Below are 115,343 nucleotides of genomic sequence, written 5' to 3'. Positions count from 1 at the left end.
CCGGTCCCTTTCAAAATGTCCACGCCGACTCCCGCCGCTCCCAACGGTGCATCCAGAATCAACGCCTTGCCCATCGCCGCCAGCAAGCGGTTGCTCAGATCTTCCTTCGGCGCTCCGATGGTTCCACTCAACTGCACCCGCGTCCAGACAAACCCCGGCTCAGATCCGCGTCTCTCCTCCGTAAACACCCTCGATTGCGAACCCGGAATCCACCGCAACGCGCCCGTTGTCACCCCCACATACAAATCGCCACGCAACTGCTGCCCCTCAACGTCAATATCGCCCTCCACCCTCACCAACCCCTTCGAGTGCAGCACCACATTGCGCATTTGAATCAACTCACCCCTGCGCGTCACCTCGGCCTTCGCTTCATCCAGCACCAGGCGCTTGAACTGCTCCGTGCGGGTAAAATCCGCCACCCGTTCCAACAACGGCAAATTCTGCACCAACCCTCCCGTCATCTCCACCTCGGTGTGAAACCGCTCCGCGTTCACGTCGTAATCTCCCGCCAACGTCCCGCTTACATGCTGCCGCATCCGATCACTCAAAAACGACCGCACCTCAAGGTCCCGATACGTCCCCTCGAACCTCCACTCGCCACCTTCGCCAAACGGCAACTCCCCGCGCGAGGTCACCTCCGCATCCCCAATCCATTTCCCCATCGAATCATGCAGCACCAACCCCGATTTGCCCACGTTCGCCGTCGCCGAATCAAACCGAAACGGCACCTCAGACGCCGGAATTCGCAACATCCCATTTCTTCCCCGCAACTGCCACTCCCCCTTGCCTCCCTCCACCGGCGTGCCGGTCAAATGCAGCCCCTCAATCGAAACCCCGCCCGCCTTCGCTGGACGCAAATCAAAATCCTCCGCCGTGATCGACCCAATCACCGTCCGGTTTGGCAGGAAACGCTTCAACCACTCCGGCACATTCGAAGACTCCACCGCCTGATCCAGCTCCAACGGCAACTCCCCCAACCGGTCGCCCTCACCACTCATCTGCAACACCGCCTTGTCCACCAGCACACTTTCCACCTCCACCACCCGCTGCCGCAATCGATCCAGACTCACCTGCGCCTCGACCCGATCCGCCTCCACCATACTCCAGCCCGTCCTCTTGATTGGCCTCATGCGCGCCGCCGACACATGCACAAACGGTCCCGTAATCGAAAGATCATCGATCTCCGCCCTCGAACGCGTCGCCTCCCCCAACTCGCGCGAAAGCATCACCCGAAACGCATCGCTCTGCACATAATTCGACACCCACACATACCCATAAATCCCCAACCCCGCCACCGCCAGCAGCAGCAATCCGACCAGCCCAAGCACCCAGCCTAGCCAGCTTCTTTTGTTCCTTTTTTTTGCCGCACGAGCACTCATAAAATTCTTTTGTTAATAAAGCACAAATTCCACCCGACACGCATCCTTCATTTTATTCAAATCGCCCCAGCCATCTCATCTGCGCCCGCCAAACATCATCCGATCACCCCGGGAATTTTCGCTCGCCAGCCCGCCCAACCCCGCCTTTAATCCCCCTTTCATCCCCAAACGCAACCGCCATCGACCCGCACGCATGCTAGAACTCCACAACATCTCGCTCAGCGTCCTCCGCGACGGGGAAAATCAGTCCCTCCTCGAAAACATCCACTTCAGCGTCCCCTCCGGCCACCTGCTCGCCATCGTTGGACCCTCCGGCTGCGGCAAAACCACCCTGATGAAAACCATCGCCGGCCTCAAGGAGGAAGACACCGGCGAAATCCTCTGGCAGGGTCGCAACCTTGCTGAAGACGGCGACCTTCACCCCTCCGAACTCGGCTATGTTCCGCAGTTCAGCATCGCCCACGAGCTCCTCACCATCGAAGAATGCGTCACCAGCGCCATCACCCTGCGCACCCGCCAGAACGACGACGAATCGGCGACCGCCCTGCTCGACCAAACCCTCAAAAGCACCGGCCTCACCGCCCTGCGCGACCGACAGGTCAAAATCCTCTCCGGCGGCCAGAAACGCCGACTCGGCCTCGCCCTTGAAATCGTCACCCAACCCACCCTGCTTCTCTGCGACGAAGTCACCAGCGGACTCGATCCCAAATCCGAACGTGAGATCACCCAGCTCCTTCACGACCTCGCCCGCGCCGACCGCAACCGCATCGTCATCAACGTTACCCACAACCTCGGCAACCTTTCCCTCTACGACACCGTCCTCGTGCTGCACGAAGGCCGCGTCATCTACCACGGTCCGCCCCGCGCTCTCGCCCATTATTTCAGCGTCGAACACGCCGAAGACATCTATCCCAAACTCGCCCGTCGCAGCGCCGAACGCTGGGCCGATTCCTGGGACCGCCATCGCGACGCCTACTACGCCACCTACGAACTTGCCCCTCCCGGCACTCTCGAGCCCATCGACAAACCAAAAATCGTCAGCGATCGCGAACCCGGCAAAATTTCCCTCCCCAAAGCCAAGGCTCCCAGCATTGAAGACGACGAAGATTCTCAATCTCCCCCTCCCGTCGAACCCCAGGAAACCAAACCCCACCACAAGCGCAAACACCACCGCCACGAAGTCGACGAAGCCCACGAACTCCCCGGCTTCCTCACCCAGACCATCGAACTCCTCACCCGTCGCTGGACTATCTTCTGGCGCGACCGCTCCCAGCTCTGGCTGCAGCTCGCCATGCTGCTCGGCTTTCCCCTCCTCGTCGTCATTTTCGGCTTCGAAGGCATCCCTCAAGTGCGCACCCTCTCCCAACGCGCCGACGCCAACTTCATCGTCGAGGCACAGGAGCGCAGCGCCCATCTGCAAAGCCAGCTCAATGCCGGAGGGCTCGTCTCCGGACTCATCCTCATGCAGATCGTGCTCGTCACCCTGATGGCCTCCAACAACGCCGCCCGCGAAATCGCCAGCGAGCGCGACATTCTTGAACGCGAACGCCTCGGCGGACTCAGCAGCTCCGCCTACATCACCAGCAAAGTCCTCTTCCTCGGCGGCTTCGTGGTCGCCCAAACCGTCTGGATGGGCCTCTTCGTTGAACTCCTCTGTCACGGCATCCCCGGCAGCCTTCTCATCAAACTCCTGCTCCTGCTCCTATCGAGTGCCGCTATGAGCGCCATCTGTCTCGGCATCTCCGCCCTCATGCGCACCCCCGAAAAAGCCACCATCCTCAGCATCTACCTCGTTGGATTTCAACTCCCCCTCAGCGGTGCCGTGCTCGCCCTGCCCAAATCCATCGAACCCCTCGCCCAACCCTTCATCGCCGCCTACTGGGGTTGGTCCGGCAGCTTGAGCACCATGAAAGCCACCGCCTTTTACGATGCCGTCAGACAAGTCACCACCACCACCCTTGCTCCCTGGAACATCGCCGCCTTCGTCCTCCTTTTGCACATCATCATCGGCCTCGCCCTCGCCTATATCGGCACCAAACGCACCCAGTGGGATTGAGCTAAAACCTAAGAGGGACTGCGAAGTTTCACTTCGCTTCGGAGCAAAAGCAAAAACGACACTTCACAAGCGCCGATCCCAGTTATTGGCACGCCTTTTCCACCGCATCGAGATATTTTTCACCGATTCCGCTCCCACTTCGCCGAAAAATATTCTCGAAGAGCCGCGCCCGTTAAAGGTGCCTCGACCACCACTGCCCTTCTCACGACTTCCGTAAACGACTCGCCTCCACGCTTCGCCAAAAGAAGCTTCTCACAGGCATCCATCTCCAGGGTGAACGTCTTGGTGGCCACACACCAAAAATCCACGAGAACACCCTCGCGTCAATTAGATGATCCAATGCATCCAACGCGATCACCCGTCTCACACCCACTCAATCCTTGTTCGGATCAGGATGCCGCCCGTCCATCGCGTGTAGAATCTCTCTTGATCGGTGATAGGTAATCCCTTGAATCTGATCCCGATAAAACGCGTGATCCGACGGCGTCAGGTAGAACTCCGGGCGTTCTGAAGACTTGCCCAACTGAATGGCCACTTCATGCCCTTCGAGTCCGCGATATCCAAAGTCCTCTACCGACAACCTGCCTGGAAACCGTGGCAACAATGATCCATCCACCGAATAGGCCCTCAAATAGCCATTAAAATCCTCCTTCGAAACTTCCGCCCACATTCCCCATGCAAAGGTATCGTCCAAATCCACGATGGATATCAACGCCATCCCGCGGATGAAATGCCGCTCACCATCAATCCTGCACAAATCATCACTCTCCTTGCAGCGAGACGCCCGCTCCTCCTCGGGAACGTCAAAATAAGCGCTTGGCCGATGAAAAGCCATGTCCATCGAACCAAATGCATGCACCCGTCCACATTCCTTGCATGAGAATCCATCGATCTTCTTGTTCTTGCGCGAACCCATAAACATCACCATCGCGACCCAACCCAAAAAAATCAACATTACCCGTGGCGTCCAGCGAATCATCCCGACGATCCCAACCAATTCCAAACCCCCTGTCAATCCTGGAATTCCGACTTTCCCCTTCCCACTTCCCCATTGCGTCCGCCCCATTCCCGGGTTAATTACGCTCCCCTCATTCCCAGATTTCCAGTTCAGTCCAGTCCGCTTTCTTTCCGATGTCCATCGAACTCACCCGCAACTTCTCCATCATCGCCCACATCGACCACGGCAAGACCACGCTTTCCGACCGCCTCATGGGAGCGACCAACACCGTTGCCCAACGCGATGAAAAAGCCCAGCTCCTCGATTCCATGGACCTCGAGCGCGAACGCGGCATCACCATCAAATCCCACCCCGTCACCATGAGCTACAAGGCCAAGGACGGCAAAACCTACAAACTCAACCTCCTCGACACCCCCGGCCACGTCGACTTCTCCTACGAAGTCTCCCGCTCCCTCGCTGCCTGCGAAGGTGCCCTGCTCCTCGTCGATGCCTCCCAGGGCGTCGAAGCCCAGACCGTCGCCAACCTCAACCTTGCCATGCAGCAAAATCTGTATGTCATCCCTGTCATCAACAAAGTCGACCTCCCCAGCGCCGACGTCGCCCGCTGCAAACGCCAGCTCGAAGACATCCTGCAACTCTCCGCCGACGAAGCCGTCCCTGCCTCCGCCAAAATGGGCATCGGCATCATCGACATCCTCGAATCCGTCGTCCGCCTCGTCCCCGCCCCCGTCTCTCTCGGCGAAGACTACCTCCGAGCCTCCGTCTTCGACTCCATCTTCGATGCCTACCGCGGCGTCGTCACCTATGTCCGCGTCTTCAGCGGCACCATCGTTCGCGGCCAAAAAATCCGCATGATGTCCACCGGACTCGACTACGAAGTCAAAGAAGTCGGCGTCTTCCGCCCCAAGATGTTCGCCATGGACAAACTCGAAGTTGGCGACGTCGGTTACCTCATCGCCAACGTGAAAACCACCGCCGACGTCAAAATCGGCGACACCGTCACCGAGATGCGCCGCCCCGCCCCCGAAGCCCTCCCCGGCTTCAAGGAAATCCACCCCCTCGTCTTCAGCGGCATCTATCCCATCAGCTCCGACGACTTCGAATCCCTGAAAATGGCCGTCGGCAAACTGCAAATCAACGACGCCGCCTTCACCTTCATGGCGGAAAGCTCCGCCGCCCTCGGCTTCGGCTTCCGCTGCGGCTTCCTCGGCCTCCTCCACATGGAGATCATCCAGGAACGTCTCCGTCGCGAGTTCAACATGGACGTCATCAGCACGTATCCGTCCGTCATTTACGAAGTCAAAAAGACCAACGGCGAAGAAATGATCGTCGACAACCCCAGCTTCCTCCCCTCCGTTCAGGTCATCGAAGAAATTCGTGAGCCCATGGTGAAAATCTTCCTCATGGTCCCCAACGAATACATCGGCGACATGATGCAGCTCGTCATGGACAAACGCGGTCAGGTCGAGCACACCGAGACCCTGGACGACAACCGCGTCATGCTGCAGTCGCTCATCCCCCTCAACGAGATCCTCGTCGACTTCAACGACAAGCTGAAGTCCATCACCCGCGGTTACGGCAGCATGGACTACGAACACGCCGGCTACCAGCCCGCCGACCTCGTCAAAATGGAAATGCTCATCGCCGGCGACCCCGTCGACGCCTTCGCCTGCATCGTCCACCGCAGCAAAGCCGAGGCCCGTGGCCGTGCCCTCGCCGCCAAGCTCAAAGAAGTCATCCCCCAGCAATTGTTTGTTGTCTCCATCCAGGCCGCCATCGGTGGCAAGATCATTGCCAGCGAACGCATCAGCGCCCTGAGAAAAGACGTCACCGCCAAATGTTACGGCGGCGACATCTCTCGTAAGCGCAAGCTGCTCGAGAAGCAGAAAGAAGGCAAAAAGCGCATGAAGAGCATCGGCAAAGTCAACATTCCCCAGGAAGCCTTCATTCAGGTTCTCAAAAGCGGCGACTAGAATTGCCCCTCTCGAAGGAGCACAGACTCCTATCCCCAACACGCGCTGGCTGACCAACTTCAGCCAGCGATCATGATGGTCGCCATGCCAAAAAGGCAGTCCATCACCGCGATCATTCCGTGGTCGTTTGAGGTTTCGTTCGAACCTCCATCAAATTTTATCGCAAATCATTTGCGCCAATTCGTTAACGCAACATATTTGCCACTGACATTGATAAGCGATTACAGAAATCCATTCTATCATTCGCTTGTCCACCTCCATTGCCACTCCCAACGGCCAACCAATGAAACTATCCAACCTTCCTTCACGCCTCATCGCCATCTCCGCGATGTCCATTTCGTTTGCTGCCGCCATCCAGTCCCAGGCAGGCACTCCCCTCGGAAAAGACGCAGCGCCAGTCCACTCATCCAGTTCATCCGTCAACTGGCTCACCGGCGAAGGCGTCAACATCGGCGGCATCATTTTCCCCCACGCCCATTTCCAGGCGGTTTACGGTCAAACCACCGCCGATGACCTTGAGCACTTTGGTGCCGGCCATCACGATCCCGTCAGCGACGGCTGGACCATCCAGGGATTCGAATTCGGTGCCTCCGCGCGCGTGAATGAATACTTCGAAGCGTTCGGCACCTACCACCTTTTCCAGGAAGCCGACACCCGCGATTGGGACGGCGAATTCGAAGAATGGTTCGCCAAGATCAAAAATCTCCCCGGCGGATTCGAACTGCGCGGCGGTCGTTTCTTCAATCGTTTCGGCCTGCACAACAGCACCCACCTGCACGGCTGGAATTACATCGACAACAACCTCGTCAACGGACGGTTCCTCGGCGACGACGCCCTCACCACCATCGGCGGCGAAATCAGCTGGAACCTTCCCACCCCCTGGACCTCCATCCTCAGCGTCAGCATCGGTGAAGCCCAGTCCCATGATGGTCACAGTCATGGACATGGACATGGACATGATCACGAAGAACACGGCGATCATGAAGAGCACGAACACCATTGGTTCGAAGGCGAAGACGCCTTGTTCAACGACACCGTCATCGTGGCCAACTGGACCAACCAATACGACTACAACGATTTCCACCAGTTCCGCTATGGTGCCAGTGGTGCCTGGGGCGACAACAAGATGAACGAACTCACCCAGATTTATGGCGTCCACTTCCAGTATGAATGGCGTCAAAACGGCTACGAAACCGGCGGACGTTATTTCCGCTGGCGCACCGAAGCCATGGTTCGTGGATTCGACTACTACGCCCGGCATGAAGACGAGCATGAAGAGGAACATGGCCACCACGATGATCATGATCACCATGACGATCACGACGATCATGACGAACACGGTGATGACCATGAACACGAAGAAGAAGAAGAGCATCACGCCCATGTTCATCGCGGCTCAGAAACCGAGTTCGGCATCTACTCCTCCCTCATTTATGGGCTCGACAACGGCCTTGAATTCGGACTTCGTGGTGAATATGTCAGCGGCGTCGCCAATACCTCCCTCGCCGAGCGTTTTCGCATCAGTCCCAACGTCACCTACTATCTCAACCCCGCCCGCACCGTCTATCTTCGCGGTCAATACAACTACGACCACAGCCCTGAATTCGACGACCAACATGGCGTCTGGCTTCAGATCGGGTTTAATTGGGGTGGCGGTGAAGTTCGTTAATACGTAACCCCTTAAATTGAGCGAATGGCATCCGGGCTTTTCTTAACCTGGATGCCTTCGCTCATTTCTTCCTCCTCCTGCATTCCATGAAATCCATCTTTACTCTTGCCGCCGCCATCCTGTCATTGGTCATCGGTTCCTCCGCACCTGCCCAATCGCAGCTCAAGGTCGCCAGCCTGCATCCCCTGCTCGGTGATCTTGCCCGTCAGGTCGGTGGTCAACAGGTTCAGGTAGTCGACCTCCTCAAACCAGGCGGAGACATCCATCACTTCGAACCCACCGCCCGCGAAGTCTCCGCCGCCAGCGGGATCCAGATGGTGCTCGCCTCCGGCAAGGGTCTTGAAAACTACCTCGGCAAACTGCGCGACTCCCTCGGCACCGGTGTCCAGATCATCGAAGTCGGAAAACCCATTCCCTCCATCAAAATCGATCCCAGCAACGACATGTTCCTCTGCTGCCCCGCGCACGCCGCCGGTGGCATCGACCCTCATTGGTGGCACAGTGCCGAGAACATGCGACGCGCCGCGCGCACCATCGCCGATGCCTTCAGCGCTGCTGATCCTGCCAACGCCACGACCTTCAAGGCCAACGCCGACACCGCCCAAAAACATTTCGCCGAACTCAAAAAGTGGGCCCAACAGGAACTTGCGGCCATTCCCCGATCCGATCGCAAGCTGGTCACCGCCCACGCCGCCTTCGGATACTTCTGCAAAGAATACGGTTTTAAAAGCGTCCCCATCCTTGGCCTTGCCCGTGAAGACGAGGCCTCTCCCAAATACATGACCGAAACCATCAATGTCATCCGCGACCACAAAATCCGCGCCCTCTTTCCTGAAGACCAGGCCAATCCGAAAGTTCTCGAAGAAATCGCCCGCGAAACCGGCGTCAAAATCGGCAAACCTCTCATCGCCGACGGCACCTCACCCGATGCCCACACCTTCGAAACCATGCTGCGTCACAACGTCTCCGCGATTGTCGCGGCGTTGAAGCCCTAGATCATTCGGACAGGAATGTCCGCACTCCTCAATTTCATCTTCCGCCACTCGCGGATGATCTGCACCGTGCGTTTGCGGTCGATCTCAATCGCCCCGCGCTCCACCGCCATTGCGCGGAGCTCTACATCCAGATCATAATGCGGCGTGCTGATCGGTTGAAACCATTCGCGTTTCATCCCAATCGCCAGCGCCATCGCATGCAACTCATCCAGTGAATCGGCCAGCATGTGACACATCATCATGCCCCGAAACGGATGCCTTGCACGATCAACGTAAACCGCCATTTTCCTGCAACTGAAAACTTAAAACTTTCCCCTTTTATCACCACTTCGCCGAAGGTTCCCAAACCATCGAGAAACGGTTCACCATCGCCGGCAGTTCACGCTTCTTCGCACTCTCCGGCTCAGGATACTCATACACCTTGCCCTCGTAATTGCGGATCAAGGTGCGTTGCTCATCCTTCATCAACAGGTAATCCGGATTCACCGGCACCTTGCCGCCACCACCCGGAGCATCAATCACATACTGGGGCACCGCATAACCCGTCGTGTGACCACGCAAAGCCTCAATGATCTCAATGCCTTTCGCCACACTGGTGCGCAAATGCGAACTCCCCTCGATCAAGTCACACTGATACAGATAATAAGGCCGCACACGGGACATCAACAACTTGTGCACCAGCGACTTCATCACCTGCGCATCATCATTCACTCCGCGCAGCAACACACTCTGGTTGCCCAAGGGAATGCCGTGATTCGACAGACGCTCCAGCGCCTCCTTCACCTCAATCGTCAACTCACGTGGATGATTCACATGCACGCTCATCCACAACGGATGATACTTCGCCAGCATCTCACAAAGCGCCGGGGTGATTCGTTGCGGCAAAAAGATCGGCACGCGTGAACCAATCCTCACAAACTCAATGTGCGGAATGCTGCGCAAGCGGCTCAGAATGCTCTCCAGTCGACGATCCGACAACAACAGCGCATCGCCCCCACTCAACAACACATCGCGAATCTCCGTGTGCTGCTCCAGATACTTGAACGCTGCCTCAAACTCCGTATCCAATTTCTGATCGCCCACGCCGCTGACCACCCGACTGCGCGTGCAATACCGGCAGTAACTCGCACAGCGATCAAACACCAAAAACAACACGCGGTCCGGATAACGATGCACCAAACCCGGCACCGGCATGTGCGAATCCTCGCCACACGGATCACTCATTTCCTCCGGATCATCCCACGTCTCCTCAATGCGCGGCACCACCTGACGACGAATCGGACAATCCGGATCCGTCGGGTGAATCAAATTGAAATAATGCGGCGTGATCGCCATTGCCAGCTTGTTGCCCGAAAGCAAAACCCCGGCCCGCTCCTCATCCGAAAGCACCAAATGCTCTTCCAATCCCGCCAGCGTCGTCACCCGGTTGCGCATCTGCCACATGTGGCTGTTCCAGTCCTCCGGCGAAACGTTCTTTTTCTCCCAATAACCGGGGGCGTGACTGCGAAATGCCTTCTCTGGCAATAGGGATGCTGGCTGCATGCGGGGTGAAGAGCCGTCGAAGTTAGATTCATCAACGGGGATGTCAATACTGTGCATGGGTAGGTCTAAATGCGTCGGATTCAGGGTGTTTTGAAAGGTTTTCATCGTGAAAGGTTGCGAGAAGTGATAATTGTTTCAGGGTAAGCACCGCGAATACTTTGGACTCATCATGTTGCAGCACGGTCGTGAAATAGCCCCATCCGTCTCCTGGGAAATCCTCGTGCACGTCAAGCGCACCGGGGGAATTTCCGTGAACGAGCTGGCCGCGCTTCTCAAAATGTCATACATGGGAGTCAAACAACACTGCGACGCCTTGAAGCGACGCGGTTACTTGGATACGTGGCGCAGACCCAAAGCGACCGGTCGACCTGAAAAAATTTTTCGTCCCACCGTCAAGCTCGACCTCGTTCTGCCCAACTGGGGCAACGAACTTTGCTTCAACATGCTCGCCTTCAGCGCCCAAGTGCTCGGCGAAACCGCCCCCGACCGTCTTCTGCACAGTTTTCTCCAGCAAAAAGCCGAACAATGGGCCGCCAAGATCAAAGGCAAAACCCTCGCTGAACGCGCCAAACAGTTCGTCAAAATCCGCAACAGCGAAGGCTGGATGAGCGACATCGTCCAGGAAGGCAACCAGCTTCGCATCGTCGAACACCACAGTCCTCTGAGCGAAATCGCGCGCATTTATCCCGCCGTCTGGACCATCGAAACCCGCGCCCTGGAGCATTGTTTTGAGGGTGAAGTCATCCGTCAGGAAGTTGAAGGCCAAACCTATCTCATCCTCCCCGGCGAAGCACCAGTCGGCGAATTTCCCGCCTCAGCGCCTGCAGCCGAGCCCGTTAAAATCAAAACCACCGCCGGCCGCAAAGCGGAGAAACCGTCCCCGCCCGTCAAAACCGCCACTCATGCCCCCATTGTTCCAGTGGCAACCAAGGAGCAAGAACCGGAGCCTGAGCCCGAGCCAATCACCGAGCCCTTGCCACCTCCAGCACCCGTTCAAACGCAAGAGCCGGTCGAGCCACCAATTGCTGTTGCTCCTCCCGTCTACGTTGAACCGACTCCGGCGTCGCCACCCCCACCAGCCCCGGCCAAATCGTCCTCATCCAAAAAGCGCAACGAGCCCCAAGGCCTCCTCTTCGGCTTCGATTGATTGCTCAATCCCCCCGATCAACGCCAGCATGGAACTGGGGAGCACACGCATCTTGCGTGTCGTTTTTGGCGTCCCGCCGAAACCTGCCGATCGCGCGTCCAAACACATCAGCGTCCACCCATATTTCCCAGCCTAAAACCCGAGTTCCCGGCAAGATGCCGAGAGCGACACGCAGGATGCGTATGCTCCCGAATCACCCACTCCTCCCCACATCCCTTCACTTCAATTCCACCTGCGTATCCGTCATCAAATACGCCATCAAATCACGCACCTGCTCTTCATTGAAGGCCTGCATCAACCCCTCCGGCATCAACGACACCGGCAACTGCTGGGTGTTGGCGATCTGCTCCAGCTCCAGCACCTGCTCCAGGCCCACCATCTTCAAGGTCAACGTGCGATCCGACTTCGCCGCCACATTGCCGCTCAATACGCGACCATCCTTCATCGTCACAATCGTCATCCGATAATCCGCCGCCAGCAACGCACTCGGATCCACAATGTTCTCGATGAGATAGTTGATGTCCTTGCGACCACTTCCCGTCAAATCCGGACCAATCAAATGGCCCTCGCCATACAACTTGTGACAGGCCGCACACGCCATGTTGAACAACACCCGACCCGCATGCGGATCCCCCTTCGCCAACACCTCCGGCGTCAGCTTGGCCTTCAGATCCGCGATCAATTTTTGTTTGTCCGCACTCGACTCCCGAATCTCCCCCCACACCTCGGCCAGTTGCTTGTCCAGAGCCTCGTCCTTGAACGAGCGAATCTGCCGCGCATGAATCACCGTAAGCGCCGTCTTTGGCACCTTATTCGCCGCCATCTGATCCAACAACGCCTTCGCAAACCCTTTGCGAGATGTCAGCGTCTCAATCAAAACCGGTTGTTCATTCGGATAAAAATTCCGATAACTCAATGCCAGTTGTTTGCCAATCGCCGGATCATCAAACAAAGCCAGCCCACGCAACGCCGTCATGTTCAATCCGCGCGTTTTCAGCAACTTCTCGCAAATCTGCCTCAATCCTTCCGCCTTCGCCGTGATCAGCGATTGCAACGCATTGTTTCGTTGTGCAAAATCCGCCTTGTCATCCAGCGCGATCTTTTTGATGTCATCAATCGCCCGACCATCACCAAACAACAGGCTAAGTCCCTGCAACGCTTCCTTCGCGGCCGCATCATCTTCGATTTTCGCCGCAAACGCATCCCAAGCCTCCGGCTTTTTCGCCTTCGCCCAGCCATCCAGCGCCTCCCCCATCCCCAGCAAAACATCCGCCTGATGTTTGCCCAATGCCAGCAATCCATTCAATGCCGTTGGGTCCGATTCAATGTCTTCCGCACAACGCCGCGCGATGAACTTCCGCACCAAGGGAATCTGGCAATCCGCAAACAGCTTTACCAACTCACCGGGCGGCAGATCCATGATGCCATACCAATACATCAGTGGAAGGTTCGGATCATTGGAATCGTCCGCACGCGCTAGCAGGACCGCACCAAGTTTAACCTTTTGGTCCGGATGCAGCGTCTTGAGGCTTGAGGCGAGGACCAGCCTCTCGGTCGAAGTAACTTCGCCTTTGGCGATTTCGACCAACAAATTGCCCGATTCGCTATAATTCAGCTTATCAGCTGGGCCAGCAGGACTCACGGATCGAATCGCCCACGACTTCAAAATTGGATCATTTAGACGGATAGAATCTCGATAAATGTTTGCCAAATTGTCATGAATCAGCGGTGATTCATGATCTGATTTGGTGAAGTCAGCCAAAATCCGCAAGGCCCACCAATTATTTAACTTCTTCGCGATATTCGGAGCAGCATGGAATTGGGTATAGAGGGAGGGAGCAAGTGATGTCAGGGCCTTGTCTCGATTGGCCCGTTCTCTCAATTCAAGCCTCGCATTCCTTACCAACCATTCATTGTCACTAAGCTGCAGCTTCACCAACTCTTCATCACTTACCTTCGTCAAATCCGCCTCCTTCGGTTTCACCGCGTCGCCATAAGTGATCTTGTAAATCCTCCCTGAGTTACGATGCACCCCGTCGTTTTCATGACACTCTCCAATGTCACTCCAGTCGAGAATATATACGCCACCATCCGGCCCGTAAGTAATCTCCACGCCACGGAACCACGGATCGTCAGACTTCAAGATATCGGGCTCATGCTTGCCCACATAACCACTGCCATTTCTCTCGAGCTTCTCCACATTCACCCGACGGCCATGCATGTTTAATGTGAAAACCTTGCCCCGGTAATACTCCGGCCAGTTGGTCCCCTGGTAAATCATCATGCCCACATGGGCATGACCACCCCCCAACGCATCCGCCCCCTTTGATCCCTTCGCTCCTTCACGCGAATCCGTCCAGCTGCCGCCCGTATCCCAATGATAGTGATCCGCGATTTGCTCCATCTGCTGATACACCCGCGGATTCAAATCCTGACCATGCATGCGCTTCAAATGCGCTCCGTGAATCCCATGCCACAAATGTCCGATCACGGTATTGATGAAAAACAACTCGCCATGCTCGTTCCAGTCATGCCCCCATGGATTGGTCGTCCCCGCACAAACAATATCAAACACCTTGCGCGTTGGATGATACCTCCACATCCCGCCCGCCGTGGCCAGTCTCTCCTCCTGCTTGCTGCCGGGAACGCCAATGAAGCTCGTGCTGCTGATCCCGCATCGACCATACAACCAGCCATCCGGACCCCACTTTAACCCATTCGCAAACGTGTGTCGGCTCGCGGCCTCCGTGCTGAACCCTTCCAACACCACCTGTGGCGGACCATCCGGCACATCATCGCCATTGGCATCTGGAATGAACAACAAGTGCGGCGGTGCCATCCCCCAGACGCCGCCCAACCCGCGCTCAATACTGGTCAGCATCTGCAATTGATCAGTGAACACCGTGCGTTTGTCATGCACCCCGTCGTTGTCCGTGTCCTCAAAAATCAAAATGCGATCCCGCAACTTCAAATTATACCGCTCGTTGTTGTCGCCATAAGTAAAATTCTCCGCCACCCAGAGCCGGCCTTTGGCGTCCCATGCACAGGCAATCGGATTGTTCACATCAGGCTCGGCTGCAAATACCGTTGCTTTGAATCCAGGCGGCAGTTTCATCAGCGCCAGCGATTCCTTGGCCGTTGGGAACGGAATCGTCAACGGCTGCGTGTCATTTGGGGCGGGGAAATCACTGGCAGCAACCTGGATGGTCGACACACATGAAAGCAGGGCCGCAAAAAGGATTCGGTGCATGATGTTCTGGTAAGTGGTCTGGGCGAAGGTGTGAATCGGGGGAATAAGAAAACGCCAATGCCGTGCAGTTTTAGCAAGCCTGGCACAAAAAGTCTTGCAGGATGCAAGCTTATTTGAATCCTGCCTCTTTCGGTTTGAAGCCATTCTTCATCAATTCCACTCGGAATGAACGCCTTACACCTCCCGCTACGCCATGGCACGTTTCGAGTTCTTAAGTGGTGCAGTCACAAGCGTGGCCAAACCCCACGATAGAACCAACCAAAAATACCACATGAAAACCATCGTTCCTACTCTTTGCACCGCCGCCCTTCTCCTCAGCGTCGCCAGCTGCAGCTATCATGAAGAAGTAAAACCTGCGCCTACCGTGACCACGCAATCCACCACCGAAGTGGTGCGTCCGGCGGTGACCACTTCCTATCCGGTTCCAGCCGCGTCATCGACCACCGTTCGCGAAACCCGGACCTACTAATCCAGGCCCGCCCATCTCAATGCACTAGCGCACTTGCATGAACGCTAGTTTTCCTCCGCCAAATGCTGGCCTGCGACGTAATCCGTAGCACGCCAGCATTTGGCGATTTTTAGCCCACCCATCCTGCCACCATGACCATGAGCCATTGCCCAAGTCCAACACGTCGTTCCACTTCAAGCTTTCTGCTCAATTCCCTCCTCGCGAGCCTAAGCCTGCTGCTCCTCGCCAACTGCACTTCAGCCATGAAAAAATCAGCTCCGCCCGCCACCGTCGATCATGTCGACCTCCCACGCTACATGGGAGACTGGTATGTCATCGCCCACGTTCCTTATTCCCTCGAAAAAGGCAAAGTCGGCACCCTTGACCGTTACGCGATGCGACCTGACGGAAAAATCGACAACATCTTCCTCTTCCGCAAAGAGACTCTCGACGCTCCGTTAGAAGACTGGAAGGGCGTCGCTTGGGTTCACAATAAAAAGACCAACGCTGAGTGGCGTGTGCAATTCCTCTGGCCCCTGCGCAATGCCTATCTCATCCTCGATCTGGACAAAGACTATCAGTGGAGCGCCGTCGGACTCCCCAACCGCAAATTGGTCTGGATTCTCAGTCGTGAAACCACCCTGCCCGACGACGTTTATCAAGGCATCGTCAACCGACTCGCCGAAAAAGGCTACCCCACCAGCAAGCTTGCGAAAGTCCCGCAGCTGCCCTGATCCTTCCTTCATCCACGTCACCAAGCTCAAATTTTTTGTGCTTTTGACGTTACATCCCCCGTGTCGATCCCGTAGGTTTCATCCATGAAATTCGCGCCACCTCGACCTCGACGCCTCATCGGCTCGCTTCTCGGCCTCAGCCTGCTCACCAGCAGCCTTCAGTTAAATGCTGCCGAAGACCACAACTACGACCTCGTCATCTACGGTGGCACCTGCGCTGGCGTCATCGCCGCCGTCCAGGCCAAAAAGATGGGCAAAACCGCCATCATCGTCGGACCCGACAAACACCTTGGTGGACTGTCCTCCGGTGGCCTCGGCTTCACTGACACTGGCAACAAAGCCGTCATCGGCGGCCTTTCCCGCGACTTCTACCACCGCATCTACATGCACTACCAGAAGCCCGAAGCCTGGAAGTGGCAGAAGCGCGAGGACTACGGCAACAAAGGCCAGGGCACTCCCGCCATGGACGGCGAGAACCGCACCATGTGGATCTTTGAACCCCACGTCGCTGAACTGGTCTTCGAAGATTACATCAAGGAGTTCGACATCCCCGTGCATCGCGACGAGTGGCTCGACCGCGAAAAAGGCGTCAAAAAAGAAGCTGGCCGCATCACCCAGATCACCATGCTCAGCGGCAAAACCTACACCGGCAAGATGTTCATTGACGCCACCTATGAAGGCGACCTCATGGCCGCCGCCAAGGTCGACTACCACGTCGGACGCGAAGCCAACAGCGTCTACGGCGAAGAACACAACGGCGTCCAGGTCGGCGTGCTTCATCACCGTCACCACTTCGGTGTGCTCAAGGACAAGGTCGATCCCTACGTCGTCCCCGGCGATCCCTCCAGCGGCGTCCTTCCCCGCATCAATCCCAACGATCCCGGCAAAAAAGGTGAAGGCGACAAAGGCGTGCAGGCCTACTGCTTCCGCATGTGCCTCACCAACCATCCAGAAAACCGCGTCCCCTTCCCCAAGCCCGATGGCTACGATCCCAAACAATACGAATTGCTGATCCGTATCTACAATGCCGGCTGGACCGAGACCTTCGATAAATTCGATCCCATCCCCAACCTCAAGACCGACACCAACAACCACGGCCCCTTCAGCTTCGACAACATCGGTTACAACCATGACTACCCCGACGCCAGCTACGAGCGCCGCAAAGAGATCATCCAGGAACACATCACCTACCAGCAAGGCCTCCTCTACTTCATCTCCACCGACCCACGCATTCCTGCGGATGTCCAAAAAGAAATGAAAACCTGGGGCCTTCCCAAAGATGAATACGCCGACAACGGCAACTGGTCCCCGCAGCTCTACATCCGCGAAGCCCGCCGTTTGGTGGGAGATTTCGTCATGACCGAAAACGAACTGCGCAAACTCAAACCCACCCCCGACTCCGTTGGCATGGGTTCCTACACCATCGACTCCCACAACATCCAGCGTTACATCACGCCGGAAGGTTACGTGCAGAACGAAGGCGACATCGGCGTCTCCACCAACGGACCCTACGAAATTGCCTACGGTTCCCTCGTCCCCAAAAAGGGTCAGGCCGACAACCTGTTTGTCCCTGTCTGTGTCTCCAGCAGCCACATCGCCTTTGGCTCCATCCGCATGGAACCGGTGTTCATGATCCTTGCCCAATCGGCCGCCACCGCCGCCGTCATGGCCATCGATGGCAACCTTCCCGTGCAGGACGTGCCCTACGAACAACTCCGCGAACAATTGCTCAAAGACGGCCAGATCCTCGAAGCCCCCCACCTTCTCAAAACCGGCAAAAACACCAACCTGCCCGGCATCGTGGTCGATGACACCAAAGCCCAGCTCACCGGCAGTTGGGAAACCAGCGGCGCAGGCAAAAACTACGTTGGCACCGGCTATCGTCACGACAACAACGTTCGCGGCACCGAACTCAGCAAGGCCCGCTTCGACGCCGCCCTCCCCAAATCCGGCAAATACGAAGTGCGCCTCGCCATTCCTCACAACCCCAACCGCGCCAGCAACGCCAAGGTGGTCATCCGTCACCAAGGCGGCGAGGAAACCATTCGCGTGAATCAAAGGGAGTTGCCTCCCATCGACGACCTGTTCCTCAGCCTCGGCACCTACCAGTTCGACAAAAGCATCGCCGGCGTCGTCACCATCAGCAACGAAGACGCCGACGGCTACGTCATCGCCGACGCCGTCCAGTTCCTTCCCAAGTGACCCGTCGTGACACAGGCATTCTGCCTGTGGGTGAGACAGGCATTTTGCCTGTTCCGACCGACTCCACGCCACCAACCCGCCGGAGCCCGACTCCTGCGGGTCTTTTATTTTCATTTCGCCCCCACCTCCCCAACCACATTTCACTTTTCACTTTCCCCAATTCACCTATCCTCGCCCCATGTGGCGTTCCCTTCTAGCAGCAGTCCTTCTTTCATCCACCAGTTCACTCGCAACCGCCGGAGAAACCAGCGCCCCCCCTGCTCCCGCTTACGATCCCCTCGACCACTGGGAGTTTGCCTATGAAACCGGCGCATTGTGGAGCTTCGGCAGCAATGCCACCCCTCTCGACTACGTCCTCCTCCCTCAGTTGCTCACCTTCAAGAGCCCCTACGTTTTCAAAGGCGAGTTCCTCGGCGGCACCCTTGCCCTGCGAAACCGACTCACCATCGCCGTCGAACCCATCGTCGAAGGACCCGAAAACTACTTCATCGGCTTCACCGGAGCCGGCCTTTTGGAATGGTGGAACCCCGCCCGCAATTTCTCCATGTTCTTCACCGCCGGCGGCGGACTCGGACTCATGGACAGCAAAGGTTACGAAGTCGAAGGCGGCCAGGGCCAGGACCTCAACTACACCTGGCTCGTCTACTCCGGCGTCCGTGTCATGCCCGCCGAACGCGTCAGCGTTTCCCTTGGACTGTATTTCCAGCACATCTCCAACATGGACCAGGACGACATCAACCCCGGCATCGACGCCCTCGGCCCCATGTTCAGCGTCGGCTGGCATTTCTAGGGGAGCACACGCATCTTGCGTGTCGTTCTCGGCATCTTGCCGAGAACCCGGATGTCTGCCCGCAGCCTCTCCTCCAATCCTCCTTCGAGTGAACGTCAGACCAGAAATTGACCAAAACTGTTCGTCTAGCGTCCGACGGCACGTCGGACCTCCATGGACTGCCCACGTTTCGTCGGCCAACCCCTAGGACACCCGCATGATCAGGAACCTCCTTCGCCCCTGGCTTGCCCCGCTGTTGGCCCACGTCACCCTCTGCCGTGGACTCGTCATCACCGCTGCCGTCCTCGGCCTCGCCCATCTCTGCGGACTCAACCTTCTCCCCTGCCCCTTCTCCACCGTCACCGGCCTGCCCTGCGCCGGTTGTGGCATCACCCGCGCCACTGCCGCCCTCTTGCGCGGCGACCTCCCCCTGGCCATCCACTATCACCCCTTCTCACCCGGTTTCTTCATCCTCGGTCTGCTGCTCACCTTGAGCGCCATCGCCCCCGCCCCCTGGCGCTCCATGCTCGTTCAAAAAATCGAAATCATCGAGCGCCGCACCCTGCTGCCCACCCTTTTTGTCATCGCCTTTTTCGTCTACGGCATTCTGCGCATGACCGGCACCATTCCCAGTCCGCCCATCACCAATCCCTCCCCCGTCATCGAGTGGCTCAAATCAAGGCAGCAGCAACCGGGTCTACAGGGACCAAATCCGTAGGGACGGCGAAGATTCACTTCACATCGCATCGCATCACCCCAGCCCAGTCAGTCCATCACACCCCTCGCGCCTGCAACCACGGCAGCACCTCCGCCACCGCGTTCACCACATGCGTCGCCTCCACCAAGGGCGCATGCTGATCCCCCAACACCCGAATCGTCTTCGGCACCCCCGCATTCAGCGCCATCTGAATGTCCCGGTCATGATCCCCGATCAACCACGATCCCGACAAATCCAAATCAAGCTCCTCCGCCGCCTTCAACACCATCTCTGCACTCGGTTTCCTGCAAGTGCAGCCCGGATCACTCCCCAAACAAGTGCATGAATAAATCGCATCAAACGCCGCCCCCTTTTTCGCCAACTCCTCCTGCATGAACGCATGAATCCCGTTCAAATCCTCCATCGACATCAACCCTTTCCCCACTCCCTGCTGACTCGTCACCACCACCAAAATGAACCCTTCTTCCTTCAACCAGGCCAGCAATTCCACCACGCCATCATTAAAAAAGAAATCCTCCTTCCGCAGCACATACCCCGCCCCCGGCGAAACATTCACCACTCCATCCCGATCAAAGAAAAATGCCCTTTTCATCATCTCTACAAACGCTCGCCAAGTTGCCGATCATCACGCCGTTGATGAAACACCGCCATCACCACCACTCGATCCTTCTCCACAAGATAGTGGATGTCATAGGGAAACTTCTTCAGTTTGAACCTTCGCGTCCCCCATCGACTAAAATGAAACCGCTCCGGCGAGTTTTGAATTTCATCAAATGCCAGCTTCACGTCGGCGATAAACCGATGCGCCAATTCTGAAGAACCATGGTCCGCATACCATTCAATCGCCCGGTCAAAATCCAGCGACGCTTCAATCCTGACATCCAATCGCCAATTCATGCGCCCGCGCTCCATCTCACCAGCCACTTCGCTTCCAACTCTTCCCTGCTGATCACTTCTTCAGGACGTTCCTGATGAGCCGTTAATCGCTGTGTTATAATCTCCGCCTGCTCATCACCCTCCTGATCCTCCGACATCAAGCTTTGATCCAGACGATCACGCAACTTTTCCCGCTGCTCCTGAGGCAGCTTGAGCGCTTCCTGCAATATCGTCTCCGCATTCATACCGTCATCAAAATACTCCCCGGCAGTCGCCAAATCAACCCCTCATTCCCAAACCGGAACCCCGCCCCCGGCGAAACATTCACCACTCCATCCCGATCAAAGAAAAAGCCCTTTTCATCATTCAAAAAATTCCATCCGTGTCCATCCGTGTCCATCTGTGTCCATCTGTGGTTAAAATCATTCCTCACTCCCATCCAAAAACCACAGATGAACACAGATAGACTCAGATAAAAATCCTCATCCCATTCATGTAAATTCGTGTCCATTCGTGGTTAATCCTCATTCCCAAACCGGCACCCCGCTCACCAGCACATCCTCCCCCAGACTCAGATGCCTCACCCTCTCCAATCTCACTGAGCCCGGCAACACCCCACCCACCGAAGATGATGTCTCCCCACAAAATCTCGGTGCCACATACCAACACACCTCATCCACCACCCGTTCCGCAAACGCCTGTCCCATCAAATTTCCCCCACACTCCAGCAACACACTCATCACCCCACGCGTCGCCAGTTCCTGCAAAATCCCTCCAAACGAAAACTCCCCTTTCAACACCATCGTCCGCTCCCGCCATTCATCCGTAAACACCTTCGCCCCGTGCGGCAAATCCCCACTCCGCGTCACCACCACCCGCCACGGCTGCACCTTCCCCTCCGGCACCGCTTCTCCCCGCAACGTCAACCTTGGATCATCCCGACGCAACGTCTCCCCGCCCACCAAGATCGCATCGCACCTCACCCGCAGCCCCATCGCATGTGACCGTGAAAGCTCACTGGTGATCCATTGCGACTCCCCCTCTGGTCGCGTGATCCGACCATCCAAACTCTGGCCGCACTTCGCCATCACATAAGGCAAGCCCGTCGTGATCCACTTCGCAAACGGCCGGATTACCTCATCGCACTCTTCCTTCAAAACCCCGGAAATCACCTCCATCCCCGCCCCTCGCAAAACCTCATCCGCCATTCCTGCATGTGCCGGATTCGGATCTCTCGCCCCATACACCACCCGAGTCACCCCCGCATTGCGCAACGCATCCGTGCAAGCCCCCGTGCGACCATGTGTTGAACACGGCTCCAACGTCACATAAGCCGTCGCCCCCTCTACCGCCTCGCCATTCGCCTCCGCATCCCGCAACGCCTCCACCTCCGCATGCGCCAGCCCCGCCTTGCGATGCCACCCTTTTCCGATCACCCGTCCCTCTCCATTCACCAACACCGCCCCCACCGCCGGATTCGGCGAAGTCAGCCCCATCCCCAACCGCGCCTGTTCCAGCGCCAGCCTCATAAAATCTTCGTCATCCGCCATGCTCATGTCGACCTCACCAAGCACTGAACCTCAGTGAATTCCAAGTTCTTTCTTATCCAACCCCTCATGGCAACCTCCCGCGCATGCCATCATTTCACTTCGGACCGCACTGCCGGCCCGTCAGAACAGGCCCGAAAAGCAAATCCGGGTCGAGCGTTCTCCTCTCGCAGCATGCAAGAATTCTCCGTCCCAACGGGACGATTCATAACAGCCCGGCACGCAGTGCCGGGTTTGCCCGGTCAAACACTCTGGTCCCTGAATACAATACAAACGGTTGGTCTCCTTGAGGGCCGCGATTGAAGAGTTCCCACGAGTCCAACGCCATCTCGAAAGCAAGGTCGCTCCCGCTCAGAAGAAGCTGGAGACATTCGAGGAGGCCCACGAATAGATTTCCCCTTGTCCTATGGAGGTTTTCGGTGCCGTCACAGTTGATCAGACTGTTTACCGGTAGGCTGTGACGGTTTTTTTGCATCTTTCTTGACATTCTCTTCTGATAAAAGCTAGCAATTCGCTAACTTACAAACTACATCTAAGGGGTGCAGCCCCCATCAACGGATTACCATTGTCTACGACATAGTATTGGCACGAGATCCATGCCCTTTAAGAGGTGTAATCTCTCTCGCCCGATCAGGATAACGTCGTATCTCCTTACCACCGGGATGCTCAAATTGAACCCTCTCCCCAGCTTCATTGAATGTAAAGAAATTTAATTTTTGTAGAGCTTTTAAAAATTCCGCGCTTAGTTTTCTTTCGTTACGTATCCAGCCACCGAGCTCCCAACATAACCAATCACACAGCCAAAGACACGGGTCGGCTTCGGAATCAATTATATGAAAACTTGCGTTTGGGATCGCATCCACATGTTCGTTGCTCAAAGCAAATTTCTTTAGGTTTTCCATAGCCGCGTTAAAACCATCGGTAATTGCACCATTCATCCATTCGCTTCGCTTTCTATCGTGATAAACTGAAACGAAGGGAACATCAAGCATTCCTTCGATAATTGTAGTGCTGATGAGATCTTCAGTCGCAAGCATCAGCAACCGATTGGGAACATGGCCATCAGATGATGCAAGAAGGTCCGCAATAACGGTTCGTGAGGGCCGCTCCTCATCCCTAAAATACTCAATTTCTGCCCTGACTAAGTTGAACAAAAATGAGAAGTTCATTGTGACGAAGCAATTTCCATAAGAAACAAATTTTTCGAAAATTACTCCAATAGCTGCGATCACAGCAATTCGTTTTGATTCATTGATCTTCGAAAAATGCAATTCACGCGGTTTTGTAGGCCCTTGCCAATGGTCATTGATAATATTCTTAAGCTGTTCTCTGACTTGGCGCAAATATTGGTCAGGTATAGCAAGTCCAGCTATGGCGTAGAAGTGTCCCGGTTTGCGGAAGCCTAAATCACCTGTTTCGTCAATATATAGAGAGGTAGGTTCTGGTGCCGTCTTAGAAGCTCCACTTCCAAAGTTGTCTGAAATGCAAGGAGGATTGGCAAGTGAAATGCTTCGGAGCCACTTAATTTTACTATTATAGTTATTGAGGGGTGTGACCAAATCACCATCCTTAATCGTTGCATCAAGCTGATCAACAAGATGAACGTTAGCATAGTTGGCCAATAGAATTACTGGTGTTCCTGTATCAAAGAATACCTGGCTAGTGATCAGTAAGTGAGCGGTTATTCCGCTCGATCTATCTTGAATATTTAGATCGCGAAATTTTGCCTGTCCGAATCCTGCGTCGATGGTCTTCAGACGCCAGAAGGCAGCATAGATAAACTGAAGCATTAATGGCTTGGATGTAATAGACCATATTGGGTGATTTTTTATATATTTCACGCCGATTTTATCGAACTCGATAAGAACGTTGACTCGTTGTAAAATTTCTTGGTTTTTCAACCAATATTCTTCAATAACAAGTGCCCCCGTGGGAGTCTTGGCAGGAAGAAAGCTAAAGCTGCAATTTTCATACACTTCCCCTCTGGGTTGCAACACATCCTCCCAATAGACCTGTTCAAGGTGGTCAATCATAATTAAGTTGTTAGTGGTTCTTGAGGATTATGGTTCGTAACTTTTATGCTGAAGCGTTTCTGCCTGAACAATAAATTCATCGGCATAACTTAAATAAAAAATTTAGACCAGCTAACAGTCGCCATTGGCATAGGAGTAATAGCAAAGCACCTTTAACTTTCGTTTAATTTGATTGCTATGGGCAGAGAGCATTTCCTATTTGATTTAATGCTTGCAAATACTGATTGAAGCGCAGCGACTCTTGTGGCGTGGGACGTGAACGCAGGAAGGAACCGACATCACGAATCGTATGTTGTCCGCGTCGTAAAGAAGCCGGCAAATCAGAAGCTGCAAGTGCCGTTTGCATTTCGTTCTTTGAAGCGCCGCTTCGATGAGCTAGAAAGTTACGCATCGTCTTCGTTGCGGAAAGGATAGCTGCATGTGACGCGGTAAGGTTGACAAAATAGGCTTTAAAGGAAGGGGCGAGCCACTGACCCGCTCCAGTTTTCATCTCCGCTACCGTGGGAAAGGTAATGTTGTAATCGCGGGAATCCAAAACTGACCGAATATCAGCAGCGGTCAGGCGCTGGTGGATGGAGATAGTAGCGAGGCTCTTAGCGCGCTTCGCATGAGGGTCAATAGTTTCGATCACCATTTTGCCGACTAGATGCGCAGAGAACACTGAACTATCGCGGTTGATGTAGGCAACAAATAAATCGCTTATGTAGCCCTCAAAAAGGATAGCCGCAGACAAAAACGAGAACTCTGTAATGAGCTTCATCCCTGCAGCGTTAATACCCGCAGATTCTGCCGCTTGAAAGGTCGTCTCAACATCTACCAGAGCAGCAAGGAAATCGTCTCGGATGCTTGTAGGGGAGAGAGTTCTCATTGGCGACGTATTAGGTTTGCAATTAATGGGAACAAACCATTATTTTGTCAATCCTATTGCATATAAGATTTCGATCGATGAACACTGGAATGTCATTATTCCGACTTTCCTTTTGTCTCCCATCTACCCGAGCAATCTCCTCCACCCATCATTCGATTTCCATAGACCGTTTTCTGCACAGAATTGGCAAAAAGTGGCCACTTTTGTCCATTTTGGCCTGTTTGGTTATCAGCTCAATCTGGCCCCCGTTCCGCATCTAACATGCTGATTTTCAGCATATTATGAGTGGTGCGCCAGGCAGGGATCGAACCTGCGACCAGCGGATTAGAAATCCGCTGCTCTATCCACTGAGCTACTAGCGCTTTTCATTGATCTCCCTGGTGTTTAAGCTCGTTCGGTAAGCTTTGCAACTTGCTTTTTCACGGTTTTGTTCTACGGTTGAGTCATGAAGACTGAAGCCACCGTGAAAACGTGGGAGAAGACGAGGTTGCAAAACCTGTTGAGACATAAATCCGGCGGATACTATGTCAGATTATTCCTGAATGGCAAAGAGGTTTGGAAATCACTCAAAACAAAGCATTTCTCAGTAGCCGAGTCGAGGCTCGCTGAAGCCCAAAAGGAACACCGTCAGCGGAAGAGCCGCGACCAGAGTTCCTCAAGTGCGAAAATGACTTTCGGTCAGGCAGCAGAACTGCACACTCAACACCTCGACGAAAAAGTCACCATCAAACCTCGCACCCGTGATTACTGGAAGGAGATTCTTGCGGCACTACTCAAGAGCTGGCCGGAACTGGCGAGTATGGAGGTGCGCAAAATCACTACCAAAGCTTGCCGGGATTGGGCTGCACGTTTTGCAAGGGATTGCAGTCCCACACGATACAACAACACCCTGGCGCTGCTTCGGCATGTCATCGACGTGGCAATCGAAAACGGTGTTGTCTTCTCGAATGTGGCAACAGGCCTTGAACGTAAACCGGTCAAACCTAAAATTTTGGAACTTCCAAGCCTTGCTCAGTTTTCCGAGTTCATCAGCGTAATGAGGAGAGCAGGGGGGCGCGATTCCGTCAACTGTGCTGACTTCGCAGAAGGGCTGGCATTCACCGGTTGCCGCCTTTCAGAAGCGGGCAGAATTGAAAGGGCTGATCTCAATTTCACTACCGACGAGATTTTGATCAAAGGCGACCCGGAAGACGCGACGAAAAATGGAGAAATCCGCCGAATTCCAATGATCCCAAACGCCCGCACCCTCCTAGATCGCATGCTCGCAACAAGGGATAGCGAGCCAAAATCCACCCCTGTTTTCCGCGTGCGCGAGTGTCAGAAAGCCATGGATCGTGCAGCCAAGAAAATTGGCATGGCTCGAATCACCCACCACGATCTGCGGCACTTCTTTGCCACGGTATGTATTGAAAGTGGCGTAGACATCCCGACGGTTTCACGTTGGCTGGGACATAAAGACGGAGGCGCACTTGCCATGAAAACCTATGGGCACCTTCGTCGGGAGCATTCAAGGGCGCAGGCGCAAAAAGTCTCCTTCTCCCCCGCTGTTGCCGCCTAAACGCTTTTTGATTTTCCCCTCCAGGACTTGGCAACCCGGTTCAATATGGACTTGCGGGTTCCAGTCTTGGAAGTCTTCACGTCCCGCTGCTTCCCCTTGTCCTTAACAACACTCGTTGTCTTCTGGCGTCGTGATTTGACGAATTGCTCCCATTTTCCCAATTGTTCCGGCGTCAGCTTCTTCACCCCTTGTTTCGACAGCTTCGGTTTCTCCTTCCCGTTGTATATTCCGGCACTTTCAAGGACTCGCTCGACCTCTTTTGCTGGAATCAAAATACGCCCATGCTCGGTGATGGCAGTCACTTTCCCACCGTAAATCTGGCGATAACCCCAAGTCTGCGACTTCCCAAACAACTCAGCAAACTCCCCCGGTGAATATGCCACTCGTTTGGATGCTGATTCAGATGTCATGCGCTGAAAATACCTGAAAACAACCCCGCCTCAATGGCAGAAAATCTTAAACTTTGGAGGTATACCCCTCCTTGCGTTGCGGGAATACGACATCGAACGGCAAAAATCGCTAGATTGTTCAAGGGATTGCGAAAGTCATTCATTATTCCGCCAAAATCACTAAATTGAAATCCAACACAAATGACGGAGCAACCGGTTGTCAGCAGATCGAAGCAAAACCACCCCATCCTCGCGTCATGGCTTTGCCCTCATCGTCATCTCGGTGATGCTTGTCATCGCAGGTCTTCTGTTCTCCGCCTACAACCCCACCAAGGCAGGGCGAACCCTGGACAAAGTAGACAGCACCAAAGCAAAGCTGCGAGTGATAGATGATGCGCTTAAAGCATACAAGATTACAAGTGGAGGCAAATATCCATGCCCTGCATCGCGCATAGCACCTGCCGCCAGTGATTGGTATGGAGCAGAAGCTGAGAACTGCCCAAACGCGACGGTCACATGCCCAGCAGGGCTTTCTTGCCCTTCCAGCGATTCAAATCTCGCTCTTATTGGAACGATTCCAACCCGCGCTTTGGATCTATCAGATTCTTACATGTATGATGAATGGGGAAGCAGGATTATCTACGCCATCAACTTTGGAAGGGTTCACACGGGGTCTGCCAAAGACCCTATTATATTGCAGACAATTGACGGGACTGCGATTAACCCGGCTCCAGATTACGTGATTGGTAGTCATGGGCCAAACCGCATTGGTGCATATAACAGGGTAGGTATTCAGGAGAAGTATTGCACAGGAGGGACGGATGATGTTGAAAACTGTGATGATGACATTACCTTCATTGACGACAAATGGAGTGTCACCGGTGCCACAGTTCTCGGTTCAACACGTTCGTTTGATGATATGGTGCTAAATGATGTTGTTGCTAAAGTGCCATGCCCACTAGAAATTCCGGGCTGTGTTCTTTGGCTGGATGCGACCGACATCAATGCTGATGGAGTCGACTACACCGAGGATTCTACCGAGTCAGAAATAACAAATGTCACCACCTGGTATGATAAAAGCGGGCAAGGTCGCGATGCCGTCGCAGGCAATGCACCCGTTCGACAAACGGGTTCTTTTGAGTTCCTTGATGATGAGGGAAATCTGGTTTCACGGCCAACAGTATTTTTCAATGGAACGAAATCTTTATCTACAGCCGCCGCTTCCTGGGGTAATAAATTTACACTCATGGCCGTCATCTTACCGTCCACAAATGTTACCTCTAACATATTCAGAACTGATGGAAACCATATTAACTTCGGATATACCAGAAACGGTGCTGGACGCCAACAGATATCTGCACAGTTTAGGGGTTGCCCGGAGACTTGTGGGACAAACTACAGAAGTGGTCTGCCCGGAAGAAAAGTTCTCGTCACCGGACATTCAGGCGGAGTTGGAACCAAATCTGGAATAAGAATAAACGGACAGCAGCATATAGAAGGAATACATGGCACCTCAGCAATGTCCACCTCTCCATTTAGTTTTGTAATAGGAGGCAACAGTGCAGGGTTCAATGGTGAGGTTGCAGAGCTTGTCTACTACCCAACCAATTTGCCAGATAATCAAATCAAGCAACTAGAATGCTACATGTCAGAAAAATACGGTATGAAGTTAGATCATTGCACTAATTATTGCGTGGGTGAGGTGACTACTCCCGCCTGCCCTGGTGATGTGGATGATTGCCAAATCTGGTATAGCGCTAATGATGCTTCTCTCCTTAAAAGTTATTCCGGCATGCCTGTAAGCGATGGAGATACTATTGAATTCTGGTGTGATAAGTCGGGCCACAACAACAACGCCATTTCCTATGGCAGTCCATCATTCAAAGCTAATGGATTTAGCACTGGATTTGATTCGGTTCATACGGCCGACGTAATAAATGCCAATAAGGGTGGGTTTATTCTCCCGAAGACCGATATAGACAACGGATTCACAACTTTCTTTGTCGCTAAATTCGCTTATGACTACTCAAACCAAGAAATCATTTCAATGTGGAATAGCGCAAATATGCTTACCCCATACCACAATGTGTATAGGATGTGGCAATATAGCTTTCACAGCGGAACAACTGGATATTTTGGACAAAATTCCGCGTTTGTAGGAACCGAGTATATACTTGCATTGAAACACGATCCCATAGCCGAAATAGCTACCCTTTATGTAAATGGTGAAATGGTTAGTGAGATTGAAGCTAGGGAGGTTTACTATCACCCATCAGCCAGTGCTTATCTAGAGGCTGTCCGAAAAGTAAGTTGAGAAGAGTACAGAATATTTTATAGATGTGGCTGCATGGCGATGTTCATCACTGATCAAGCATGGGAGGCGTTGGAGCCTGTGTTGAAAGTTCCGCGTAAAAGCCAGTATGGACGGCCCCGAGCCGATGAGCGCGAGTGTTTTGAGGCCGTGCTCTTCGTGTTGCATACCGGTATTCAGTGGAAGCATCTCCCGAGGACTTTTCCACCCAAGTCCACGGTGCATGACTACCTGCAGCACTGGGTGGGCAGGCAGGCCTTCAGACAGTTGCTGGCGAGGGTAGTGGGTATGCTGGTGCAGCGGGGTCGCATCGATCTGGAAGAGTGCTTTATAGATGCCACCTTCGCCCCTGCCAAGGCAGGCGGACAAGGTGTGGGACTGACGCGCAAGGGCAAGGGGACCAAGATGCAGCTCATTGTTGATGCTGAGGGTCTTCCGCTGGGGGTATCCATAGGCACGGCGGGTCAAGGCGAGAACAAAATGGTTCAGGGAACGTTGGAACTCTTTGCGCCTGAAACACAGCCTGAGCGTCTCATTGGAGACAAGGCCTATGATGATGATGCTCTGGATGCCACCCTGGCTGAACTGGGCATTGAAATGATCTCACCACACCGGTCCAATCGCTTGCCCGAAAACGTCACCCAGGATGGTCGTCCACTGCGGCGTTACAAACGTCGGTGGAAAGTCGAGAGAACCATCGCCTGGCTGGGCAATCACCGCCGCTTGCTGGTGCGTTACGATAAACAACTTTCAGTGTTTACAGGCTTCACCCTGCTGGGATGCCTGATGATCGTCATGCGTCATCTCACTTGAACTTAGCCACCCAAAACCTTCCACTTAGTTTTCGGACAGCCTCTAGGTGTTCCTTTTAAAGGTGATATTTCAGAATTCTCAATGTATGGCAAACCGCTTACAGATGCGGAAATTCAAAAAATTACTAGAGACATGGCCAAGCGCTGGGATGTCTCCATTGCGGCGCCTGATGAGCCAGACTGCTCAACCAGCGTTCCAGTATGTTTAGCCGGACTAAATCCGGCCTGCTCTGATGGCAGCGCAGTTTCATGCTCCTCGGGGGAATCAGTGTGTCCAGCAGGTCAAGTAGCGGAATGCACTGCGTGCGCCGCCTCCAATATTTGTCCATCCGGAGTGTCTGGATGCACGCACTGGTTTGACGCACAGGCAGGGTCATCTTTAAGAGGTGATATATCGGCAAATTATCCCCAAGTCTCATCAGGTGGTGATAAAATAAACTTATGGTGCGACAAAGCATCTGGAAACCATGCAACCGCAATGGGCAGCCCTGTTCTAAGGACATCGGTCATCAACAGTTATAACGCTATTGAAACAGTTGATGCCGTATCCTCATTTATAGCCCAAGGTAAGACTACGAATACTGACTTTACCGTAATAGCGGTGGCGAATTTCGATCTCGGAACCTCAACGGTTGTTGGTTCATACCAAAAATTAGGGTTAGGAAATCATAATAGAGTTTTACGCACCGATGTAGGGACAGGAACTTGTTACTCAACATGCTCCGCACCTGAGTTATGCTCCTTCGGGCATCAAACTGTTCCAACTGATACAAACCATATTATGTCATTTTCATTTAATGAAAGCACGAAGAAAAGAATGTCCGTTGTAAACGGCAAAAAATTGATTGATAGCGTAGCGATGTCACATGTGCCAGACGCCGATTATAGAATGTCAGGAATCATGCTGGGTGAAACTTTTACCGGCTTTGTTGGGGAGGTTGCTATTTATAATCGAACTCTATCAGAATCAGAAGCGGCAGAAATAGAGTGTGGAATGGCAACTCGATGGGGATTGTGTGCGAGCATGCTAAGCGGCTATTGCACAGGAACCTCAAATCCAGCCTGTGGTTCTGCTTCCTATACGTGCCCTTAAACGAAGGTCAGTAGCTGACTTTGAAAGTTGGCGAGTCTTCCGGCTTAGTTTTTCTACGGTCATAAAGACGTGTGGTCGCAATGCTGGCATGACCCAGCCACTCCTGCACCTTGGCAATATCCGCCTCATGATCTAGCGCATTTGTGGCGGCTGTTGCTCTCAAGCCGTGCACGCAGACCGATCTCGGATCAAGACCGAGAACACGCGCATATTTTTGCACCACATCTTTATAAACTCCATGCCCTGTGAGGGCGCTGCTCAAATTTCCGGCAGAATTTTTGACCGGACGGAAGAGCGGCTTGCCGAGATCATCCCCATGTTCTGCCCTTTCAAGATATTCGCTGATTCGTTGTGAGCTGTGCGGATGCACCGGCAAAAATCTGATTTTGCCGCCCTTGCCTTGAACACGGAAATGCATCACTCCCCTCCTCGATTCGATGTCTCCGACCCTGAGCGAGCACAGTTCAGCACGCCGTAACCCATGAAAAAGGAGAATCGACAAGATTGCGCGGTCACGAAACCCCTTGAGAGTGTCCGTCGGAGGAGCCTCAAGAAGCGCTTTTGCTTGCGCATCCCCGAGCGCCGGAGATTTGCCTTCATTTGCTCCATTATTGGGGCGTTTTACACCGTTTGCAGGGTTGAACGGGACGGCATTGCACTCGCACAAATGATCGAACAAAGAAGCCACAGCGGACAGTTTCCGGCGCACGGTTGAAGCCTCCAAAGACCTTGATTCCAGTTGCTTGCGCCATGCAATCAGGTGTGACCGCTTCACCAGGCGAAATTCTTCGGCCTGGTGAATTCCGGCAAACTTCATGAACTCCTGAACGTCATTTTTGTATGCCCGCCGCGTATTCGAATTTTCAATATTTGCGAACCACTCCACTTCTGGTGGCACATCGGCCAGCGATTGAAATTCTCCTGCCGTCAAAATGCGGTTTTGCGGATCGACCGTCAAAACCTTAAAATCCGTGTCCATGCAATCCCCTCAGGTTCAATCTTTTATAGTAGTGATAAAATACATTATCAATACTATAAAGCAGTGGAGGTGGGAAAACGGCAAAGTATTTTTCTTTTATGGAAAATAAAGCATACTGCGTTCATTTTGAACGTGCAGCGATTTAATATGAAGCGTGTTCAATTCAGGATGCAAAGAGGGGCGTTGAAGGTATGTTTGCTGCAAAGAATGCCAAGAGTAACGAAATCACCAAAAAAAGTCGCACCGACCACCCCATCTGGCCCTGTTTGTGCTGGCGAGTCGTTGAGACTCATCTACGGCGATGCACTGTCGGCTATCGAGTCGTTACCCGAAGATAGTGTAGATTGCATAATTACCTCGCCACCATATTACGGTCAGCGCGACTACGGAATGTCAGGGCAGATAGGCCTGGAGTCAGACCCACTAGATTATATCGAACGGTTAGTTAATATTTTTGGTGCGGCTGAACGAGTTCTAAAAGCAACAGGCAGCTTGTGGGTAAATCTGGGAGATACTTATTGGAGCGGACGCGGAGCTGCTCATAGCAGTGATGCAAAAAATAAGCATCGGCGTTTTCTTCGTCCACAAGACAAACGGGGGCCCCGTGATTGGTGTAAGCAAAAGCAATTGCTCCTCTTGCCTCATCGCTTTGCAGTGAGCATGCAAGATCAAGGTTGGATACTAAGAAACGACAACGTTTGGCACAAAACAGCGCCGACCCCTGACCCCGTGCGTGATCGCTCCGCATGTGCTCATGAATATTTTTTCCATTTTGTTCACTCTAGGCATTATTACTACAATTTTAAGGCTGTGGCTGTGCCATGTAAGACTAGGAAAGGCGAGGTGAAACCACCCTCATCTGTCTGGTCGATGCCGAACCCTCCAAACTTCAAAAAGCATGCAGCCGTATTTCCGGCTTCGCTTGTTATGCTTCCAATCAAGGCGACGTTGCCACCAAAAGGGACAATACTCGATCCTTTTTGTGGTAGTGGAACCGCATTAGAAACTGCGAGAACGCTTAAACCTAAAGCCAGACTAATTGGAATTGACTTGAGTAAAACTGCTATAATTGAAGCAGCGAAACGTCTCGGTCTGGATAGTTTTACGCATGAAATAAAATAGCTTACTCTTCAGGCACTTCAGATGGAGCATCGCTTTCTTGCAATTCCATCCAGGGTGCGGGTGCATCAAAGAATAGATTCTCAAAAAAGTTGAGCTGGGGCTGTGAATTCTCTGTTCGAACTTGTCCGTAATCAGGCAACTCTACTTTCTCTTCGCCTGATTGAAGTCTCTCGATACGATCACGGTTGTTATTGCAAAACGGATGAACAAAACGACCGTTTTCAACACTGGTTTGTCCGCCATCACGGTAACGCTTATTGTGATCGATCTGCGTGTTACTTCCGGGGTAAAAATATCCGCCACAGATCTCGCACATCGACAATCCTTTTACAATAGTCTCTACCTGGAGTCGTTTCTTAACCGTTCCTGAATAGAACCGGCTCTGGGAAATTTTTACAGGCTCAGCATCCGAATTCACTGAAGAAGGTGACTGCTTCTTCAGTGAACTACTTTCTAAAAGTATTGCATGGCTGGCAGAAAAATCGGTGCCAACGCATTCGCCGCCATGGGCAATTAAGAGTTGCAAAAGGCCGTTAAAATATCTACCCAATTGCAAAGTAACCTCACCGCCTGAACCGATGCGTCGCGAAAAACGTGCTACAATATTTCGCTTTTCGGTCAGAAGGACAGCTTCAAACGATCTTCTGTAATACGTGAACGCAAATTTTCTATTGGTAATTTGAGTTTCTGTTCCACTAATTATCCAGTGCAGAAACCCATACAGTAGTGCACGCACGCATTGGCCTTCACCGTTGTAACAGTAGACGAGCGGCATGATGCTCAGCGATCGAGGCGACGGACCATATATATTGTCCAAGCCTTCTAAAGTCTCGGAGGTCAATCTTTCCGCATTTTTGATGACATCACAACCTTGACTACTTTTATCGCGCTGCAATAGATCTCGTGTATCGGACGGCAATCCTCTGCGGCCTTCTACGACCGTAAGAATTTCTGCTACATATGTAGGCCCGCTATCCGGCTGAGCCGCAGGATGCCCTAAAAGAGGTTGCTTATAATCCCGTATCGGCTGCAGGTAAGGGTATTCAAAAAGTCTCTTTCTTATTTCAGTGATTTTACTTGTAGTTACCTGCAGATGTGCTTTTTCAGTGCTTGAAAGGTCCTGGCTGGGCCAACAGTGACGCGCTCTATTAGGAAATGCGATTGACATCACAACTCGCGCAAATGCACCTGTTCGGTTTTCTACTAGAGCAGTCTCCCATTCAGACAAACGTTGCCCACTTTTATTGATAGCCAGGAAAGACTCCTCTGCTTTTTGATAATCACCACGCACCCACAAAATCGGAAAACCAGCTTCAACGGATTGCCAACGACGATAATTGTTGGCCATCATCAACATGCTATCAGCCATAAGAACCTTAGGGTCTCGGCCACTGTCAGTCATTGATTCATAAACATTAATTGCCTGTTTGTGCTCCTCAAAAGTGCCGATTCTCCGTTCTTTCAATAGATCTCTTACTTGGTCAGCTGCCTCTTTTGCAGCTTCTTCTAAATGTTCGTCTCCTAATGCACGAACCTCTGGCCCATCACCCCAGTCGTTTTTTATCCAAGCGAGGAGGACTGAGATCCTATGTCCTCCATCAAGCACGTATTGGCTACCATAAGAGTCAAGCCAGAGAATTACACTTGGAACCACTTGTTCAGTCAAAACAGCTTCCAGAAGGTCGACGCAATCTTTCGGACTCCAAGCATATGTTGCTCGCTGAAAGTCAGGTTTACGTAACAAGGCACGCTGTCCTGAGTTCTCAAGGTCACGGATTAACAAAGTCTTACGGTAGTCACCAATGTCACCAGCTTGATTTCCAGATCGTTCATACAAAAGACCATCACGCTGAATTAAGTGGTCCAAATAAACGAGTGTTTTCATGGCTGTGAGTGGTGTAAAATTGCGCTATGGTCTGACAAGGCAAATCACAAGCCATGCAGCTTGCGTGCGATACCGCAATTCATTTTATTTAACAAGTCTTTAGCGTCGTCCATTTTTGCAACCATTCAGAAACATTGCCTGGAATCGCAATCCATACGACAGTATGCGTTGTTAATGCGTCAACTGGTGAGTTTGCAAGTCGATCTGTATTGAAAACGCGTAAAAACATGATTTTTATGAGCATGTGTAATAAAACTAGATTTATTCCTCAAAATAGTGCAAAATTGTGAGGTATAAACAGCGGGGCTTTGCATCATGGTCGATATACCAATCTGGAACTGGCAGCAAGAAGACTGGCCACAATTCCGCTATGACACTGCTAAACTGTCTGGCCTAGAGGCTGAATTCCTCCGCAATTCCGGCATTTTCATAGGAGCCATCAAGCATGTCACTGACGATGACCGCCACCAGCTCATCGTTGAACTGATCAGTGATGAAGCCCTGAACACTTCCGAGATCGAAGGCGAAATACTCAACCGGGACAGCCTGCAATCCTCCATCCGCCGCAATTTCGGTCTCACCACGGACAACCGCAAGATTCCGGCAGCCGAGCAAGGCATCGCTCAGATGATGGTGGAACTCTACCGCCAGTTTGACACTCCCCTGTCGAACGAGCTTTTGTTCCACTGGCATGAAATGCTCATGAACGGCAGGCGTGACATCAAGGATGTAGGCGGCTACCGCACCCACGATAGCGCCATGCAGGTCGTATCAGGACCGCTTCATGAACCCAAAATTCATTTTGAAGCCCCTCCATCAAAATCCATTCCAGCCGAAATGAAGCGGTTCATCGAATGGTTTGACCGGACAGGACCGGGCGGAAAATCCCCCCTGCCGATCCTGACCCGCGCCGGTATAGCGCATCTGTATTTCGTCTGCATCCACCCCTTTGAAGACGGCAACGGACGCATTGGCCGAGCCGTGGCTGAAAAGGCTATTTCAGAAGGGCTGGGGCATTCTACCCTGGTTGCCCTCTCCCAGACCATCAACCGCGCCCGTAAAGTTTACTATGCGATGCTGGAGGGCAGCAACAAGCACAATGAGATCACAGACTGGCTCGTTTATTTTGCACAAGCTGTCCTCGACGCCCAGGCTCAGGCGCAAAGAATGGTTGAGTTCATCATCGCCAAGACAAAATATTTCGACCGGCTTCGCGGCCAGCTCAACGACCGGCAGCAAAAAGCCATCTTGCGCATGATGCAGGAAGGACCGGACGGGTTCAAGGGCGGACTCAACGCCGAGAAATACATCAGCCTCACCGGCACATCCCGTGCAACCGCCACCCGCGACCTGCAAGACCTTGTGGAAAAAGATGCTCTGATTCAGGTCGGGAGCCTGAAAAGCACCCGCTATCACCTGCCCATCACATTCAAGCTGTAGCACCGTCCGTCTGGCTAATCTCCGCAACTGTGCGGTGAATAGCGGTTGTATTCCCCGCAACTCTGACAAGCGAACTGTCGGCATTACCGTCCTTTACAGTGAACCGGCTGTCTCCGTAAAGCAGGGTTCTATGCCCGTCTCCTCCCCGGTTCCCCTCTTGGCATTTTTGGAACGTAGCATCCGCGCTGTCCAGTCAATACCCCGCCCGCTCCATTCGCTGCGCTCCCGTGTTGGGCATGACAACAGCCAGCTCAAACGTCTGCTTTTCACGCTCCCAATCCCATCGGGGAGAAACCAGAAACAAGGAGCTTTATGTCACAGAAAACCCTAACCGAGACCGATCTTCGCCAGTTCACCGGCACCGAACAATGGTATCGCCATCCCTTCGCACGCAAGGTGCTCTACACCGACGGGGTCAAACATGTCGCCGACTGCGGAGAAGCCTACTGGCTGCTTGATGAGATCGCTTTTGCACAGGGAATCCCTGTTATCGCGGCAGAACAATTCCAGCTCTGGCGGCTAAAACTCACTTCTACCAATTCGGCAAGTCTTGACTGCGAAGACGGCAACATGAACCTCGTGTTCACCAAGTTGATTCCGTTCACGGATTTCCCACTGGATGAAATCACATTCTTTTTCACAGACAACGTCCTTATGCTGCCAAGCGAATACTGAAGACACGATCCTCCGCCCAGGAATGTCTTGGGCGGACGGTTTGAATATCCATTAAATATCCAATTATGTCCATTACTGAGCCATTTTGAAGCGCCTGAACCGTATGGGGAAAAGACTTTCCCTCGCCGCTACGATGTGAGCGGCTACCCATTCTAACGGGGGCACCCCGTAACGCCCCGGTTGCCCGCCCCCCTCAAGCAACTCCCGCCATTTTCGACTCTTCCGGGCAAGCCCTACATCATCGACAACGGCCAGTTTGCTTCCCTCCCCCATCAGAACAGACCCGTCCCGCTTCCAATGCCAGCAGCCACGTCGCCCGCCTCTCCGCCTCCAGGGCCCGCCCGGCATCTCCTCCGCGCTGGTTCCGTTCCCAAAATGCAGGCCGCGCGCACTGCTCACAGTCTGAAATTTCGAGAGTGCACCATTTTCTGCCTTCGCATTGAGATGCTTTTACTACGGTCTTTTCAGATTCACGACGTATTGTAGCACAAGACGCCTGCAGGTCTTGTTTCCCGCATCGAATTGTGATATTCGTCTAGCGTCAACCGTTAAAATTTTCATTCCAACTTCATGGCCACAGCGCGTCAAATTCTCGAATTGCTCAAAAGTCATGTGGCTGGAGATGATGAACGCTTTCGCACAGCCGCCCTACAGGTTGCGGCGAATGAGGCTAGGAAAGGGCATGATGATCTTGCCAAACAGATTCAAGAGCTCATCTCAAAAGCTCCACGAATTGCGCAATTCCCTTCACAGACAAAAACAAATTCTATAAATTTTGCACGGCCGCAAGGGGAGCTGGCCGGACTTCTCGAATTGATCCAGCCGACGGTTGCTTTGCAGCAATTGGTGCTCTCACCCGACCTCAGTCGCCGTCTCAAGCGAGTCGTGAAGGAACAGCAACAATTTAACAAACTTCGCGAACACGGATTAAGGCCACGCCAGCGTTTGTTACTTCTCGGACCTCCCGGATGCGGAAAAACAATGACAGCCCATGCTCTCGCTCACGAGCTAGGACTTCCGCTCTTTGTGCTTCGGCTTGATGCGCTTTTCACCAAATTCTTGGGCGAAACGGCCTCTAAACTTCGCATTGTCTTCGACGCAATCGAATCACATCGTGCGGTATTTCTTTTTGACGAATTCGATTCATTGGGTCTTTCGCGTGGTGCCCAGTCTGATGTGGCAGAAATGCGTCGTGTTCTCAACAGTTTCCTTGTTTTCCTAGAGGGTATGCGCGGGCATAGTCTGATTATCGCTGCATCAAACCATCCTGAGTCGCTGGACGACGCGCTCTTCCGACGTTTTGATGACATTATTGAATACACACTCCCATCTCAGGATGAGCTGAAGGCAGTTTTTGAGCAACGACTTGCTAATGAAATGCGTTCTGCTATAAATTGGAAAAAAATCCTCGATGCTTCTGCAACCTTGAATCTCGCTGAGGCCGTTAGAGCTGCTGATGATGCCGTCAAAGAAAGACTAATTGAACAAAAACCGAAGCTTACAACGGCACTTCTGCTGAAGGCTATTGATGAGCGTGTCAAACGAACCAAACGCAAACCCATAGAAAGTCATGGCGCAAGAAGAACAAAGAAAGCGCCACCTACGCGTTGAACGATTTTATTCTCAAAAGGATTACAAGTCCAAGAAAAGAGGTAATTCCCCTACTACACCCACTCGTCACAATTTCGCGGGGCATGGGAGGGCACTTGATCGACAGATCCAATCCATAGACGCTAGCTATCAGGTGCTTGCACAAAGCTGGGAAGGAAATGAATCTATCAAGGCTCGGGGAATATCTGTAGAACTTGAGAGTGCGCCAAATACTTTTATTCCGGTAGATCGGCTTATTGAAAATGGGTGGGAATTGCTGAATGAGCGAACAGTTCAATCTGGCCATACGCTGCTGAACAATCAGACCTGGTTTGTGCCCGACGGAAAACTCTCGGTCCTCGATGAAATAGTAAATAGTTATCTGACTCAGAAACACAGAGGCAAACCCCTATATCGACCGCTCGTTGAAGCTATTGAACGTGTCCACTTAGCCGCAGCCAAGGAACTATGGACAGAAACGGAACCCTTTCCTGCAAACGACGAGCTATGGTTAGAAATATGGTTGCGACGCGGTGCTTCCGAAAACGAACGCGAGGTCATTCTAAAACAATTTGTAATCCTCGCTGAGCAACAAGGTATTCGCGTTGGGAAAGGTAGGATCAAATTACCTGAACATACGATTCTTGCAGCGTTCGGTCGTGGAAGTGATTTTGCAAGGGATGTTGCAGTGCTCAACTGCATTTCTGAGATTCGACGAGGTCGTGACTACGCTGACGTATTTTCCGGCATGCTTCCATCCGAGCAAATTGAATATGGAGATGATCTGCTGGTGCGAATCTCAGATTCAGATCCTAATGCACCATGGATCAGTGTTCTGGACACTGGAATCAATCGTGGCCATCCGATGCTCGAAAAGCTCATCGGAGAAGAGGATAACATGACCATTGAACTAAGCTGGAGCTCAGGCGATGATGACAATCACGGAACTCTTATGGCCGGATTGTGTCTGTATGGCGACTTAGCTGGAATACTTTCAGGAACCCAACGCGTTGAAATGCCTGTAAATGTGGAGGGCGTAAAAATAGTGCCGCCGCCTCTTCAAAAAAATACTGATGAAAAACTCGCTGGCTACTATACAGCGCAGGGTGTTTCTCTATCTGAGGCACGCAGACGCGATCGGAGAAGAATCTGGTGCATCACCACCACGATGTCAGAACCCAATCAAGCGATTCCCACATCATGGTCCTCGCAAATGGATAATTTAGCAGCGGGAGTTGACAATGAAGGGGAGTTGCGTCGACTTTTGTGTTTAAGCGCAGGAAACATTCCACAAGATTTATGGAAAGACTATCCGGCGTCTAATTACCAACACACAGTTCGCAATCCAGGACAGTCATGGAATGCACTTTGTGTTGGCGCGTATACTGAGTTACAGACGATTCGACTCGCTTCTTCGTATACTCCTCTTGCAATTCGTGGTGCGCTCTCACCAGTCAGCAGCACGTCCATTGAATGGGCTAACCATTGGCCAAATAAACCTGACATCGTTTTTGAAGGCGGAAACGCAGGCTATCAAGCGGCTAACCATTCTACCCTGAATCTCGACGAACTGATGTTACTATCCACCCACGCTCAATACAATGAGGGCGTGTTCGGCACCACATCCGGAACGAGTCCAGCCACAGCTTTGGCTGCCAGAATGGCGGCCATCCTGATGGCGGAATATCCCGATTACTCACCTGAGACCATCCGGGGATTGATGATTCATTCCGCTCATTGGACAGATGCGATGGAAACAACAATCCCACGAGAAAAAAGTCGGCTGAAATCCGATAGGGCTACCTTTCTCTTGCGAACGGTTGGCTATGGCGTGCCAAATCTTCGTCGCGCCATTGAATGCTCTAAAAATAGCGCAACCCTGATTTCTGAATGTCAAATTCAGCCCTTTAAGATTGAAGGTGAAAAGACTCTCTTCAACAAAATGCATCTCCACAGTCTGCCTTGGCCAGCAAATACCCTGACTACCAATCCGACTGAAAAAGTAAGAATGCGCGTCACGCTGTCCTACTTCATCGAACCCAACCCAGGCAATCGTGGTTACACATCACAGTTCCGCTACGCAAGTTGTGCTCTCAGGTTTAAAGTGTCGGCTCCTGGCCAGGCAGCCGAAGATTTGAACGCCGATGTAAACAAAATCGCATCAGACGAATTTATTACAGATGACAGACAACACGTCAGAGGCTCAACCGACGGTTGGCTACTCGGCCAGGAATGCTTCAAGGGCTCGATTCACTCAGATATGTGGGAGGGCTCTGCCGCTGATTTAATCAGCATGAAACACATTGCGGTCTATCCCGTTACAGGATGGTGGCGCACGCGATCCAGCCATGACCGAGCGGAGGCGATAATGAACTACTCATTGATCGTGTCGATTGAGTGCGCAAAGGAAAGTGTTGATATTTACAGCGAAATCGAAACCGTTATCGAGAACACGATTATGCTCCAACAAACTGTTTAATGAATTGATTGAGTAAGAGTCTACTGAAATCGGCTCGTTCAGTTCGCGTATGCGATCACCAGTTCATTCATGTCAGTGGTATAGCGCGGGGAACGGAGGTCGCGCTTGGTGAACCATTCGCGCTTCACTCCAGACCCAGCAAAAACTACCGTGTTCCGACCCATTTTCTGGTTCAGCTCATCCATGGCCTTCATCAAGGCATGGTTCCGCTCCTTCTTGACCGGAGCGAACAGCTCAAGATTTTCCGTTCCTTCTGCAACCATCTCCGAAAGCTCCAGCCCGCATTTCATGTAGCGGTGCCCTGCCTTGAAAACCTGTTTCAAAGCAGCCACGGCAAAATGACTCAAATCCAAAGTGTCATTCGTCGGGAACGGGAGTTTTATCGGCAACTTGCCGTAATAAAAAGGCTCATTGGGGGCATGCGGACTTGTGTGCAGGAAGACCATCATACGCGTTGCCAGCAGCCGGTTATGCCGCAGCTTCTCCCCTGCCCTCGCCGTATGCGTAAGCAGTGCTTCGCTAACGGATTCCATAGCAGTCAGCCTCTCTGAAAAGGAACGCGAGACACAAATACTCTTCTTGGCCGGAGGCGTGAACTCAAGCTCATGGCATTTGATGCCGCGCAGCTCCCAGGCAATGCGAAGCCCCACCACATGCATGTTCTTCCGAATCCAGTTGTCAGGCATTGCCCGGAATTGCTCTGCCGTGCCGATCCCGTGCTTTGCAAGGAAGCCAGCCGACTGCCGCCCAATCCCCCACACATCTTCTACAGGGAAACTCACAAGCGCAGCCGTGATTTCCTCAGCGGTGAGCAGCCCGCAAACACCCACATTCACCAGAGCTTTTTTGGCGATCCTGTTCGCAACTTTGCTCAGGGTCTTTGTCGGCCCGATGCCGACACTAACCGGAATCCCCGTCCACTGTTTCACAATGCGGCGCAGGTTTGCCGCATGTTCAAGCGGCTTCCCGAACCCATCCATATCGAGGAACGCCTCATCAATTGAGTAATTCTCAATGACCGGCGTGTGCAGCAGCAAGGTCTGCATCACCCGCGCCGACATGTCGCCATAGAGTTCGTAATTTGAGGAAAACACCACCACGCGGTTTTTCTCCATCAGCTCTCGCCCCTTGAAATAAGGCTCGCCCATTTTGATGCCGAGGGCTTTTGCCTCATTAGACCTGGCGATAACACAGCCATCATTATTCGACAGAACTACGATGGGCTTGCCTTCAAGCGAAGGGTTGAAAACCCGTTCGCAGGAGGCGTAAAAATTATTGCAGTCAACCAGGGCAAACATATCAGGCTCCCGAATTTTGCGCTTGCAGCGGCATGTTCAGGAAGCCTTTTTGGTTTTGGAAGGGGCTACCGAACCAGTCGCGCCCATTTTGATTCGGGACATCTTCTTGCCTTTGCCTTTGGAGCCATTGGCGTTCCTGTGCATGTTGAAATTCCCGGTGACGACACCCCACACCACAAGATCGCTCAGCGCCCCGACGATCACCGGCTCAAATTCTTCATTGTCAGGACACAAGACCACTGTCTCCCCTTCCAGCCGCAGGCGTTTGCACGTCACCTGACCGTCAACCGAGGCAAGCACCACGTCACCATCCGCAGGGTCAAGCCCACGGTCGCAAATGACAATAGAGCCATCATTGATGCCTGCATTCTTCATCGACCAGCCGGAAATGCGCACCAGGAATGTGGCTGCCGGTCGCTGCATGAAATACTCCACCAGCTCCTTAACGGTGAATGTCGTTTCAATGAAGTCATCCGCAGGAGACACAAAACCCGCAGGAGCCACCGACGAAAACAGCGGTATGCGAATATCGGAGCTGATGAAACGGTAAATGTCATCGGTAAGGCTCACTGGCACCCGAATGCGGGTGGTAGGCTCCTCATATTGCGCGAATTTCCGAGGCCTTCCGGCACCGTCCCGCTTCCCGCCAAGTTTGTTGCTTCGCTCCATTCCGGCAGGTGTAAACTGATTTTGGGACAAAATCAAGTGATGCCTTTCACTCCCCCACTACCACACCGGGCAAGTGCCATCTGTGGAGGCACTTTAAAACCAGGGTTCACAGGCGCTAAGCCACTTGCCCTCGAACCTCTGCAATGCCTTGACTTTCGCCACGCTTTGGGTGAATGCGGCAGCAATTCCGCCTCTATGATCCGTCGATTTCTCCTTCCCGCCGTCGCCCTGATCGGCTTTTCAGCAGCTTTACCCGCTCAGACTGAACAGCAAAAGGCCACCATGAAACTGATTGACCGCGCAGGCGAACGGCTGATGCTCGGCGACATTTCTGCCCTTGATGACGTGAAGGGACTGCCCGGTGATGATGCCGTTGCCGTGCTCATCATGTTCTTCAAGCAGTATCATTACGAGTTCAAAGCCACGGACGGACAAAAGGCCATCGCTGCCAAAGCCGCCCAATACATCACAGAAGCCCCAACTGCCGAAGACTACATCACCCGCCTTTTCAAAAAAGAGGAAGGCCGCCCGAAATCCGGCCTTCTCACCAACTACCGATCAGCCACCCTCGACAGCCTGACCTCTGCAAAGAACGGCTTTGCCGTCAGTTTATTATTTCAACTCATGGATGAATCCAACCTGGATGTTCCAGTCGGTGACTTCTCAACCGCACTTGCCAAGATGAACCTGCCGGATGCGCCATTCACCAGAGATTCGCGCAAAGGGGCAACGACCCCGGACGGTATCGCGAAATGGAAAGCATGGTGGGAAACCAACAAGGCGAACTACGCCAAACCTTGAAGCACTGCCGTCCCGGCATTGTGTGGGCGCAATAGGCTGGCAAACGCCTATCAAGCATCAATATCAGCGCAGTTCTGTCTGCTGAAAGAATTCTGATACAGACCTTCCGGTTCTCCCGACCGGCATTTTGGGAAACGTAGCAGCCGCGCAGGGCAGTCAATACCCGGCCCGCTCCAAGAATCCGTGTTGGGCATGACAACACCCTGCTTCACCGGCTGCCTTTCACGCTCCCAATCCCAGCGGGGAGAAACCAATTGAAAGGAGTCTTTATGAATCAGAAACCAGCACACGAGATCAGGAACGGCAGTATAAAAGCCACCATCTGGCTCAATGACAGCAAGGGCAAACCACGCCACACCGTCACCGTAAACCGCAGCTTCAAATCAGGAGATGCATGGCGCCAGTCAGGAAGTTTCCACAGGTCTGACATTTCCAAGCTCATCACTACCCTAACCGAGGCCGAAGCATGGATTGCTTTGATCGAACCCACTGCTGCTGAATAGCAGCACATGCCGCGCTTCACAGCGCGGCATTTCAACCCCCAAATCACAAAGGAGTTCACCATGACCAAAATCGAACAGCACGAGATCACATGGAATTCAGGCCACGTCACTATCCGCATCGGAATCACCTTCGACACCTCATACGGCATTGTAGAGCATCTGGTTGTCCAGTCACTTGAACCGGAAAATGCCCCGCTCCCAATCACCGGCACCGGCTACCGCTCACATTTTGTTCCGCCTGGGACAGTCGAAGCATACGGCGGACCGCTTGCAGCCACCAAGACCCTTCTTGATGAAGCAGCCGCGTTACCTGAATGGCAGGAATATCTTTCTTCAGTCCGCCAAGGTTCACTTTTTTGATTCGGGAGCGAATCACCAGCGGATAAATCATTTCGCTAGCTGCGCAGGATGCGGCGGCTTCCGCGCAAAAAAAACGTCCTTATGACACGGATCAAGTCGCTACTTGGTTTTTGCTGATTTAGCCCACCGGCGGCGTTGAGCCTCAGCAATCTTTTCTCTCGCTTCCGGCGACATCACTCTTTTTGCTTTTACCGCCTTTTTAGCCTTCCCCCTTTTTTTGGGAACTTCCGACGTTTCGGCTGCTGCTTCAACGGCTACGGCAGAAGGGGCTTTTTTTGTCCCCCAAATACCGGCAAGTTGAGCTTCGAGGGCTTCAATTTTCTCAGCCACGGCAATGGCTTGTTTGATCTGTTGGATAGATGGCATAGAGAACTAAATAAAGAGGCAACCTGACGGATGCAAGTATTTCTGAACCAGACGCTTCTTTCGAATGACGCTTAAACCATTTCTTTATCGGCAACACCCCGTAACGCCCCAGCCTACCTTTGGCAGAGCAAGCCCGCCTTACCTCCCCGCGTTTGTCCTCTTGGCTTTGCGCCACAGCCAGGGCGGGGTGGGCTTTTTATCCTGCCACAAGCCAAGTTTCAATTCCCGCGCACGCTGCTCTGCTGCCCTCAGTTCCGGGTCTTTGCTGTATTGAAGATACTGCCACGCCATGCCCTGTTCAACTAGTGCGAGGTTCACCCATTTCTTACCAACATAAACGTCCCCTATCGCCCTGCGGTAGCGGTCATTGCCCTGCACATCCACCCTTACCCGCTTTCCAAATACCATGTCAGACAGCGCTTTCTTTGAAGCCGCGCTAAAAGGCTGCGCTGATTCCGGGGCATCTATGGAGGCCAGCCTGATCTTGAGCTGAACTTTGTCTTCATCCACTATGGTGATCGTGTCCCCGTCATGCACTCCCACCACTTTACCGGTTACGCTGTATTCAGCCGCATTCGCAGGCACCAGCCACAGAACCATTAGGGCTGTTAATGCCAGCCTTTGAATCATCCCTGTTTTAATCATTCACACTTCCCCTGTTTCGGTTGTCCCATTCATTTTGCCTTGGTTTCATCCATTATGTAATGCCATGCCTCATGGCATCCTTTCGAAAAATCCGTGAAATCGTTCACCACGTTCGAGCAGTAGGCGATGAATTTGTATAAGGTCTTGGTTTTGCTTCTGGACGGTTTGAGGGCTGAGGTCGGCAGCACGAAATAAGCTGCCCTGTCGAACCAGTAGGCGATCACGAATTGTGCGGAATTGCGTTCAGATTCAGTCAGCGTGAAATGAAGCGTTGTCCTGTTCGCCTGCTTTTTGATTACGTTCTGTCGGGTCTTCACCTCGATCTTGATGGTTTTTCCATTCCCTATCAACACAAGGTCACATCCATGTTCAGCGTAGTTCCGGTATACGCGCCAGTCTGCGCTCTCATGGAGTCTCATGCAGAGCTGCAAAAGTGCGGAGGATTCCCCAATATCCTGAAGGAGTGCTTTAAGGTTTTGTGTCAGTTCCATGTCTGGTTGCAGTTTATGGGGTTTCTCTATTCCATACAACAATGAACGCAAGTGGGGGGAAAAGCCTTTCCCTCGCGCCGACTTCGTGAGGCGCTACCCATTCTAACGGGGGCACCCCGTAACGCCCCGAGCTTCCAGCTCCCTGCCCCTTTGGCAGAGTCCGCCGCCTTTCCACCGGACACTGCCAACTGCCACGTCCTGCTGCACCTGCACAGGAAGCAGCCGTCCCGGCATTGCCTTCCGCTGCGCTTCAGTCTTCACCGTTCCGGTCTGTCCCCGTGCCAATTAATTACCGCTTAAAAGCGGCATAGTTTGACGCTCCCGTTCCCTGCGTTCACTCCTGCATCTCTAACTGCCTCGCGGGTGTTCGCTCCGTCAAGGGCATCCAAAGGTGTCCCCAAATTGTCCTCTCTCGTGCCTCGATGCGGGACTTTGGGAGATACCCCTCCTTTAGACCCTCCCTTGACTGCCCGCCCACTCCTCCGGCTGGGGTCACGCATGTTTTTGCAAAGGCAAAGCATATGCAAAAACGCATCGGAGGAAACAATATGAAACAAGACATCTACCAACAAGTTACAGACCGCATTATCACCCAACTGGAACAAGGAGTTGTTCCGTGGAAATCACCCTACTTCTCAAAGGTGGGGTTCCCGCAGAACTTTTCAACAGGCAAAGCCTATCAGGGAATTAACGTCTTCCTGCTTGGAAGCCTTCGCTTCACATCCCCCTATTTTCTGACCTTCATTCAGGCCAAAGAACTTGGCGGACATGTCAGGAAAGGTGAACGCGGTTCGCTGGTCGTTAAATACGGCACCTATACCAAAGAGGACGAGCACGCAGCCACAGGGGAAGACCCGGAAACCCGCCGCTTCCTGAAGGCCTACACCGTCTTCCATGCCTCGCAGATCGAAGGCATCGAGTTTCCTGCAGTGGAAAATCTGCCCGAACTTTCCTTGACGGAAAAGACCGCCCGCGCACGTAACATTGTGGCAGGAATGCCAAACGCTCCCGTTATCAAGGAAGGGAAAGCAATCCCCTGCTACCGTCCCGGAACTGACAGCGTCCACATGCCGGAAGCGGGATTTTTTGGCAGTGAAGAAGAGTATTATTCCACACTATTTCACGAACTGGCGCACAGCACCGGCCACAGTAAACGCCTTGCCCGCAAATCCCTGCTTGAGAACAAGGGCATTGACGCAGGCGGAGACACTGCAATCAAGACCTACGCCGAGGAAGAACTGTTGGCCGAAATGGGGGCTTCATTTCTGAACGCCCACGCCGGAATCATGGAAGACGAGCTTTCAAACTCAGCCGCCTACCTGCAAAGCTGGATCAATGCCCTTAAATCCAAGGACGCAAAAGGCTGGATCATTCGCGCAGCCTCACAGGCGCAAAAGGCCGCGAACTACATCCTGAACACTCAACCAGAGGAGGTCGCATAATGAACTTGCTCCTTTCCCTCTCTGATGCCGAGCTGATGGAAACGGCAGACCTCACAGATGCGGAGTATGATGAGCTGGAAAGCCAGCTTGCCCTCCGCGCTGCATGCCTGGGCTGGACTGGCAACCCGATGCGCCAGCCAGTTGAAACCGTGGCCGCAATCGTTCGCAATATTATTCGGAAGCGACTTCTTTGAAGCCAGCATAGGCAGAGCAGCAGGCGCACCACTCGCTTGCTCGCTTTGCTTTCAACTTCGGAAAAGTCCCCGCCCTGCCCGTCCCTGGGTTTTGCCTCCGGCCTATGAGTGAAGTAACCCCCCCCTTGGAGGCATCGGCAGCTATCTGCCGGAATTGAAAATGCAGGTCCTTTCGCCCCAATCCTGCATCACCACCCCTCCACCCCTTCAACCTTAATTCCTGGCTCCTACTCATACAACGCTGGACGTGAACCAGTTTCATGGGATTCTGTTTCATAAAAATACGCCATTGACGCCAGTTCTCAATCGGTAAATTCGGCTATTTCCACGTTCTTCGAATCAGCGTTCGCTCTTCGTCATCCCTCACATTAAGATAAATCGCAGTGGTGGCTGACTGGGAATGGCCAAACCAAAGCTGCAATAAATTGAGGGGGATTTTGGCGATTGCGCCTCTGACTCCAAAAGCATGTCTCAGTCCTTTTGTTGTCGCATGTATACCTGATATTTCCGCTTCGTTCATGATCTGCTTGATGATTCTCCAACCAGTGGTTCGGGAAAATGTCCAAAGCGGTCCTTCGGTCCTGTCTCCCCTCAATTGTCGCAGTCCCGACAAAAGTGAGTTGGGCACGGGAATTCGCCTGAATTCCCGGCGCTCGCGCTTCTTCAACGATCGTATACGGATCACACCTGTGGAGAAATCGATGTCCTGACCCGACAGCGCCAAAGCCTCCGAAATCCGCATTCCGGTGTAGTAGATCGTCATGCAGAAAAGTGCCTCAGCGCGTTTCCGCCTGCGAGCAATTTTAAGGAACCTGCGCCCCTCTTCCTGAGTAAGATATTTCCGCCGACCCTCGAGGTCATAGGCGCTGTAGGTTTCTCGGTTCATGTTTCACTCCCGTGGAACAGAATCCCATGAAACTGGTTCAAAAATCGTTAACACTCTGGAATTTAGCAATTTACGCGTTTTACATTGCGCCCTTGTTGCTTCTGCTCCCCACATTTGCCTCCGCGCAGGACGCCCCGCGATCTACAGCCTATCTGCGTTTTTTTGATCCAAATGAGGGATTTAAGCCTGCCCAGACAAATCTCACAAACATCTTCCTCCAGATCGCCGGGAGCATGGAATACTACGGCAGCCCGGAACCATACATCGAGCACATCCAAGCTGAACATGGACGTGTCTCGGAAAAGTTCAGGTCAAAAACAGGAAAAACCCGGAACAGCCTGCCAGACCATCTGACAGATGAATACCTAAACCAGTTGGTCACTAACTGGAACCTGCTCTCCCCCAAGCTCGGCTTGGATGTGCTCGCCAAAGAAGCAGGTAGGTGCACGAGGCAGGGTATACAAGGCGAACAAAACACCGGAACAGTAGCCATTGAAATACTTAATCGGCACCAAGAACTGGTATTCGAAGCAATGAAAGGCGGCAACAGTGTCGAAGGCGGGTTCGAGCACTTGCAGTTAAAACTCCAATCAGCTCTTGTTTCGGGAAGCGGGAGTGCCGTATCCAGAAAAGACGTTGCCGCTCTGGTCGAACAGGAAAATGCGCTGAACGCCGCTGAACGAAAACAATACGAAGTCCTGCTCAGCTACGCCCAATTTACGAGGGAGCACTTCGGCCAACTTGAACAATTTTATAAAACCGGATTCGATAAACTTACCGAGGAAGGCAAAGAAGAGATCAGCCGTCGGGCATGGAACGGGACACAAAGCCAGAAACCTGACAATTTCCTGCTTGATGCGGTCACCAGCTATCGCCAATACCAAACCTTACAAACCGAGCTATTTAATAAACTGGACGCCGCACTGCCGGAAGAAGCGTCCGCCAAGTTCAAGAGAGTGATTTCTGGAATTTTCATGGATCTGGGAGCACTTGCTCAATCAGAGCTTGAGATCGGCATCCTTGAATCTGCTATAAACATGAAGTAGTTATTTTTTTACGGCATTTCCTTCCGCCTGCTGTTTTAAATTACTGAGTGGCGCAGCTAGCATAGGGCTTTCAATAATCGTTAGCTCTTCAAATTTTATTTTATTACTGTCCATTAGCTCAATAGCTGATGGACTAGGTTGGGAAGCTGGCTTCTCGACCTTATTCGCAATTAATTTGTCAGCTATTTGAACATCGGTCACGTTTGCGAATTGCGATTTATCTTCTGTTCTTTTAACAACTAAGTTTTCTGCGAATGTTGGCCTGTCCAGAATTTCATAAGCTTCCTCACGTTGTTTGCGACCCCATGCCTCAGTGAAATCATCTCGATCACGCTCTGGAATTGCTTGTAATTCTGGCGTCATCTTTCTGGGATCTAGAAGCCGCTGATTGAGCCGCTCCGCTTCCTTCTCTTTCACGATATCAGGCAATTCGCTGAACTGATATTCCTCACGTCGCACACCTTCCCAGACACGATGGCTCATTTCATCTTTGCCCTGGTCAGTCAGTTTGTCCCAGCTCTTAGTATAGAACGATTCCAGTTTCCCAAAATCAGCCTTGGTGAAATACTCCTGTTCAAGGAACGATTGGAATTGCGCTCTCTCCTGCTCGTTTAAGGCAGTTTCCATCTGCGCCTTCTGAGCAGCTATTTCTAACGCAATTTCCCCGCTTTTCTTCTTTTCTTCAATTGCCTCTTTCTCGATCACCTCAAAATGAGCAACCTGTTTCTTGGCTGATTGAATGTAAAGTTCCAATGCCGAACGCACAGAAGCATCGGCCACGTTACCGAATGCTAAAACACCTTCGAGCCGCTCGATTTCTTTGAGCAATCTGCCGTAAAACGCCTCATCCAGTCCTGATATACTCGACATTCACCACCTCTGATTGCATTACTATACCATCAAATTGTTGCGAAATTGTGACTAAACTAACGATTAAGCCTACAAAACTATCCATGCCATTGCCTATGAGCACTTCGTTAAAGATTTGTTAACCGCCTGTCATTACATTGAAATAAAAAGGGTAATGAATGCGTAAAGGCTTTTCACTGGTTGAACTTTCAATCGTGCTCATCGTTATGGGGCTGCTGCTTGCTGGCGGACTTGAGATTGCAGCGATTCAGATTGAGTCGGCAAAAGCAAAACAAACCCGCGATAAGCTTAACAAGATCGAAAGGGCATTGCAACTCCACTACACAACAACCGGGGCTTTGCCGTGCCCTGCGAACGGTGCAGCGGCAACAAACGCCGTCACCCATGGCCTTGGCAGCGTTTCTAATTCTGGCAATCTTGCAGATGCTACTTGCCCCAATGTCAGTGCCACCATTAGCACAAATACATATCTTGGAGTAGTGCCTACCCGTGAACTGGATCTACCAGATGACTTTATGCTGGATGGCTGGAAAAATAGAATCACTTATGTCGTCTCAAAATACTGCGTTGACCCGCAAAACTGGCTTCCGCTCAGTGCTGCTACCGCCACCACCTACACCAGCGACCCTGCTACGACATCCCCACACGGCTGCATTGCCATGAGCGGTGCGTATCCGGCTGCGATTGGCGCAAGTCCACCAGCGGGCGGAAACATCCAAATCAGAGACAATACTGGGGATAGTATTCGCACCAGCAATGCGGTCTACCTCTTCATAAGCCATGGAAAGAACGGTCTAGGAAGCTGGAATTACGCTGGCAACCGTAAAACGACGGCATCCCCATCTTCTACCTATGACCTGGACAATGCCAGCCTTACATCTGCCACCAGCGGAGCCAATGCCTTTGACCTGTCATTCAGGGATGATGCAATTCTGGACGCTCCAGGTTCAGCCGCCTACTTCGACGACCTCGTAAAATGGTCAACTGGAAGAACTCTTCAACATGAGGCCGAGCAATAAGATCGCTACTCCGCATACTTTTATTGCTTCACATTCCTACAAACCTCAATTTCGTATTAACATGTTAACAACTATTTTATTTCTATTATCGAATAGAGTAAATAACTCAGTATTGTGAATAAAATTACGTCGGCTAAAAAAAGACATTCAACACTTGACATGAATCAATCCGCGAGGGAATACCAATGACATATGGCCAAACCTATAGTTCCCAAAAAGGCTGCTCCGGTGAAGAAAGCTGCTCCGGTGAAGAAAGCCGCTCCGGTGAAGAAAGCCGCTCCGGTGAAGAAAGCCGCTCCGGTGAAGAAAGTCGCTCCGGTGAAAAAGGCCACTCCAAAGAGCCGTTCTGAAAACGAAGCATTGCTTGATCACCTGGAAGTTCTTCTAGACTACCTGCCACATCTACTCAGAACTAAAAAAACTACCCTCTTCGCTAATGCCTTGCCGGGAGACATGCAGATCCTTGCAGCACCACAAGGCGGAGCCGATACACCTGCCCCTGTATCACCACCATCCCCTATAATTCCAATTCTCAAAGGGCGACTAACCGTCTTGGGTGGAGTTTCACCCATTTCTGACTCAAGGCCGCTCAATTCACTCAACGTGCCTCACGCCGTTCTTTTGCCCGATCTAAATACAACATTTTTCACCGGTCTCCCCCGTAAGCTTCAGGCATGGGAATTGGTGATGACACGGAGTGTAAGGTTGACGGGGCGCGTAATTCAAATCGCACTTGCCGAAAATGGATTTCAGATTCCCCTCGATTAAAATATGAGATTTTACGTTTTGACCATCTTCGTAGTTTGCTTTGCAACGCTGGCATTTGGAAAAGTTGCGCCTGCCGGATATGTCTCGAAAAGCGACATCGAAAGCTATCTGAAAGTGAAGGATGCCGCCACTGGAAACAAAGGGGTATTCACAATATCTAAATGGATTGACTTCTACGGCGACAGCGAAATATACGACGCGTCTCTCATCAACGAGTTTGAGAAAGAAGCGACAAAGTTGGTTATGCCTGCTAAACCCAAGCAGGGGTTTCAAGGCTTCAAAATCCGAGAATCATCATCTGATATAATGGCAACCGAAGACCCTACTCTCGAAGCAGTCGCTCGAAAAAAGAAGGACGATTTGAAAGGTGCCTCCGTCAGCTTCAGTTATAACTTTAAGAATGACTCTGATACTTGGATTGGCAAAGCTGCAATTATTGCGCCGTTCAAATGGGATCGTAATACTGAATACGAAAATGGCAGTCCAATGACGCTGATGAGCTACGGTCTGGTGCCTAGCCTCACGCTGAACCAACTTGAGTCGACAGATCCTAAACATTCTGAGATTGATCAACTCATTTATAGAGTTGGAGGATTTGCGACCTTATACGGACCTCGTCCCTATTTGACGGAGCTGAACGTAAGAGGATTTGGGACTTACGGAACTAATTTTGCTCATGACCTTTCTATTCATGCATTTGAGTTTGAAGTTGAACCCCGTTGGCACCTCGGTCAAAGATTCGCAATTGGCTATCGCACCAGCCTTATTGACCGTGACACAAATACTGCCGGTGAGGCTCCTGACTACTCTAAAAACAGTTGGCTTGCATATCAATCACGATTGTATCTGAAAGGTTCTGTCGGAAGTGTTACTGATAGCGCTTCTTTACCTGAGGTAAATGAAGGAAGTTTTTTTCGGCTCGGCCCGGTGTTAGAATTGAAGTTGGATCCTTTTTTTCATGAAAAACTTTCGATCAATTTTTCTTACAGATACTTCTTTACGATAGAAGGTTCTGATCAGAATAATTCACTCTTGGAAACCGGCGTGGAATGGATGCTCTTCGGAAGTAAGGAAGAAGGTAAATCCGTATCACTAAAGGCAAGCTACATTCAGGGCGGCATCGACCTTACGCAGCAGGACACAGAAACGCTTCTTTTGGGATTTGGCATAACCTACTGAAGGCTCTTGCGTCAAGTAATCATAAATCCAATTTGACCGATATTTGCAATTCATTCAACTACTCGCCCCAGATCTCCACGGGCTGAATCCTGCCCACAGGACGCCTGAGTTTTGCAAGTTCCTGAAGCGCTGAACCATCCGGCTTCATTCGGAAAAGCGCTTCCCTTGTGCCAAAGACCACAAGGCCAACTTCCGGCATTGGGGCAACCGCAGCACCGCCGTCACTCCCCACCATATAAGGATCACCCATCACTTGACGCTCAGGCTCCCCAATGGTTTGTAGCCATGTTCCTCGCGTAGCCGTGTCCGGCATGTCTCGCGAATAGATCAGGGTGTTATTACTAACCCAGCCAAAATGCTGTGCAGGCATCCCAAAGTCGGATGCTTTTTTCCCTTCGAGGTCTACGACCGCAATGCCTCTATTCCCTGCACAAAGCACATAGCGGCCATCCGGCGACGGTCCCGCCATCTTGTTACAGTTAAAAGGCAATGTTGCAGCCTGTTTCACTGAGCCGGATTGTCTGTCATAAACGGAAACGATTGACCCGCCCCCATGAATGAAGGCGCAGGTGTCATTGTCTATCCACTGGAAATCGACTGCACGTTGCTGCACCCCTGAAATCGCGCTCGCACTCGCCCCTTCAACATCGAAGAGAATGAGTTTGCCGCGATCTTCACCAAAGACCAAGCGGCCATCTGGAGACCGCCGCTTCATCAAATGCATTTGCGGGATCTTGACCTTTTTGATTTCACCTGTCCTCAGATCGACATGCAGGAAATCATTGTTGTGGCGCACGGCCAAGGCATTTTCTGAGTGAAGCTGGAGGTTTGCTGCGAAGAAGCCTGCATGGAATTCCCCAAACTTGGTTGCCTGCCGCTCGTTGATGAAAGCGAACGCCTTCCAGTCCACATCGGCAAGCCAGATGTCACCGTCACGGATGAACATTGCTTTCTTGCCGTCCTGTGAGAATGCCGGAGGCGATGTCTCGCCCATCGCTGCATCCTTTTTGCCGTCTATGCCATAGCGGATGACGCCGCGCTCAACCTGCACCATCAGCTTGTTTGTCTCCTGCTGGTAAAAAAGCTTCTGCGGTATTCCGCCAATCCAGTTCTGGAAGATGCGTTCTCCCGTGCTTACATCATACAGGTCACTGCCAACCATCGCCAGCCAGCCCATTTTGGCAGGCAGCGATGCCACCTTTTCCTCTATGATCTGCTTCTGTGGTTCAACTGCCGCAACCGGCTGGACGCTTGCCGGAGGGGTTTCAGGGCTGCGGCTCAGTAACCACAGGAAAAATAGACCATTGCCGACGATGAGGACTGCTGCCGCGATAGCGAACTTCGGGAATTTTTTGATCAATAGCCAGTTCATTTTTGGGCGGCAGGTTCTTCCTCTGAAAAGTCGTTTGGTGGAGTGATGGTTATGGCTTCAACATAACAATCGTTGCCCTTATGGTCTTGCATCTCACTGTCAGCTTCTTTGACCCAGGCAACACGCTTGCCCTTTACGCCATTGAATATCGGGCGCAAACCCCGTCCTTTAATCGTCACCAGAAACCCGCCGAATTCAAGGTCGATGCACCCCGTTTCTGGGTCGTGGTTGAACCAGATTAACCCGTCATATGAAAAGCAGGTTTGCAGGCCATTCTGAAAACGCAGCTCCAGAAAATGCTCCTGATTACCTTCCCCAACCAGTATTGAGAAAAATTTATCGTCTTCTGATTCTGCGGGAACCGGTGCCGCTTGCCGTTGCTTTAGAATATCGTCGATCTTGTCTGCCATGATTCCTCACTTTTTAGGGGTTTGCACCGGTGCCTTCCGCGACTGAGCCTTTTGTTGTTGTGCAGCCTTTGCCTTCTCTTTGCCAGCTTTGGCAGTCTTTGCGCGTGCAGTATGATCCGCTGCCCTGCCCGCGTTGTTTTCCTGCAACGGCTTCGCAGTCGTTTTGCCCATCCTGACTTCTTTCTTCTCTGCCTTCTGCTTCGCGCTCCCGCGCACCTTGTCAGCCACTTTCTTGAAATGGCTGGCGGCTGATTCATATGCCTTCACCAGACGCCCCTTAGGAGTCTCTTTCTTTGGCGGAGTTTGTGATTTTTTAGCTTCCTGGGCTGCTTTCAATTCTGCAACCCGAGCCTCTGAATGCTCGCTGCGCTTTGGTGTGGTTTTACCCTTGGCCGCACCAGCTTTCTGCTGACCGGCTGGATGCCCCTTGGATCGGTTCTTTCCATCCGCCCCGACCAGGTTCCGGCGCATCTCAATATATCCCTTCCACGAGATGCCTTCCTCTTTCTTGAGCGTAGGATCGGTCTTCCGCTGCTCGACAAGCTGCTCAACGAAGGTTTTCGAGCCATCCAGCCCCCTGCGGCTCTTGATGGCGTCCCTCCATTGTTTGGCTCCCATTTCGCTGCTCATGAATCCGGAAAGGTCTTTTGAAGTCAGTTCCGCCAGTTCCACGCCAGACATGCGGGTAGAGGAATTGCCGACAGCTTGCTGCAAGTCACTGCGGTTGTCAGTATAAATCCTGACCGTTTGTTTGCCCCGGCTGCACGAAACATAAAACTGTTCACGCGATGCCGCTTTGAACGAATCCGCACTCTGCGCAATCAGCACATCCTGAACACTTTTGCTCTGGCTTGAATGCGATGTCTGGCAATATCCATGCGCAATATGACCGTGATTGGCATCAAGGACTGCCCCGTTACTGAGGATAATTTGCCCTTGTTTGCCAAACTTTTCGACAGTCAGCACATTGCCATTATTCAGGCGCTTGCCATTCTCGCTTTCCCCGTTCCTCGTGATTCGGATGCGGTCTCCCTTTGCAAGGGCAAGCTCGCGCTCCTCATAAACAAGGTATTTGGCAGCGTCTTTGATGGGCAGCGTCATCACGTCCCCGGAGCGGTTCTGCATCTGGATAGAGCCATCTTCGCCCTGCCCCACAACACGGAATATCGCTCCTCGCATGATGCCCTTGGCATTTTGGTGGAACTGCACCACCAGACCGGCACGGTAATTCTCAGGAAGCTGCCGTTCAGCCTCTTCCCACTGTAGATTTTGGTATTGAAGAACATGCCTTTCTGGTCCGAGCTGACCAGCGTCCCGCCGCGCCTCACGAATGGCGTTCGTCACCTTAGCACTCTCAAGATGAGTCGGCGAAACCACCAACGGCGGTTCTCCCCGTTTGCTGAGAGCAAGGTAATCAGCAGCAAGCTCCTTGTGCCGGGTTGCCTCATCTTCGATCTCGACGAAAGCCCCAAGAGCTTCGAGGCGCCTGAATCCAGTTCGGAGGTCTCCTTTGCTGATGGCTTCAATGGCCTTTTTGTAGTCCTCGATCTCCTGCCTGCGGATCTCCGTCACTTCTGCCACCCTAAGGCCAGCATGTTTTTGCAGGAGCCTGAACGCATCCCCCCTTGCGACAGGCGAATGCTGCGCTGTGTCACCCGTCAGGATGACGCGGGTATTTGGCCCGGCGATCTCCATAATACGCCACAGGTCACGAACCCCAAGCAACCCCGCTTCATCGACCCATATCACCTGCCCCTGAACCTGCTTTTGCATCTTCTCATTCAGCATCAGATGCGCGACCGTGTCAGCACCAGCGAACCCCGCTTCGCGTAAGGTCTCGCGGGAAGCGACGGCAGAAGGAGCAAAGGCGAACACTTTCAGGCCACGCGCCTCAATGGCAGCGACCGCATCCTTCATAAGTGTGGTTTTGCCAACCCCAGCCCCGCCGCGTATTGCCATCACCTGATCCCGGCTGGTTAGCAGATGCTTGACCGCCGCCCTCTGTTCGTCAGAGAGCTTTTCTGAAATGGCCAACCTGCCTTTGCCGCCAAGCGGCATGGCAGAATTCCGGCCTGTTCTGACGAATCCGATCAGGGCGACCTCTTCGGCCAGCACGGCAACCGATGTGCAAAGATGCTCCTCCCCGACTTTCCGGCCAATCAGGCCGCGCCTTTCGAACTCCGCTTTGATGGCTTGGGGACTGGTGTCCCCTGCCCCGAAACGGAGTGCAGCCGCCAGAATATGGCCGCGCTCGACCACGGACTGGCGTTCAAACAGCTTCGCCATGGCATAATCCACGGCTTCAACGGCAGAGATTTTGGCTACCGTTGCATGTCCCTTGTCATAACAAACCTTTGAGATTTGCGCTTTTTCGTCATCGGTGAGGCGGACACTCCACGCCGCCAGCAGGTCTGAAAAAGTCAGGCCGTGCCGTTTTCCCTCGCGGGTTGCAGCTCCGAGCGCATCCTTTGCCTTGGCATCCTTGATACCCATTTCATCGGCCATCCGCTCAATCTGCGCGGTTCGCCGCGAGAACTTGGCTATGACGCTGGCGGGCATCCCCTTGATTTCCCAGCCAGCTTTTCGGCGCGAAATTTCATAACCTTGCGCAGCAAGCGCACCGGCCAGCCGGGAATGAAAGGCTGCTTCTGCATAATGGGCTTCGCGTTTGATGGCTCCAAATTCCGCCGCTTTCCAGCGGTCTTCATTTTGGTCAAAAGTTGCGTTGAAGGTGAAGCAGTGGGCGTGCAGGTGAGGGTCTGGAATACCGCCTACCGGACGCGAAGTGAAGTGGATAAATTCCGCCCAGGCGAGGTTCCCGGTGAGGCGGCTCGCCTGCGCCCCTTTTTTCCGAACCCGCGTTTCCGCCCTCTCCTCAAGTTCCGTCATCGTGTCTGCAACCGCCTGCCGAAACGCCTTTAGCACCTCCTTGTCCTGAGTCAGGGCATAAAGCACCGAGAGACTTTTTGGCGCATGAAAGTTGAGGTCGTAGCCAACCCGGCGACCGTCCTTGGTGCGGGGTGTCAGCTTCTCCCCGGTGAGCGGATGCCGGTTCTCCACGAGGGCAGCAAAATGCTCTTTATCGACATCCCCGGAAATGCCCAGCAGGGTCGCCGCCTTCCCATGCCACTTGCCTACTATTTCCTGTTTTTCGGAATAGTAGTCCTCACGCTTCAAACCTTCCGCGTAATATTTTCGAGCCGCTGCCGCGCTCGTGTGAGCTACTACCCTGAGCATCGTTTCAGTTTACCACAACGCATCCACGAAATCCATTTTACCGGAATACCGGCAAATATTGCCTGCTTGCCAGCAATCAAGCGAGCTACCCAGCACGCACGCAGACTGGCAAAGTTGCAGCCTAGCCACCCAGCGAGACCGCAAGCCTGCAAGTCTGGTTGCGAGCTGGCAAGGCTGGTTGCAAGCGAGTTTGCAGCCATGAAAGCAGTCTAACAAGCTAGGGAGCTAGCAAGCTAGCAATGTTGCAACATGATCTTCAGACATCTCTCCTAAGCAGAGCTTAGGCTGTCTTTTCCGCTCGCAGCAAGCCTGCTTCCCGGCTAGGATTCCAGCCACTCAAACCACCGACTGCATGGATGAACTCGCCCTCACCAATTCCAAACAGACAATCCCTCCAGCGGTTCACCGGAACTGGCCGGACGATGAAGAGGCACTTCTTGAGCTGAGTGCGGACGGCAAAACTTGCCGCCCTGAAAACTACTGGTGTCTTAAGGATGCTTTTGAAGGGGTGCAGATTTTTGGAGGCACAGGTTCAGGAAAATCTTCGGGAAGCGGGCAGGGCATCGCCAGAGCTTTTGTTGAGGCCAACATGGGGGGTGTTGTTTTGACCGCCAAGGCCGACGAGGTGCTCGCCTGGAAGCAGTATGCAAAGGCAGCAGGACGTGAGACAGAATTGCTCATTGTGGAGCCGGGATCACCCCACCGGTTCAACTTCCTCCGCTATGAATTCAACCGTCCCGGCACCGGGGCAGGGCACACCGAAAACCTTGTAAACCTGTTTTGCAGCGTGCTGGAAGCTGCGGAACGGAAGCAGGGGCAGGGTGGTGGACAGGACGCTTACTGGCAGCGCACACTCAAGCAACTCCTCCGCAATGCGATAGACCTCGCAGTGATTGCCATGGATGACATTGACCTTCCGTCGCTCTACCGCATCATCACATCTGCCCCCCGTTCCACAGAAGAAGCGGATGACCCTGAATGGCAGCAGAAGTCTGCCTGCTTTGCCCTTTTGGAAGTGGCAGCAGGCAAAGTCAAAAGTGAGGGCAGGGCGAGTGACCTCGAGCTGACACGCGACTTCTGGCTGCGGGAATTTCCGAACCTTGCTCCTGAGACGCGTTCCGTTATCGTCTCGACTTTCACCAGCATGGCCGACTGTTTTCTGCGCGGTATGCTGCGGGAGCTGTTTTGCACAGACCTCAACTTTTCCCCAGAGGACACCTTCAATGGCAAGATTATCATTCTGAATCTGCCGGTTAAGGAGTTCAACGAGCTGGGGCAGTTCGCACAAGTTCTTTTCAAGTTCATCTGGCAAAGGGCAGTTGAGAGAAGGATTTCCGCAGGCACCTCCCGCGAAGCGGCTCAGGCTGCGGCTCGCCCGGTTTTCCTGTGGGCGGACGAATCACAGTTTTTCGTCAATTCCTACGACGCGCTTTTCCAAAGCACGGCCAGAAGCTCCCGCGCCTGCACCGTCTACCTTACCCAAAATCTCCCCAGCTACTTCTCAGCTTTCGGAGGCAGCAACGCCCGTTCCGACGCAGAGAGCTTCCTTGGCAACCTGCAAACCAAGATTTTCCACGCCAACGGCGACCCGACGACCAACAATTGGGCAGCAGACTCCATCGGCAAAACCCGGCAGGCCCAATTCTATGGCGGCATGTCCGAGGCATTGGCAAAAGGCGGAGCCATGAACCAGAGTGCAGGGGGCAGCATGGTGGTTGAATATGTGGTGCAGCCTCAGGAGTTCACCATGCTGAGGACTGGCGGCCAGGAATCCGAGTTTAAAGTGGATTCCATCATCTTTCAGGGGGGCAGGCGATGGGTAGGAACCCGCAAAGGCGAACCAGTCGCCCAGAACTACATCAGGCCCCAGTTCCCCCAAAAATACTGACTAGCGTATGAAAGACCGGCAGATTCAATCCACAGGATCGCAACCAAGCGTTCCCGTTCTTAGCCCTGTTTTGCACTGGATCGCAATGCCTGCCATCCTTTTCCTGCGCTCAAGTTTTGGCTACTCGTTCCTAAGCCCTAAAACTGTGTTTCTCCCATGCGCACAGGTCAGCTTCCTGTTCCTGATCGTCACATGGGTTGAACCTTGGTTACGAAAGCCGCTATGGGCAGTCGCGCTCTTCGCGGCAAGTGCATCCTTCCTCTATGTCGCTCATCTTCTCGCCGCCTTCTGGCGGGAAAAGGAGCGAAAGGGCAAGCATGACTTCTATGCTGGCACCTCCCATCTTTTGAGAATCCCCGGATTCAGCCAGAATCGCGGTAATCAGGACTTTGAAACTGTGCTGCATCTTTGGATTGAACCTGCTGTTGTCTTTGTCGCCGCCGTCTTTTTTCGCGGATTCCTGTCTGAACAATGGCTGTCGCTTTGGCTGCTGGTTGTAGTTGCCGGGATGTGGCTGAAAGCCTTCATCAATTACTGGTATGGCATCCGCTCTGAAAAAAAGCACACGGACATCATCGAAGATGCAGAGGAGAAAATGCCGGGAGGAGGGGCATTTGCTGAAGTGCCACTTCCAAATGCTAGCGGCAGGAAACCCAAACGCACGCGCCCACCTCAATCAGCCGTCGAAACTGCTGATCAGGCCATAGAGCAACGCTATGCAGAATTGCTGAGATTGATGCCCCCGCGACCGCCTTACGACTTGCAGCAGGCGGAACAGAACTACCGCGAGCTGATGAAGGCATTCCATCCTGATCCGAACAGACCGACGCCTGAGAACCACGAAAAATCGGCAGAGTTAAATGAGGCTATTGCACATTTCCGCCGCACGAATGACAGCTAACTGGATTCCCCGTCATCAATATCTTCCTCTCGTTGCCCCAAGTAGAGCCTCGCGCCATGCCTGACATGCGCGATAAGAACACGTTGTTTATCCACTGAAAAGAGAACACGGTATTTCCAGAAATGACGGCCATAAAGAAGCTGGCGAATTTCACGTTCAACCAGACCGAGCTTGGATTCTGGAGCCACAGGACAGCGCAAAGGCATTTGCGACAGGCTGCCAAGCTTTGCAATCAAACCCACATACCATTCCTCCCCCGCCGTCGGATTGGCTTCCGCAATCCAAGCCACGGCTTCCTCAATATTCCTCTCGGCCTCAGCTGAGAGAATGACTTCATAGGTCTTGGACATCAGTCCTTCCTTGGTGAAAAACCCGCCTTGGAGCGCATCCGGCGATCAAAATCGTCCAGAGTGCTGGAACGGCCTTCTTCGATGTCCTGCAAGCCCCGGTTGATGGCAATCGCGGACTCGTAAAGCTCCAGTCTGGACAGTAACGCCTGATATGCTTCCGCAGTCTGCACCACCAGTTCAGCCTTGCCTTTCACGGTCAATACTTCCGGCAAGCCCGACTTGCGGAGCGCACGGAGATGACTGGCTGTATTTCTCTGGAAATCAGTCAGTGAATGAATGTTTTGCGTTTGAATCATGGTCGCTCCTCGAAACAGTTAAATCGCTGTTTTTTTCATGATAACAAATGGCGAGGCTAAAGTCAACGAGCATCGATACGCGCTTTAAGCAGCAGCCTTTCCTTTGGCCTCAATCCGAATTGCACTCACGGTCTGTCCAATGGACTCCCAGGCCGCTTCAAGCTTGTGTTTGAAATTGTTTTCCACCCATTCAGCTATGAACTTTGAAGGGGCTTTGTAGGTAACAATATCGCCCTCCAGGCTCACCAATTGAAGTTTTTCAAGCCATGCTTTGGTCTGGTCGGCTCCGATATGCTTACGCATGATTTCCAATACATTCTCCCACGCCTCTTCAAGAGGAGTGCGCTCGATGAGTGACAACTGGCTTTCAATCTGAGGAACGCTTTTGTTTTCTGGCGCAACGCGCTTTTCAGTGCGCTCCATTAACAGCATGTCTTTCCCCTGACTGGAACGGACCTTTTCAAGGCGAATGCCCGGAAGGTCATTCTTTTCAACCAGCTTTCTGAGGGCACTTGCATAGTGCTTGTATGCCTGCTGTGATGCGGATTTCTGGTAAAGGCTCTTGAAGGTCTCTTTCCACATGCCATTCGGCCCACCGGTTGCCTTCCTCGCATAGAGGTATAGCCAGCGTTCGACTCCACCCGGAATCTCAAAATATCGTTTATCGAGCGTCAGCACATGGAAATCCTGAATGCTTTCAAACAGCCATTCGGCCAGAACCACTTCGACGCCGCGAACTTCGCCTTCCTCTTCAGTGATTTCCCATTCGGAGATCCACGAAAATTGCTTGATACGGTTTCGCGTCCGTTTGCCAACCTGTGAGCGAACAGTCGTCTGGATACTCGTCATCTTTAGACGGTTCAGCGCATCCTTGAGCCGTGTGTAAGCAGTGCCCTGAGGCGAAATGTTCAACCATGCGAAAAACTGATATGGTTTGAAATGGATGCGTCTGGAAACCGGAACCCCCATGCGCTTGGCATCAATCCATTGTGAGATAGCAAAAATCAGGAGATCTTGATCATAGATAGTGGCAATCCCGCCATGTTCAGCACCACCAGTAATGCGCACCGTTTCAGTCAATCCAGTGCGGGAATCCACGTATTCATGTTGGATGGCTTCAGTTCTGCCAGCGGTTAAACTAAACCAATTACGGGACATGAGGTCGATCTGGTCTTTCGCAGAAACATCAGCAGAGGAAGCCGTAAACCGCACAAGGTCTTGATATTCTTTGATTCCGCCCTCGATCTTCCTGCCCATAAACCTTCATACCACAACCCAATCGAATAAACAATATCGGGGGAGTAGCGACCTTTTCAGCATTAAGGGACATGAAAGGCTATTGAATTAACGTGGTATCGTGGGGGCAGCGACCTTTTATCGGGGGGCTAACGACCCTATCGGGGGAGTAGCGACCAACTATAGTGGTGGTAACGACTTTGCTATCGGGGTAGCACCGACCTAGGCACGGGGGAGTAGCGACTGGAATAGCCTTCAAAGCCAGACAGGGCAAGACTTTGCCAATTCCTAAACTTACTTAAACTAAAGAATAAACACTTAAACCCGTCGGCAGGCCGACGAGCCATTTGCATTTGGCTCGCCTGCCGACGGTGAAGTAAAGAAGAACAGTATAAGAATCTTTAAAGCGATCTTGCTGCTAGCTTGCTAGCAACCTTGCAAGCTGTCTGTGTTGCAAGTTTGCCACCACCAAACCGAAAAGGAGGGGTTTGAGACGCTAATCGGCTGCCGTCGCTTCCGGTGGAATCTTCCGTTCATTATGCTCTGAGCATGATCTACGGACTCACAAACTCAAAAGGCGGCGTTGGCAAAACCACCATTTCGGTTCACCTCGCCGCATGGCTGGTGAAAAAAAAGCGCACTGTCATCTTCATCGACGCCGATCCACAAAGCTCTGCTTCACAATGGATTCGCGAGCTTGGCCTTCCCATCAAACTTGAACAAATTTCCGAACCGGAGGAGTTAATTCTTCGAGTCGCCAAACTCGCCGCTGATGCGAATGACGTAGTCATAGACGGACCCGCAGGGCTTTCAGCAACTACGCGTGCCATCATGCTCAGGGCAGACCGCGTTTTTCTTCCATGCGGACCGTCAATTCTCGACCTCCGTGCAGCTTCAAAAGCTGTTCAGCTTCTTCGCGAAGCCCAAAAGGCCAGGAAAGGAAAACCAACTGGCGTGTTGATACCTAACAAACTTCAAAAACGCGGACGTTTAAGCCGTGAAATGATGGGCGCAGCCAAACAGCTTGGGATCAATGTCAAAGCAGGCCTTTCCCAGCGTCAGGCATTTGCAGATGCCGCAGGCCAGGCAAAAGTTGTCTGGCAGATGGGGGCAGGGGCATTGCTCGCATCCCATGAAATGCAGCAGCTCATGAAGGAGATGACCCGTGGTTAAGCGCAGGACACTTGGCGATGGCCTGACACCGGAAGAGGAAGCATTCCTGAATCCAGGGAAATCCGCACCGAAAAAGAAAGATAAACCGACACCTAAAGCAACCAAAAGGAAGGAGGAATCCCCCATGGCTCAAACTGCAATCCAACAGCAACCCGTTTCCCCGCCACCCGTCCAAGCTGCACCAGCCGCTTTGAATCCACAATTCGCAATGCCGGGAGTGATGTCCCTGAATACACGTATTTCCGCAGAGATAAGCACGGCATTACTGACCGCATCTATGCAACGCAAGATTCAAAGGCTGCACCCTTTCACACAGCAGGATATTGTGGCCGAAGCGCTGACTGTTTGGCTGCATAAAGAGGGATACTTAGTATAAATCAGATATAAATAAGTATTCATTCATCCGCAAACAATCAACCATAAAATGATGGCGATAACCTGGAATATGTTCAACTAATTTCAAACACCTAGCTCTGGTTGTGATCGCACTTCACCACCAACAGGATTAGAGACCACATCTTCAGATCGCAGAACTCTGGTAGGGGCTATGGGCTTAGACACTTTTCCATCTCTTGTAAGTGCTAAATCTGTTTGAAGACGTAATAAGATGCCCCCCACATTTTCCTTAAATTCACTCGGCAGCTTGCAGGCTTTGCAAAAGTATTCAAATGTTAACATAGCATACTTGGCGGTAACTATATCTTCTGTAGGTAGAGACACTGAAAACTCTCGACCTTTCATCAAGTCGAAAGACAACTGCCGTAAAAACCAAGGAATATAAAATGCTGCTTTCGGATTATCTAGAATGTGCCGCACGAGCTGAACCAAAAGATTCCACTGAGGCAATTCTAAAGAGTCTTCACTTTCCGGCTGAGCTTTGCCACTCACTGCAAGCAATTTCGCGCGCAGCTGACTCGCTAAGTCATATTGTTCCCTGCCGCCCCAAATAAGAACCTTGAGTGAGTCGGATAATAATGCTTTTTCGGTAGGATGTAAATATTGATGGAAAATCGTTCCACAGCATTCAGCCAACCCGACTGAGAAAATTGCGGCAGCATCACAAATCAACGCGCTGTGTTCTCTCTTGTTTGGGTCAAACTCACTTGATACTTTGCGGGTTTGCGCCAGCGAATGCCTCATTATCTCTCCGAAACTCGTCTCTTTCCATACGTCACGATAAAGATGATTGGTCAGAGGAGTTAGTTTAGGATGTTTTTTCGAGTAATTTCTCAATTCGAAGACGTCTTGAATACTTGCGTTAACGCCTTCAGAACCCTCAGGATAATTTATTGATTTATCATAAACGGCAAAGTCCTTTGCATTCATTACTCTAACGTCGATAGCATTAGCCGCCAATTTGTGGTCTGATTCAATGTTGGGGATGTCTAATAACACCACTCCGCCTTTACCTTTCAGGTAACCTCTTAATCCAGACAGCCAAAATGCTCGATTGATTGCGGACTGACCTTTTAATGTCTTGCAATCGCCCAGAAGGCGTTCGAACGACAACGTTGTGGCAGATGGTTGCAATACAAAAACATCAACATCTGTTATGAGCTTTTTTGCACCCAGGGAACCATTGATGTTGTATATTTCAACCTCGGGTTGCACAAAGCACCGCTGTTTCCAGTAATGCTTAAACAACATTTCTTTTAATGAAGAGTCTCGCATCATATTTGAAGAAGATAATTATCAATCTCATCTTGCATCCCAGGATCAATATTCAATATTTCCTGTTCCGCCAATAACCTGCGTCCAAGCAACGAATCTGTAAACTCCTGCCCTTTGTGAAAGGCCATTAGGATCTCGGGATCAGGTGCGTGCGATACTTGCTCGCCGCGAACCAGTTGTATCGCCATCTTTACTGCCTCGAGGTTATCTGGATTTTCAATAAGCTCAAAATTAAACCAACTACCACCTGCTGGCTTGAGGCGCCCCACACGGAGCGTGGCAAGGCATTTGTATTGCTCAAACGCTTCTGTATTTGCACGCAGACGTTTCCGATCAAGCAATGCACTAAGCAATGCGACGGGATTTCTTATTGCATATTCCTCAGGAAGCAATTGGCCTTGTCGAACCGCCGATACGAGCGCCATAGCGGCCTCAAAAACATGCCTTTTCGAAGGTGTTATGGTGGTTAGCCCCGGCTTTGGTGTAAAGAGAAAGAAATTTTGACCAGAATGTGTTGTTTTAATAGACGGCGGAGAGGTAAAGCCTTCAGTTGCAATAGCCTTTATAACAGTAAGCTCGTCCTGGCTAAGGTGTTCATCGCCAACGGCAGAATTTTTGCTAATTAAATTCAACGGCCAACCCTGGTTTCTAGAAAGCTTTTCGATAGCGCCCGACACGACTCCTCCGCCTTTGGCAGCAGTGAGATCTGCAAATGCCTCATAATTCTCTGGAAAATAAACAGGAGACAAAAGGATGTCTTTTCCTCGCGAACGCTTTTCAATGACATACCCCCCTTGACTACCCACATCAAGCATACGTTGCACTAGTTTTTTTTCAGCGCCCATATCAAAATATACGGAACGATCAGTAGGGCTCTTAGCAAGACGGTCGATCATCGCAAGTGTGATTTGCTCTGGTTCAGACATCTGTAGGTTGCCAGCATAAGCTCCCATATCACCGAAGAGATCTTCGAAAAATGGCACTGTAGGAACCACGGCGCGGATTGTTTGGCCCTGTTTATCAACCCTCAAATATTCTGCATCCGCTAAGCAATTCACGACTGCGGGTAGCACAGTTGGCGGGATATGCAGTAGATGCAGAGCAATTTGCTTCAACAAGTCATAGGGCACTGATGATGCGCTTTGGAGATGCAATGCGAGTCTGACAGCAAGTCCAATTATAACAAGTTGGTCAAAATCGGCTACTTGCTTAGTGCCTAAGGTGCTGACAACATCGTGGCAGCGGACGGCCAAGTTTGCCCCTTTAGGGACTGTTATGGCAGCTGATGGTTTCATATGATGTTCTTTGATCGCTGAAGGATGTGTGGAAGTTGGCAAAAGGAATTTTGTCCGGGATGCAAATAATCAAACGTTCAAAGTTTGTCTTTGGATGCAAAGAAGCGAAATTGAGGCCGCACTATTATAAAGCAAATTTCTGATGCATAAAAACGTCTTCGCTCTTCACCGAAAATTTCACGGTCATTTTCTACGGTCGGCGTGAAAATCTCCGTAAATCAGTGCAAAGCCATGCAAAGAGCTTTTCATTGCAAACCACTCATTACGAGTATCTTAGGCAACAATTGCAAAACCATGCAAAGCTGCGCAAAACGCCATTTCTCAATTAGAAATCCGCTGCTCTATCCACTGAGCTACTAGCGCATTGCATCCATGCTCGCTTTAGAATCCGCTTGGCATGGCGAACCACGAACATGCGCGAAATTGTGGAAATGGCAAAAGGAGATTTTCGTCGATCTTCTGCCCATGACCCCACACGACGGTGGATTTTTTCCGCGATTGTGTCAGACTCGCCCCATGTCTTTGCGCTTTGAAGAACTCCCCGGACTCAGTGTCAGTGTGGATCAGGTCGTCTACCTGCCCCACATGATGGCTCCACCGGACAAACCCCATCCTTTCGCCTACTACCTCTCCATCCACAACGCCTCGGAAGAAACAGTCACCATCGTCGGTCGCAAATGGATCGTCAAAGACGACAGCGGCGGCACCCTCGTGGTGGAAGGCGATGGCGTGGTCGGCCACACTCCCGTGCTTCAACCTGGACAAACGTTCAGTTACAACAGCTACCACGTCATCAGCGAGCCCAGCATCGCCCATGGCACCTTTTTCGGCCAGACGGACGAGGGCACTCCCGTCTACGTGCGCATCCCGGAGTTCAAGATGGAACTGCCGGAATGAGTCTTGAATCTGCCGGTCGCCGTCATTTAAACGACTGCCAGCCGTTTTGCGTCACCACATGATCCATGGCACGGTCGTGGGGCTCGCTTGGCACCCCGGTTATCAACTGAAGCTCAAACGCCACCCCGATCTTGAGCCCGCGAAATCCTGGATCGCCAAAGATCCGGTCGTAGTGCCCCTTGCCACGGCCCATGCGCATCCCGGATTCGCGATCAAAGGCCAGTCCCGGCGTCAGCACCACCTGAAGGTCCGCAATCTCCAGTCGCCCGCCCTCCTCGCGCAGCGGTTCCAACACCCCCATCACCCCCGATTGGAGATCCCCATGTAGACGCACCCTCCACGGCGTCATGAGATCGCCATCCAAGGCAAAAAGCGCCACTTCACACCCCTTTTCCTGCAACCACGAAAAAAGCGGCATCACGTCCACCTCCAGCTTCATTCCCCCAAAAATCGCCACCACCCCACCGCCGTCCTTGGGGAGCCATGCGGGATTGCCCATCAAAACCTCCTGCACCTGATGCGACCAGAGCGCCCGCTGCTCCTTCGGAACCTCGCGAATTTGAGCGTTGATCCAACGACGCAAGTCCGTTTTGGTCTGAGATTGAGATGACATATTCACGGCGCGATAATTGCTTGATGACTGGGTGGTTCACGTCTCGATCTCGAATGTGACCATGGCCGAGCCAAACGCAACGTCCGAAAAGAAAAAGCAATCTTGTCATCCACCCCACCCCGCGCGTAAAATCCTCAACTGCATCCCCAGGCCGCTTCTCCCAATCATGTCAAAATCATCGCCCGATCCTTCTTCGAGCACCCCTCCGCCGCGAAGAGGCCGACTGTCGCTCAAGCTCCGATTCGGAAAGGCGCGCAGCGTCGAAAGTGTCGCAGCCTCGGTTAACGGCAACGGCAATGGCAACCATGTGGGACTCTTGCCCAGTCGCGGCTGGCAGAAACGCAACATTCAGTTCATCAACGAAGTCCTCATCCCGCACTTCCTGGCGACCCGGCTTCCCAGCAGTCCCTCCTCCCTGCTTGCCGGACTCGAACTCAACCAAACCGGCGTCACCTGGCTCGGTCACGCGGGGTTTCTCATCCATATCGGCGGTCAAAACATCCTCGTCGATCCCAACTGGGCGCTGTGGCATGGACCGGTCAAACGCATCAGCCATCCGAGCCTCACCAGCCGTCTGCTGCCCTACATCGACCTCGTGCTCATCACCCATGCGCACTTCGATCACCTGCATCTTCCCAGCCTCCGCGCCATCGCCGCCGGACAACCCATCATCGTCCCCAAAGGCGTTGGCAACGTCGTCAAAAACTGTGCGTTCAGCAAAATCATCGAACTCGAATACTGGAAAACTGCCTCAGTCGGCGATCTGAAAATCACCTTCGTTCCCACCAAACACTGGGGAGCCCGTTTCATCCACGACACCTACCGGCAGTTCGGTGCCTATCTCATCCAACACGGCGACCAGACCATTTTTCATTGTGGCGACAGCTCCATGTTTGACGGGTTTGAGGAAATCGGCAAACACGCCAGCATCGACGTCGCCCTCATGCCCATCGGAGCCTACCGCGCCCCCAGCGGACGAGCCGTTCACATGAATCCTGAGGAAGCCATCGAAGCCGCCGACATGATGGGAGCCAGTCACCTCATCCCGATGCATTTCGGCACCTTCCCATTGGGAGGCGAACCCATCCAGGAACCCGCCATCCGACTGGTCGAATCCGCCGCCAGACTTGGTTGGGAAAACCGCGTGCAACTGCTCCCCGAAGGCCAGACCACGATCTTCAGTCGATAAAACAGCAACTATCGCTTCGGGAAACAGACGCATGCAAACGCACCCGCGACTCACCTTAATCGCGGCCGTCGATCAGAACCGACTCCTCGCCAACGAACACGGCATCCCCTGGCATCTGCCTCTCGACGTCGAACACTTTCGATCCGTCACCCGCAATCAATGGCTCCTTCTCGGACGTCGCACCTACGAAGAAATGCGCGACTGGTTCAAGCCAGCCCACACCCCGCTCACCTTGACCAGCCGAACCGAGTGGCACCCTGAACACGGCAAAGCCATCGCCTCCGTCGAGGCCGCCCTGCGTCTCGCCCGCGATCACCACGCCTCCGAACTTATCTGCTGCGGCGGCGCAAAAACCTACGCCGCCGCACTCCCCTTCGCCCAACGCCTGATCATCACGCAAGTCCATCACCGCTTTCCTCCCGCCAGCCATCCCGTGTATTTCCCGCCTTGGAATCAGGAGATTTGGCATCAAACCGACCTCGTCCATCATCCTGCCGACCAGCAAAATCCCTGGTCTTTGGACATCATCACTTTTGATCGGGCTCCAACCACCACGGCTGCCCCTACCACAACTTGCGCGAACGGATGATCCCGTTCGCAATCCCCAATGCCAGCGCCTGGCGATGAGCCGCCGTCTGCACCCGGTTGGCTTCCGTCCGGTTGCTGATGAAGGCACATTCGATCAACACGGCCGGTCCTTTGGTCCGCGTCAGCACCGCAAAATCGTAATTTTTCACCCCGCGGTTTCGTCCCTTGATCTTCTCGCCCATCGCCTTCTGCAGCGTCAACGCGATCGTCTTGCCCTTCGCGCTCCGGTAAAAGGTTTCATACCCACTGATGCCCTGAATCCGGTTGGCATTGAAGTGAATGCTCACCAGCAGCGAATTGGCAAACCGGTTCGCCATGCCCGCCCGCGCATCCAGCGAAACCGTCCGGTCTGTGCGCCGCGTCATCACCGTCGGCACGCCTTCTCCGCGCAGAATCTCGTCCACCCGCTTTGCCACATCCAAAGCAAGATTTTTCTCCACCAACCCATGCCACCGCGTCCCCGGATCACTTCCGCCATGACCCGGATCGATCACCACCACCGAAAAGGCCGAGGCCGAGGCCACCATCGCCAGGCCCAGCCCAACGACCAACAGCACCGCCTTCCGCCTCACCATCCCCGCGATCATTGCCGTTCCAAAGCAGTTCATGGCGTCCGGCAATACGACTGACGAGTCTATCGGGGAATTCTCAGCGTCATCCCTGGCCGAAGCAGGTCGGAACGCAAACCGCTGGCCGACTTGATCTTCGCCACCGTCGAACCATAACGCCGCGCCAGGCCATACAGGGTGTCGCCCTTCTTCACCACATGCGAACGACTGCCACTTGAAGAAGTCGTCTTGCGTTTGGTGGTGGTCGTCACCCTAGGCTTGCTCGAACTCGAACTTCTCGACGCCGTCCTGGATGAACCATGTGAACCAGTCCAGCGCTGCACATCGCTGTTGTTGGCGGCTCCTGATCGACCCGAACGCCGTTCCCCTTCCGCCGCCCAGGCCGACACATAGGTGCCGCTGGAATCAAACGGATAGGCATAGCTCGGCATGTTATGCGGTGGTGTCGCCGACGTTGAACTCAGCGAGATGTTCGGCAGGTTCGTCGGCAACCCCTTCTTCTTGTTGCCGGAAGAACAACTCGCCAACGCCACGACGATCACCAAACCCGCGCCAGCGCGGACCACCTGTTTCAAAATTTTCTCCATACGCATCATGAAACGATCCCATCAAAATTTTCTGCTCAGTTGAGCTTCTGCAAATCCTTCGGCAGAAACTTCCCGTTCTTGCGGATCAAGGTGTCATCAAACCAGATTTCACCGCCACCGTAATCCGGACGCTGAATGCACACCAGATCCCAATGCACCGAACTGCGGTTGCCGTTGTCCGCCACACCTTCATAGGCCTGACCCGGCGTGAAATGGAATGAACCGGCAATCTTCTCATCAAACAAAATGTCGCGCATCGGCTCGCGAATCTCGCGGTTAAATCCAATGGCAAATTCACCAATGTATCGGGCCCCTTCGTCGCTGTCGAGCACCTTGTTCAAGGCCTTGGTGTTGTTGCTCGTTGCATTCACAATCTTGCCCTCCTTGAACTCCAGCCGCACGTTGTCAAAGGCCATGCCTTGATACACCGTCGGCGCATTGTAGCTCACGACGCCTTCAACGCTGTTCTTCACCGGAGCCGAAAACACTTCGCCATCAGGGATGTTGTGCGTGCCACCGCAAGCGATCGCCTTGAGCCCTTTCAAACTGAAAGTCAAATCGGTGCCCGGGCCCTTGATGTGAACCTTGCTCGCCGCGTCCATGTATTTTTTCAGCGCATTCATCGCTGGCAGAAGCGCTTTGTAGTCCAGCAAACACACCCGGAAAAAGAAATCTTCAAACGCCTCGGAGCTCATCCCCGCCTGCTGCGCCATCGCCGCCGTCGGCCAGCGCAACACACACCACTTGGTATGGTTGACCCGCTCATTGATCACCGGACGCAGCTTGTCCATCACCAGCTGCATCTTCGCCGCCGGCACATCCGACATCTCGGTGATGTTGTGACTACCGCGCACCGCGATGTAGGCGTCCATCTCCTTCATCAGATCCAGATTGTTCTTCGCCAGCATCTCATACCCCTCGGGCGTCGCGTGCTTCATCAATTCCCGGGTCACCGTCGCATCATGCAGCTTCACCACCGGGATCGCCTTCGCGGCCACCACCGCACGAATCAATGCCAAAGCCACTGCGGGCGGTGTGTCATAACAATCCAACAACACCTTCTCGCCTTTCTGCACCTGGGTGGAGTAGCGGACGAGCTGTTTGGCAAGAAGGTCGATGCGTGGATCGTGCATGCCACTTTACTAGCGGTGCGACGCGAAAAGTTCAACCTGCTTCACCATCAAATCACGCAATTCACGCAATTCGCGAAAAAAGCCTCAGGCGGTTCCGCTGTCCATCGCCACCTCACGATGCCGGGACTTTGACGAATTGCGACGCCACCGTCTGCGCAAAATCCTTCAATTCCTCAATCGCAATGATTTCCCCGAGCGGATCGTCCACGCCCACCTCCGTCGCATGCACCTCCATGAAAAACGACGCCTGACTCCAACGGTGATTGTATCCAAACAGGATCGCATCCCGGTAGTTCATAAAATGGCTGATGTTGTATCCCGGTGTCGAGTAGCCGTTGGACCCCTGATACCACGTCAAATTCAACACCCGCATGCGCACCTTTTTCCCTTCCGCAACCTCCACATCCCGGAACAAGCGCATCACGTTCGCGTTGATCACCATGCCATTGTCCAACTTCACTTCCACCGGCTGCAAGGCATTCACCGTCCAACCCTGGTTCGGCATGCAAACCTCAGGGGAATGCAACGTGCGTTTCATCTCCCCGCTGATCACAATTGTCGCTGTCACCGGCCTCGCCCCCGGAGCCGTGTAAGCCCGTCGCAACAAGGTCACGGTCGGATCAAAATTCATCCGCTCCTGGTAGCTCATTTCCTTCATCTCACCGTGATACCCCCCCACCCATTCCGGCAGCTGCGGAGCAAATCCGGCTTCGCGCAAAACCGGCTGTTCGGGCGTCATCGCACACAGCCCCAAAGCCGCCCCCACGGACGCAAACAGTAATCCTGCATTCACCAGCACCTTGGTCATCCCATCGCCGACACCGCCACTTTTCACTTCCAGCTTCGGCTCCACCAATCTCACGCGCTTCCAATGTCGGCCTTCCAGCCACGTTGCCAGGCCAAACATCCCCGCCAGTGCGACACCAAACACCATGAATCCCGCCAGCAAATGGAAAAACGAATCCACCTGCTGACCATCCACCTGTTTGCCCACCGCCCATTCCTGCCCCATCACCAGGCTCGCCACCGTCAGCAACAACAACCGCACCACGTTCCCTGCCACTGCCAGGGGAATCGCACTCAACGACAGCAATATCCTCGGCACCGTGCGGTTCAATGCCATGAAACTATACAAAACCGCCACCATGATCAGCGCATACAGCGACCGCATCCCGCTGCACGAATCCGCAATATCCAGGGTGAACCGCTCCCCTTGTTTGATCCCCGCTCCGAAATCCGCCAGCGACTGGATTGCCGATCCTTCCCGCACCGCCCCGATCCCTACCACGGTCAGCAATTTTTCTGCGATCCAAGCAGTCGGAATCTTCAACTTGGCCGCGAGCAGTGTGTCCAAAGGAAACAGCGGCCATGCAAAAACCAAAAACACCCAAGGAACGAACAACAAGCGCATCCATTCCTTTCCCCCCATCAACAATATGATCCCCGCCACACTCAACTGCAGCGCCGCGTAACCCAAATACCCCGTGTCCACCTTGTAACCCAGCCAAAATAGCACCCCTGAAGCCAGAAGCACCGGCACCCCCAACCACGAACCATTTACCGGAACTCTCCCCAGCGTTGCCCTCTGACGATAAACCAGAAATCCTGCGATCAACGGCACCACCAGGCAAAACTGCCATTCCGAATTGCTTCCCAGCATCAAAATCTTCACCCACCCCGACAACACACTCACCCGTTCTTCAAACGTCCAATGCTGATACGGCCACCAGACAAACCAAACCACAAAAGCCAGCACCCCGGCTCCCAATGCCAGCCAGCGTTCCCATTTCAAGCCATCCGACACGCGTGAAATCGACGATACCCCCTCAGCAGCAACCATCTGGCCGCTCCCACTTGTTTTCGATGCATTGCTCACTTGGGACATTTTAAACTCGCACAGCCAAAATAATTGCCTAATCTCACCTAATCATAACGCTTGCCAACCCCATCCGGCAAGCGCCACGATATTTTCCCACACCTTCATGGAGACAAGAGAACCCAACTTTTCGCAGAATCCCCCTACCGAACCACTCGCACGGGAAATCCAACCCACCCCTGTTGTCGCCGTTGGAAAACAGACTGTGCCACGCCGCAAACCCCTGCTCGCGGACGATGACGATGTCCCCGTTCTCTCCCCTTCTTCTTCAGCGTCCGCAGCTCCTGCACCGGCCCCGACCAGCTACATCGTCAAGACCAACCGCCCCACCAATCAGCGTCGCGGCGGCTCGATCCTGAAACTTCTCGGACTCATTCTGCTCTGCAACCTCCTCATCATCGGAGCCTTCGGAGCCTGGTATTACAACACCATCAACGATCAAATCGATCAACGCCTTTCCGGCCACCCCGTCCCCGTTCGTCCCAACAACCCGAATCCGCCATCCACCAGTCCGGCCCCAGCAACCAGCGTCGCTGCCAATACTGACTCCAATCTCGCCGAGAAATTCGCCGACCTGCAGGCCCAGCTGCAGGCCACCCAAAAACGCCTCGCCGAAACCGAACAAGCCACCAAAGCCCTCGCCAACCGAACTCAGCAGGCCCCCACGGTCCCTCCTCCGCCCGCCGTTGCCGTCGCCCCGGCGCTCACTCCCGCCACCCCGCTCACCGACGACTTCCTCCTGCTCAAGGAACGCAACCGCCTCACCGCCTACGCCGACGAAGCCATCGCCACCGCCAACCGCGCCCCTTACGAACAACTGTGGAAGTCCATGGACGATCCACGCCTCGCCACCCTCGTCCACGCCACACGCGCCGAAATCCTTCGCGTGCAGAACTACTACCTCAGCGGTTCACGCCTCGACCGATTCGACATTCCTGTCGGCGACTACTACCCTGACGCCGCCGCCCTTCGCGACACCCAGCTTAGCGACGAACAGCTCATCCGCCTCTTAGGCAACCCCGAACACCCCTGGCAGGTCCGCCTCAAAGCCGCCAACCTCCTCGGCCTGCGCCGCTCCACCACCGTTGGCGATGCCCTCACCAAAGCCATCAAATCCGATCCCAACCTCGACGTCGTCAAGGAGGCCACCTTCAGTTTCGAGCAGCTCACCGGCTATCGCGCCCAGCTTTTCGAAATCGACACCCTCGAGTCCTGGTGGAAACAATACACCGAATCCCCGCCACCCAACGCCCCGCCACTGACCCCTGAAAAACCGGCCAAAACAGCCGAGAAGTCGGCCGACAAAACCAAGGAGAAGGCGAAAGAAAAACCGCCGACACCCGAGAAAAAATCCTCCGCACCTTCCGACACCGAAATGCCGGAACTGAAACTCCCCGAGGAACTTCCGACCGACTCCTGATTCTGATCCCAGACCGGCATTGACAATCAGGACAAAATCGCCACAATCCCCCAACCTTTTCGCGGGCGTAGTTCAATGGTAGAACACGAGCTTCCCAAGCTTGATACGTGAGTTCGATTCTCATCGCCCGCTCTCCCACGCGATCAGCCAAAGCGTGAAGAATTCTCCCACGAATGTCAGTTGACCACCGACCCTTTGTTTGGAATGATTCTAAAGTATGATGACCGAGACCGTCCGCAAGCAGCTTGATCAATTTCTGACCAACAAGGGGCTTCGCCGCACCAAGCAGCGTGACGTCATCGTGGAAGCCGCTTTCGGCACCACCGAACACTTCAACGCCGAAGAACTGCATGACATGGTGCGCAAGATCGACCGCAGTGTCTCCCGCGCCACCGTCTACCGAACCCTCGGTCTGCTCGTCGAATGCAAACTTCTTCACGAAGTCGACCTCGGCCGCGACCAGACCTACTACGATCCCAATTTCCTCGACAAACCCGAGCACAATCACCTCATCTGCCAGGACTGTGACCGTGTGGTTGAGTTCGAAGACGACCACATCACCCTCCTTGAGGACTGCATCACCAAACGCCTTGGCTTCACCCCCTCCGGCAAAAGCATCCGCATCACCGCCAACTGCGACGAACTCGCCCGCACCGGTCAATGCACCCGCACCGGTGGCTGCGGTCACGGTCACGACCACGAACACGTGGTGACCCACTAACCCAGTAGTGACACAGGCTTGCAGCCTGTGGGTGGGACAGGCATTTTGCCTGTCTCTAGCGTCTCGACGCTCAACCTCACGCTCAGCCCCCATCCTGTCCGTCAAACATCCCCAGCCGTAACACGGACTTCCAGTCGGTGCGTCCGACGGACATCCTGTCCGTCATCCTCTAAAATCCCAATCACAACAACGCAACCAAGAACCCGTTGCCCATTTGCCAATCCCGGCTAATCGTCCCCTCCCCATGTGGAAAGGCCGATTTCAACAACCGACCAGCGCGCTCGTGCAGCGTTATGGTGAATCCGTATCATTCGACTGGCGACTCTACGCCCACGACATCCGTGGCTCCATCGCCCACGCCAAAGGACTCGAAAAGATCGGCATCCTGACCACCGACGAACGTCAGTCCATCGAAGACGGCCTGCTCGGCATCAAAGCCGACATCGACGCCGGCAGCTTCACATGGAGCATCGAACTCGAAGACGTCCACATGAACATCGAGTCCGAGCTCACCAAACGCATCGGACCCGCCGGAGCCAAGCTCCACACCGCGCGCAGCCGCAACGACCAGGTCGCCACCGACATCCGGCTCTACACCCGCGACGCCATCGACCAGATCTCCCACCTCACCCGCGACCTCCAACGCGCCCTCGTCGAATGCGCCACCCGCGGCCAGGACGCCATCATGCCCGGCTACACCCACCTCCAGCGTGGGCAGCCCGTCTACTTCGCCCACCACCTCCTCGCTTATGTGGAAATGCTCGATCGCGACGCCTCCCGCCTCGCCGACACCCGCAAACGCCTCAACGTCCTCCCCCTCGGCTCCGGCGCTCTCGCCGGCAGCACCATCATCATCGACCGCGAATTCGTCGCCCAACAGCTCGACTTCGACAGCGTCACCCAAAACTCCATGGACGCCGTCAGCGACCGCGATTTCGCCGCTGAACTGCTCTTCGACATCGCCCTCCTCGGCGTCCACCTCAGCCGCCTCAGCGAAGACATCATCCTCTGGGCCTCTGCCGAATTCGGCTTTATTGCCCTTGCCGACGCCCACACCACCGGCAGCTCCCTGATGCCGCAGAAAAAGAACCCTGATGTCGCCGAACTCACCCGTGGCAAATCCGCCCGTCTCATTGGCAACCTTACCGCTCTGCTCACGCTCTTGAAAGGTCTCCCCATGACCTACAACCGCGACATGCAGGAGGACAAGGAACCCCTCTTTGACTCCCTCGACACCATCAATCTCGCCCTCGAAGTCTTCGCCGAAATGGTCAGCGGCATGGACGTCAACCGCGAAAAAACCGCCGCCGCCGCCAGCGACCCCCTCCTCCTTGCCACTGACCTCGCCGACTACCTCGTGACCCATGGTGTCCCCTTCCGTCAGGCGCACGAAGTCATCGGCAAGCTCGTGCATCACTGCCTTGAAGTCGGCACCACCTTCCACGACCTCACCGTCGCCGATTACCAACAATTCAGCCCCGCCTTCGAATCCGACGTCACCACCGTCTTGCAAATGGACGTCGCCCTCGCCGCCCGTCAAGGCATCGGCGCCCCCTCCCCCAAAAACGTCGCCTCCCGCCTCGCCCAATGGCGTGAAACCCTCAGTGTGTGACACAGGCTTGCAGCCTGTGGGTGAGACAGGCATTCTGCCTGTCCCGCCAGCCGCCAAACCGACCTTCCACCTCAATGCCCCCTCCAGCTCCACAGCCTCAAGGCAACACCTCCCCAAGTTCAGACACCACCCACCACCTTTTCGTCCCCTACACCCCCCAAGTCCCTCTCGCCACCCCCACCCGCAACCTCCCCCACTGGCAACACCCTGACGCCACCTACTTCGTTACCTTTCGCCTGGCCGACTCCCTTCCCGCCCACCTTCTTGCCCAATGGCAGCAAGAGCGCAAAAATTGGCTCTCCCATCACCCGGAACCTTGGACTGGCCAAACCATTGCCGAATACCAAACCCGCTTCCATGAAACCCGTGAAACTTGGCTCGACCAAGGACATGGCTCCTGCACTCTGCGCGATCCCTCCCTTTCGAACATTGTCGCCTCCGCACTGCAGCATTTTCACGAAGATCGCTATCTCCTCGATCAGTTCGTTATCATGCCGAACCATGCTCACCTGATTCTAAAGCCTCTTCCCGGCCAGTCCCTCTCCAAAATTTTGCAGTCCATCAAATGGTTCACCGCCCGCGAAATCAATCGCGCCCTCAACCGCTCCGGTCCTTTTTGGATGGACGAAAGCTACGACCACATCATCCGCGACTGGAACGAGCTCAATCGTTTCCGTCAATACATTCAACAGAATCCCGAGAAAGCTAGGCTGAATCCAAGTGCCTACAATTTGGGAACCCAGCAAACTCTCCTACAAGCCGTTGATTCCGACCTCTGTGACACAGGCTTGCAGCCTGTGGGTGAGCCGGGCATTCTGCCCGACGCTGGCCCGAACGCCTCCACACCCCCATTCCCTCCCCAAGCTCCCCACCCGGCAGGCAGCATGCCTGCCCCACCCACAGGCTCAAAGCCTGTGTCACCACCACCCTGTGCCCCCAAAATTTGTGACACAGGCTTGCAGCCTGTGGGTGAGCCGGGCATTCTGCCCGGCACGAATGTCTCCACGACCGCACCCCCGCCCCATACTCCCCGCCCGGCAGGCAGCATGCCTGCCCCACCCACAGGCTCAAAGCCTGTGTCACAGGTGCCCACCTTCCCCCTTTGCCACATCGGAGACCACGGCAGTTGGAAAAAACTCCCCGGCGAAATGGTCTACAATGGTCGCTACGTGCAGATCGAAGAATGCCCTTTCCTCACCCCCGCACGCCCCACCACCCCCGTCGACTGGACCGTTGCCCATCGCAAATCCGCCATTGCCGTGGCCCCCATCACCGAGGACGGACACTTCATCCTCATCCATCAGGAACGCCTTCCCGTCATGCGCTCGCTGTGGGAATTTCCTGCCGGGCAAATCGACGAGGCCGAAACCCACGAAGCCATCCTGCACACCCTGCATCGCGAACTCGATGAAGAAAGCGGCTGCGAACTCCTCCCCGGTGGCACCATCACCCCTCTCGGCTGGTTCTTTGGCTCGCAGGGATTCACTCAAGAACACGTCTACCTCTTCACCGCCCACCCGGTTCATCAGGTCCGCGAACCCCAGCCCGTCGGCGACGAACACATTGGTGAAGTCCGACTCGTCACCCCGGCCGAATTGCGCGAAATGGTCGCGACCGGTGAAATTCAGGATGCCCTTACGCTCGCATTGTTTGCAAGAATGGCCGCACGAGGCATCATCTAGTCCGCGTATTCTCTCTACAGCACCTCATCATGTTTAACTGGTTATTTACGAAAGTCGTCAAACTCCGCGAAAAAGTCGCCGTGGATCTCGGTCAAACCGACCAGGAAAAACCCTTTCTCGATCACCTCGACGACCTGCGCAAAATGATCGTGCGGATGGCAGTCACGCTTCTGGTAGCCGCCATCGTCGCCTTCACTTACGCCGATAAACTTCTCGCGATCATCCGGCAGCCCCTGGTCATGGCCGGCCTGGAACAAAAAGTCAGCATCGTTTCCCTCAAAATCACCGGCGGTTTCATGACCGCCATGAACATTTCCCTCGTTGCCGCCGTCATCATTTCCTTCCCGCTGTTGCTCTATTTTCTCCTCCAATTTGTGCTTCCCGGTATGCACAACACCGAGAAAAAGGTGCTTTTTCCTGCCATTGGCGTGGGTGCCGGACTGTTCGCTCTCGGCGTCGTATTTGCCTACTACGTGGTCGCGCCGCGGGCCATTCTGTTTTTCTACGAATTTGGTGTCGCTTTCATCTATTCAGGCGATCCGACCACAGAAGGAGCCCCTCCGCCCATCTACCCGTGGGAACTGGTCGAATACGTCAAATTCGTCTGTCAGTTTGTCATCATCTTCGGCATTTGCTTCGAGCTCCCGGTGGTCGTCATGGCCTTGGTGAAACTGGACATCCTTAATTACAAGGTCATGAAGACCTCCCGTAGTTGGGCCGCCGTTATCATCTGCGTGGTTTCTGCCGTCATCACCCCCACTCAGGACGCCATGACCCTCGCCCTGCTGGCGGTCCCGATGTATATTCTTTACGAGATCTGTATCTGGCTTGCCTGGGGCATGGAAAAACGCGATCGCAAACTCTACCCTGAGTTTTACAAAGACCGCGACGAAGACGAAAAAGCGCTCGAAGTCACCGAAGATTGGGACAACGACGAATACAATCCCTGGTCCGGCAGCGACAACAGCGATGACGATGACGACGACCACGGTGACTCAGGCTCCTCGACCAAACCGAAGTCTCCCTCGCCATCCTCCTCACCTTCACCCGCCACGGAACCACCTCCAGCTCCAACTCCCGATGAAGGACCGGCCCCAACTTCCTCCGAACCACTCGCGCCCGAAACACCCCCATCGGACGACGCCGCCAACGATCCCTATTCGCAAGACAACGTCGAAAAACGCAACCTGGACTAACCACTCCTCTCAACACCCATTCTTTTCTCACCATGGTAAAAATCGAAGCCACCTATGAAGGCGACCTCCGTTGTCGCGCCATTCACGGTCCCAGCGGCACCGAACTCATCACCGACGCCCCCACCGACAACATGGGCAAAGGCGAGTCCTTCTCCCCCACCGACCTTGTCGCCACCGCCCTGGCCACCTGCATTGCCACCACCATGGGCATCGTCGCCAAGCGCAAGGAAATCGCCCTGCCCAACATGCGCATTCATGTTGAAAAACACATGACCACCGAAGCCCCCCGCCGCATTGCCAGCCTGCCGGTGAAAATCTGGATTCCCCTCCCCGCCGACTACGCCGAGCGCCCCCTCCTTGAAGCCGCCGCCACCGGCTGCCCCGTCCACCGCAGCCTTCATCCCGACGTGCAAAAGCCCATCGAGTTCATCTGGGGCGAATAAAATAAAAAAGTAGAAGGCTCGTCCCGAGCCTTTCATTTCATGCCTGCATCAAGGTCCGGGACGGACCTTCCACCTTTTCCAACAAGCCTTGATCACCGAAATCACCGGCAACCCCTTCGCCCTGCTCTCCCTGATTGCAGCGCCTGCCGTGCTGACCAACGCTGCATCCCTCCTGGCCCTCAGCACCAGCAACCGCTTCCTGCGCGCCGGTGAACGACTCCGCGCCGTCATCGCCAAAGTCGAGAAAGCCGAAACCAAGGACGACAAAAAGTTCTGGCTGCGGCACATGGACCGAATCGAAAAACAGGCCAGCCTCCTCCTTGGCGCTCTGCGTGCCATCTACGTTTCGCTCGGTTCTTTTGTGCTCACCAGTCTCGTCTCCATCTTCGGAGCCGCCCTCGCCTCCCAGCAATTCCATCCCTGGGACAACTTCATGATGGCTCTCGCCCTTTCCATCGGCTTCGTCGGAGCCATTGCCATCGTGCAAGGTTGCCTCAGCCTTTTCCGCGCCACCCGGCTCTCGTTGATCAACATTCACGAAGAAGCCGACCTCATCCGCCAGCGCGAAACCGCCTGTTTCACGGACAACGTCGACTGACGATCGGCAAAACATCATCCTGCCCGACAGCCTGATCGACTTTTGCCTTCTATCCACCCAAACTAGTTTGTGACACGTTGACGCTTTGTGCTATTCTCTCCACAACGACAAAAGCAACCACATGCGCACCGGCAGCCTCAGCACGAAGCTCGATGTGAATCTGTATGAGACCGAACGTCTCAACCAGATGGTGCGCCAGTTCGGCAAATGGCATCAAATGCCCGATGATGCCGTTTTTAAGATCAGCCTTTCAATCGACGAACTGGTCACCAACATCGTCATGCACGGTGGCCGCAAAGAACCCCGCGCCCACGAAATTGTTCTCCGCCTCACCATCAGCAATCGCGAAGTTCACGCTGAAATTGAAGACGATGGCCGCGCTTTTAATCCCCTTGATGCCCCCACGCCAGACATCAGCGCCTCGCTTTTCGAACGCAACGCCGGTGGCATGGGCATTCATCTCGCCCGCACCCTGATGGACGCCATTCACTACAGCCGCATCGGTCAGCGCAACATTCTCACTCTCACCAAACGCGTCGCCTGACATTTAGTCAGCCAGATTTCAGTCAGCCTCAGCTTCAGCTTCAGCCAAGTTCATCCATGCAACTCCCCATCCATCAAGAAGGAAACATCACCGTCGCTTCTCTGACTGGACAAATCGACAGCGTCAGCGCGGTTGATTTGGAGCGCGACATCATGCTTCTTCTCGACCAGAACACCAAGAGCCTGCTTCTCGATTGTAGTGAGCTTGACTACATCAACAGCGCCGGCCTGCGCGTTTTCCTGCTTGCCGCCAAACGCCTTGAACAAAGCGCCGGCTCCCTGGCTTTCTGCTCGCTTGATTCCAATGTCCTCATGGTGTTTGAAACCATCGGTTTTGACCGCATCCTCACCATCTACCCCGACAAATCAGCCGCCCTCGCGGGCATGAATTCCGCTACGGCAAAGGCAGCCTAGCCTGACCCCAGTTCTGTGCCCAACGCCGACCGCAAACTCCTTCAAGGATCTCTCAGCACCCGACTGGTGCTCACCATCGGCGTTCCTGCGGCCATCTTCCTCGCCGGGGTGATTGCCTGGGTCGGCCTTCGCGATTACCGCCACGCCCTCGAACAGACCCGCCGTCAAGCCGTTGACCTCGCCACGCTCGAAGCCTCCCGACTCAACGGCGTCCTTGGTCAGGCCGCGCGCATTCCAGAAATGCATGCCGCCGTTCTCGAATCCGGCGCTCTCAAGACTCTCTCCGACATCCAGGGCCACCTAACCAACACCCTCAACCGGCACAGTGGTCTCCTCTACGGCACCTGCCTTGCCTTTGAACCTAACGAGTTCTTTCCCGACCAAACCCACTTCGCCCCCTACGCCTACTGGAAGGGCAGCGCCACCCAGTTCGTCGTCCTCCAGCCCCCCGACTATGATCATTTTAAATGGGATTGGTATAACATTCCGAAGTCCACCGGCAAGGCCCAATGGACCGAACCCTACTACGATGAAGGCGGCGGCAATGTCCTCATGACCACCCGCTCCGTGCCGATGTTTCGCACGGAAGCGAACGAACGCCGCTTCTGGGGCGTCGCCACCATCGACATCGCCCTCGACTCCCTCATCTCCAGCCTCGCCGCCATCAAGGTGGCCGACACGGGCTACGCCTTTCTCATCAGTCCCAACGGCCGTTACCTTTCCTTTCCTGACCGCAATCAGGTCTTTCACGCCAATTTGCAGGACAAAAACCCGCATCTCGCCAAAGAAATCATGCCGAAAGACACGGGCTTCATCCGTCATGCCGATCCCCTTCGACAGCAAGACTCCTGGATCGCCTTCAGCACGGTTCAAAACGGCGGCTTCACCCTCGCTCTCGTCTATCCCCGCGATGAAGTGATCAAACCTGCGCTCCGCTCCCTGCTGGAACTCGCTGCCATCGCCCTTCTCGGCATCGTCGGCCTTTTCCTCGCCCTCATTTTCATCTCCCACACCGTCACCCGTCCCATCCGCAACCTGGCCGAGGCCGCCGGAAAAATTGCCGATGGTGATCTCGACTACCCGCTCGACAAACGCGTTGCCATCCGCGAAGTGCGCGACCTCGCCCTCGCCTTCGGCAAAATGACCCGCGATTTGCGCACCCGCATGGCCCAGCTTCAGGAGACCAGCGCTTCCAAAGCACGAATTACCGGCGAACTCAATGCCGCCCGCCGCATCCAGACCAGCATGCTTCCCGGCAAATGGTCCACCCACACCGCCTGGCCGCATCATGCCGACATCGCCCTCGACGCTGTGATGCAGCCGGCACGCGAAATTGGCGGCGATTTCTACGATCACCGTTTTCTCGACGAACGTCGCCTCTCCATCCTCATCGGCGACGTCTCCGGCAAGGGCGTGCCTGCCGCCCTGTTCATGGCCATGACCCAAACCCTCTTCAAAGGTTACGCCGGTCCGCAAACCACCCCGGTCGACATCATGCGCCACGTCAACGACGCCCTCTGCAACGAAACCCACACCGGCATGTTTGTCACCTTGGTCTATGCCGTTCTCGACGTGCAAAGCGGCGAACTCGAGCTCTGCAACGCCGGTCACGCCTCTCCCCTTCTCGTGAAACCCGAAGGCGAAATCCTCCCCCTCCTCAGCGAACGTCATCCTGCCCTCGGGCTGATGCGCAAACACCTTTTCACCAGCTCCCGATTCCAAATGAAGCCCGGTGAAAAAGTCATCTTCTACACCGACGGCGTCACCGAAGCCTTCAACTCCGACCAGGAACTCTTCGGCCAGCAACGCCTTGAATCGCTCCTCCTGCAGAAAGCCCAGGACCCGGTTGAAGACCTCACCCAAAGCATCATGGAGGCCGTCCGCATGCACACCGGCGACGAAGAAACCTCCGACGACATCACCGTGCTCGCCATCAAAATGAGCACCCGTCCGCCTCGTTAATCCTTGGTCCTGAGGCGGCAACCGAAACTTGCCAGTGGCAAATTTCCCAACCATCGCTAGACTGATGTCCCTAATTCGCAAAAAGTCCCCCTCCCGCCCCCTCACTTTCTTTCTCACCAGTCGCCCACGAATGCCTTCCCCACATCCTGCGAGCACTCATCCGCTACTTTCCCTGCGAGGGATCGCCTTGTTCATTTTATTTGCACTTTCCACGCTTGCCACCCCTCTGCACGCCGTGGACACCGTCCGCTGCCAACTGGCTGACGGCTTCGATTTCCCCGTCGGCAAACCTGACGCTGCCGGTTACTACAAAGCCCGCGGATTCTGGCCCAACGGTCACCTCGGTGAAGACTGGAATGGCACCGGCGGTGGCGATTCCGACCTCGGCGACCCCATCTACAACATTGGCCACGGCGTCGTGGTGCTCAGCGAAGACGTGAAAGTCGGTTGGGGCAACGTCATCATCATCCGCCACGCCTACCGCGAACCCAATGGCAAAATCGAGATCATCGACGCCCTGCACGGCCACCTTCTCGAACGCAAAGTTAAAGTCGGCGACATCGTCGAGCGCGGCCAGCTCATCGGCACCATGGGTGGCAACAACGGCATGTATCCCGTTCACCTCCACTTTGAGATCCGCAAAAATCTCACCATCGGCATGAACCGCTCCAAGTTCGCCCGCGACTACTCCAACTATCACAGCCCCACCCCCTTCATCAACGCCCGGCGTCAACTCGCCAGCGACTTCAAACGCTACGAAATCCCCGTCAACACCTTCGCGGCCTACGGCGGAGAACTCAGCGACAGCCAGAGCGGCTTCAACATCCCCTCTCCCAACCTTCCCAATGCGCCCGGCGTGCGTCGCACCTCACGCGGCCTCAGCATCCCCGTCACCGGCGGCACCGGCTATTCTCCCAACTCCAACGCCGCCCCCGGCACATCAAACAATCTATCCCGACCAGGAACCACCGGCAGCAACACCGGCATTGCCCCACCCCCTTCCAACGCCACGGGCAGCCAGGAAGATTTCTGGTCCCGGCTCAAGTCCAAGCTCAGCAAAGGTGAAGTCACTCCGGGTGCTGATGCCAAATAGCCATTAATATGGCTAATTTTATTGAATAAACCGGAAACTGACCCGGTCAAAACAGAGGAACCAAGGTTGTCTCGACTGCGTGATCCCCACGTCACCATCGTTGCAGAAACCTGCTTAACAAACCCTAACCTCTGATACTATGAAAGCATTGATCACCCTTCTTATCGCCGCCGCGATGTTCGCCGTTGCACCAACATCCGCCGAAGCGCGCGATCACAAACACAAACACAGCCATTCGAAATACCACAAACATGATCGTCATCATGGTCATAGCCACTACCGTCATCACCGGCATCATGATCACCGTCACTATCGTTCGCACCACCGGTCCTATCATCGCCCCTATTACCACCATCCCCGGCGTGTGATTCAGATCTACATCCCCGGTGTCGGCTACGTTCGCACCTACCGTTAATCGAGTTTGATCGGATTTTTGATTCATCGCGCGCTGGCAACCCCAGCGCGTTTTTTGTTGCTCTCAAGGTCAAATCCTAGGCACCGGACCCGGCACCAGCCGCTCATAATGCGCCTTTACCCTGCTGAGAAACCAACGCCACTTCGGACCTGGACGACCGTTATCCAACAAAAAATGCGGGCAGTTTTTGTTCGGCGGATTCAATCCCCTGCGCGGCCAGTGATAGTGACCCACCACATTGCTCAACGGAATTTGGTGCTCATACATCAAAAACGCCGTTAATTTCGCCGTCTTGTCGATGGTCAACGCCAGATCATTGCCACGATGCTCACACATCTCAATGCCGATGCTGTAGTTGTTTCCTGGCCCGTCAAAGTCCGCATGTTCACCCTGCTCGTTGGTCGGTATATGCTGGATCGCCACATTGCTTTGCGTGGTGAAATGCCAGGTCAAATATCCGATTCGATTCCCGCCCCGGCGTTTCGTCGCCCGCAGCGCCCCGCGTTTCAAAGCCAGCGCATGATTGTAAGCATCGCCGGTGTAGTTCTGCGTGCTGTGAATGGTAATGTAACGAGGTCTCATCGGGCGAAACACGCGCCGACCCACCGTGCCCTTGCGGATCATGTCCTGCTTCAAATTCACCTCGCGCAGCATTCCCACCGGCGTGGTCTTGCGCTCCACCGGAACCGGACCCAGTCGCGATTCCCAACTGAAAGCGCGGGTCCCTGCCGCTGGGGTGCCGCAACCGATCAAGACCAGCAACACGGCCAGGGAAAACAAAGGGAGCAAGATCCGCAAGTGGCGCATGGCCCATTGTTTAACGCATCCGAATCAATTTACAACTCCAACCAAAAAGTTGATCACGTATTTCTCCGTCAGGGCAGCAACTCTTCTACCGATACCGTTTCATGATCCGAAGACAACGTGTCATCCGGCCCCGGCGGCTTCTTCCCTTCGAGAAATCCATACGCCTCAATCCCTTCAAACAAACCTGCCAACCCGGTTTGTTCACTGTATCGAAGCCGCACCCGCTCCGTTAATATCTCCAACTGCGGATCACTATTTCCCGCCACCACTGCGAGCATCCTTCCGCGCATCACTGCGGCATCACTTCCCAACGTGGCAAAATACAAAATGCTCGACGCATCCATCCCCCATTTGTGCATCAAATAGCGCAACGCCACATCCTTGCCCGAGCGCACCGGCACCACATCCAGATAGCGCCCCGCCGTCACCAGCACCTTCGCCGCGATCCCCGCCTCACGCAGCTTCCTCTGCACCTCCAACCGGCGCGGTCCCGACCGATCATCCCGATAAAACGACACCTTCAAGGCATCCTGTTCCGCCTCGGGTTGCAATTCCAGACCGTGCAGCCCCTCCAACACCTTCACCACTTCTTCCCGGCGCCAGTTCACGGAAATCTGCCTCTGCCAAACCTCATCCCTCGCCACCGCCCCCGGACGCGGATAATCAATCCGCGCGCCCAATCTCGAAACCACAAATGACGGTAACGGCATCCCCAGCCTTTCGATCATTCCCATCGCCCGCTCATACGACATCCCCGTCGCAATCCCCAATTCGATCGTCCCATCCTCAAACACGCCTCTCAACCGTCCCATCATCTCCTCTGACTCCCCTTCCAAAGCCGACGGCAAATCCATCACAATCCACCGCTCACATTCCGCCAGTCCCACGCGCTCCACCACTGGCACCACGGGCAGGTTCATCATCGGCAAAACCTTCCTCATCTCGCGCAGGTAACGGTTCACATGGCTCGACCATCCATAAAACTCCCGCACCGCCTTCGCCCCTTGTGCAGCCAATGCCGCCTGATGGGTTGGCTCGCTTAAAATCCCCTCAATCGCCTTGCCAATCGCCACCGGGTCAAAAGGATCAACCAAAACGCCGTTTTCACAATTCGCCAAAATATCCCGCGGACCGCCATCATGCGTCGCCACCAACGGCAACCCCGCCGCCGAGGCCTCCAGCAAGGTCAACCCAAACGGTTCGGTAAACGCCGGATTCACAAACACCCCGCCCCGCTCAGCCGCCCACCGGAAAAAGCCCGCCACTTCGGCTGCCCCATGCGTTTTCGGAATCGCCACATTGCCGCGCAAATCGCAGTCATCGATCAACCTCAACAGCTCCATCCACACCTTGCGCGGTCCCGGTGCCAGATCCTCGATCAATTTCCGATTCCCCCCCACAATCACCAAATTCGCATTCTCCCTCAGCCACTCATTTCCTCCAAAAGCCCGCACCAAACCCGCCAAATTTTTCCGTTCATCTGCCCGCGCAATCGCCAGCACCGCCGGTTTCTGCGGATCCAACAAAAACCTCTCGAGCTTCGCCGCTACTGACGCGACCACCTCCGCATCTCCTTCTCCGTCAAAACGCGACAGATCCACCCCCGGCGGAATCACCCGCATGCGGTCGGCGGCATACTGATCATACATCGCATACTGCTCCTCGATCTCCTGATGCGTGCTGGTCACCACAAACGAAGCCGCATCGAGACTCATCTCCTCCGACTCAATCCGCACATTCAAATTGTAGCGCTTCTCAATCTCCGCCCCATCCATCCCGCTCTCCATCAGCTTCATCCGCTTCACCCGTCCCAACGAATGTCCCGTAAAAACAAACGGACACCCCAGCACTGCCGCCACCTGCCTGCCCACGTAACCTGCATCCCCATAATGCGCATGAATCAAATCCGGCATCCGGCGCTCCCGACGCAACCACGCCAAAGTGTTGTCGATCATCGCATCCAGATGCCGCCAAAGCACCTCCTTGCGCCGGTAAAGCTTCGGCCCTCCATCAATGCGCCGGATCTCCGCCCCATGCCCCAGATCCTCATGCGGTTTTGCATAGTCCGTCGACACCTTTGGATCTGACACCCTCCTCGTCACCAAGGTCACCCGCCTCACATCCGGATGTCGCGACAAAGCCTTCACCAGCTCCAGCACATACAAACACTGGCCGCCCGTGTCCGGATCACGCCCCAACTCCATCTCCTGACCACGGATCAATCCGTGCAAAGAGAAGTGCAAAATATCAAGTGGTCTGCCCAAAACTAATTACTTAAATTCATCCAGTTAATCGTCCATCACCTCATGATAGGCCGCCAAAAACTCCGAAGCCGACCACGCCTGAAACGCCTTGCCCATCGGCCTGCCCGTTTCACCATGGCACCATTCATTGAACTCCCATTCGAAGGTCACCCCCTGCCGGTTCAACTCCGCCAGCTTCACCAACTCCTGTCGCGCGATGTCACGCAATCCCAATCGGTGAATGAATCTCACCCAATGTCCCCCACACCAGCCCCAGATCCCACCGTTGTGATAATGATGCGGCAGGTTCAACAAGTTGACCGTGTAATAACTACGCCAGTCCGGATCGCCCGCATGCACCACCGGATACAAATTGCGCACCGGATAGGGCATGTTAGCGCCCACCCCCCACACATATCGGAACACCGTTTTTGCCCGCTTCACATCGATCACATTGTTCAAAAACGCCATCACATTCGCGATCACATCGCAACGCCAGTCGAATGAAAACGGCGTCACCTGCGCCAGCAAATAACGCGAATCCCCAATCGCCCGCTGCACCTCTGCAAAGCTCGCCCCCGACTCCGCCACCGGCGCACTCGTGCTTGGCCAGAAGCGCTTTAGAATCGCCCTCTTCACCCGCTCCGCCCTCAGCAGATACGTCGAAGCCGTGTCCCGGTCCCCCAGCAACTCGTGAATCCGTCCATAAGCAATCGTTGCCCGATACCAAAGCACCTCATCGTAAAGCACGTTGTAACTCCGATTGAACAAATCCATCCAATCTCCCGCCTCCGGAATTTCCAGCAATCCGTCCTGGTTGCTGTCATGCGCCTCCAGCCAAAGCATGATCCGCGACGCCGCCTCACGAAACTCCCGCAGGAATTTCATCTCGTCCGTCTTCGCCACAAACTCAAACAGCGCAATGATCGCCCACATGCCGCTGTCGATCGCCGCAATCCCGCCCACTCCGGAATAATCGGGAATCCCCGTCCTGATGTGCACATTCGCCGGCACCTGACCCGATGGAGCCAGATGCGTCAACAGCGTCCGCAACGTCGCCCTCTGGCAATCCCGATACCGGTCCCCCGGCACCGCGAGGCTACCCACAATCGCCATCGAACCATCGCGGCCCCACACCGAATTGTAGTTCTCATCCGTCCCCGTCACGTCATTGTCCCCAATGGAACACGCACTGAATCCCACCGGCGTCACGCAACGATCCAACGACTCAAGTGCCTTCGAATACGCCAATTTCAAAAATGCCGTCTCATCCCCTTGCGTATCCGCCGCCACATCAAACAACCGAACAATTTCGGGATCATGCGCCTGCCCTTCCAACGGCACATCACACGCCACCACGGCATCGATCACCTCAAAATGCAGCAGGCCCGCCAGCACTCCCGCCGCACAACTGCCTTTCGCCACATATGCATCCGTGTTCAGCACCGCACCCAACAACTCCGGTTCCGCGTTCTCCACCACAATCCCCCGCACGCCAGGAAGTTGGAACATCGAAATGTCATTTCCCGTGTCCCCCGCCACCAGCAACTCCGCAGGTTTTACGCCCAGCTTTCGACAAAGCCAACGGAGCGAATTTCCCTTGTTGGCCGGTTTTGGCAACACGTCCAAATCCCGCGCCGAGGAATACACCACCTGCACACTCAACCCCTCCTCGCGCAAGGCCTCCGTCAGTCCCTCCAAATCCTCCGGTGTCGCATCCCGCCAGAACCAGCTGCTCTTCCAGTCATGCTGAAAATGCTCCGGCTGCTTCTCCAGCTTCAATTTGCCAAATCCACTCACAATCTCCTCCACCCGGTCCCGATCCCACTCCTCCGACAAAATCGAGCTGAACTCATGCAGCACCATCTTCGCCTTCACCTCATAGATGACCGTCCCGACTCCAGTAATGTAATAATCGGGCTCCGGCAGCTGCGCCTCCTTCACCGTCCTTCGTGCATCCGAAAGCAACCGGCCCGTATTGTAGACCAGCAGTGGCCTCGATTCGCCAAGCCCTTTCCAGGTGCAGGTGAAATCCGCACTCGAGTCCGGTTTGCCCACCAAAGTTCCATCCAGGTCCGAACTAAACACCCTGATCTGATTTAAGATCGCCATGAGTTTACCTTAAACAGGAATCAACCCGGGGCAAATAAAGGTTCCTCTCTCAGGCATTCCCCCTAGGAAACCTTCTTATCATTCTCTTCATTTTTCGCCTTGGATTCCACCAATGCATCCGCCACTGCCTTCTTTCGCAACTTTCGCCGATGCGCCAGCATCAGCACTACATCCCATAATGCAAACACCACCAAATACCCCACCGGCATCAACAACAACCCCGCCACCACACCCCCCAAATAAAGCGACCCCGCCCATGGCTTCACATCCCCAAAAAAACTCCACAGATCATCCGCCCCACGTGCCATCGCGGTCAACTCCGACCACCGCAGCGGCACCACCTCCCCGAAATGAAACACCTCCATCAACCAGTTTCCCAGATTGATCTCCCACCACGCAATCGGCGCAAAAGTTACCGGATTGCTCATCCAGCAAATCACAATCGCAATCGGAATATTCACCCTGAAAATCCCACAAATCAATGCCGCCAGCGGCATCTGTCCGGGAATCAACAGCGCCCCTACAAACAACCCCACCGCCGTCCCGCCCGCAAAGGTGTGCCGTGTGGGTTTCCACACCGACTTGACCAAAAAGTGCCGCGCAAACCATCGCATCACACGGCTCTGCTTCAACATCCGTGGATGTCGCAAACGGCGGTAAAGCTGGAGAACAAATTTTCGGTAACGACGCTGCATTGAACGATAAACTCAAACGAACCGACCACCTACCTAGCAGTCACCCTACCGGAAAGCAACCATCCTGCGACGCAGCAGAATTCCGGAATCAAGCCACTCTCACACAACCTTACTGAACGCAAATAACCAACGATCTGGACCTGTCAACTTCACGCCAGCCCACCAACCTCCGTGCAGTTCCAGAACATGCACTTGATTTGAAGGATTATTTTAACTTGCGACACTTCGTCATTCCCGCTAATCCCAATCCGTCGCATACTACAAATCATGAAAAAAGTCGAAGCCATCATCAAGCCGCACAAGTTCGAAGAAGTTCAGGAAACCTTGCGTGAGGCTGGCATTCACGGCATGACGGTCACTGAAGTCAAAGGCTTCGGACGTCAACGCGGTCATACCGAAATCTACCGCGGCAGCGAATACACCGTCGACTTCCTTCCCAAAACCAAGATCGAGATCCTCGTCTCCGACGAACAGCTCAACACCGTCATCACCGCCCTCATTGAATCCGCCAAAACCGGTAAAATCGGCGACGGCAAAATCTTTGTTTACGACATCACCGACGTTCTTCGCATCCGCACCGGCGAACGCGGCATCGATGCGCTTTGATCAATCGAATCGCGAGTCTGTCACACATCCATCCGCCCCGCTTCATCGCCGGGCGGATTTTTTGTGCCCTGCCCTCCTCTTACCGAGCCCCCACCATCAAACCGCCCACCACCGCCACCAATCCCACCACCGCACAATAGATCGCAAAATAAATCAACTTGCCGCGTTTCACGATCGAAATCATCCACACACACGCCGCCAGTCCCGCCAAAAACGCCGCCAGGAAACCTGCCGTCAACACGCCACCCGTCACCCCCTCCGCCATCGCCGGTTCCTTCACAAACTTCAACACCTTCAACAAACACGCCCCCAAAATCGGCGGCAGCACCATCAAAAACGAAAACCGCGCCGCATTCTCCCTCGAAACCCCCACCAGCAACGCCGTGCAGATCGTCGCACCCGAGCGCGAAATCCCGGGCAAAATCGCCACCATCTGCGCCAGCCCAATCACCAGAGCCCGGCCGAAGGTCACCTCACCTGAACGCTTCGAAGCAAAATGCGTCACCGTCAGCAAAGTCGCCGTCACCATCAACATCGCCCCCACAAAGATGATCTTCCCACCAAAAAACGCCTCCACCTCCTTCTCAAAAAACACCCCCACCAAACCCACCGGCACCATCGAAACCGCAATCAACATCGCCAGCTTCGTTCCCTCATTCCAACGAAACTTGAGCAGGTCCAGCAAGATCGCCACAATGTCCTTTCGAAACACCACCACCGTGCTCAATGCCGTGGCCGCATGCACCACCACCGAAAACAACAAGTTATCCGCCGCCTTCACCCCCAGCAAAAATGTCCCCAATTCAATGTGGCCACTGCTGCTCACCGGCAAAAACTCCGTCAACCCCTGCACCAACCCAAGAATGATCGCTTCAATAATATTCATGCAACAAATAACTCCTTGAACAAAACCGCCCCATCATCAAACGCCCCACCCAACCCGCAAGCTGAATTCCACTAATTCCACGCCCTCCTTACTCCTCCTGCTAATTTCTGATCCTTCGCCTTTAGCCTTTAGCCTTTCCTTGACCCCTCCCCGCGCCCCCTCTAATCTCCCCGACCCACGCCTTTCTCTTCACCTTCCATGTTTTTCACCCCGCGCTACCTCAAACAGGCCAAACTCCTCGACAAAGGCGTCACCCGGTTTCTCGACTACAAACGGGACATTCTCCCCGTGGAACGCCTCAAAGAAATCGATTTGCTCCACGGCGAATTCAAAGACGCCATGCGCCAGCGCGATCCCAAACGCCTCGAATCCCTCAGTTCCTCGCTCAATCGCGCCTGCGAACGCGCCCTTCCCAACCTCCGCCATTCCGACTGGGTCGAAAACATCGAAGTCTTTTTCGTCTCCATCGTCATCGCCGTCGGCATCCGATCCTACATCGTCCAGCCTTTCCAAATCCCCACCTCGTCCATGCAACCCACCCTCAACGGCATCATCGCCCATGCCACCGAGGAGGACCCCACCCCCAGCCTGATCGGAAAGATTGGCGGCTTTTTCACCGCCACCACTTACATCAACGCCGTTTCCGACCGCGATGGCACCCTTCGTCGCCGCCAGCCCGTCACCGAACACAAATTTTTCATCTTCCGCCCCTACAGCAAAATCCATTTCGAAGACGGCCACTCCATCACCGTCAAATGTCCCATGGACAAACTGGTCAACGACCTCCGTTTCGCTGAACGCGTCAGCGGCACGCTCGTCGAAGGCGAACCCTACACCACACCGGACAACCGCACCAACTACACCATCTCCGCCGGTGGACAGTCCATCAAAAAAGGCCAGCTCCTCGCCCGCGGCTGGGTGCGCAGCGGCGACCACGTGGTCGTCAACAAATTCGTCTACCACTTCCGCCAGCCCACCCGGGGCGAAGTCTTCGTCTTCACCACCAAAAACATCGGCTACATTGAAGACGAAAGCCGTTTTGATTCCCGATGGGGTTCCCAACATTACATCAAACGCCTCACCGGGGTCCCCGGCGACAGCCTCGTTCCTTCACCGCCCCGACTTCTCATCAACGGCCAGCCCGCCACCGAGCCCGGCATCCGCCGTGTCGCCGATGAAGCCGAACCGCGCACCATGGCAAACGATGGTCTGGTCTACCACGGCTATTCCTTCGATCCCATCCGCATGATGCGCCCTCCCTACGTTCTCCCCACCACCCCGCGCCGCGAATATTTCGCCATGGGAGACAACAGCTACTCCAGCTCCGACAGCCGCTACTTCGGTCACATTCCCGAGCAAAACCTCGTCGGCCCCGGCTGGTTCTGCTACTGGCCCCTTGGAAAAAATTGGGGCCTCATCCGCTGATCCAACCCCGCCAGTCTCCCTTATCTCTCTCCACACCCGCCAGGGCACTGACGAATGACCGACCTCAACCTGGAGCCCATCCTTTGGCTGGCCTGCCTTGCCTTCCTCGGCATGCTCCACGTTTCCGTCCACCCTCAGGCCCGTCACTTCAGAAAAGCTTTAGCCTGGATCGGCAAAAACCCCGCCCCCCTCCTCCTGCTCGCCGCCAGCCACACCCTCCTCGGCGGTCTCGGACTTTGGCCTGGACTGTTCTACAACGACGCCCTCCATTTCCACCCTCCACAGCCCTGGCATCAAACGTGGACCGCCAGTCTCATCAAAGGCTGGCAGGACTTCGCCGTCATTTTCCACCACGCCATCGCCCCGCCCCCCGTCTTTTTCAACCCCTGGGCCGGGGCCCTTCTCCAGGCCTTTGTCACCGCCACCAGCCAGATCTGGTTTTGCCGACACCTCCTCAACACCCAAAGCCCTTTTGTTGAAGACTGGCTCTCCTTCCGACAAACCGTCGCCCTCTGGCCCGGCGTCCTCCTCCTAACCCTCCTCCACTTTCCCTGGTGGTTCCTTCAACGCCCCGGTGCCCTCGGTTCATCCGACTTCCTTCGCCTGCTGATCCTTCCCGAATACCTGCTTTTCCTCTCCCCCATTCCGATCATCATCGCCAAAGGCAGAAACAGCGTTCGTGAACTCGGTCGTCAAACACTCCTCCTTCTAAAAACCCACTCCTTCCCCCTGCTCACCATCGCGCTCAGCGGCATTCCCCTGCTGGCCCTTTTTGACTTCATCCTTCCCCTGTCACATCACTGGATCACCGGAGTCCTCGCCCCTTTTCGTGTGGTCATCGCCAGCCTTCTGGCCTCCGCCATTCACCTCTGGCTCTACGTCGCCGCCGCCCTCCTGCTGCTCAGCCACTCAACCCCGAAACCCGCCCGAACCGCATGAGCATGAGCAGCGCCCCCTCCGCGTCCGAGCAAATCACCCAGCGCAGCAAGTCCAACCTTGCCTTCGCCCTGCTCACCCTGCCCCCGCACCGACGCAGGGACATGATCACCTTCTACGCGTTCTGCCGCATCATCGACGACATTGCCGACGAACCCGGCATCGAACCCGACCAACGCCAGCGCGACCTCGACACCTGGCGCAATGGACTCCTCCACGGATTCACCAACCCCGACGAAGTCCAACGCGAAGTCGCCGCCCTTATCCCCCGTCACCAGATCGACCCCGCCCTGTTTGCTGAAATCATCGACGGCATGCAGTCCGACCTCACCCAGACCCGCTACCAAACATACCCCGAACTGCTCGCTTACTGCTACAAAGTCGCCTCCGTCGTCGGCCTTATCAGCATCCGCATCTTTGGCTGTGAAAACCCCGCCAGTCGCGACTACGCCATCAACCTCGGCTACGCCTTGCAGCTGACCAACATCATCCGCGACGTCGGTGAAGACGCCCTCAACGGCCGCATCTATCTCCCCCAGGAAGACCTGCAATCCTTCCAGGTCACCGAAGCCGAAATCCTCAACGGCAAGCCCGGCCCCCAACTCACCAAAATGATGCAGCACCAATCCCAGCGTGCCATCGACTTCTACCAACTCGCCTGTCAAAACCCCCCCACCGACGACCGCCACCGCCTCATCGCCGCCCGCATGATGGGCCGCACCTATCGCGAAGTCCTCGAAAAAGTCCGCGCCCAGAAGTTTTCCGTCTTCGGACCCCGCATCGGCCTCAGCAAACTCCGCAAACTCACCATCCTCGCCACCTATACCCTCCGCGGCCTCCTCAAAATCGGCTAACTTGCCCTTTATCCCTTAGCCTTTAGCCTTTAGCCTTTCCAATATGCCTGCCAAAAAAGCCATCTTTAACGGCCACGTCCAGGGTGTCGGCTTCCGCTACACCGTCAAACGCATCGCCTCCGGTTACGAAGTCGTCGGAACCGTGCGCAACCTTGAAGATGGCCGCGTTGAAGTCCAGGCCCACTCCCACGACCCCGCCGAAGTGGATGCCTTCATCGAAGACATCAAAACCTCCTGCCTCGGAGGAAACATCAAAGATGCCGAAATCCATGACATATCCGACCTCGCCGATGTCAAAGGCTTCAGCATCATCGAATAATCCAGCCTTCCCATGAGTGCCGATCCCACCAGTGCCGTCGAGGTCACCGACCTCACCAAAATCTTCATCAGCGGCATGCGCAAACAGCCGCTCGTTGCCGTGCGCGACCTCAGCTTCTCCGTCCGCCCGGGAGAAGTCTACGGCCTCATCGGACCCAACGGCTGCGGCAAGTCCACCACCATGAAGGTCATGCTCGGCCTCCTCAAGCCCACCAAAGGCTCCGCAAGCATCTTCGGCCAGAGCGCCAATGAGGTCAGCAGCCGCAAAGACGTCGGTTTCCTTCCCGAAAATCCCTACTTCTACAAACACCTCAGCGGCCTCGAAACGCTCCACTTCTACGGCAAACTCTGTGGCATGAAAGGCAGCGAACTGCGCGATCGCACCAACGCCATGCTGAAACTCGTGGGGCTCGAAAGTGCCTCCAGCCGCCGCGTCGGCGGTTACTCCAAAGGCATGCTCCAACGCATCGGCCTGGCCCAGGCGCTCATCCACGAACCCCGCCTCCTCATCCTCGACGAACCCACCGCTGGCGTCGATCCCGTCGGTTCCCGCAAACTTCGCGACCTCATTCTTCAACTCAAACAAAACGGCATCACCATCGTCGTCACCTCGCACCTGCTCGAACAGATGCAGGAAGTCTGCGACCGCGTCGGTATCATGTCCAACGGTCGCATGGTCCGTGAAGGCCAGCTCGAAGACCTCATCTCGGTCGAAAACCAGACTGAGTTCATCATCGAAAACGCCCCACCCGAACTCATCGCCGAAATCCGGCAGTTGACTGAAAAAGCTGGCTCCAAAGTCGTCTCCCTCGGCAAACCCCGCACCACCCTCGAACGTCTCTTCATCGAATCCACCGTGCAAACCGGCGACGCCGAGAAATAAGCACCTTCTTCCTCATGAGCACCGCCACTTCTGCTTCTGCACCTCATCGCAACTTCTCGCCCGCCCGCATCTGGGCGCTTGCGACCAGCACCGTCACCCAGCTTCTCCGCATGAAGATCCTGGTGTTTCTCGCGGTCTTCAGCCTCATCGTTGTCGCCACCGGCTTCGCTTTCCCAACCATGAGCCCCGAGCAGCAGCTCAAACTCCTTAAAGACGTCTCCCTCGGTGCCCTCCAGCTTTTTTCCATCGTCATCGCCATCGCCGCCACCGCCCTTCTGCTCCCGCGCGACCTCGAAGACCGCACGCTCTACACCATCCTCAGTAAACCCGTCCCACGTTACGAATACCTTATCGGCAAACTCCTCGGCGTGATCCTCCTTCTCGCCGGCGGACTCCTCGTCATGGACATCATCTTCAGCGGCGTTGTCTGGCTCAAACAAAATCTCATCATCTCCAGTCAAATCGCCGCCCTGCGCGCCGAACAAAACGACACCCCCGAAAACATCGCCGCCATCACCGCCATCACCAGTCAATACGGCCTCAGCTGGAGCCTGCACGCCGGAGTTTTCTCCATCTTCCTCAAATCCGCCGTCATCGCCGCCCTGTCCCTGCTCATCTCCTGCTTCGCCAGCTCCACCCTCTTCACCATTGTTGTCTCCCTCGGCTTCACCATCGCCGGTCACGGACAACAACTCATGCGCGACTGGTTCCTCAGCAGCCTGTCTGGATTTTGGGAAAAATCCATCAGCCTCGTCCTCACCCTCATTTGCCCAGACCTCGGCCTCTTCGATCTCGTCGAAGCCGCCATCCGAGGAGACATCATTCCACTAAATGTTCTCGCCAACGTCACTGGCATCGCCCTTCTTTACATCATTGGGTATACCGCCGTCGCCCATTTGTTCTTTGTCGACAAAGAACTCTAAAGTCACCAACCGATGAATCGCGCACTTCGCTCTCCAAGGCTGCTCGGCGTCCTGCTGTTCCTCATGATGGGCATCGTCAAGCTCCCGCTGGAAAACCATCTCAGCCATTCCCTGCGAGATCAAAAGCTCATCCCCAATCCCCCCGCCCTCAGCCTGCGCGATTCCCTTGGCCAGATGGGCTTCGCCGCCACCCTTGGTGGCCTTCGATCCCTCGTCGCCAGCATCACCTACCTTCAGGCCTACGTCGCTTTCGAAAGAGTTGAATGGGGTAAAGTCGACAGCCTGATGACCCTCACCACCCTCCTTCAACCCCTGGAACCGAGCTACTGGGATGAAGCCTCCTGGCACATGGCCTACAACGCCGCTTCCAATTACCTCAACGACGAAAAAATCCGCGCCGCCCTGCGTCAGAAACTTTTTCGCGACCACGTCCAGCGCGGCATCAACATCCTCAACGAAGGCCTCAAATTTCTCCCCAATCATCCGCGCCTGCTGATCAAACTCGGCGACATCTACAACACCGAAAGCCCCGCCCGAAGGTCCCCAGACGGACGCAAAGCCGCCGAATACTATCTCGCCGCCCATGCCAATGGTGCCCAAGGCTTCTACGAACGCATCGCCGCCTACGAATTGGCCAAATTCGAAGACCGCCCCTCCCAGCAGCAGGCCTACGACATCCTCAAGCGCTACTACGACCAGGACACCTTCAACCCCACCATGCGGCGCCTTCTCCCGGAACTTGAAGAAAAGCTTCAAATCCCCGCCATTCAGCGCATCGATCCCCAACGTCCTTTCTCCCAGCCCGGACGCAGAACATTGCGTCGATAAAAAAATCGCAACACTGAACACCAAACCCACGTTCCCCTCAGCAGCCCCACCACCACTATTCTTCCAAACCGACATTAACCGAGCTTGACCACCCCCCACCCCTCGGGCAGATTAGCTCCCCCCCACATCCGCAATCCATGCGTTACGCCATCTTCGGAGACATCCACGCCAATTGGGAAGCCCTCATGACTGTCATGGAGGATGCCCAACAACAGCAATGCACCCATTATGTGTGCTTGGGGGATGTCGTGGGCTACAACGCCAACCCCTGTGAGTGCCTCGATTACGTCCGCGCCCTCAACTGTCCCGTCGTCAAAGGCAACCATGATGAGGAATCCACCCAAGAACGCACCCTCGACGAACTCAACCCCCTCGCCGAAAGCGCCCTCCTCTGGACCCGGCAACGCCTCAGCGAAGACCAGAAGCAGTGGCTCCGCGAACTTAAATACGTCCGCCAAGTTCGCGACTTCACCATCGTCCACGCCACCCTCGACTCCCCCGGCAGCTGGGCCTACATCTCGAATCGCTTCGACGCGATGGCCAGCTTCAGCTACCAGTTCACCCAGCTCTGCTTCTACGGCCACACCCACGCCCCGCGCATCTACGAAAAAGACGACACCGTCCGCTGCCTCCGCGACACCGAAGCCCAGCTCAAACGCGGCGTGAAATATTTTATCAATGTCGGCAGCGTCGGCCAGCCTCGCGATGGAGACTGGCGTTCCTCCTATGCCATCTATGACGTCGACAACCAGACCGTCAACGTCCGCCGCCTCGAATACGACCTGCAGACCACCCAGCAAAAGATCATAGCCGCCGGACTACCTGCCGTGCTGGCAGAACGCCTCGCCCTCGGCCGATGACCTCCGAAAATCCCCCTGACCTTTCCCGATACGCCTCGCTGTTCATCGTCAAACCGAGTTCCCTCGGCGACATCGTCCACACCCTTCCCGCGGTCAATCTTCTCAAGCAGGCTCATCCCCATCTAAAAATTCGTTGGATCAGCAATCCTGAATGGATGCCCCTCCTCGAAGGCAATCCCGATCTCACGGAAGTCGTCCCCTTCCCCCGCAAAGAATTCCGTGGCATTGGTGGCGCTGCCAAATTTTTCCTCTGGTCACGCACCCTCAACGCCGCCGCGCGCGACCTCCCCGAGCTCACCCTCGACTTCCAAGGCCTTCTTCGCAGCGCCCTCATCAGCAAAGCCCGTGGCTCCGACACCATCATCGGTTTGTCCGACGCCCGCGAAGGAGCCTCGCTGCTTCACGACCATGTCGTCACGGTCAATCCCGGCGCCCACGCGGTGGATCGCAATCTCGAAATCCCACGCTATCTCGGCATCGAACCCTCTGCCGACCAGGAACTTCGCTTCCATCTCCCCGCAGGAACGAAACCTGCACATGCCGACCTCCCCGACGAATACCTGCTCATTCACCCCACCTCGCGAGGCGAAGGCAAATCTCTTTCCCACGACATTCTGCAAACCCTCTGCGACTGCCTTGCTCCCCGACCCGTCATCATCGTAGGCCGGGAAGAACAGCCACCCGAGCTTCGCGGCAAACACATCCTCTCACTCATCAACCAGACCACCCTCCCCGAGCTGCTCTGGCTGATCCACCACGCCAAAGCCTGTCTCAGCGTCGACAGTGGCCCCATGCATCTCGCCGCCGCCGCCGGCATCCCCACCCTCGGCATTCACACCTGGAGCGATCCCCGCAAAGTTGGTCCCTACCAATCCACAGCTGAAGTTTGGAAAGCAGGTCGAATCGCCCATCGTCAAGACTTCCAGGACGCCGAAGCCGCCATGCACAAACAGGTCGAATCGAACGACGCCCGTCGCATGGGCGACTTCCTCCTCAAACGCTGGGAACTCCATCCAGCCGACTCGGTGACCGCCGCCACGCGCTCGCTGTAAGAGTTAAGCTCGACAAGAAAAAAATCCCGGCTATCTTGGCTTTGGCTTGCAACCTCGGTTGTTGGCATTCTCGAGGCGAAATCCCGACGACTGATCTCCAAATGGAACATCATGAAGCCGAATTAGCCTTTCAGCTCAGTTCAACCCAATTCATTCTGATCCATTGCTTATGAAAACCATGCTAGCCATTCTTGCGCTCTCCCTCACCAGCGCCATTTCCTACGCAGCCCCGGTCAACACCACCTGCCCTGTCGCCGGCAAACCTGCCAAAGACAGCGTCACCACTAAGCATGAAGGCAAAGATGTCGCCTTCTGCTGCAACGGCTGCAAAGGCAAGTTCGAAGCCGATCCCGCCAAGTACGCTGACAAAGTCAAAAAAGACTGAGTCGCCAGTCCCTCATTCATTTCACCTGCTCCAAGCATACACGCTTGGCGCAGGTTTTTTTATGCCTCATTTTGGAGCGCGGTGCTTGGCACCGCTTTGGATTTCAGCAGAAGTTTCGAAGCCCCCGTCTCCCCGCGCCTGTGGAAAGCGGTGCCAAGCACCGCACTCCAAATCACCCGCATCAGCCCACCACATCCAAATCCGTCACCGCGCCCAGGCTCGCGCTTTGCACGGTCGCCGCATACTTGGCCAGCACCCCGCGTTTCACCCGTGGTTTCGGCTGCTTCCACGCCTTCAATCTCGCCTTCAATTCTTTATCAGGAATCCCCAGCGTGATCATCCGCTTGACCGCATCAATCGTGATCGCATCTCCATTCTTGATCACCGCGATCGGTCCCCCCACAAATGCCTCCGGCGTCACATGACCAATCACAAAACCATGGCTGCCACCGCTGAAGCGACCATCCGTGATCAACGCCACGTCCTTGCCAAGTCCCTTGCCCATGATCGCACTCGTCGGCGACAACATCTCACGCATCCCTGGTCCACCCTGCGGCCCTTCACTGCGAATGATGATGACGTGCCCCTTCTTCACCTTGTCGTGCAGGATTGCCTGCAAGGCCGTCTCTTCTGATTCAAACACAATCGCCTTGCCGGAGAACTCAAAGCCCTCCTTGCCACTGATCTTGCCCACCGCACCCTCGGGACAAAGATTGCCGCGGAAGATCACCAGATGACTGTCCTTCTTGATCGGATTGCTCACCGGGAAAATGATCTTCTGATCCTTCGGATACTTCAGCTTAATCTTGCTCAAGTTTTCCTTCATCGTGCGACCCGTCACCGTCATGCAATCGCCATGCATCAACCCTTCCTCCACCAACATCTTCATCAGCGGCACCGTGCCCCCGATCTTCACCAGATCGTTCATGAAATATTTGCCGCTCGGTTTCAAGTCCGCCAGCACCGGCGTCTTTTTGCCAACCCGCGTAAAGTCATCAATCGTCAGCTTGATCCCCGCACTGTGCGCCATCGCAATCAAATGCAGCACCGCATTGGTCGATCCGCCCAAGGCAATCACCAGCGTGATCGCATTCTCAAACGACTCCTTCGATAAAATGTCACTCGGACGAATGCCCAGCTTGATCATGTTCAACACCGCCACACCCGCATCAAAGCAGTCGCGCATCTTGTCATCACCCACCGCCGATTGAGCCCCGCTATTTGGTAACGACAAACCCATCGCCTCAATCGCACTCGCCATGGTGTTGGCGGTATACATCCCGCCACATGATCCCTCACCCGGAATGGCTGCCTCTTCAATCTCATGCAACTCATCATCAGAAATCAAACAGTTGGCGTGTTTTCCCACCGCCTCAAACACGGTGACAATGTCCCCCTCTTTTTTCTCCGGACCAATGCAGCCCGGCAAAATCGTTCCCCCATAAACAAACACACTCGGACGATTCAACCGCGCCATCGCGATCACACAACCCGGCATGTTTTTATCGCATCCACCAATCGCCACAAAGCCATCCAAACACTCGCATCCCACCACCGTTTCAATCGAGTCGGCAATCACCTCACGCGACACCAAAGAATACTTCATCCCCTGGGTTCCCATGCTGATCCCATCGGAAATGGTGATCGTGTTAAAAATGATGCTCTTGCCGCCCGCTGCATCAATCCCCTTCGCACTTTCTCTCGCCAGGCGGTCGATGTGCATGTTACACGGGGTCACCATGCTCCAGGTTGAAGCCACACCGATCTGCGACTTGTTAAAATCCTCCTTCTTAAATCCCACCGCATGCAACATCGCTCGGCTCGCTGCCCGCTCCGGTCCATCAACGAGGATGGAAGAATGCGCACGGTGTAAATTGGGTTTCGTTTTGGCGGTGATCTTTTTGGACATTGGAAGCAATGGGTAAGGAAGAGCAAGATGCCCAGTTTAATGGCACGTTCAACCATCAGCATCAGCTCATCACGAAAAATCGTTTAACCGATGGTCCCCCCGCCTCTCGCGGAGCGATCTCAACAACGACATTCATGCACCAGTTCGTCATAGGATGGGCTATCTGCGATGATCTGCGACACCACGCGACACCGCATGAACCGATGGATTTGAGCCAGCGTAGTTTCGACCCGCCACCGTCACCCGCCCCCCTCCAAAAAAAATGCGCCACAGCAAGCGGGACTTGCAGCGGCGCGTTAAATTGATAAACCCTTAAACCAATTCAGCCCCCGAACTCAAATGGCTCGCGGATCACACTGACCAAGGGCTTCCTTGCAAACCAATGTTACTTGGTTTTCTTCGTCTTGGCCCAGCGGGCGCGTTGTGCTGCAGCGATTTTTTCGCGAGCTTCAGGAGAAAGTTCACGCTTCTTCTTCACTCCCTTGACGGCCTTGGGCGCTTTGACTTTCTTGACCTTAGGTGCGGATTCCTGCACAGCAGATGCTACTTTAGCGACTGGTGCGGATGAACCGAGAATCTCAGCAAGCTGAGTTTCCAACACTTTGATTTTTTCGGCGATCTCAAGTGCTTTCTTGAGCTGATCTACGGATGGCTTCTTGTATTCTGGCATATTTTTACGATACGGTTGAACTACCTATTAGGTCCACAACTAATTAAGTGCAAATCATTTGAAAGCCAAACACGTGTTCATTTTTCTCTATTTGGACTAAGGAATTATCCACCTTGAACTACTCCAAGAAGATTACAGCCAGCACTTGCACCCATTTGGAAGCTCGCTAACCTTCTCCTCCCTATGTCGGACAAGCACCGTATCCTCGTCGCAGATCCTATCTCACAAACTGGCATCGACCTGCTCCAGGCAGAGCCATCCTTTGAAGTGGAAGTTAAACTCGGCCTCAAAGAAGCCGAATTTTGTGAAGCCGCCAAAGGCGTATCCGCCATCGTCGTGCGCAGCGGAGTTAAAGTTACCGCCAAGGTTCTTGAAGCTGCCGACAAACTCAAGGTCGTTGGTCGTGCCGGTGTCGGAGTCGATAACATCGACATCCCTGCCGCCTCCAAACGCGGCGTCGTTGTCATGAATACTCCCGGTGGCAATACCGTTTCCACCGCCGAACACGCCTTTGCCTTGATGTCATCCCTTGCCCGCAAGATCCCCCAGGCGCATGCCACGGTGATTGCCGGTCGCTGGGATCGCAAACATTTCCAGGGCACCGAACTGAACCACAAAGTTCTCGCCGTTCTCGGCATGGGTCGCATTGGAGCCGAGTTTGCCAAGCGTGCGAAAGCGTTTGGTATGACCGTGATCGCTTACGATCCCTATCTCAGCGCCAACCGCGCCCAATTGCTCGGAGTTGAACTGCGTGACAACCTTGATGACGCCGTCAAAGACGCGGATTTCATCACCATGCACATGCCGCTCACCAACGAGACCAAGCACATGCTCAATGAAACCCGCATGCGCAAAATCAAAAAAGGCGTGCGCATCATCAACTGCGCCCGCGGCGGACTTGTCGACGACAACGCATTGGCAAAACTTCTCGAAGAAGGTCATGTCGCCGGTGCCGCACTTGACGTTTTCGAAGTCGAACCACCACCCGCCGACTATCCTGTTCTGCACGCCCCCAACGTGGTCTTCACCCCTCACCTCGGTGCCTCCACCGGCGAAGCGCAGGAATCCGTCGGCATCGAAATCGCCGAACAGGTCAAAGACAACCTTCTTCATGGCACCGTCGTCAACGCGGTCAACATGCCCAATGTGGATCCCAAGACCCTCGCCGAAATCGGACCTTTCCTCCGCTTCGGCGAAATCCTCGGCCGACTTATCTCGCAAATCGCTCCCCAACGCGTCGAGAAAATGCGCATCAACTACAGCGGCAAACTTGGCGAACTCGACACCACGCTTATCTCGCGTGGCGTCTTGAAAGGTTACCTTGAGAAACCCATCGGTGCCGACCAGGTCAACCTCATCAACGCGATGAGCACCGCCGAAAATCTCGGTCTCAAATTCACCGAAAGCCGCCTTCCCGGCCCCACCGCGTTCAACGATCTCATCGAAGTCCACGTCAGCAATGGCGAAGACACCGCCGTCATCAGCGGTTCCTTCTTTGGTGGCGATCCTCGCATCGTTAAGATCAACGGACGCCACGTCGAAGCCCGTCCTGAAGGCACCCTGCTCCTTATCGAAAACGATGACCGTCCGGGCATGATCGGCGCCTATGGCACCATCCTTGGCAAGAATCAGGTCAACATCGCCAACATGTCCCTGAGCCGCAACGTCGAAGGCGGCACCGCCCTCACACTCCTCACTCTCGACTCCGTCCCCACCGAAGCCGTGATCAAAGAACTGGAGCAGATTCCCGGCGTCATAAAGATCTACAGCATGGTGCTCGAATAAAGCCAGCCCTGCATAAGCTGAGCGTGACACAGGCTTGCAGCCTGTGGGTGCGGCAGGCATTTTGCCTGCCGGACTCGGAGCCTCCGCGGAGTCGCAACACGGGTTCTTCAGCCCGTGCATCCGCCTGCCTTCACCCCTCCGCCTCACCCCGGTCGCCTGATCTTCGCCGCAACCAACAACCCGCCATCCATCCCGCCGTCCCCGACCATCCACAAGTTGCACCCCCTTTCATCCGATGGTAGCGAACTCCCTCTCCATCATGACCTCCTCAACCCGGACTACATCAGCCGATCCTGGGGCAACTCCGGGTCACCAGTCTCCCGCCACCACGGCCTCAAGAATTGGTGCCACACTAACCCTTGCCCCTTCTGACCTTACATCGACCTCTGTCGTCGAAGCCCTCGCCTTTCTGACCAGACTCGGCAGCGAACAACCTGCGGACTTTCCCGACTGGCACCAACGCCTCACCGTCGCCGCTGCCCAGTCACAGATCCCCACGCTCTCCACCGACGAACTCGCCTACGCCGCAAAACTCGCCTGGCGCAACAACATCCGCTGCATTGGCCGACTCCACTGGCGCGCCCTGCAGGTTCGCGACCTTCGTCATCTCACCGCGCCCGATGAAATCTTCGAAGCCCTCATTGACCACCTCCGAGTTGCCACCAACAACGGGGCCATCCAACCCCTGATTTCCATCTTCACCCGCGAAGAAAAAAACGGAAACTTTCTGCGCATCATCAATCATCAACTCATCCGCTACGCCTGTTACCGCAACGGACAAGCCCTTCTCGGCGACCCTCAAAATTTAGCTCTCACCGACCTCGCCATTTCCTCCGGTTGGCAACCTCCCTTCACCCGCAGCGCCTTCGACATTCTTCCCATTCTTATCGCCGATCATCACCACCGTATTCATCACTTCAGCCTCCCCAGAGACCCCGCCATCGTTCTCGAAGTCCCCCTTTCGCATCCCGACTACCCCTGGTTCGAGCGCCTCAATCTTCGCTGGCACGCCGTCCCTGCCATCAGCGACATGGTGCTTGATGCCGCCGGCCTAAAGTATCCCGCCAATGTGTTCAACGGCTGGTATGTGGGCACTGAAATCGCCGCACGAAATCTCGGCGATGTTCATCGCTACAACTTGCTGCCGATCATTGCCGAAAAAATGGGCCTTCCGACTCATTCCGACCGCAACCTGTGGAAGGACCGCGCCATGATCGAACTCAACCACGCCGTCCTCCACTCCTTCGATCAACACGGTGTCCGTCTGGTCGATCACCACAGCGCCTCCAAACAGTTCCTCACCTTCACTTCCAAAGAGCACGCCGAAGGCCGCGAAGTTAACGGCGACTGGACCTGGCTCGTCCCGCCCATCTCCGGCAGCACATCCCCATTATTCCACCGCTCCTACGCTGAAACCGTCGAAAAACCCGGCTTCTTCTACTGCCCCTGGCAAAAACCGTAACACGGACTTCCAGTCGGTGCCGTATGCCGGACATCCTGTCCGGCCCGACTCCCGCCAACTTCACAACCTCCGCTCCGCCACCTCCGCCTTCAGCTCCGCCACAAATTCCTCCACCGGCTTCACGCCAAAGTCGCCCTTCTTGCTGTGCCGGATCGCCACGCTCCGCGCTGCGGCTTCCTTCTCGCCAAGCACCAGCATATACGGAATCCGGTCCAACTGCGCATTGCGAATCTTCGCCCCAATCTTGTCGGAGCAATTGTCCAACGTCGCCCTGAAACCGCCCGCCCTCAACAAACTCAACACTTCATCCGCAAAGGCATCGCTCTTCTCACTAACGGTCAAAACCCGCACCTGCTCAGGGGCCAGCCACACCGGGAAGTGACCTGCAAAGTGCTCAATCAACACCCCGCAGAAACGCTCCATACTGCCAAACGGCGCACGATGAATCATCACCGGACGATGCGGTTTGTTATCCGGTCCGACATAACTCAAATCAAACCTCACGGGCAACACATAGTCCACCTGCACCGTGCCCAACTGCCACTCGCGTCCAATCACGTCTTTGATCACGAAGTCGATCTTCGGACCATAAAACGCCGCTTCTCCTGGTTCCTCTGTAAACGGAACACCCAGCGTTGCTGCCGCCTCACGACAAGCGGCCTCCGCCTTGTCCCACTTGTCAGCATCGCCCGTGAACTTGCTGCTGTCAGGGTCACGCAATCCCACCCGCACACGATAGTCATGCATGCCCAAGGTGTTCAGCACGATCTTCACCAGGCTCAAACATCCCAGCACCTCGCCCGCCACCTGATCTTCCGTGCAGAACAAATGCGCATCATCCTGCGTAAACCCACGCACGCGAGTCATGCCATTCAATTCACCACTCTTCTCCCAGCGATACACCGTGCCAAACTCCGCCAGTCGCACCGGTAACTCCCGATAACTCCTCGGCTGACTATCAAAAATCTTGATGTGATGCGGACAGTTCATCGGCTTCAACAAAAACCCGTCCAGCAACTGCTCATCCGGCAATACCCGATCATCCGTCACCACTTCAGTTCCCGCACGCTCATTGATCTTCTCGCGCATCTTCGCCGACACCGCCCCGAGCCTCGCCATCATCTCGCCACATCCACAACCTTCCGTCACCACTTTGGCAAGATCATCATTTTCAATCACCGGCGCAAACTGGCTCTCCTTGTAATAGGGAAAGTGACCGCTCGTCTTGTAAAGACCCACCTTGCCGATGTGCGGCGTGAACACCTGACTATACCCCTGCTTGCGCAACTCCTCCGAGATGAAGTTCTGCAACTCCTGACGCAAGATCGCCCCGTTCGGCGTCCACAAAATCAAACCCTGTCCCACTTCGTCATCGATGTGAAACAGCTTCAACTCCTTGCCCAACTTGCGATGATCACGCTTCTTTGCTTCCTCAAGCTGCATCAAATGCTGCTCCAACTCTTCCTTGGTTGGAAACGCCGTTCCATACAAACGCTGCAACTGCGGTTTCGTCTCGTCGCCCATATAAAACGCGCTCGCCACCGACATCAGCTTCACGTTTTTGCATTTGCCCGAATACCCCACATGCGGTCCCGCACAAAGATCGATAAACTCCCCGTTCTGGAAACATGAAATCTGTTCACCCTCAGGAATTTTCGCGATCAAATCGAGCTTAAAGACCGACGGATTGCCCGGTCGTTCGCTCAATCCCCCAAGTCGGCCACTCTCCGCCAGCGCCATCGCTTCATCGCGTGAAACGCCTTTCCACTCGAACTTCTGGTTCTCCTTGGAAATCTTCTTCATCTCCGCCTCGATCTTCTCAAAATCGTCCGGTGTGATCCGGTGTTTCATGTCGAAATCGTAATAAAATCCGTTCTCCACCGGTGGACCATAAGCAAACTGCGCATCCGGCCAGATTCTCAGAATCGCCGTCGCCATGATGTGGGCGCAGGAGTGGCGCAGGCGCTCGATGTCGGACATCTGGGCGCGTTCTTCAAGAGTCTTGCGTTCGTTGGACATAAAAAATTTCGGAATCGGAGGGCCAGCAACATGCCCACAAAACCCCGCCTGTCAGCCCAAAAGATGACTGATTCCCGACGAGCCCGACTTGCACCAATTTTATTCTTCACGTTGTCCTTGCCGAGCCGTCCCATGACGCTACGATTTTAACGCGCATCCAAACCCGAGGGCGCATACGAATCTTCCTTGCCAAATCACGAACCCAACCAACAAAATACCATGGCCTTCACATTAGCCCCACTTCCCTACGCCAACGACGCGCTTGAGCCCCACATCGACGCTCAGACGATGGAAATCCATCATGACAAGCATCACAACGCCTACGTCACCAACCTCAACAACGCCATCAAAGACAAGGCCGATCTCGAAGCGATGACCATCGACGAGCTCTGCGCCAACCTCAGCAAAGTCCCTGACGACATCCGCACCGCCGTTCGCAACAACGGCGGTGGTCACTGGAACCACACCTTCTTCTGGAACAGCCTTTCCTCCAAGGGCGGCGCACCATCCGGCGACCTCGCCAAAGCCATTGATGAAGCCTTCGGTAGCTTCGACGCCTTCAAAGAAGCTTTCGCCAAAGCCGCCACCACCCGCTTCGGTTCCGGTTGGGCATGGCTCGTCAAAAAAGACGGCAAACTCGCCATCACCAGCACCCCCAACCAGGACAACCCGTTGATGGACAGCACCGGCATCCCTCTCCTTGGCCTTGACGTTTGGGAGCACGCCTACTACCTCAAATACCAGAACAAGCGCCCCGACTACATCGCCGCCTTCTGGAACGTCGTCGACTGGGACGCCGTCGCCACCCGCTTCGCCGTCTAAAACGCCTCAACAGCGTAACCCCTTCCCAAGGCGCGGCTCCCTCAGAGTCGCGCCTTTTTACTTTTCACTTTCCCCTTTTCACTTATCCCTCCTCCCATGGACATCTACAAACACCCCATTTTCGACATGGCCTGTGCCCAGTTTGACGAAGTCGCCGACCTCCTCGAAATCGGACAACGCGAACGCGAACGCGTCAAATACCCCAAACGCGCCATCACCGTTGCCGTTCCCGTCAACATGGATGACGGAAGCACCCAGGTCTTCACCGGCTTCCGCGTCCAGCATCACCTCTCCCTCGGACCCACCAAAGGCGGCATGCGCTACCATCCCGACGTCGCCCTCGGCGAAGTCGCCGCCCTCGCCATGTGGATGAGCTGGAAATGTGCCCTCACCGGCCTCCCCTACGGCGGTGCCAAAGGTGGCGTCACCTGCGATCCCGGCAAAATGTCCATCCAGGAACTCGAACGCCTCACCCGACGCTTCACTCAGGAAATCATCGGTTTTATCGGACCGCAAATCGACATCCCCGCCCCCGACATGGGCACCAACGAACAAACCATGGCGTGGATGATGGACACCTACTCCACCCACAGCGGCTACTCCGTCCCCGGTGTCGTCACCGGCAAACCCGTCAACCTCGGCGGTTCGTTGGGACGACGCGAATCCACCGGACGCGGCGTCGGATTCCTCGTCGGACGCGCCATGGAGCACATCAAGCTCGCTCCCGAAAACACCACCGCCGTCATCCAGGGATTTGGCAACGTCGGCTCCGTCGCCGCCGGTTCCATCGCCCGCTTCGGCACCAAAATCATTGCCGTCAGCGACGCCTTCGGCGGCATCTACAACGCCAAAGGGCTCGACCTCAACCTTCTCGATGCCCACGTCACCAAAAATCGCACCGTCGTTGGATTTCCTGAAGCCGAACCCATCACCAACGAAGAACTGCTGCTCATCCCATGCGACATCCTCGTCCCTGCCGCCCTCGAACGACAGATCACCAAGGACAACGCCGCCAGGATCCAGTGCCGTATCCTCGCTGAAGCCGCCAACGGCCCCACCACCCCTGAAGCCGACGCCATCATCGCCCAGCGTCCTGAGATCTTCGTCATTCCCGACATTCTCTGCAACGCCGGTGGCGTCGTGGTCAGTTATTTCGAATGGGTCCAGGATCTTCAATCGTTCTTCTGGGACGAAGCCGAGGTCATGGGCAAGCTTTACCGCATCCTAGAAACCGCCTTCAAACAAACGGTCCACACCGCCCGAGACAAAAAGCTCACCATGCGCACCGCCGCCCTCAGCATCGGCATCAAACGCGTCGCCGACGCCAAAAAACAACGTGGACTCTTCCCTTAAACCTTCATCCTTCATCCCTCCTCCTTCATCCTTTTGAGCCCCCTTTCCAAACTGACCTGCGGCATCATCTACACGGATGCCTTCCAGCGTTATTTGGAGTCCGTCCACGCCGAACAATTCGAAGACAACCCCCAGCAAATCCTCACCTTCGACTACGTCCGCTGCCTCACCGGACCGCAAAAAGGCAAAGCCTGGTGGCAGCTCACCTGGACCCCGCTCGAAGCCTCCCCCGAATATCGCCGACATCTAATCGGCCGCGTTCCCGTCTACATCCCCAAACCCGTGTCCCAAGGACTTCGCGAACGCTGTCTCGACTTCAAAGACGGCCACGTAGTCGTTTTGCCGTGACCGCTGCCAGCCAATAAATCCGACAACTGGAGGGCCAACTGGCCAACGACGCTCGAAGCAATTAACAACCGCTTTCCTGAGCCATGTCTGATTCTGCTTTATTCGCCGACTTCAAACGATCATTCGATCACTATCTCGACAACTCGAACGAATCCCCTGCGGAAATGTTGTTTCTCCGCTACGAGTCGGAATTGCATTTTCCCGAGGACGTATCCAGCGGCCCTGAACCTCTCAGTCTGGACGACTATTTTCAAATTCTCGATCAGTGCCAGCAATACGCCATCAGCCGCGAGGTGACATCGACCTATGTGTTTTTTAATCCCGAAAAATTCCAGCGCTGGGCTCACCATATTGAGTCTGAAGACACCACCGAAAATCGCGCCCGCTGGGCACACACCCAAATTCAGGAACAAGTCGTCACCCACGTCTCAAGCCCCATCACCTACTTCATCATCACCGGTCATCCCGAGTGGTATAAAGTCCTGCCCGAAAATCTCTGAATCCAATAGATCCATGCAACGAAAAAGCATCATCCTTATCCCACCCACCCACGAGCAGACGGTCACGACCTTTCATGCCGAGAAAAGTGTCGCTCAAGCATTTCTCGACTATCTGAAACAAAACGACGTCACCCCATGGCGCCCACCTGAAGAACCCGAAAAAAGCGGGCCTGACGGCCTTCAAGTTGTCCAGATCGAAGTAGAAACAAGCCTCAGTCAGGAACGACTCCAAGAGTTGATGGACACTTTTCTTGCGTCCGCGCGGACCGAATGATCCCCTAAAGGAGCAGAAAAAAAGCGCTCCTGATGATTTCGCGATCACTTCTTCCCGGTTTGCCTGCGTAACGCAGAAATGTCCGATCCTCATCGATCGGAACAGTCCTTCACCCCCGACTCATCATTTTTTTGTTGCGTCATTACAACGTATTGCCGCATGCTCTCCTTGGGGCTACTTTGGTCCGCCAACCCGCGCAAACCATGAAACCGTTTCCAATCACTTTTAACACAAGCCGAATTGCAGCTTTTTGCTCGACTCTCATCGGCCTGCTTCTAGTTCCAACGACCCAGGCGGCCACGGTTTTGTATTATCAATTTGGTGGGACTGCAGGCAGCAATGCCACCTCCGTCACCGATTCTAGTGGAAACAACCTCACCGGGACTGGCAGTTCCTCAGGCACTGGAGCCGTTCTTCCACAATACAACAGTTCCACGCCTGGACTGACTATTCTCGACGGCTTGAACGGACCCGTCATCAATTCGAACAATACGACGTCGGTCAAATTCGAAAACGCCGGTGTAAACGATGCCACACCCGTCTACAACACAGGGCGTGGCGGACGCATCGCCGTTACCAGCCCCCTTTTCGAACCGGTGGACAGCACCACCCCTTTCAGCTTCACCTTGGAAATGTTTGTCCGCGTTGAAGACAATGTCCAGTTCGCCTCTCTCGCCGGCAAAGAGCGCAACGGTGGACCCACTTGGCTGCTTGACACCAACAACGTCGGCAATGCTGCCCCCAATGTTGAATCCATCGACTCACAGCTTCGCCTCCGGGTGGATCACCAGGTGCTCGCCAATACTTCAGGCGATGGCTTCAACCAGAACATCGGCAGCAACTCCAACGGCCTGTTTGGAGATGGCGAATGGCACCATGTCGCGATCACCTTCGACGACTCCACCAACACCTTCACTTTCTACAAGGACTATGCTTTGGCTGGTTCAGGGCAAATCAGCGCCGTCGGAGTGCAA

General features: G+C 54.4%; 109 protein-coding genes and 2 tRNA genes (2 of these 111 cut by a window edge). 66 read left to right on the top strand and 45 right to left on the bottom strand.

Going from position 1 to position 115,343, the window contains the following annotated elements:
• Positions 1 to 1,379, bottom strand: partial view of a hypothetical protein gene (locus FEM03_RS08285; protein WP_138085728.1) — the 5' portion only. 133 nt of this gene lie to the left of the window's left edge; the window shows 1,379 of its 1,512 coding nt (coding positions 1-1,379); its start codon is at positions 1,377 to 1,379; the stop codon falls past the left edge of the window.
• 193 nt (positions 1,380 to 1,572) lie between these two features.
• Here FEM03_RS08285 and FEM03_RS08280 point away from each other — a divergent pair, with 193 nt between their 5' ends.
• Positions 1,573 to 3,435 (top strand): ATP-binding cassette domain-containing protein, encoded by a 1,863-nt coding sequence (locus tag FEM03_RS08280; RefSeq protein ID WP_138085727.1) that lies wholly within the window; start codon positions 1,573 to 1,575, stop codon positions 3,433 to 3,435.
• Between the two features lie 119 nt (positions 3,436 to 3,554).
• Here FEM03_RS08280 and FEM03_RS24360 read toward each other — a convergent pair whose 3' ends face one another.
• Together FEM03_RS24360 and FEM03_RS08275 are read right to left on the bottom strand one after the other, a co-directional pair.
• Entirely contained in the window at positions 3,555 to 3,728 is a 174-nt protein-coding gene (locus FEM03_RS24360) for a hypothetical protein (RefSeq protein WP_166442727.1), read from the bottom strand.
• Positions 3,729 to 3,808: 80 nt separating this feature from the next.
• Entirely contained in the window at positions 3,809 to 4,390 is a 582-nt protein-coding gene (locus tag FEM03_RS08275; protein ID WP_166442726.1) for a DUF2199 domain-containing protein, read from the bottom strand.
• 176 nt (positions 4,391 to 4,566) lie between these two features.
• Between FEM03_RS08275 and lepA the strand changes: the two genes are divergently transcribed.
• From lepA to FEM03_RS08260, 3 genes are all read left to right on the top strand, one after another.
• Entirely contained in the window at positions 4,567 to 6,366 is a 1,800-nt protein-coding gene (gene lepA, locus FEM03_RS08270; RefSeq protein WP_138085725.1) for a translation elongation factor 4, read from the top strand.
• A gap of 247 nt (positions 6,367 to 6,613) precedes the next feature.
• Positions 6,614 to 8,035 carry a hypothetical protein gene (locus FEM03_RS08265; RefSeq protein ID WP_138085724.1) on the top strand — a complete coding sequence of 474 codons (1,422 nt, stop codon included), beginning with the start codon at positions 6,614 to 6,616 and terminating at the stop codon, positions 8,033 to 8,035.
• A gap of 86 nt (positions 8,036 to 8,121) precedes the next feature.
• Positions 8,122 to 9,030, top strand: coding sequence for a metal ABC transporter substrate-binding protein (locus FEM03_RS08260; RefSeq protein WP_138085723.1), 909 nt, complete (start codon positions 8,122 to 8,124; stop codon positions 9,028 to 9,030).
• Here the strand turns inward: FEM03_RS08260 and FEM03_RS08255 are convergent.
• Both FEM03_RS08255 and FEM03_RS08250 read right to left on the bottom strand, forming a co-directional pair.
• Positions 9,027 to 9,314 (bottom strand): DUF4031 domain-containing protein, encoded by a 288-nt coding sequence (locus FEM03_RS08255; RefSeq protein WP_138085722.1) that lies wholly within the window; start codon positions 9,312 to 9,314, stop codon positions 9,027 to 9,029. The genes FEM03_RS08260 and FEM03_RS08255 overlap by 4 nt on opposite strands.
• 37 nt (positions 9,315 to 9,351) lie before the next feature.
• The gene (locus FEM03_RS08250; RefSeq protein WP_138085759.1) at positions 9,352 to 10,572 is read right to left on the bottom strand and encodes a KamA family radical SAM protein; all 1,221 of its coding nucleotides are present in this window, start codon (positions 10,570 to 10,572) and stop codon (positions 9,352 to 9,354) included.
• A 169-nt stretch (positions 10,573 to 10,741) separates the two neighbouring features.
• Here FEM03_RS08250 and FEM03_RS08245 point away from each other — a divergent pair, with 169 nt between their 5' ends.
• Positions 10,742 to 11,719: a helix-turn-helix transcriptional regulator gene (locus FEM03_RS08245; protein ID WP_138085721.1), complete on the top strand. Its 978-nt coding sequence runs from the start codon at positions 10,742 to 10,744 to the stop codon at positions 11,717 to 11,719.
• Between the two features lie 217 nt (positions 11,720 to 11,936).
• Here FEM03_RS08245 and FEM03_RS08240 read toward each other — a convergent pair whose 3' ends face one another.
• A complete protein-coding gene (locus tag FEM03_RS08240) occupies positions 11,937 to 14,969 on the bottom strand; it encodes a PVC-type heme-binding CxxCH protein (RefSeq protein WP_166442724.1) in 3,033 nt (1,010 codons plus the stop codon).
• A gap of 271 nt (positions 14,970 to 15,240) precedes the next feature.
• Between FEM03_RS08240 and FEM03_RS08235 the strand changes: the two genes are divergently transcribed.
• From FEM03_RS08235 to FEM03_RS08215, 5 genes are all read left to right on the top strand, one after another.
• The gene (locus tag FEM03_RS08235; protein ID WP_138085719.1) at positions 15,241 to 15,438 is read left to right on the top strand and encodes a hypothetical protein; all 198 of its coding nucleotides are present in this window, start codon (positions 15,241 to 15,243) and stop codon (positions 15,436 to 15,438) included.
• A 242-nt stretch (positions 15,439 to 15,680) separates the two neighbouring features.
• Positions 15,681 to 16,151: a lipocalin family protein gene (locus tag FEM03_RS08230; RefSeq protein ID WP_166442723.1), complete on the top strand. Its 471-nt coding sequence runs from the start codon at positions 15,681 to 15,683 to the stop codon at positions 16,149 to 16,151.
• Positions 16,152 to 16,235: 84 nt separating this feature from the next.
• Complete coding sequence (locus tag FEM03_RS08225; RefSeq protein WP_138085717.1) at positions 16,236 to 18,353, top strand: FAD-dependent oxidoreductase; 2,118 nt, start codon at positions 16,236 to 16,238, stop codon at positions 18,351 to 18,353.
• Between the two features lie 178 nt (positions 18,354 to 18,531).
• The gene (locus FEM03_RS08220; protein WP_138085716.1) at positions 18,532 to 19,143 is read left to right on the top strand and encodes an acyloxyacyl hydrolase; all 612 of its coding nucleotides are present in this window, start codon (positions 18,532 to 18,534) and stop codon (positions 19,141 to 19,143) included.
• A gap of 196 nt (positions 19,144 to 19,339) precedes the next feature.
• Positions 19,340 to 19,840, top strand: a complete 501-nt coding sequence (locus tag FEM03_RS08215; protein ID WP_138085715.1) for a DUF2752 domain-containing protein — start codon at positions 19,340 to 19,342, stop codon at positions 19,838 to 19,840.
• A gap of 55 nt (positions 19,841 to 19,895) precedes the next feature.
• Here the strand turns inward: FEM03_RS08215 and FEM03_RS08210 are convergent, their stop codons facing one another.
• The 7 genes from FEM03_RS08210 to FEM03_RS08180 all read right to left on the bottom strand — a co-directional run bounded on the left by FEM03_RS08210 (position 19,896) and on the right by FEM03_RS08180 (position 25,526).
• A complete protein-coding gene (locus tag FEM03_RS08210; RefSeq protein WP_206170925.1) occupies positions 19,896 to 20,432 on the bottom strand; it encodes a D-glycero-alpha-D-manno-heptose-1,7-bisphosphate 7-phosphatase in 537 nt (178 codons plus the stop codon).
• A gap of 5 nt (positions 20,433 to 20,437) precedes the next feature.
• Positions 20,438 to 20,737 carry a type II toxin-antitoxin system RelE/ParE family toxin gene (locus FEM03_RS08205; protein ID WP_166442722.1) on the bottom strand — a complete coding sequence of 100 codons (300 nt, stop codon included), beginning with the start codon at positions 20,735 to 20,737 and terminating at the stop codon, positions 20,438 to 20,440.
• A complete protein-coding gene (locus tag FEM03_RS08200) occupies positions 20,734 to 20,994 on the bottom strand; it encodes a hypothetical protein (protein ID WP_206170924.1) in 261 nt (86 codons plus the stop codon). Before FEM03_RS08200 ends, FEM03_RS08205 begins: the two co-directional genes overlap by 4 nt.
• A 246-nt stretch (positions 20,995 to 21,240) precedes the next feature.
• Positions 21,241 to 22,272 (bottom strand): bifunctional diaminohydroxyphosphoribosylaminopyrimidine deaminase/5-amino-6-(5-phosphoribosylamino)uracil reductase RibD, encoded by a 1,032-nt coding sequence (ribD, locus tag FEM03_RS08195; RefSeq protein ID WP_138085711.1) that lies wholly within the window; start codon positions 22,270 to 22,272, stop codon positions 21,241 to 21,243.
• 560 nt (positions 22,273 to 22,832) lie between these two features.
• On the bottom strand, positions 22,833 to 24,296 hold the full coding sequence (locus FEM03_RS08190; protein ID WP_138085710.1) for a DUF3800 domain-containing protein: 1,464 nt from the start codon (positions 24,294 to 24,296) through the stop codon (positions 22,833 to 22,835).
• A gap of 175 nt (positions 24,297 to 24,471) precedes the next feature.
• Entirely contained in the window at positions 24,472 to 25,164 is a 693-nt protein-coding gene (locus FEM03_RS08185; RefSeq protein WP_138085709.1) for a hypothetical protein, read from the bottom strand.
• A gap of 286 nt (positions 25,165 to 25,450) precedes the next feature.
• Positions 25,451 to 25,526 (bottom strand) — tRNA-Arg (locus tag FEM03_RS08180).
• 83 nt (positions 25,527 to 25,609) lie between these two features.
• Here FEM03_RS08180 and FEM03_RS08175 point away from each other — a divergent pair.
• The gene (locus tag FEM03_RS08175; RefSeq protein ID WP_138085708.1) at positions 25,610 to 26,722 is read left to right on the top strand and encodes a tyrosine-type recombinase/integrase; all 1,113 of its coding nucleotides are present in this window, start codon (positions 25,610 to 25,612) and stop codon (positions 26,720 to 26,722) included.
• Here the strand turns inward: FEM03_RS08175 and FEM03_RS08170 are convergent.
• Positions 26,719 to 27,132, bottom strand: coding sequence for a hypothetical protein (locus FEM03_RS08170; RefSeq protein WP_138085707.1), 414 nt, complete (start codon positions 27,130 to 27,132; stop codon positions 26,719 to 26,721). The genes FEM03_RS08175 and FEM03_RS08170 overlap by 4 nt on opposite strands.
• A 196-nt stretch (positions 27,133 to 27,328) precedes the next feature.
• Here FEM03_RS08170 and FEM03_RS08165 point away from each other — a divergent pair, with 196 nt between their 5' ends.
• The 3 genes from FEM03_RS08165 (at position 27,329) to FEM03_RS08155 (ending at position 31,327) form a co-directional block, all read left to right on the top strand.
• Entirely contained in the window at positions 27,329 to 29,425 is a 2,097-nt protein-coding gene (locus tag FEM03_RS08165; RefSeq protein ID WP_206170923.1) for a type II secretion system protein, read from the top strand.
• Positions 29,426 to 29,458: 33 nt separating this feature from the next.
• Complete coding sequence (locus FEM03_RS08160; protein WP_138085705.1) at positions 29,459 to 30,235, top strand: IS5 family transposase; 777 nt, start codon at positions 29,459 to 29,461, stop codon at positions 30,233 to 30,235.
• An 81-nt stretch (positions 30,236 to 30,316) separates the two neighbouring features.
• Entirely contained in the window at positions 30,317 to 31,327 is a 1,011-nt protein-coding gene (locus FEM03_RS08155) for a hypothetical protein (protein ID WP_138085704.1), read from the top strand.
• A 7-nt stretch (positions 31,328 to 31,334) separates the two neighbouring features.
• On the opposite strand, the gene FEM03_RS08150 is transcribed toward FEM03_RS08155, so the two are convergent.
• Positions 31,335 to 32,306, bottom strand: a complete 972-nt coding sequence (locus FEM03_RS08150; protein ID WP_138085703.1) for a tyrosine-type recombinase/integrase — start codon at positions 32,304 to 32,306, stop codon at positions 31,335 to 31,337.
• On the opposite strand from FEM03_RS08150, the gene FEM03_RS08145 reads away from it, so the two are divergent.
• Positions 32,268 to 33,428: a DNA-methyltransferase gene (locus tag FEM03_RS08145; RefSeq protein ID WP_138085702.1), complete on the top strand. Its 1,161-nt coding sequence runs from the start codon at positions 32,268 to 32,270 to the stop codon at positions 33,426 to 33,428. The two genes, FEM03_RS08150 and FEM03_RS08145, sit on opposite strands and share 39 nt — an antisense overlap.
• 1 nt (position 33,429) lies before the next feature.
• Here the strand turns inward: FEM03_RS08145 and FEM03_RS08140 are convergent, their stop codons facing one another.
• Positions 33,430 to 35,313, bottom strand: a complete 1,884-nt coding sequence (locus FEM03_RS08140; protein WP_138085701.1) for a GmrSD restriction endonuclease domain-containing protein — start codon at positions 35,311 to 35,313, stop codon at positions 33,430 to 33,432.
• 315 nt (positions 35,314 to 35,628) lie between these two features.
• Between FEM03_RS08140 and FEM03_RS08135 the strand changes: the two genes are divergently transcribed.
• The 4 genes from FEM03_RS08135 to FEM03_RS08120 all read left to right on the top strand — a co-directional run bounded on the left by FEM03_RS08135 (position 35,629) and on the right by FEM03_RS08120 (position 41,497).
• Positions 35,629 to 36,753 (top strand): Fic family protein, encoded by a 1,125-nt coding sequence (locus FEM03_RS08135; RefSeq protein WP_206170922.1) that lies wholly within the window; start codon positions 35,629 to 35,631, stop codon positions 36,751 to 36,753.
• A 312-nt stretch (positions 36,754 to 37,065) separates the two neighbouring features.
• Positions 37,066 to 37,428, top strand: coding sequence for a DUF6876 family protein (locus FEM03_RS08130; RefSeq protein WP_138085700.1), 363 nt, complete (start codon positions 37,066 to 37,068; stop codon positions 37,426 to 37,428).
• A 570-nt stretch (positions 37,429 to 37,998) separates the two neighbouring features.
• Positions 37,999 to 39,039 (top strand): AAA family ATPase, encoded by a 1,041-nt coding sequence (locus tag FEM03_RS08125; RefSeq protein ID WP_138085699.1) that lies wholly within the window; start codon positions 37,999 to 38,001, stop codon positions 39,037 to 39,039.
• Positions 38,999 to 41,497: a S8 family peptidase gene (locus FEM03_RS08120; RefSeq protein WP_138085698.1), complete on the top strand. Its 2,499-nt coding sequence runs from the start codon at positions 38,999 to 39,001 to the stop codon at positions 41,495 to 41,497. The genes FEM03_RS08125 and FEM03_RS08120 overlap by 41 nt, the downstream gene beginning before the upstream one ends.
• A gap of 38 nt (positions 41,498 to 41,535) precedes the next feature.
• Here the strand turns inward: FEM03_RS08120 and FEM03_RS08115 are convergent, their stop codons facing one another.
• On the bottom strand, positions 41,536 to 42,795 hold the full coding sequence (locus tag FEM03_RS08115) for a Y-family DNA polymerase (RefSeq protein WP_138085697.1): 1,260 nt from the start codon (positions 42,793 to 42,795) through the stop codon (positions 41,536 to 41,538).
• Between the two features lie 36 nt (positions 42,796 to 42,831).
• The gene (locus FEM03_RS08110; RefSeq protein WP_138085696.1) at positions 42,832 to 43,464 is read right to left on the bottom strand and encodes a LexA family protein; all 633 of its coding nucleotides are present in this window, start codon (positions 43,462 to 43,464) and stop codon (positions 42,832 to 42,834) included.
• A gap of 39 nt (positions 43,465 to 43,503) precedes the next feature.
• Here FEM03_RS08110 and FEM03_RS08105 point away from each other — a divergent pair, with 39 nt between their 5' ends.
• The 3 genes from FEM03_RS08105 (at position 43,504) to FEM03_RS08095 (ending at position 45,128) form a co-directional block, all read left to right on the top strand.
• Positions 43,504 to 44,265 (top strand): hypothetical protein, encoded by a 762-nt coding sequence (locus FEM03_RS08105; RefSeq protein WP_138085695.1) that lies wholly within the window; start codon positions 43,504 to 43,506, stop codon positions 44,263 to 44,265.
• Positions 44,266 to 44,534: 269 nt separating this feature from the next.
• The gene (locus tag FEM03_RS08100) at positions 44,535 to 44,768 is read left to right on the top strand and encodes a hypothetical protein (RefSeq protein ID WP_138085694.1); all 234 of its coding nucleotides are present in this window, start codon (positions 44,535 to 44,537) and stop codon (positions 44,766 to 44,768) included.
• A gap of 60 nt (positions 44,769 to 44,828) precedes the next feature.
• A complete protein-coding gene (locus FEM03_RS08095; RefSeq protein ID WP_138085693.1) occupies positions 44,829 to 45,128 on the top strand; it encodes a hypothetical protein in 300 nt (99 codons plus the stop codon).
• A 99-nt stretch (positions 45,129 to 45,227) separates the two neighbouring features.
• Here FEM03_RS08095 and FEM03_RS08090 read toward each other — a convergent pair whose 3' ends face one another.
• The 3 genes from FEM03_RS08090 to FEM03_RS08080 form a co-directional block, all read right to left on the bottom strand.
• Positions 45,228 to 45,494, bottom strand: coding sequence for a hypothetical protein (locus FEM03_RS08090; RefSeq protein WP_138085692.1), 267 nt, complete (start codon positions 45,492 to 45,494; stop codon positions 45,228 to 45,230).
• Positions 45,495 to 45,632: 138 nt separating this feature from the next.
• Positions 45,633 to 46,124 (bottom strand): thermonuclease family protein, encoded by a 492-nt coding sequence (locus FEM03_RS08085; protein ID WP_138085691.1) that lies wholly within the window; start codon positions 46,122 to 46,124, stop codon positions 45,633 to 45,635.
• 44 nt (positions 46,125 to 46,168) lie between these two features.
• Positions 46,169 to 46,630 carry a hypothetical protein gene (locus FEM03_RS08080; RefSeq protein WP_138085690.1) on the bottom strand — a complete coding sequence of 154 codons (462 nt, stop codon included), beginning with the start codon at positions 46,628 to 46,630 and terminating at the stop codon, positions 46,169 to 46,171.
• 521 nt (positions 46,631 to 47,151) lie between these two features.
• Between FEM03_RS08080 and FEM03_RS08075 the strand changes: the two genes are divergently transcribed.
• Both FEM03_RS08075 and FEM03_RS08070 read left to right on the top strand, forming a co-directional pair.
• Entirely contained in the window at positions 47,152 to 48,072 is a 921-nt protein-coding gene (locus tag FEM03_RS08075; RefSeq protein ID WP_206170921.1) for an ArdC family protein, read from the top strand.
• Positions 48,072 to 48,266, top strand: coding sequence for a hypothetical protein (locus FEM03_RS08070; RefSeq protein WP_138085688.1), 195 nt, complete (start codon positions 48,072 to 48,074; stop codon positions 48,264 to 48,266). The genes FEM03_RS08075 and FEM03_RS08070 overlap by 1 nt, the downstream gene beginning before the upstream one ends.
• A gap of 319 nt (positions 48,267 to 48,585) precedes the next feature.
• On the opposite strand, the gene FEM03_RS08065 is transcribed toward FEM03_RS08070, so the two are convergent.
• The gene (locus FEM03_RS08065) at positions 48,586 to 49,152 is read right to left on the bottom strand and encodes a tyrosine-type recombinase/integrase (RefSeq protein ID WP_138085687.1); all 567 of its coding nucleotides are present in this window, start codon (positions 49,150 to 49,152) and stop codon (positions 48,586 to 48,588) included.
• A 26-nt stretch (positions 49,153 to 49,178) separates the two neighbouring features.
• Here FEM03_RS08065 and FEM03_RS08060 point away from each other — a divergent pair, with 26 nt between their 5' ends.
• The gene (locus FEM03_RS08060; RefSeq protein ID WP_138085686.1) at positions 49,179 to 50,198 is read left to right on the top strand and encodes a hypothetical protein; all 1,020 of its coding nucleotides are present in this window, start codon (positions 49,179 to 49,181) and stop codon (positions 50,196 to 50,198) included.
• Here FEM03_RS08060 and FEM03_RS08055 read toward each other — a convergent pair whose 3' ends face one another.
• A complete protein-coding gene (locus FEM03_RS08055) occupies positions 50,199 to 51,068 on the bottom strand; it encodes a hypothetical protein (protein WP_138085685.1) in 870 nt (289 codons plus the stop codon). It abuts the gene before it with no gap.
• Positions 51,069 to 51,226: 158 nt separating this feature from the next.
• Here FEM03_RS08055 and FEM03_RS08050 point away from each other — a divergent pair, with 158 nt between their 5' ends.
• The 3 genes from FEM03_RS08050 to FEM03_RS08040 all read left to right on the top strand — a co-directional run bounded on the left by FEM03_RS08050 (position 51,227) and on the right by FEM03_RS08040 (position 54,034).
• Entirely contained in the window at positions 51,227 to 52,087 is an 861-nt protein-coding gene (locus tag FEM03_RS08050; RefSeq protein WP_138085684.1) for a type II secretion system protein, read from the top strand.
• Positions 52,088 to 52,279: 192 nt separating this feature from the next.
• Complete coding sequence (locus FEM03_RS08045; protein ID WP_138085683.1) at positions 52,280 to 52,855, top strand: hypothetical protein; 576 nt, start codon at positions 52,280 to 52,282, stop codon at positions 52,853 to 52,855.
• 3 nt (positions 52,856 to 52,858) lie between these two features.
• Complete coding sequence (locus tag FEM03_RS08040) at positions 52,859 to 54,034, top strand: hypothetical protein (protein WP_138085682.1); 1,176 nt, start codon at positions 52,859 to 52,861, stop codon at positions 54,032 to 54,034.
• A gap of 58 nt (positions 54,035 to 54,092) precedes the next feature.
• On the opposite strand, the gene FEM03_RS08035 is transcribed toward FEM03_RS08040, so the two are convergent.
• From FEM03_RS08035 to mobF, 3 genes are read right to left on the bottom strand one after another with little or no spacing between them, the layout of a single operon-like run.
• The gene (locus FEM03_RS08035; protein ID WP_138085681.1) at positions 54,093 to 55,406 is read right to left on the bottom strand and encodes a TolB family protein; all 1,314 of its coding nucleotides are present in this window, start codon (positions 55,404 to 55,406) and stop codon (positions 54,093 to 54,095) included.
• Positions 55,403 to 55,816 carry a hypothetical protein gene (locus tag FEM03_RS08030; protein WP_138085680.1) on the bottom strand — a complete coding sequence of 138 codons (414 nt, stop codon included), beginning with the start codon at positions 55,814 to 55,816 and terminating at the stop codon, positions 55,403 to 55,405. The genes FEM03_RS08035 and FEM03_RS08030 overlap by 4 nt, the downstream gene beginning before the upstream one ends.
• Before the next feature lie 6 nt (positions 55,817 to 55,822).
• Positions 55,823 to 59,053, bottom strand: a complete 3,231-nt coding sequence (mobF, locus tag FEM03_RS08025) for a MobF family relaxase (RefSeq protein WP_138085679.1) — start codon at positions 59,051 to 59,053, stop codon at positions 55,823 to 55,825.
• 352 nt (positions 59,054 to 59,405) lie between these two features.
• Here mobF and FEM03_RS08020 point away from each other — a divergent pair, with 352 nt between their 5' ends.
• Both FEM03_RS08020 and FEM03_RS08015 read left to right on the top strand, forming a co-directional pair.
• A complete protein-coding gene (locus tag FEM03_RS08020; RefSeq protein WP_138085678.1) occupies positions 59,406 to 60,941 on the top strand; it encodes a type IV secretory system conjugative DNA transfer family protein in 1,536 nt (511 codons plus the stop codon).
• Between the two features lie 85 nt (positions 60,942 to 61,026).
• Positions 61,027 to 61,842: a J domain-containing protein gene (locus FEM03_RS08015; protein ID WP_138085677.1), complete on the top strand. Its 816-nt coding sequence runs from the start codon at positions 61,027 to 61,029 to the stop codon at positions 61,840 to 61,842.
• Here the strand turns inward: FEM03_RS08015 and FEM03_RS08010 are convergent.
• The 3 genes from FEM03_RS08010 to FEM03_RS08000 all read right to left on the bottom strand — a co-directional run bounded on the left by FEM03_RS08010 (position 61,839) and on the right by FEM03_RS08000 (position 63,745).
• Positions 61,839 to 62,192, bottom strand: a complete 354-nt coding sequence (locus FEM03_RS08010) for a type II toxin-antitoxin system RelE/ParE family toxin (protein WP_138085676.1) — start codon at positions 62,190 to 62,192, stop codon at positions 61,839 to 61,841. The two genes, FEM03_RS08015 and FEM03_RS08010, sit on opposite strands and share 4 nt — an antisense overlap.
• The gene (locus tag FEM03_RS08005; protein WP_138085675.1) at positions 62,192 to 62,488 is read right to left on the bottom strand and encodes a type II toxin-antitoxin system Phd/YefM family antitoxin; all 297 of its coding nucleotides are present in this window, start codon (positions 62,486 to 62,488) and stop codon (positions 62,192 to 62,194) included. The genes FEM03_RS08010 and FEM03_RS08005 overlap by 1 nt, the downstream gene beginning before the upstream one ends.
• 84 nt (positions 62,489 to 62,572) lie before the next feature.
• The gene (locus FEM03_RS08000) at positions 62,573 to 63,745 is read right to left on the bottom strand and encodes a replication initiator protein A (RefSeq protein ID WP_138085674.1); all 1,173 of its coding nucleotides are present in this window, start codon (positions 63,743 to 63,745) and stop codon (positions 62,573 to 62,575) included.
• 528 nt (positions 63,746 to 64,273) lie between these two features.
• Here FEM03_RS08000 and FEM03_RS07995 point away from each other — a divergent pair.
• Complete coding sequence (locus FEM03_RS07995; RefSeq protein WP_138085673.1) at positions 64,274 to 64,897, top strand: ParA family protein; 624 nt, start codon at positions 64,274 to 64,276, stop codon at positions 64,895 to 64,897.
• Entirely contained in the window at positions 64,890 to 65,273 is a 384-nt protein-coding gene (locus tag FEM03_RS07990) for a hypothetical protein (protein ID WP_138085672.1), read from the top strand. The genes FEM03_RS07995 and FEM03_RS07990 overlap by 8 nt, the downstream gene beginning before the upstream one ends.
• An 83-nt stretch (positions 65,274 to 65,356) precedes the next feature.
• Here FEM03_RS07990 and FEM03_RS07985 read toward each other — a convergent pair whose 3' ends face one another.
• Positions 65,357 to 66,571, bottom strand: a complete 1,215-nt coding sequence (locus FEM03_RS07985; protein WP_138085671.1) for a hypothetical protein — start codon at positions 66,569 to 66,571, stop codon at positions 65,357 to 65,359.
• Entirely contained in the window at positions 66,568 to 67,863 is a 1,296-nt protein-coding gene (locus tag FEM03_RS07980) for a hypothetical protein (protein ID WP_138085670.1), read from the bottom strand. The genes FEM03_RS07985 and FEM03_RS07980 overlap by 4 nt, the downstream gene beginning before the upstream one ends.
• A 516-nt stretch (positions 67,864 to 68,379) precedes the next feature.
• Here FEM03_RS07980 and FEM03_RS07975 point away from each other — a divergent pair.
• The gene (locus FEM03_RS07975; protein ID WP_240772704.1) at positions 68,380 to 68,760 is read left to right on the top strand and encodes a Co(2+)/Mg(2+) efflux protein ApaG; all 381 of its coding nucleotides are present in this window, start codon (positions 68,380 to 68,382) and stop codon (positions 68,758 to 68,760) included.
• A gap of 22 nt (positions 68,761 to 68,782) precedes the next feature.
• Here the strand turns inward: FEM03_RS07975 and FEM03_RS07970 are convergent, their stop codons facing one another.
• Complete coding sequence (locus FEM03_RS07970; protein ID WP_138085669.1) at positions 68,783 to 69,373, bottom strand: 5-formyltetrahydrofolate cyclo-ligase; 591 nt, start codon at positions 69,371 to 69,373, stop codon at positions 68,783 to 68,785.
• Positions 69,374 to 69,539: 166 nt separating this feature from the next.
• On the opposite strand from FEM03_RS07970, the gene FEM03_RS07965 reads away from it, so the two are divergent.
• Positions 69,540 to 70,562, top strand: coding sequence for an MBL fold metallo-hydrolase (locus FEM03_RS07965; RefSeq protein ID WP_138085668.1), 1,023 nt, complete (start codon positions 69,540 to 69,542; stop codon positions 70,560 to 70,562).
• A 31-nt stretch (positions 70,563 to 70,593) separates the two neighbouring features.
• Entirely contained in the window at positions 70,594 to 71,151 is a 558-nt protein-coding gene (locus FEM03_RS07960; protein ID WP_138085667.1) for a dihydrofolate reductase, read from the top strand.
• Here the strand turns inward: FEM03_RS07960 and FEM03_RS07955 are convergent.
• From FEM03_RS07955 to FEM03_RS07940, 4 genes are all read right to left on the bottom strand, one after another.
• A complete protein-coding gene (locus FEM03_RS07955) occupies positions 71,126 to 71,758 on the bottom strand; it encodes an N-acetylmuramoyl-L-alanine amidase (RefSeq protein ID WP_138085666.1) in 633 nt (210 codons plus the stop codon). The two genes, FEM03_RS07960 and FEM03_RS07955, sit on opposite strands and share 26 nt — an antisense overlap.
• A 26-nt stretch (positions 71,759 to 71,784) precedes the next feature.
• Complete coding sequence (locus FEM03_RS07950) at positions 71,785 to 72,306, bottom strand: LysM peptidoglycan-binding domain-containing protein (RefSeq protein WP_206170920.1); 522 nt, start codon at positions 72,304 to 72,306, stop codon at positions 71,785 to 71,787.
• 35 nt (positions 72,307 to 72,341) lie between these two features.
• A complete protein-coding gene (locus FEM03_RS07945; RefSeq protein ID WP_138085664.1) occupies positions 72,342 to 73,439 on the bottom strand; it encodes an aminopeptidase in 1,098 nt (365 codons plus the stop codon).
• Between the two features lie 112 nt (positions 73,440 to 73,551).
• Positions 73,552 to 75,279, bottom strand: coding sequence for an exosortase/archaeosortase family protein (locus FEM03_RS07940; protein ID WP_166442717.1), 1,728 nt, complete (start codon positions 75,277 to 75,279; stop codon positions 73,552 to 73,554).
• A gap of 241 nt (positions 75,280 to 75,520) precedes the next feature.
• Between FEM03_RS07940 and FEM03_RS07935 the strand changes: the two genes are divergently transcribed.
• From FEM03_RS07935 to FEM03_RS07880, 12 genes are all read left to right on the top strand, one after another.
• Positions 75,521 to 76,735 (top strand): hypothetical protein, encoded by a 1,215-nt coding sequence (locus FEM03_RS07935; protein ID WP_206170919.1) that lies wholly within the window; start codon positions 75,521 to 75,523, stop codon positions 76,733 to 76,735.
• Positions 76,736 to 76,796: 61 nt separating this feature from the next.
• Positions 76,797 to 76,867: transfer RNA gene (locus FEM03_RS07930), tRNA-Gly, on the top strand.
• Positions 76,868 to 76,952: 85 nt separating this feature from the next.
• Complete coding sequence (locus FEM03_RS07925; RefSeq protein ID WP_240772703.1) at positions 76,953 to 77,456, top strand: Fur family transcriptional regulator; 504 nt, start codon at positions 76,953 to 76,955, stop codon at positions 77,454 to 77,456.
• 244 nt (positions 77,457 to 77,700) lie between these two features.
• The gene (gene argH, locus FEM03_RS07920; protein ID WP_138085661.1) at positions 77,701 to 79,068 is read left to right on the top strand and encodes an argininosuccinate lyase; all 1,368 of its coding nucleotides are present in this window, start codon (positions 77,701 to 77,703) and stop codon (positions 79,066 to 79,068) included.
• A 74-nt stretch (positions 79,069 to 79,142) separates the two neighbouring features.
• Entirely contained in the window at positions 79,143 to 80,750 is a 1,608-nt protein-coding gene (locus FEM03_RS07915; RefSeq protein WP_138085660.1) for an NUDIX domain-containing protein, read from the top strand.
• A 29-nt stretch (positions 80,751 to 80,779) separates the two neighbouring features.
• Entirely contained in the window at positions 80,780 to 81,946 is a 1,167-nt protein-coding gene (gene tatC / locus FEM03_RS07910; RefSeq protein WP_138085659.1) for a twin-arginine translocase subunit TatC, read from the top strand.
• 32 nt (positions 81,947 to 81,978) lie between these two features.
• Positions 81,979 to 82,389 carry an OsmC family protein gene (locus tag FEM03_RS07905; protein ID WP_138085658.1) on the top strand — a complete coding sequence of 137 codons (411 nt, stop codon included), beginning with the start codon at positions 81,979 to 81,981 and terminating at the stop codon, positions 82,387 to 82,389.
• Between the two features lie 88 nt (positions 82,390 to 82,477).
• Positions 82,478 to 82,987 carry a DUF2721 domain-containing protein gene (locus FEM03_RS07900; RefSeq protein ID WP_166442716.1) on the top strand — a complete coding sequence of 170 codons (510 nt, stop codon included), beginning with the start codon at positions 82,478 to 82,480 and terminating at the stop codon, positions 82,985 to 82,987.
• A gap of 121 nt (positions 82,988 to 83,108) precedes the next feature.
• Positions 83,109 to 83,531 carry an ATP-binding protein gene (locus tag FEM03_RS07895; RefSeq protein ID WP_138085656.1) on the top strand — a complete coding sequence of 141 codons (423 nt, stop codon included), beginning with the start codon at positions 83,109 to 83,111 and terminating at the stop codon, positions 83,529 to 83,531.
• A 56-nt stretch (positions 83,532 to 83,587) separates the two neighbouring features.
• Complete coding sequence (locus tag FEM03_RS07890) at positions 83,588 to 83,944, top strand: STAS domain-containing protein (protein ID WP_138085655.1); 357 nt, start codon at positions 83,588 to 83,590, stop codon at positions 83,942 to 83,944.
• A 15-nt stretch (positions 83,945 to 83,959) separates the two neighbouring features.
• Positions 83,960 to 85,906, top strand: coding sequence for a SpoIIE family protein phosphatase (locus FEM03_RS07885; RefSeq protein WP_138085654.1), 1,947 nt, complete (start codon positions 83,960 to 83,962; stop codon positions 85,904 to 85,906).
• Positions 85,907 to 86,093: 187 nt separating this feature from the next.
• A complete protein-coding gene (locus tag FEM03_RS07880) occupies positions 86,094 to 86,999 on the top strand; it encodes a M23 family metallopeptidase (RefSeq protein WP_166442715.1) in 906 nt (301 codons plus the stop codon).
• 124 nt (positions 87,000 to 87,123) lie between these two features.
• Here FEM03_RS07880 and FEM03_RS24720 read toward each other — a convergent pair whose 3' ends face one another.
• From FEM03_RS24720 to FEM03_RS07860, 5 genes are all read right to left on the bottom strand, one after another.
• The gene (locus tag FEM03_RS24720) at positions 87,124 to 87,441 is read right to left on the bottom strand and encodes a hypothetical protein (RefSeq protein WP_206170918.1); all 318 of its coding nucleotides are present in this window, start codon (positions 87,439 to 87,441) and stop codon (positions 87,124 to 87,126) included.
• A gap of 42 nt (positions 87,442 to 87,483) precedes the next feature.
• Positions 87,484 to 88,194 carry a peptidoglycan recognition protein family protein gene (locus FEM03_RS07875; RefSeq protein ID WP_240772702.1) on the bottom strand — a complete coding sequence of 237 codons (711 nt, stop codon included), beginning with the start codon at positions 88,192 to 88,194 and terminating at the stop codon, positions 87,484 to 87,486.
• A gap of 95 nt (positions 88,195 to 88,289) precedes the next feature.
• Entirely contained in the window at positions 88,290 to 90,464 is a 2,175-nt protein-coding gene (locus tag FEM03_RS07870) for an HAD family hydrolase (protein WP_166442714.1), read from the bottom strand.
• A gap of 45 nt (positions 90,465 to 90,509) precedes the next feature.
• Positions 90,510 to 92,576: an HAD-IIB family hydrolase gene (locus FEM03_RS07865; RefSeq protein ID WP_138085650.1), complete on the bottom strand. Its 2,067-nt coding sequence runs from the start codon at positions 92,574 to 92,576 to the stop codon at positions 90,510 to 90,512.
• A gap of 62 nt (positions 92,577 to 92,638) precedes the next feature.
• Positions 92,639 to 93,271 carry a DUF2062 domain-containing protein gene (locus FEM03_RS07860; protein ID WP_138085649.1) on the bottom strand — a complete coding sequence of 211 codons (633 nt, stop codon included), beginning with the start codon at positions 93,269 to 93,271 and terminating at the stop codon, positions 92,639 to 92,641.
• A gap of 267 nt (positions 93,272 to 93,538) precedes the next feature.
• Here FEM03_RS07860 and FEM03_RS07855 point away from each other — a divergent pair, with 267 nt between their 5' ends.
• Positions 93,539 to 93,877: a P-II family nitrogen regulator gene (locus FEM03_RS07855; protein WP_138085648.1), complete on the top strand. Its 339-nt coding sequence runs from the start codon at positions 93,539 to 93,541 to the stop codon at positions 93,875 to 93,877.
• A 79-nt stretch (positions 93,878 to 93,956) separates the two neighbouring features.
• Here FEM03_RS07855 and FEM03_RS07850 read toward each other — a convergent pair whose 3' ends face one another.
• Positions 93,957 to 94,763 (bottom strand): undecaprenyl-diphosphate phosphatase, encoded by an 807-nt coding sequence (locus FEM03_RS07850; RefSeq protein WP_138085647.1) that lies wholly within the window; start codon positions 94,761 to 94,763, stop codon positions 93,957 to 93,959.
• A 198-nt stretch (positions 94,764 to 94,961) separates the two neighbouring features.
• Here FEM03_RS07850 and lepB point away from each other — a divergent pair, with 198 nt between their 5' ends.
• The 10 genes from lepB (at position 94,962) to FEM03_RS07800 (ending at position 103,227) form a co-directional block, all read left to right on the top strand.
• Complete coding sequence (gene lepB / locus FEM03_RS07845) at positions 94,962 to 96,188, top strand: signal peptidase I (protein ID WP_138085646.1); 1,227 nt, start codon at positions 94,962 to 94,964, stop codon at positions 96,186 to 96,188.
• Positions 96,189 to 96,242: 54 nt separating this feature from the next.
• Positions 96,243 to 97,127 carry a hypothetical protein gene (locus tag FEM03_RS07840; protein ID WP_138085645.1) on the top strand — a complete coding sequence of 295 codons (885 nt, stop codon included), beginning with the start codon at positions 96,243 to 96,245 and terminating at the stop codon, positions 97,125 to 97,127.
• On the top strand, positions 97,124 to 97,978 hold the full coding sequence (locus FEM03_RS07835; RefSeq protein WP_138085644.1) for a phytoene/squalene synthase family protein: 855 nt from the start codon (positions 97,124 to 97,126) through the stop codon (positions 97,976 to 97,978). The genes FEM03_RS07840 and FEM03_RS07835 overlap by 4 nt, the downstream gene beginning before the upstream one ends.
• Positions 97,979 to 98,021: 43 nt before the next feature.
• Entirely contained in the window at positions 98,022 to 98,297 is a 276-nt protein-coding gene (locus FEM03_RS07830) for an acylphosphatase (protein ID WP_138085643.1), read from the top strand.
• A 12-nt stretch (positions 98,298 to 98,309) separates the two neighbouring features.
• Positions 98,310 to 99,179: an ABC transporter ATP-binding protein gene (locus FEM03_RS07825; RefSeq protein ID WP_138085642.1), complete on the top strand. Its 870-nt coding sequence runs from the start codon at positions 98,310 to 98,312 to the stop codon at positions 99,177 to 99,179.
• A 14-nt stretch (positions 99,180 to 99,193) separates the two neighbouring features.
• Entirely contained in the window at positions 99,194 to 100,102 is a 909-nt protein-coding gene (locus FEM03_RS07820) for an ABC transporter permease (RefSeq protein WP_138085641.1), read from the top strand.
• A gap of 12 nt (positions 100,103 to 100,114) precedes the next feature.
• Positions 100,115 to 100,930 carry a hypothetical protein gene (locus FEM03_RS07815; protein ID WP_138085640.1) on the top strand — a complete coding sequence of 272 codons (816 nt, stop codon included), beginning with the start codon at positions 100,115 to 100,117 and terminating at the stop codon, positions 100,928 to 100,930.
• Positions 100,931 to 101,067: 137 nt separating this feature from the next.
• Positions 101,068 to 101,790 carry a metallophosphoesterase family protein gene (locus FEM03_RS07810; protein WP_138085639.1) on the top strand — a complete coding sequence of 241 codons (723 nt, stop codon included), beginning with the start codon at positions 101,068 to 101,070 and terminating at the stop codon, positions 101,788 to 101,790.
• A complete protein-coding gene (locus FEM03_RS07805; protein ID WP_138085638.1) occupies positions 101,787 to 102,842 on the top strand; it encodes a glycosyltransferase family 9 protein in 1,056 nt (351 codons plus the stop codon). Before FEM03_RS07810 ends, FEM03_RS07805 begins: the two co-directional genes overlap by 4 nt.
• 178 nt (positions 102,843 to 103,020) lie before the next feature.
• Positions 103,021 to 103,227 carry a YHS domain-containing protein gene (locus FEM03_RS07800; protein WP_166442713.1) on the top strand — a complete coding sequence of 69 codons (207 nt, stop codon included), beginning with the start codon at positions 103,021 to 103,023 and terminating at the stop codon, positions 103,225 to 103,227.
• A gap of 181 nt (positions 103,228 to 103,408) precedes the next feature.
• Here the strand turns inward: FEM03_RS07800 and ilvD are convergent, their stop codons facing one another.
• Together ilvD and FEM03_RS07790 are read right to left on the bottom strand one after the other, a co-directional pair.
• Entirely contained in the window at positions 103,409 to 105,136 is a 1,728-nt protein-coding gene (gene ilvD, locus FEM03_RS07795) for a dihydroxy-acid dehydratase (RefSeq protein ID WP_138085636.1), read from the bottom strand.
• 385 nt (positions 105,137 to 105,521) lie between these two features.
• A complete protein-coding gene (locus tag FEM03_RS07790; protein ID WP_138085635.1) occupies positions 105,522 to 105,806 on the bottom strand; it encodes a hypothetical protein in 285 nt (94 codons plus the stop codon).
• Between the two features lie 183 nt (positions 105,807 to 105,989).
• Here FEM03_RS07790 and serA point away from each other — a divergent pair, with 183 nt between their 5' ends.
• Positions 105,990 to 107,591: a phosphoglycerate dehydrogenase gene (gene serA / locus FEM03_RS07785; protein ID WP_138085634.1), complete on the top strand. Its 1,602-nt coding sequence runs from the start codon at positions 105,990 to 105,992 to the stop codon at positions 107,589 to 107,591.
• Between the two features lie 259 nt (positions 107,592 to 107,850).
• Positions 107,851 to 109,053, top strand: coding sequence for a nitric oxide synthase oxygenase (locus FEM03_RS07780; RefSeq protein ID WP_166442712.1), 1,203 nt, complete (start codon positions 107,851 to 107,853; stop codon positions 109,051 to 109,053).
• A gap of 60 nt (positions 109,054 to 109,113) precedes the next feature.
• Here the strand turns inward: FEM03_RS07780 and thrS are convergent, their stop codons facing one another.
• Positions 109,114 to 111,072 (bottom strand): threonine--tRNA ligase, encoded by a 1,959-nt coding sequence (gene thrS / locus FEM03_RS07775; RefSeq protein WP_138085632.1) that lies wholly within the window; start codon positions 111,070 to 111,072, stop codon positions 109,114 to 109,116.
• Positions 111,073 to 111,291: 219 nt separating this feature from the next.
• Between thrS and FEM03_RS07770 the strand changes: the two genes are divergently transcribed.
• From FEM03_RS07770 to FEM03_RS07750, 6 genes are all read left to right on the top strand, one after another.
• Entirely contained in the window at positions 111,292 to 111,894 is a 603-nt protein-coding gene (locus FEM03_RS07770; RefSeq protein ID WP_138085631.1) for a superoxide dismutase, read from the top strand.
• A 96-nt stretch (positions 111,895 to 111,990) separates the two neighbouring features.
• Positions 111,991 to 113,247, top strand: coding sequence for a Glu/Leu/Phe/Val family dehydrogenase (locus tag FEM03_RS07765; RefSeq protein ID WP_240772701.1), 1,257 nt, complete (start codon positions 111,991 to 111,993; stop codon positions 113,245 to 113,247).
• Positions 113,248 to 113,280: 33 nt separating this feature from the next.
• Complete coding sequence (locus tag FEM03_RS07760) at positions 113,281 to 113,595, top strand: hypothetical protein (protein WP_138085630.1); 315 nt, start codon at positions 113,281 to 113,283, stop codon at positions 113,593 to 113,595.
• An 83-nt stretch (positions 113,596 to 113,678) separates the two neighbouring features.
• Complete coding sequence (locus tag FEM03_RS07755) at positions 113,679 to 114,095, top strand: hypothetical protein (protein WP_138085629.1); 417 nt, start codon at positions 113,679 to 113,681, stop codon at positions 114,093 to 114,095.
• A 13-nt stretch (positions 114,096 to 114,108) separates the two neighbouring features.
• Positions 114,109 to 114,369, top strand: coding sequence for a hypothetical protein (locus tag FEM03_RS24355; RefSeq protein WP_166442711.1), 261 nt, complete (start codon positions 114,109 to 114,111; stop codon positions 114,367 to 114,369).
• A 203-nt stretch (positions 114,370 to 114,572) separates the two neighbouring features.
• Positions 114,573 to 115,343: the 5' portion of a LamG domain-containing protein gene (locus tag FEM03_RS07750; protein WP_138085628.1), read on the top strand. 219 nt of this gene lie beyond the right edge of the window; 771 of the gene's 990 nt are visible here — the first part of the coding sequence; it begins with the start codon at positions 114,573 to 114,575; the stop codon falls past the right edge of the window.

The organism is Phragmitibacter flavus, assembly GCF_005780165.1.
Lineage (GTDB): Bacteria > Verrucomicrobiota > Verrucomicrobiia > Verrucomicrobiales > Verrucomicrobiaceae > Phragmitibacter > Phragmitibacter flavus.
Note: the sequence above shows the minus strand (reverse complement) of the source record. Positions and strands in the feature narration are given on the sequence as shown.

Excerpts from the sequence above, each read along its gene's own strand:
- FEM03_RS08280 (WP_138085727.1), top strand. The coding sequence starts at position 1,573 with ATGCTAGAACTCCACAACATCTCGCTCAGCGTCCTCCGCGACGGGGAA.
- FEM03_RS08275 (WP_166442726.1), bottom strand. The coding sequence starts at position 4,390 with ATGTTGATTTTTTTGGGTTGGGTCGCGATGGTGATGTTTATGGGTTCG.
- lepA (WP_138085725.1), top strand. The coding sequence starts at position 4,567 with ATGTCCATCGAACTCACCCGCAACTTCTCCATCATCGCCCACATCGAC.
- FEM03_RS08260 (WP_138085723.1), top strand. The coding sequence starts at position 8,122 with ATGAAATCCATCTTTACTCTTGCCGCCGCCATCCTGTCATTGGTCATC.
- FEM03_RS08255 (WP_138085722.1), bottom strand. The coding sequence starts at position 9,314 with ATGGCGGTTTACGTTGATCGTGCAAGGCATCCGTTTCGGGGCATGATG.
- FEM03_RS08250 (WP_138085759.1), bottom strand. The coding sequence starts at position 10,572 with ATGCAGCCAGCATCCCTATTGCCAGAGAAGGCATTTCGCAGTCACGCC.
- FEM03_RS08245 (WP_138085721.1), top strand. The coding sequence starts at position 10,742 with ATGTTGCAGCACGGTCGTGAAATAGCCCCATCCGTCTCCTGGGAAATC.
- FEM03_RS08240 (WP_166442724.1), bottom strand. The coding sequence starts at position 14,969 with ATGCACCGAATCCTTTTTGCGGCCCTGCTTTCATGTGTGTCGACCATC.
- FEM03_RS08235 (WP_138085719.1), top strand. The coding sequence starts at position 15,241 with ATGAAAACCATCGTTCCTACTCTTTGCACCGCCGCCCTTCTCCTCAGC.
- FEM03_RS08230 (WP_166442723.1), top strand. The coding sequence starts at position 15,681 with ATGAAAAAATCAGCTCCGCCCGCCACCGTCGATCATGTCGACCTCCCA.
- FEM03_RS08225 (WP_138085717.1), top strand. The coding sequence starts at position 16,236 with ATGAAATTCGCGCCACCTCGACCTCGACGCCTCATCGGCTCGCTTCTC.
- FEM03_RS08220 (WP_138085716.1), top strand. The coding sequence starts at position 18,532 with ATGTGGCGTTCCCTTCTAGCAGCAGTCCTTCTTTCATCCACCAGTTCA.
- FEM03_RS08215 (WP_138085715.1), top strand. The coding sequence starts at position 19,340 with ATGATCAGGAACCTCCTTCGCCCCTGGCTTGCCCCGCTGTTGGCCCAC.
- FEM03_RS08210 (WP_206170925.1), bottom strand. The coding sequence starts at position 20,432 with ATGAAAAGGGCATTTTTCTTTGATCGGGATGGAGTGGTGAATGTTTCG.
- FEM03_RS08205 (WP_166442722.1), bottom strand. The coding sequence starts at position 20,737 with ATGAATTGGCGATTGGATGTCAGGATTGAAGCGTCGCTGGATTTTGAC.
- ribD (WP_138085711.1), bottom strand. The coding sequence starts at position 22,272 with ATGAGCATGGCGGATGACGAAGATTTTATGAGGCTGGCGCTGGAACAG.
- FEM03_RS08190 (WP_138085710.1), bottom strand. The coding sequence starts at position 24,296 with ATGATTGACCACCTTGAACAGGTCTATTGGGAGGATGTGTTGCAACCC.
- FEM03_RS08185 (WP_138085709.1), bottom strand. The coding sequence starts at position 25,164 with ATGAGAACTCTCTCCCCTACAAGCATCCGAGACGATTTCCTTGCTGCT.
- FEM03_RS08175 (WP_138085708.1), top strand. The coding sequence starts at position 25,610 with ATGAAGACTGAAGCCACCGTGAAAACGTGGGAGAAGACGAGGTTGCAA.
- FEM03_RS08170 (WP_138085707.1), bottom strand. The coding sequence starts at position 27,132 with ATGACATCTGAATCAGCATCCAAACGAGTGGCATATTCACCGGGGGAG.
- FEM03_RS08160 (WP_138085705.1), top strand. The coding sequence starts at position 29,459 with ATGGCGATGTTCATCACTGATCAAGCATGGGAGGCGTTGGAGCCTGTG.
- FEM03_RS08155 (WP_138085704.1), top strand. The coding sequence starts at position 30,317 with ATGTATGGCAAACCGCTTACAGATGCGGAAATTCAAAAAATTACTAGA.
- FEM03_RS08150 (WP_138085703.1), bottom strand. The coding sequence starts at position 32,306 with ATGGACACGGATTTTAAGGTTTTGACGGTCGATCCGCAAAACCGCATT.
- FEM03_RS08140 (WP_138085701.1), bottom strand. The coding sequence starts at position 35,313 with ATGAAAACACTCGTTTATTTGGACCACTTAATTCAGCGTGATGGTCTT.
- FEM03_RS08135 (WP_206170922.1), top strand. The coding sequence starts at position 35,629 with ATGGTCGATATACCAATCTGGAACTGGCAGCAAGAAGACTGGCCACAA.
- FEM03_RS08130 (WP_138085700.1), top strand. The coding sequence starts at position 37,066 with ATGTCACAGAAAACCCTAACCGAGACCGATCTTCGCCAGTTCACCGGC.
- FEM03_RS08125 (WP_138085699.1), top strand. The coding sequence starts at position 37,999 with ATGGCCACAGCGCGTCAAATTCTCGAATTGCTCAAAAGTCATGTGGCT.
- FEM03_RS08120 (WP_138085698.1), top strand. The coding sequence starts at position 38,999 with ATGGCGCAAGAAGAACAAAGAAAGCGCCACCTACGCGTTGAACGATTT.
- FEM03_RS08115 (WP_138085697.1), bottom strand. The coding sequence starts at position 42,795 with ATGTTTGCCCTGGTTGACTGCAATAATTTTTACGCCTCCTGCGAACGG.
- FEM03_RS08110 (WP_138085696.1), bottom strand. The coding sequence starts at position 43,464 with ATGGAGCGAAGCAACAAACTTGGCGGGAAGCGGGACGGTGCCGGAAGG.
- FEM03_RS08105 (WP_138085695.1), top strand. The coding sequence starts at position 43,504 with ATGCCTTTCACTCCCCCACTACCACACCGGGCAAGTGCCATCTGTGGA.
- FEM03_RS08100 (WP_138085694.1), top strand. The coding sequence starts at position 44,535 with ATGAATCAGAAACCAGCACACGAGATCAGGAACGGCAGTATAAAAGCC.
- FEM03_RS08095 (WP_138085693.1), top strand. The coding sequence starts at position 44,829 with ATGACCAAAATCGAACAGCACGAGATCACATGGAATTCAGGCCACGTC.
- FEM03_RS08090 (WP_138085692.1), bottom strand. The coding sequence starts at position 45,494 with ATGCCATCTATCCAACAGATCAAACAAGCCATTGCCGTGGCTGAGAAA.
- FEM03_RS08085 (WP_138085691.1), bottom strand. The coding sequence starts at position 46,124 with ATGATTCAAAGGCTGGCATTAACAGCCCTAATGGTTCTGTGGCTGGTG.
- FEM03_RS08080 (WP_138085690.1), bottom strand. The coding sequence starts at position 46,630 with ATGGAACTGACACAAAACCTTAAAGCACTCCTTCAGGATATTGGGGAA.
- FEM03_RS08075 (WP_206170921.1), top strand. The coding sequence starts at position 47,152 with ATGCAAAAACGCATCGGAGGAAACAATATGAAACAAGACATCTACCAA.
- FEM03_RS08070 (WP_138085688.1), top strand. The coding sequence starts at position 48,072 with ATGAACTTGCTCCTTTCCCTCTCTGATGCCGAGCTGATGGAAACGGCA.
- FEM03_RS08065 (WP_138085687.1), bottom strand. The coding sequence starts at position 49,152 with ATGAACCGAGAAACCTACAGCGCCTATGACCTCGAGGGTCGGCGGAAA.
- FEM03_RS08060 (WP_138085686.1), top strand. The coding sequence starts at position 49,179 with ATGAAACTGGTTCAAAAATCGTTAACACTCTGGAATTTAGCAATTTAC.
- FEM03_RS08055 (WP_138085685.1), bottom strand. The coding sequence starts at position 51,068 with ATGTCGAGTATATCAGGACTGGATGAGGCGTTTTACGGCAGATTGCTC.
- FEM03_RS08050 (WP_138085684.1), top strand. The coding sequence starts at position 51,227 with ATGCGTAAAGGCTTTTCACTGGTTGAACTTTCAATCGTGCTCATCGTT.
- FEM03_RS08045 (WP_138085683.1), top strand. The coding sequence starts at position 52,280 with ATGGCCAAACCTATAGTTCCCAAAAAGGCTGCTCCGGTGAAGAAAGCT.
- FEM03_RS08040 (WP_138085682.1), top strand. The coding sequence starts at position 52,859 with ATGAGATTTTACGTTTTGACCATCTTCGTAGTTTGCTTTGCAACGCTG.
- FEM03_RS08035 (WP_138085681.1), bottom strand. The coding sequence starts at position 55,406 with ATGAACTGGCTATTGATCAAAAAATTCCCGAAGTTCGCTATCGCGGCA.
- FEM03_RS08030 (WP_138085680.1), bottom strand. The coding sequence starts at position 55,816 with ATGGCAGACAAGATCGACGATATTCTAAAGCAACGGCAAGCGGCACCG.
- mobF (WP_138085679.1), bottom strand. The coding sequence starts at position 59,053 with ATGCTCAGGGTAGTAGCTCACACGAGCGCGGCAGCGGCTCGAAAATAT.
- FEM03_RS08020 (WP_138085678.1), top strand. The coding sequence starts at position 59,406 with ATGGATGAACTCGCCCTCACCAATTCCAAACAGACAATCCCTCCAGCG.
- FEM03_RS08015 (WP_138085677.1), top strand. The coding sequence starts at position 61,027 with ATGCCTGCCATCCTTTTCCTGCGCTCAAGTTTTGGCTACTCGTTCCTA.
- FEM03_RS08010 (WP_138085676.1), bottom strand. The coding sequence starts at position 62,192 with ATGTCCAAGACCTATGAAGTCATTCTCTCAGCTGAGGCCGAGAGGAAT.
- FEM03_RS08005 (WP_138085675.1), bottom strand. The coding sequence starts at position 62,488 with ATGATTCAAACGCAAAACATTCATTCACTGACTGATTTCCAGAGAAAT.
- FEM03_RS08000 (WP_138085674.1), bottom strand. The coding sequence starts at position 63,745 with ATGGGCAGGAAGATCGAGGGCGGAATCAAAGAATATCAAGACCTTGTG.
- FEM03_RS07995 (WP_138085673.1), top strand. The coding sequence starts at position 64,274 with ATGATCTACGGACTCACAAACTCAAAAGGCGGCGTTGGCAAAACCACC.
- FEM03_RS07985 (WP_138085671.1), bottom strand. The coding sequence starts at position 66,571 with ATGATGCGAGACTCTTCATTAAAAGAAATGTTGTTTAAGCATTACTGG.
- FEM03_RS07980 (WP_138085670.1), bottom strand. The coding sequence starts at position 67,863 with ATGAAACCATCAGCTGCCATAACAGTCCCTAAAGGGGCAAACTTGGCC.
- FEM03_RS07975 (WP_240772704.1), top strand. The coding sequence starts at position 68,380 with ATGTCTTTGCGCTTTGAAGAACTCCCCGGACTCAGTGTCAGTGTGGAT.
- FEM03_RS07970 (WP_138085669.1), bottom strand. The coding sequence starts at position 69,373 with ATGTCATCTCAATCTCAGACCAAAACGGACTTGCGTCGTTGGATCAAC.
- FEM03_RS07965 (WP_138085668.1), top strand. The coding sequence starts at position 69,540 with ATGTCAAAATCATCGCCCGATCCTTCTTCGAGCACCCCTCCGCCGCGA.
- FEM03_RS07960 (WP_138085667.1), top strand. The coding sequence starts at position 70,594 with ATGCAAACGCACCCGCGACTCACCTTAATCGCGGCCGTCGATCAGAAC.
- FEM03_RS07955 (WP_138085666.1), bottom strand. The coding sequence starts at position 71,758 with ATGAACTGCTTTGGAACGGCAATGATCGCGGGGATGGTGAGGCGGAAG.
- FEM03_RS07950 (WP_206170920.1), bottom strand. The coding sequence starts at position 72,306 with ATGGAGAAAATTTTGAAACAGGTGGTCCGCGCTGGCGCGGGTTTGGTG.
- FEM03_RS07945 (WP_138085664.1), bottom strand. The coding sequence starts at position 73,439 with ATGCACGATCCACGCATCGACCTTCTTGCCAAACAGCTCGTCCGCTAC.
- FEM03_RS07940 (WP_166442717.1), bottom strand. The coding sequence starts at position 75,279 with ATGGTTGCTGCTGAGGGGGTATCGTCGATTTCACGCGTGTCGGATGGC.
- FEM03_RS07925 (WP_240772703.1), top strand. The coding sequence starts at position 76,953 with ATGATGACCGAGACCGTCCGCAAGCAGCTTGATCAATTTCTGACCAAC.
- argH (WP_138085661.1), top strand. The coding sequence starts at position 77,701 with ATGTGGAAAGGCCGATTTCAACAACCGACCAGCGCGCTCGTGCAGCGT.
- FEM03_RS07915 (WP_138085660.1), top strand. The coding sequence starts at position 79,143 with ATGCCCCCTCCAGCTCCACAGCCTCAAGGCAACACCTCCCCAAGTTCA.
- tatC (WP_138085659.1), top strand. The coding sequence starts at position 80,780 with ATGTTTAACTGGTTATTTACGAAAGTCGTCAAACTCCGCGAAAAAGTC.
- FEM03_RS07905 (WP_138085658.1), top strand. The coding sequence starts at position 81,979 with ATGGTAAAAATCGAAGCCACCTATGAAGGCGACCTCCGTTGTCGCGCC.
- FEM03_RS07895 (WP_138085656.1), top strand. The coding sequence starts at position 83,109 with ATGCGCACCGGCAGCCTCAGCACGAAGCTCGATGTGAATCTGTATGAG.
- FEM03_RS07890 (WP_138085655.1), top strand. The coding sequence starts at position 83,588 with ATGCAACTCCCCATCCATCAAGAAGGAAACATCACCGTCGCTTCTCTG.
- FEM03_RS24720 (WP_206170918.1), bottom strand. The coding sequence starts at position 87,441 with ATGAATCAAAAATCCGATCAAACTCGATTAACGGTAGGTGCGAACGTA.
- FEM03_RS07865 (WP_138085650.1), bottom strand. The coding sequence starts at position 92,576 with ATGGCGATCTTAAATCAGATCAGGGTGTTTAGTTCGGACCTGGATGGA.
- FEM03_RS07860 (WP_138085649.1), bottom strand. The coding sequence starts at position 93,271 with ATGCAGCGTCGTTACCGAAAATTTGTTCTCCAGCTTTACCGCCGTTTG.
- FEM03_RS07855 (WP_138085648.1), top strand. The coding sequence starts at position 93,539 with ATGAAAAAAGTCGAAGCCATCATCAAGCCGCACAAGTTCGAAGAAGTT.
- FEM03_RS07850 (WP_138085647.1), bottom strand. The coding sequence starts at position 94,763 with ATGAATATTATTGAAGCGATCATTCTTGGGTTGGTGCAGGGGTTGACG.
- lepB (WP_138085646.1), top strand. The coding sequence starts at position 94,962 with ATGTTTTTCACCCCGCGCTACCTCAAACAGGCCAAACTCCTCGACAAA.
- FEM03_RS07840 (WP_138085645.1), top strand. The coding sequence starts at position 96,243 with ATGACCGACCTCAACCTGGAGCCCATCCTTTGGCTGGCCTGCCTTGCC.
- FEM03_RS07835 (WP_138085644.1), top strand. The coding sequence starts at position 97,124 with ATGAGCATGAGCAGCGCCCCCTCCGCGTCCGAGCAAATCACCCAGCGC.
- FEM03_RS07830 (WP_138085643.1), top strand. The coding sequence starts at position 98,022 with ATGCCTGCCAAAAAAGCCATCTTTAACGGCCACGTCCAGGGTGTCGGC.
- FEM03_RS07825 (WP_138085642.1), top strand. The coding sequence starts at position 98,310 with ATGAGTGCCGATCCCACCAGTGCCGTCGAGGTCACCGACCTCACCAAA.
- FEM03_RS07820 (WP_138085641.1), top strand. The coding sequence starts at position 99,194 with ATGAGCACCGCCACTTCTGCTTCTGCACCTCATCGCAACTTCTCGCCC.
- FEM03_RS07815 (WP_138085640.1), top strand. The coding sequence starts at position 100,115 with ATGAATCGCGCACTTCGCTCTCCAAGGCTGCTCGGCGTCCTGCTGTTC.
- FEM03_RS07810 (WP_138085639.1), top strand. The coding sequence starts at position 101,068 with ATGCGTTACGCCATCTTCGGAGACATCCACGCCAATTGGGAAGCCCTC.
- FEM03_RS07805 (WP_138085638.1), top strand. The coding sequence starts at position 101,787 with ATGACCTCCGAAAATCCCCCTGACCTTTCCCGATACGCCTCGCTGTTC.
- FEM03_RS07800 (WP_166442713.1), top strand. The coding sequence starts at position 103,021 with ATGCTAGCCATTCTTGCGCTCTCCCTCACCAGCGCCATTTCCTACGCA.
- ilvD (WP_138085636.1), bottom strand. The coding sequence starts at position 105,136 with ATGTCCAAAAAGATCACCGCCAAAACGAAACCCAATTTACACCGTGCG.
- FEM03_RS07790 (WP_138085635.1), bottom strand. The coding sequence starts at position 105,806 with ATGCCAGAATACAAGAAGCCATCCGTAGATCAGCTCAAGAAAGCACTT.
- serA (WP_138085634.1), top strand. The coding sequence starts at position 105,990 with ATGTCGGACAAGCACCGTATCCTCGTCGCAGATCCTATCTCACAAACT.
- FEM03_RS07780 (WP_166442712.1), top strand. The coding sequence starts at position 107,851 with ATGACCTCCTCAACCCGGACTACATCAGCCGATCCTGGGGCAACTCCG.
- thrS (WP_138085632.1), bottom strand. The coding sequence starts at position 111,072 with ATGTCCAACGAACGCAAGACTCTTGAAGAACGCGCCCAGATGTCCGAC.
- FEM03_RS07770 (WP_138085631.1), top strand. The coding sequence starts at position 111,292 with ATGGCCTTCACATTAGCCCCACTTCCCTACGCCAACGACGCGCTTGAG.
- FEM03_RS07765 (WP_240772701.1), top strand. The coding sequence starts at position 111,991 with ATGGACATCTACAAACACCCCATTTTCGACATGGCCTGTGCCCAGTTT.
- FEM03_RS07755 (WP_138085629.1), top strand. The coding sequence starts at position 113,679 with ATGTCTGATTCTGCTTTATTCGCCGACTTCAAACGATCATTCGATCAC.
- FEM03_RS24355 (WP_166442711.1), top strand. The coding sequence starts at position 114,109 with ATGCAACGAAAAAGCATCATCCTTATCCCACCCACCCACGAGCAGACG.